The following is a 115,343-nucleotide window of genomic DNA, read 5'->3' as shown; positions in this document are numbered from 1 at the left end:
ACCGCCGGGTGGCCGTGGCGGAGCAGCAGGTAGCCCTGCAGGATCATCGCCATGTCCCCGACCACCCGGCGCGCGACGTACTGCGCCTCCTCGGGCCGCCCGGCGGCGACGGCGGTCAACGTCCCGCCCAGGCGATCGACGGCGCCGTCGAGTCGGGAGTCCGCACCGCGCACGGACGAGACCGTGTCGAGGAAGGTCTCGACCGTCTCCGGCTGCTTCGCCATGGCCCGCAGCACGTCCAGAGCCGCGACGTTGCCCGAGCCCTCCCAGACCGACAGCAGTGGAGCCTCCCGGTAGAGCCTCGGCATCCGGGAGTCCTCCACGTACCCGTTGCCGCCCAGACACTCCAGGGCCTCCGCCGCGTGGATCGGCCCGCGCTTGCACACGTGGTACTTGCTGACGGCGAGGCCGATCCGTCGGAGGGCGTCGGCCTCCCGGTCTCCCGCGTCGGCCAGGTCGGTGAGTTCGGCGAGCCAGAGCGCGACCGTCGTCGACGCCTCGGCCTCCACCGCGAGGTCGGCCAGCACGTTGCGCATCAGCGGCTGGTCGATGAGGGCCGCCCCGAAGGCCCGGCGGTGCATCGCGTGGTGGACGGCGTTCGCGACCCCGACCCGCATTCCGGTGGCGGTACCGAGTGTGCAGTCGAGTCGGGTCATGTTGACCATCTCGATGATCGTCGCGACGCCCCGGCCCTCGTCCCCGACGATCCAGCCGGTCGTCTGGTCGTACTCGACCTCGCTGCTGGCGTTCGACCGGTTGCCGAGCTTGTCCTTGAGACGCTGCAGCAGGAAGGGGTTGCGCGAGCCGTCGGGCAGGACCCGCGGGACGCAGAAACACGTGAGCCCACCCGGTGCCTGCGCGAGGACCAGGAAGAGATCGGACATCGGTGCGGAGGTGAACCACTTGTGCCCGGTGATCGAGTACGTCCCGTCGGAGTTCCGGGTCGCGTGGGTGGTGTTGGCGCGGACGTCCGACCCGCCCTGCTTCTCGGTCATCGACATCCCCGCCGTCAGACCCCGCTTGGTGGCCGGCGGCGCCAGAACCGGGTCGTAGACGGCACTCGTCAGCAGCGGTTCGAACGTCGCGGCGAGGTCGGGGGCGCGGCGTAGCGCCGGCACCACCGCGTAGGTCATCGAGATCGGACACCCGTGACCCGCGTCCGTCTGCCCCCACACACTCGTCTTGGCCGCGCGCACCAGATGGGGGTTGGGCCTGGGGTCCGCCCACGGGGCGCCGTGCAGACCGAACCCGACGGCGCGACGCATCAGCTCGTGGTAGGCCGGATCGTAGTCGACCTCGTCGATCCGGTTCCCGTACCGATCGTGCGTCCGGAGGACCGGAGGGTTGGCCTCCGCGCGGTCGCCCCACCCGAGGGCGTCGGCGGTCCCGGCGAGTCGGCCGACCTCGTGCAGTTCGTCCACCGCGTGTCCCGCCCCGGCCCGGGAGAGCGCCTCCAGGATCACCGGCTGCTCGGCAGCGTCGTACCCCACCAGGGGCGGGACCTGGTTTGTCACCGTGTGCGTCACCATGGACGGAGTATTACATAACTCCTGCGGTCAGATCTAGAGTGTAATAGTCATCGATCCGCCCGGACCGGACCGCATCCCGCACGGTCAGGTGCCCGCGCCCAGGACGCCGTTCGCGAAGCGGCCGAAATCGGTACGGAATCGCTGATAGGACTCGCGGAGACGCTCACCGGGCCAGTCGGCGGGCAGCAGCTCCGCGGGGAGGAGCGGGTCGTGCAGGATGTGCCTGACCGTCGCGGCCGCCACCTCGAAACGCGTGGACATCTCGTCGGCGTGTTCGGCCGCGGCGAGAAGGGCCGCTCCGTCGCGTGCCCATCCCGCGGGGTCGAACAGGCGTGAGGTCAGGGCGTCGACGTCGCCGGCGGGGACACAGGAGAACTCCTCCGACCTGGCCGTCAATGCATCAGAACGGACGACGTCGAGGTTGGCGGGCCGGAGCCACACCCCCTCGCGCAGCTCCGCGTACCGGAGCCCGGTCAGTTCGGATCGGGTCGCCAGACGTGTCGCCGCGTCGGCCGGGACCGTGACGACCTGCATCGACCACTGACGGTCCCAGGGCTTCAGGGAGGGCGAGATCGCCGCATCCTGCCGCTCCTGCCTCGAGATGAGACGGGGCGAGAGTCGGTACACCCCCCGGTCCCGCTCGAGGTCACCCGAGGCGACCATCCTGGTCAGGGCGACGCGCACGGCCGATTCCTGGAACCCGAGCCGCACGGCCACGTCGACGATGCCCGCCGCCGTCGACTCCGCGGGGTGCGCACCGAGAAGGGCACTGAGCACGGCCGACCGCGCGGGGAGCTTCATCGGGCGTGCGGGCGCGGGCATGGTCGGAATGATATCCGCGCTGGCCTCCACGGCCGCAGGCGATCAGCAGCCCCGAACAGGCGTCACGTGGACGGCCGCGGGGAGGGGCCGGGGCGAACGAGTCGGCCTGTAAGCCGGATCCTGTGCCCTCCGCGTACGGAGGGCGACGACCATCCATCTGGGCACACCGTCACCGGGTACCTCGAGCGGTCCACCCGCGGACTCGGGCGAGCAGCCCTTCCGTGCATCGCTGCACTCCATCCGCGCAGCCGCACCGCGGGCGGTGCGGCCTTCGACCTTGCTCCGGGTGGGGTTTACCTAGCCGCCCCGGTCGCCCGGGGCGCTGGTGCGCTCTTACCGCACCGTTTCACCCTTACCGCGCCCGCAGGCGCGGCGGTCTGTTTTCTGTGGCACTGTCCCGCGGGTCACCCCGGGTTGCCGTTAACAACCACCCTGCTCTGTGGAGTCCGGACTTTCCTCGGACCGGGGCCCTGCCGCCTGATGGCGCCGGTTCCCCCGCCCGCGGCCGTCCGGCCGACTCGTTCGCCCTGGGGAGTCTAGTCCAGGTGCGAGGTGTCGTTCACCAGGTGCACCGACGTCGGCCCATCCGGGTAGAAGCGCACGTCCGACACCGAGGCCAGATCCAGGTGGAGCCGGAAGAGGAGCTCGTCGCCGGCATCCAGAGCGGCGCGGATCGCCATCTTGATGGGGGTGACGTGGCTGACCACCGCCACCACGCCGCCCGGGCTCTCCTCGACGATCCGGCGCAGGCCCCGCTCGACCCGGGCGCGGACCACGGCGAAGCTCTCGCCCCCGGGTGGAGGCACGGCGGTGTCCGACATCCAGCGTGCGTGCAGTTCGGGGTCCTGCTCGGCGGCCTCGGAGAAGGTCAGGCCCTCCCACTGCCCGAAGTCGGTCTCGATGAGGTCGTCCGCGACCACCAGTGGGACCCCCGCCGCCTCGGCGGCGCGCTCGGCCGTGCCCAGACACCTGCGCAGGGGGGACGAGACCACGGCGGACAGCTCCGGGATTCGCGCCAGGCGGTCGGCGGTCCGTTCGGCCTGCACGACCCCCAGGTCGGTGAGGTCGGGGTCGCCCTGGCCGGAATAGCGACGGTCCACCGAGAGCGGGGTCTGGCCGTGGCGGGCGAGCACGATCCGGGTGGGCCTCCCGGCGGCCCCCGTCCAGCCCGGACCGCCGCTCACGAGTTGTCCGTGCGGACCACGATCACGCCGCACTCCGGGCAGGTCAGGACCTCGTCGGCGGGAGCGGTCCGGAACGCGGACACCGTGGTGCGGTCGAGATCCATCGCGCACGCCGAGCACCGGCCGCCGTTGAGGATCGCCGCTCCCACGCCCGCCTCCGCGCCACTACGGGAATAGAGGTCGAGGAGATCGGGGGGCAGGTCCTCGGCCTGGCGGGCCCGTTCGGCGGTCGTGGCGGTCACGGAGTCCTCGAGTTCGGCGAGGGCGGTGTCGCGGACGGTGGTGGCCATGCCCAGCCGGGCGTCGAGGTCGGTGATGATCGCCCCGGAGTGGCGGACGTCGGCGACCACGGCCTCGTGGCGCTCGGTCAGTTCGGAGAGCTCGGCCACGAGATTCTCCTCGCGGCGGTGGAGCGACCCGAGCTCGTACTCGAGCTCGGTGGACTGCCGGTCGGACAACCCCCCGGCCGCCAGCAGGTCGGCGTCGTTCGCGCGGCGCCTGCGCACGGCGTCGAGATCCGAGCTCAGCTTGGCGATCGCCCGGTCCAGATCCTCCACGTGGATCCGGGCCCGCGCCGCGGACTCCACGGCCGCACGCCGCTCGGCCTCGAGCGTGTCCAGGACACCCTGTTCCGGGAGTGATCTCCGCCGGTGCGCGAGGGAGCCCAGGCGCAGGTCGAGCTCGGCGATGTCGACGAGTCGACGCTGGACGGTGGGATCGGCCTTCATGAGGGCCAAGACTACCGCCCGTCGCCCTCTGCCCCCGACGCCACCGTCCACGGGTCGGTGCGCAGGTCGCACACCGTCGCCGCCACCCCGACCCCCTCCTCCACCAGGGCCGCGGCCTGCGCACACCACGGGAACTCGAGCGCCCAGTGCGCGGCGTCCACCAGGGCCGGTCCGCCCTCCCTGAGGTGTTCGTCGACCACGTGGTGACGCAGGTCTCCGGTGAGGTACACATCCGCCCCCGCGGCCCGTGCCGCACCCAGCAGGGAATCGCCCGAACCCCCGCACAGCGCGACCCTCCTGATCTCCGTGTGCGGGTCACCGGCGGCACGGACCCCCCACCGTGTCCGCGGCAGCCGGGCACTCACGAGAGCGGTGAACTCCGCGAGCGACATCGGCTCCGCCAGGTCGCAGACGCGACCGAGACCGGTGTCCTCGGGGCCCGGGCCGGGCCCCGCGTGGTTGATCAACACGTCCATGGCGGGGACCTCGTACGGGTGCGCGGCCGTGACCGCCCGGCGGACCTCGGATCTCAGTTCGGGTGGCGCCACGAACTCGACCCGCGTCTCGGAGACCCGCTCCGGCTCGCCGATCACGCCGATCGTCGGGTCCGTACCGTCGCCGGGGCGGAAGCGACCGGTGCCCGGCACGGAGAACGAGCACTCGGTGTACCCGCTCATCCGGCCGGCCCCGGCGGCGAAGACCGCGTGGAGGAGGTCCTCGACGTCGTCGTCGGGAACCGTCACCACCCATCTGTCGACGGTGCCGTCACCGGTCGGGACGAGCGGCCTGCCGGGGCTCAGACCCAGCGTCTCGGCGAGCGCGTCGTTGACGCCGGGCCGCGCGGAGTCGGCGTTGGTGTGGGCGGCGTACAGGGCGCAGCCGCCCAGGACCAGACGGTGCAGCAGGCGGCCCTTGGGGGTGTCGGCGGCGATCGAGTGCACCCCCCGCAGCAGGGGCGGGTGGTGGACCAGGAGCAGATCGGCACCCAGGGCGAGCGCGTGGTCGACCACCGCGTCGGTGGCGTCGACGGCCACCACGACCGTCCCGACCTGTGCGGACGGGTCGCCCGCGACCAGACCGACACGATCCCAGGACTCGGCCAACCGCGGCGGGTACGCGTGCTCCAGCAGGTCGATCACGTCGGCCAGGGTGGGCCCACCGGTGGTCATCGTCGATCCCCTTCCCGCTCCGCCCGCCACGCGCGGACGAGTCCGTCCACCATCCTGCCGTCGCGCACCGCCAGGCGCAGGTGGGTGGCGTCGAGCCCGGGGAAGGTGTCCCCGCGGCGGGTCGCGATCCCCCGGCGCGCCAGACCCGCACGGAAGGCGACGGGATCCGCCCCGTCCGGGGTACGCACCAGGATGAACGGCGCGTCGGGGGGCACGACGACAGTGATCCCCGCGGCGGAGAGGGAGGCCACCATCGCCCGGCGTTCGGCCACCACCTGCGCACGTGCCGCCGCCAGCTCGCGGTCGGCCACGGAACCCAGGCAGGCCCGGATCGCTTCGAGTTGCAGCGTCCCGAGGGGCCAGTGCGGCCGGGCCGCGGCGAGCTCGGTCAGAACCGACGGATCCCCCACGGCGTAGCCCACCCGCAGTCCCGCGAGCGCCCACGTCTTGGTCAACGATCTCAGCACCACCAGGCCGGGCACCCCGGCGCCGGCCAGGGTGTGCCCGGCCTCGTCGGACACCACGTCGCAGAACGCCTCGTCCACGACCGTCACACGACCGAGGCGGCACAACGCCGCGACGGTCGCCCTGGGGTGGAGGACCGAGGTGGGGTTGGTGGGATTGCCGACGACGACGAGGTCGGCCTCGTCGGGCACGAGTGCCGGATCGAGACGGTACGGCGGGGGCAGGATCACCCTGTCGACCGCGACACCGGCCCGCCGCAGTTCGACCTCCGGCTCCGTGAACGAGGGGTGCAGCACGGCGGCGCGCAGGCCCCGGCGGGCCGCGTGGTCGGCGAGCAGGTGGAACCCCTCCGAGGCCCCGGCCAGCAACAGCACGCCCTCGGGCCCCACCCCGTGACGGGCGGCGACAGCGGCCACGGCCGCCTCGCCGTCGTCGGCGGTCGGGTATCCACCCAAGTCACCGAGTCGATCGGCCAACCGCTCCCGTAGCCACGCGGGCGGAGCGTCCCCGCGCACGTTGACGGCGAAGTCCACCGCACCCGGCACCAGCTCGGCATCACCGTGGTGACGCAGCGCGTCCCACGACGGACCCTCGGGCAGGTGTCCGGGCGCGGAACCGGGGGCGGCGCTCATGACCGGCAGCCTAGGCGGGGCCCACGGGGGCGGCGGCGACGGGTGGCGGCGCATGCCGGCCGGGGTCTGAGAGGATGACGGCATGCCCGACCGCCCGATCCTCCTCGTCGACCTCGACGGCACCATCACCGACTCACTGGACGGCATCGCCAGGTCGCTCCACCACGCGCTGGACACCGTCGGTGCCCGGTGGGACGACTCACGTGACATCCGCTCCATCGCGGGCCCACCCATGCCGGACACCCTCGCCTCGCTGGGGCTCGGGGGCGCCGATCTGCAGCGGGCGATGAGCGCCTACCGCGAGCGCTACACCGACGTGGGGTGGCTCGAGAACGCGGTCTACGAGGGAATGGACGGCCTGCTGACGAGCCTGGCCGGTCACGGTTTCCGGATGGCCGTGGCGACGAGCAAGGACCAGCAGGCCGCGCGACGGATCCTGGAGCACTTCCGGCTCGACGACCCGTTCGAGTTCATCGGCGGCGCGGACCTGCGGGTCGGGCGGGCGGCCAAGGCCGATGTGATCGCGCACTCACTCTCCGCACTCGGCGTCGATCCGGTTCCGGTGGCCGAGGGGGGCACGGGCCACGTCCTCATGATCGGCGACCGCGAGCACGACGTGGAGGGTGCCGCCCGCTACGGGATCCCCACGGCGATCGTGCGCTGGGGTTACGGCAGCCCCGGCGAGTGGGACGGCGCCCGCTGGTCCCCGGCGGACACCGCCGAGCTGGAGCGGATCATCCATGAGTGGTGACCCGCGCGTGCACGTCGTCTTTGTCTGTACCGGCAACATCTGCCGCTCCCCCATGGCCGAGGTCATGGCACGGCATGCGTTCTCGGGCGCCGGGTTCGGCGACAGGGTCACCGTCTCGAGCGTGGGTACCGGTGGGTGGCACGTCGGGGACGGCATGGATCCCCGGGCCGCGGCCGAACTCGAGTCCCACGGGTACGACAGCACGCACGTGGCCGCACAACTGTCCGCCGCCGATCACCGGGCCGACCTGGTGGTGGCGCTCGACCGCGGCCACCGCGACCACCTCCTCGGCGCCGGAGTCGACGGGCACCGTGTCCGCCTCCTGAGGGGGTTCGATCCCGCGGCGGACGGTGAGGACGTGGCCGATCCCTACTACGGCCACCACGACGGCTTCACCCGGACCCGTCTCCAGATCGCTGCGGCGCTCCCCGGGTTGGTGGCCGAGGTGCATGCCCTCCTGACGTAGCCCGTCGGGGTCCAACGGATACCCTGGGGACATGCGGAGTCTGCGGCGCTTTCTGAGTCCCGGCTGGCTGATCGGCCTGCTCGCCGTGTCGCTGTTCGCCTGGGCGTGCTTCGCCCTCCTGGCCCCGTGGCAGCTGGGCAAGAGCGAGGACCTGGACGCCCGCAACACCCGCCTCGCCGAGTCGATAGAGGCCGCGCCGGCCCCGTTCGGGCAGGTGGTGGACGCCCCCGAGGCGTTCGTCGACCGCGAATGGCGGCTGGTGACACTGGACGGCCGGTGGCTACCCGACGCCGAGGCACTGCTGCGGCTCCGCGCGGTCGACGGCGAGCCGGTCTACCAGGTGTTGACGGTGTTCGATCCGGTCGATGGGCCGGAGATCCTGGTCAACAGGGGTGTCGTCCCCGTCGGCGAGAACAACACGGTCCCCGACTACGCCGCCGCGCCCGCGGGGCCCGTCGAGATCACCGCTCGGCTCCGCGCGGCGGAGAGCGGTCAGGCGGAGCCGGTCCTCGTGGACGGGCTGCCGGCCGTGAGGGTCCTGGACCCCTCCGTGCTGGGCGGGGCACTCGGCCACCCGCTCGTCCCCGCCGGATACCTCCAGCTCTCCGGTGACCAGCCCGGATCGCTCACCCCGGTGCCCATCCCCGGGATAGAGAACGGCCCGTACCTCTCCTACGGCCTGCAGTGGCTCGCCTTCGGCGTCCTGGCGCCGCTCGCCCTGGCCTACTTCGCGTGGGCCGAGATCCGGGCGCGACGCCGCGACGCCGAGGCGGACGAGAACCCGGCGCCGCCGGCCGGCCCGGACGGGGACCACTCCGACGACGCCCTCGTGGACGCCCGCGAACGCGCTCTCCGGGCCCGCTACGGCAACCGGGACGACGCCGAACAGCGGCGTGCCCACCGCCGGGCGGACCGTCTCCGGACCTGACCACGACCGCGTCCCTCGCCGGGGCGGCCCGATCAATCCCTCGCCGCGGCGGCCCGATCAGTCCCGTGCCGCGATGGCACCCAGCACCCCTTGAGCCGCGACGGCGGCGATGGCGGCCGCGACCTGGGTGTACCGCATGAGACGGACCGCCCTGCGCACATCGTGCGGCCGCGGTGCGGGCCCCCGACCGAGCCCGGGACGCGTCTCGACCCCGTACGGATACGGCGTCCTCCCGCCCAGCTGGACCCCCAGGGCCCCCGCGCACGCCGCCTCGATCACCCCCGCATTGGGGCTCGGGTGCGCCCGGGCATCCCGGCGCCATGTGCCCAGGACGGCCGAGGGCCCTCCCCCGACCACGGGCGAGAGTGCTGCGGTGAGGGTCGCCGCCAGACGCGCGGCGGGCCACCCCAGGACGTCATCGAGTCGTGCCGAGGCCCACCCGAAATCCACGTACCGGCTCGAGCGGTGTCCGACCATCGCGTCGAGGGTGTTGGCGGCCCGGTGCGCGGCGGCGCCTGCGGGTCCGGCCACCGCCGCCCAGAACAGGGTCGCCACGGCCGCGTCGGAGGTGTTCTCGGCGACCGACTCGACCACGGCCCGGGCCAGGTCCCCGGCCTCCAGCGCGCTCGGGTCCCGACCGCACAACCACGGCAGGAGCTCGCGGCTCGCGGCCACCTCCCCCCGCTCGAGCAGCACCGCGTGCCGCTCCGCCACCCGGAGGAGCGACGTACCCCCCAGGCAGGACCACACCGTGATCGCCGTGACGGCCACCCGCAGGGCGGGCCGGCGGGCGACGAGGGCCTCCGCCGCTCCCGCGGCGATCGCGGCCCCGCCGACGAGCACCCCCGTGAAGACGATCCCCCGGGCGCGGATGCCGGTCTCGCTGCGGGCCCCGGTGTCGGAGCCGTCGAGGCCTGTCTCGCCGTCGAGGCCGGTGTCCGGGAGGAGTACCTGCTCCAGCGCCGCCGCGCAGCCGCCGAATCCCGCCACGGGATGCCACCGGCCGGGGTCCGCGAACGCGGCGTCCGCGGCAAAGCCCAACGCCGTCCCGAGCGCTCGGAGCAGATGCCTGTTCATGAGTGCGCGCGGAGGGACTCGAACCCCCGACCGCTGGTGTGTAAGACCAGAGCTCTAACCGCTGAGCTACGCGCGCGAGAACACCGCCTCGGCGTTCGGGACGGTGTGCGACAGATTATCCCACCCCCCGGGGCGGTGGACCCCGGGGTGACCTGTCGGGGCGCCTCCGCCCCGGAGGGTGGCGACGGCGGATCCGCTCCGCGCTAGACCGGTCGGGAAACCTCTGGACAACCGTCCGTCTCCGCCGCAGAATCCCCCCATGACGAACCACCGGAGGACCGTCGGCTCTGCCATCGCGCTCTCGCTGGCGCTGACCGGGGCGACCGGGTGCAGCGCCGCCGACCGCGCGCTGCTCACCGCCCCGCAGTGTCCCGACTCCTCGGCGTCCCCCGCCCCCGCGCCGCGGGTCCCGGGGCAGGCCGTCCTCCTCGGCGGTGTCGTCCGCAGTTCGATCCCGCCGGGCCCGATCCGGGGATGGGAGGACGTCGTCTCCGTGGCGGATGCCGGCCCCGTGCTGGCCGCGGTCCACCCTGACGGCACCGTCTCCGTGATCGGAGAGGATCACCGGGGGCTCCTCGCCGGCACGCCCGCCGGGCCCGCGGCGGCGCTGCCACAGAAGGTGCCCGGCGTCCGGGACGCCACCTCCGTGGCGGCGGTCGGTGGAGCGTTCCTCGCCACCCACTCCGACGGATCCGTGACCGCGTGGGGCGACTCGTTCATCGCGAGCGGGGGCCACCGCGGAGCCGAGCGTCAGCAGCCCACCCCGGGCCCGGTCCCCAAGGTCGAGAACGTGATCCAGGTGGCCGACGGGCAACTCAACGTCCTCGCCCTGCGCTCCGACGGCAGGGTGCAGGGGTGGGGGATCAATCTCACCCAGGTGATCGGCGAGCCGGACGGGACGCTGGTCCGCACGATCCGGGACGTCCCGGGTGCCGTCAGCGTGGCCAACCCGGGAGGGGCCGCCGTCATCGCCACCAGCACCGGAGAGGTGTGCGCGTGGGGCAACAACGTCCACGGACTGCTGGGCGTCGAACCGCGTGGAGGTCAGAGCCCGCGGGCGGTCAGGATCGAGGGCCTGACCGACATCGTCCAGGTGGCCGGCGGAAACGATTTCGCGCTCGCGCGGGATTCCGACGGGCACGTCTGGGCGTGGGGACGCATCGTCTCCGGGATGCTCGGCGACGGGGACGCCGAGGACACCTCCACCGCCTCGCCGCAGCAGGTGGTCGGCGTGCCGCCGATGGAGTGGATCGGCGCCTCAGGTGCCTCGTCGTACGGGATCGACCGGACGGGAAACCTGTGGGCCTGGGGCGGCGGCCTCCGGGCTGCCCCGTACGCCGGCGAGGACCGGCGCCCCTACCGCGTTCCGCTGCCGGGGCCCGCCCAGTCGGTGTCCGGCGGGGTCGTCCTGCTCGGACCGGACGGCTGACCGGCGACCGGGCGGCCGACCGACAGGGCGCCCGGACACGCCTCCGGTCCCGCGTGCCCGCACGGTGCATGAGAGAACACCGGCACCTCGGGTGCCGGTGTTCGTGAGATCAACTCATCCCGGTTCTGGTGCCCCACCGCCGGGCGGCCGAGCACCCCCGGGGGGTGCGATCACGACCGCGGAATGGCGTTCTACTTCCGCGGAATGCTGTTCTTCCGCAGCGCCAGGCGGCTTCCCGCCCAGTCCCCCAGGGCCGCGGTGCGGGTCTGAAGCATCCCGGCGGTCTGGGCCGACTCGGCGATGACCGAGGGCTCCACGTGGCCGTCGTTCCCCGTCTTGGGGGTGAGGACCCACACGGAACCCTCCTCCGCCAACGGGGTCACGACGTCCATGAGCCTGTCCACCAGGTCGCCGTCGCCGTCGCGCCACCAGAGCAGTACCGCGTCGACGATCTCGTCCGTGTCCTCCTCCAGCAGCTCCGACCCGACGGCGTCCTCGACGGCCTCACTGATCGACTCGTCACAGTCAGAATCCCATCCGACCTCCTGAACGAGCATGTCCTTCGTCAGTTCGAGCTGACCAGCAATCTGATCCGCCCCGTCCTGCTGGTTCGCCGCGGCGACCACCGTGGTGTTCCTCCCTCGTATCCGACTTCGTTCGTCTTGGTCTTTCGCTGACCAGGAACACTACCCGCGCACCCTCCCACGGGAAACGACTACCGCCTATTTGGGCGGTCAGAGCGCAGCCCCGTGTCGCGCATCACGCTTTGGGGCACAATCAGAGGAAGTCATGGGCCGACGACGGCCCGTGGCCGGTCGACCTCGCCATCCGCCACACACCCGCGGCGCGTGCGGTCGACCGGACACTGCACCCCGACATGTGTGGTGACCCCACCGGGTCGCCGCTGTACGTATCGCAGAAGTGAGGACGAGACGCATGACCGAGACCGTAGGCACCCGAGATGGTTCCGCACCCACCAACGTGCCGGTCCTCCGGGAGGGGGTCGCGTCCTATCTCGCGGACTCGGACCCCGAGGAGACGCAGGAGTGGATGGACTCCCTCGACGGCATGCTCGCGGAGGCGGGCCCCGAGCGGGCGCGCTACCTCATGCTCAGGCTCCTCGAGCGCGCCTCCAAGCAGCGGGTTCCCCTTCCGGCTCTCACCTCATCGGACTACGTCAACACGATCCCCACCAGCCTCGAACCCGAGTTCCCGGGCGACGAGTCGGTGGAGCGCACCTACCGGCGCTGGATCCGCTGGAACGCGGCCATCATGGTCCACCGCGCCCAGCGGCCCGGCATCGGTGTGGGCGGCCACATCTCCACCTACGCGGGCGCGGCCCCGCTGTACGAGGTCGGCTACAACCACTTCTTCCGCGGCAAGGACCACCCCGGGGGTGGTGACCACATCTTCTTCCAGGGGCACGCCTCACCCGGCATGTACGCACGCGCCTACCTCGAGGGTCGCCTCCGCGAGCACGACCTCGACGGGTTCCGGCAGGAGAAGAGCCACCCCGGACGCTCACTTCCCTCCTACCCCCATCCCCGCTGCCTACCCGAGTTCTGGGAGTTCCCCACGGTGTCGATGGGCCTCGGGCCCATGAACGCCATCTATCAGGCGCGGTTCAACCGCTACCTGCACAACCGCGGGATCAAGGACACCTCCCAGCAGCACGTGTGGGCGTTCCTCGGCGACGGTGAGATGGACGAGGTCGACTCGCGCGGAGCCCTGCAGGTGGCCGCGAACGACGCGCTCGATAACCTGACCTTCGTCATCAACTGCAACCTCCAGCGCCTCGACGGCCCGGTCCGCGGCAACGGGCAGATCGTCCAGGAGCTGGAGTCGTACTTCAGGGGCGCCGGATGGAACGTCATCAAGGTCGTGTGGGGCCGCGAGTGGGACGCGCTGTTCGAGAAGGACACCGAGGGTGCGCTCGTCTCCCTCATGAACTCCGTCTCGGACGGTGATTACCAGACGTTCCGCGCCAATGACGGCGCCTGGATCCGCGAGCACTTCTTCGGCCGTGATCCCCGCACGGCCAAGCTCGTCGAGGACATGACCGACGACGAGATCTGGGCCCTCCGCCGCGGCGGGCACGACTACCGGAAGATCCACGCCGCCTACAAGGCGTCGCTCGAGCACACCGGTCAGCCCACGGTGATCCTCGCGCACACGGTCAAGGGTTTCGGTCTGGGCCAGAACTTCGAGGGCCGCAACGCCGCGCACCAGATGAAGAAGCTGACGCTGGACGACCTCAAGCTGTTCCGCGACAAGCAGCTCATCCCCATCACGGACGAGGAACTGGAGGCCGACCCGACGCTGCCCCCGTACTACAACCCGGGTCCCAACTCGCCGGAGATCCGCTACATGCTCGAGCGGAGGAACGCGCTGGGCGGGCACGTGCCCGAGCGGCGCCAGACCTTCACCCCGCTCTCCGTCCCGGACATCGATTCCCTGGCCTCGCTCCGCAAGGGTTCGGGAAAGCAGTCGGTCGCCACCACGATGGCCCTGGTCCGCACCTGCAAGGAGCTCATGCGGGACGAGTCGCTACGCGATCGTCTGGTCCCGATCATCCCGGACGAGGCGCGGACCTTCGGGATGGACTCGTGGTTCCCGACCCTGAAGATCTACAACCCGCACGGGCAGAACTACACCTCCGTCGACCACGACCTCATGCTCAGCTACAAGGAGTCCAAGACGGGCCAGATCATGCACGAGGGGATCAGCGAGGCCGGGTCGGTGGCCGAGTTCACCGCCGCCGGCACCGCGTATGCGACCCACGGTGAGCCCATGATCCCGCTGTACATCTTCTACTCGATGTTCGGTTTCCAGCGCACCGGCGACGCCATCTGGGCGGCCTCCGACCAGCTCGCCCGCGGGTTCCTGCTCGGCGCCACCGCCGGCCGAACCACCCTCACCGGTGAGGGGCTGCAGCACATGGACGGCCATTCACCGCTTCTCGCCGCCACCAACCCGGGGATCATCTCGTACGACCCCGCATGGGGTTTCGAACTCGCCCACATCATGCGCGCGGGGATCGAGCGGATGTACGGGCCGGGCGCCGCCCATGAGAACGACACCGACGGGATCGACCGCAACGTGTCGTACTACATCACCCTCTACAACGAGCCCGTCCCGCAGCCGCCGGAGCCCGAGGATCTGGACTCCGACGCCCTGCTCCGGGGCTTGTACCTCTTCCGCAAGGCCGAGAAGGGCGCGCACAAGGCCTCGATCCTCGCCTCGGGTGTCGCGATGTACGCGGCCGCCGAAGCCCAGAAGACCCTGGCCGAGCGGTGGGACGTGGCCGCCGATCTCTGGTCGGCCACCTCGTGGAACGAACTGGCACGGGACGGTTACGAGTGTGAACGCCACGAGCTCCGACACCCGGATCAGCATGCCCGGACCCCGTTCGTCACCGCGTCTCTCGAAGGCAGCGAGGGACCGAAGGTCGCCGTGAGCGATTACCAGAAGGCGGTGCCGGACCAGATCCGCGGATGGGTCCCCGGTGACTTCACCGTCCTGGGCACCGACGGATTCGGGTTCTCCGACACCCGACCGGCTGCGCGTCGCTTCTTCAACACCGACGCCGAATCGATCATCGTCGCGGTCCTCGCCGGGCTGGTCCGCGAGGGCAGCCTCGAGAAGCGCACCCTGCTCGAGGCGGCCCGCCTGTACAAGATCGACGACGTCATGGCGGCGCCCGAGCCCACGACGGATCCCGGGGTGGCGTGACCGAGACGACCGGACCCGCGGCGGGGGCCGGGCCACAGACCGTACAGCCGTCACGGCGCCGATCCGCGAGGGCTCCGGATCAGCGACCGGTCTCGGATGCGCTGCTCAAGCGCATCACCCGGTACTCGGGGACGCTGTCGACGGAAGCGGTCCGGTCCCTCGAGGAGGACCTGCCGTTCTTCGCCGGGCTGTCCGCCGACCAACGGGCGGAGATCCAGCTGATCATCCAGAGCGCCGTGCGCGACTTCGTCACCTGGATGCGCAACCCCGAGGCCCCGCACACCGACACGATCGCGGGGTTCAAGCTTCTGCCCAAGGGCCTCGGTCAGGGCCTGTCCCTGCAGGAGACCGTGCAGCTCGTCCGCTCCACGTGCGAGTACTTCGAGCTGGTCATGCCGCGGATCACCCACAACGAGCGCCAGCGCGGGCTCATGATCGCGGCGGTGCTGAAATTCGGTCGCGAGCTCGGCTTCACCGCTGCCTCGGTGTACGCGGCCGCCGCCGAGAACCGGGGCGCCTGGGACACCCGCATGGAGGCGATGCTGGTCGACGCCGTCGTCCGCGGGGACCGGCACGCCGATCTCGCCTCCGGGGCCTCGGCGCTCAACTGGGATCCGACCACCGCTGCCACCGTCATCGTGGGGCGCCCCAGGGCGGATCTGGGGCTGGCGTCCGTGCCCGCCACGCACAAGGCCGCCGTCGCGGCGGGCAGGCACGCGCTGGCCGTGGTGCAGGGGGCACGCCTCGTCGTCATCCTCTCCGGGGAGCTGGAGTCCTCCTCCGCCGTCCCTCCGGCCGTGCTCGACGCCTTCTCCCCCGACGCGCCCGTCGTCGTCGGACACACCGTGGGGTCGCTCGCCGAGGCCCCGGACAGTGCGGCCGAGGCCATCGCCGGCGCGGCGGCCGCGACCGGGTGGCCCGGCGCCCCCCGCCCGGTGGCGGCGATCGACCTGTTGCCGGAGCGGGTCCTGGGCGGGGACCGCGGGGCGGCGGGGATGCTGGTGGAGCGGATCGTCACCCCGCTCCGGGGCGCCGATCCGTCCCTCGAGGAGACCCTGAGGGCCTACCTGGACTCGGGTGGTCACGTGGAGGCGTGTGCGCGCGGGTTGTATGTCCATCCCAACACCGTGCGGTATCGCCTCAAACGAGTGAGCCAGATCACCGAGTTCGACCCGCTTGACGCGAGGGAGGCTTTTGTCCTCCGGATAGCCCTCGTCCTCGGCAAGTTCGCCGAACGAAGCCCTCAGGACAGCTAAACAATCACTCTCGTCACACCCTGTAACGAAAACTCCACTCACAGAGATGTCGACCCACTCAACACCGGATTTGTGGGAACCCCACAAAATCCGGCCGGTGTTTCTGGTTACGAGAACATCATCCGAGGGAGGGCAACACGTGTTGTCTGATACTCGTGCTTTGCCTCACCGCCCCCGGACAAGGGTCCCAGAAAGCCGGAATGCTCGCGCCATGGCTCGAGCTACCCGGCGCCTCGGCCCGCCTCGACGAGTGGTCCGCCTCGAGTGGACTCGATCTCGAACGCCTGGGCACCACCGCGACCCTGCAGGAGATCACCGACACCGCGGTCACCCAACCGCTGGTGGTCGCCTCCGCGTTGCTCGGAACCGCAGAGCTCCGTCGACGGGGCCAGGTGCCCGCCGATACGATCGTCGCCGGGCACTCCATCGGTGAGGTCGCGGCGCTCGCGATCGCCGGTGTGGTCTCGGAGGCGGACGCGCTCCGCCTGGCGTCGGTCCGGGGCGCCGCGATGTCACGGGCCTGTGCCGACCGGCCGACCGGGATGATCGCCGTCCTGGGAGGGGTCGAGGCCGACGTCCTGCTCGCCCTGGAGAACGCCGGCCTGGAGCCCGCCAACCGCAACGGCGCCGGGCAGATCGTGGCCGCCGGCCCGCTCGAGACGTGTGACGCGCTCGAGCAGAACCCTCCGAGCCGCGCCCGCCTGCGCCGCCTCGACGTGGCCGGGGCGTTCCACACGCGGCACATGGGGTCCGCCGTCGAGAGGTTCCGCGCCCTCGCGGACACGATCGAGGTCCGGGATCCCGAGCTGACCCTGCTCTCGAACGCCGACGGCATGGTCGTCACCTCGGGCAGGGACGCCGTGGACCGCGTGATCTCGCAGATCACCCATCCGGTCCGCTGGGACCTGTGCACGCAGACCATGCTCAAGCTCGGCGTGGACGCGTTCGTCGAGCTCCCCCCGTCCGGGGCGCTCGTCGGCCTGGCCAAGCGCATGATGCGCGAGGTGCCCCGGCACGGCGTCACCACGCCCGAGGACCTGGAGGACGCGCTCGACGCCGTCCCCGCACTCAGCGGCGCGTAGACCACCCCCACGAACCCGCGGTCGCCGGCCTCGCCCGGCGGTCGCGTCATGACGACCCCGCCGTGCCCGACCGGGCGCGACGACACCACCAGAAAGGACACCACATGGCACGCACCGAGGCCGAGATCATCTCCGGACTTGCGGAGATCGTCGAGGAGGTCACCGGAATCGAGCCTTCCGAGGTGACCCCGGAGAAGTCCTTCGTGGACGATCTGGACATCGATTCGCTCTCCATGGTGGAGATCGCGGTCCAGACGGAGGACCGCTACGGGGTGGAGATCCCGGACGAGGACCTCGCCAAGTTGCGTACTGTGCAGGATGCGGTCGACTACATCCAGAAGATCGACCAGAGCTGACACCACGTCCCGGAGCACGGGGCGGGGACGCGTTCAGGGCCGAAGGTGCGGTCGGTGCACCAGACGAGCCCGCGTCTCCACCCCACGTCCGGGACCCGACACACGAGAGCACCCCGCGTCACGCGGGGTGACGGGCGGAAGGCGCGATCAGGGACGGGGGTCCCGGATCGCTCGCCTCCCCCACACCAGCCAGTCCGGGGGTCCATAAGGAGCGCACCCTCCCATCCGGGAGGTGCGCCGCGGAAAGGACTGCATTCGATGACCATCACGAGCACCGTGGACCAGAACACCCAGATCGACCCGCGCGACCCCGTCGCCCGGCTCGAGAACCTCTTCGATCCGGCATCACTGGAGTTCCTCACGGAACCCGACGCGTCGGGCGCGCTCGCCGCGCGGGGCCTGATCGACGGCGAACCCACGATCGCCTATGCCACCGACGCCACCGTCATGGGTGGCGCGATGGGCCTGGACGGGTGCCGTCACATCGTCCACGCGATCGACACCGCCATCGACGAGCACCTGCCCGTCGTGGGCGTGTGGCACTCGGGAGGGGCACGACTCGCCGAGGGCGTCGAGGCGCTGCACGCGGTCGGCCTGGTCTTCGAGGCCATGGTCCGCGCCTCGGGCCACGTGCCGCAGATCTCGGTCGTGCTCGGGCCCGCCGCCGGCGGTGCCGCGTACGGCCCCGCGCTCACGGACGTCGTGATCATGGCGCCGGCGGGCAAGATCTTCGTCACCGGACCCGACGTGGTCCGCTCCGTCACCGGGGAACAGGTGGACATGGAGGGCCTAGGCGGCCAGGACGTCCACCACCGCAAGTCCGGCGTGTGTCACATCGCCGCCGCTGACGAGCGGGACGCTCTGCACCGCGCGAGGCGGCTGGTGAACCTCCTGTCCGCGCAGGGTGAGTTCGATCTGCGGGCGCTCGAGGGCGACCACACGGATCTGGCGGGGTTGCTCCCGGAGTCACCCAAGCGTGCCTACGACGTGCGTCCCCTCGTCCACGGCATCCTCGACTCGTCCGAGTTGGACGGGAGCACGACCTTCGAGGAGCTCCAGGCCAAGTGGGCGCCCAGCATCGTCGTGGGCTTCGGCAGGATGTCGGGCCGCACGGTCGGCGTGATCGCCAACAACCCGCTCCGCCTGGGGGGTTGCCTCAACTCCGAGTCCGCCGAGAAGGCCTCCCGGTTCGTCCGCCTGTGCAACGCGTTCGGCGTACCGCTTCTCGTCGTGGTCGACGTCCCCGGTTACCTCCCCGGGGTCTCCCAGGAGTGGGAGGGCGTCGTCCGGCGTGGCGCCAAACTGCTGCACGCCTTCGCGGAGGCGTCCGTCGCCCGCGTCACGCTGGTCACCCGAAAGATCTACGGCGGGGCCTACATCGCCATGAACTCGCGCGCGCTGGGCGCCTCCGCCGTGTTCGCGTGGCCCGATGCGGAGGTGGCCGTGATGGGCGCCAAGGCGGCGGTGGGCATCCTGCACAAGCGCACGCTCGCAGCGGCGCCGGAGGACGAGCGCGAGGCCCTGCACGAGCGGCTGGCCGACGAGCACGCCGCGATCGCCGGTGGCGTCGGCCGGGCGGTCTCCATCGGTGTGGTCGACGAGGTCATCGAACCGACCGACACGCGTCGCCGCCTCGCCGAGGCACTGGATGCGGCCGCGCACACCCGCGGCCAGCACAAGAACATCCCGCTGTGACCTGAGCCCGTCGGCGGGTCCCTACGCAGACGCCCGACGCCCGTCCCCGGCTATACCGGGGGCTGGCGTCGGGCGTCACGGGGGCGGGCGGGTCGTGTGGCGACCCCGCGCCCCGGCACACGGGCTGGCGGCCAGCCCGGCGGAGGGGCAAGTGGGTATCCCTAGCGCCCCTGGCACCGCCGCTCCTCGGCATGCTCGCGCGCGTGCTCATCGGTGCGGGCGGGAGTGCCTACCCATGGGCGGCTGTCAGGCGCGCGAGCGGATGTCGGCCCGCCCCGGCCCGCCCCGGCCCGCCCCGCGGCACGAAAACGCCCGCACCCCGAGAGGGTGCGGGCGTTCGTCGGCGAGTCGTCGTGAGTCGGGGATCGCCGACCGGAACCGGCCTGTCGGCGCTCGTCAGCCGACGCGGGAGAGCCAGGTGACCTCGGCAGCGGCGGGATGCCCGCGGAGCGGCTCCAGCGCGCGGTCCCATGCGGTGCCGAGTTCGGCGTCCACCGAGGCGTGGAACGCGGCGGGGCCTGCGGCCATGAGGTGCCGGAGCCTGTTCTCCCCGATCACCACGTCCCCGCTCGCGCCCGTCTGGCCTCGCCACATCCCGAGTTCCGGGGTGTGCGAGAAGCGTTCGCCGTCGACGAGGTCACTCGGGTCCTCGGTGACCTCGAAGGCCAGCATCGACCACTTGGCCAGCGAATCGGCCAGGCGAGCACCGGTGCCGACCGGACCGATCCAGTCGACGATCGCCTTGCGGGCGCCCGGCTGGGCCGGCTGGTCCTCCCAACGCATGGCGGAGGACGCGTCGAGGGTGCTCGCGAGAGCCCACTCGACGTGAGGGCACAACGCGGTAGGCGCGGCATGGATGAACACCACGCCGGTCGTCGTATCCGCGAAATGGTTCAGATCAGACATCGCTTCACTCCCGACTCACTGAGGGACGTCTTCCCCAACGACCTCGCGATATCGTGTGAACGATGATTCGTATGTGGTTGTAGTACACAACTGTGCCTCAAGTGAACGAATTACACCAGCGACACTTCTGCATTCTCAGCAAAGTTACAGCACCGTAATCCCGCCGGTGTGAGTCCCCGGCGGCGTGTCGGCGAGGAGGGTGCGTCAGCCCCCGAGGGAGTCCTCCGGGCGGCTGCGACGGGTTGCGGCGTCCACCACCCTGTCCGACAACTCCGGCCACAGCGGTTTGGCCCAGTCCCCGAAGTCGCGGTCGGTGAGCACGACCAGGGCCGTCTCGATCTCGGGCTGCACCCACAGCAACGTGCCCGACTGTCCGAAGTGCCCGAAGGTCCCGGGAGAATTGTGCTGGCCGGTCCAGTGGGGATACTTGGCCTCCCGGAGTTCGAACCCCAGACCCCACGGACACGGTTTGTGCATTCCGTAACCGGGCACGACGCCGTCGAGGCCGCGGAACTGCTCGTTCACCGCCTCCTCCAGTGTCTCGGGCGCCAGGAGCCGCGGTGCCACGAGTTCGGTCGCGAAGGCGACCAGGTCGGCGAGGCTGGCCGAGGCACCGTGTCCGGCCGAGCCCTCGAGCACCGTCGATCCCATCCCGAGCGGCTGACACACGGCCTCGGTGAGGTAGTCGGGGAAGGCGATCCCCGTGGCGTCGGCGATGTGATCCGCGAGCACCTCGAAGCCGGCCGAGGAGTAGATGCGTCGCTCCCCCGGCCCGGCGCGCACCTTCCCGCGATCACTGAAGTCCAGACCGGATGCGTGGGCCAACAGGTGGCGGACGGTCGAGCCCTCGGGCCCGGCGGCCTCGTCGAGGGAGATCGCCTCCTCCTCGACAGCGAGGAGCGCGGCCACGGCCACTATCGGTTTGGTCACCGAGGCGAGACGGTAGACGCGGTCCTCGTCGCCACGCACGGCCAGGAGCCCCTCCGGACCGACGACCGCTGCCGAGACGTTGTCCACCGGCCAGTCCTCGACGGCCGCCAGGGCTGCGTCCAGCCGGTCTCGATCGAACTCGTCCGACATGTGATCCTCCCGGGTGATGTCAGATCGGGCCGTCGTCGGCCGGATCGTCTACAGCTGTGTGGTCAGTGTGTCAGCTCGGCGGTCACGTCCGCGGCACGTCGCGCCGACGGAACCCGACCAGCCCCGCGCCCACCAGGGCGACCGCCACAAGCAGCAGTACCGCCACCCCGATCGTGTCGACCGGCCCGACGGGGGCCCGCCCCACCGCACCGAACGGTGACAGGCGCATCTGGGACTCGGTGAGTCTGAGGGTGGGGCCCATGAACGTGACGACCGCGGAGACGGCGAACAGCGCCCAGGCCAGGGCCTGCATGCGGGGTACCCACCCGAACAGGGCCACCGACACCCCGACGAATACGAGCGCGGCCGGCACCTGCCAGGACCCGGCCGCGACGATGCGCCCCAGTGAGTCCGGGTCGTCGAGGGCGACGGAGGTGGCCAGCGCGAAGGCCGCGGAACCCGCCACCACGACCAGGACGGCGCCCGCGGCGACCACAGCGGTGTGCAGGGCCAACAGTGACCACCTCGAGCGGCCGGCCGCGAGTTCGAGCTCCAACCGTCCCGTGGTCTCCTCCCCCCGCAGTCCGCCGAGGGTCTGGAGGGCGAACCCCGCGCCGAGGATCCCGACGAACACGACGAGCATCTGCACGAGGGAGTCGACGAGCGCCGGGGACTCGACCAGGAAGGCCGCGAGGGCGGGGTTGGACATGATCGCCTCGACCACGACGTTCATCAGGGCGCCGTACATGGTCATGAGCGCCACGACCCCGACCGTCCATCCGATGAACGCACCGAGGTGCTGGTGTACCGCCACGCCGAGCTCGGACGCCCGCCACCTCGACGCCGTGGCCGAGCCCGTCCGGGCCGGCACCAACCCGGCGCCGACATCGCGGCGACCGGAGAGCCACAGGGCGGCGGCGGACAGAGCTCCGGCCGTCACGACGGCCACCACCAGCGGGAGTGCGGAGGGGTCCCCGAACGGCCGGACCAACCCGTGCCACCCCAGGGGGGAGGTCCAGCTCACCCAGTTCTCGTTGGTGTCCCCGATCCCCCGCAGGACGAGGGTGAGTCCGGCCAAGGTCATGCCCGTCGCCCACACGGTGCGGTTGTGGGCCACCACCTGCGCGAGCACGGCAGTGGCAGCGGCGTATACCCATCCGGTGGCGACGATCGACGCCGCGTAGAGCGCGGCCCCGGTCCGGTCGACCGGGATGGCGAGCGTCGACGCCCAGATTCCGGCGCCGAGGAGGAGGAACACGCCGGCGACGACGACGAGGGCCGCCGTGACCGGGGCGAGCCGACCCGTCCGGGCGGACAGGAGGAGTTCCGTCCTGCCGGTCTCCTCCTCCCGGCGGGTGGACCGAGCGGTCAGGGCGATCGCCATGATCGGGATCGCGAAGGAGGCGATGAACGCGTACTCGTTCATCATGACCCCACCCAGGGTGTCGAGCCCCGCTATACGTCCGTTGAGCATCACCATCGCCTCGCCCAGGGAGGCGGAGTAGGTGGCGAGCTTCTCCGGCGTGTCGTACAGGGCCGCTATCGAGACGGCGGTGAGCAGATACAGCGCGACCAGCCCGAGGACCCACGCGGCGGCGGAGCGCCACCCCGTCCGCAGGTCGATCCGGGCCAGCAGGCCTGTGCCGGCGAATGCGGAGTTCACCGCGACCCGCCGGGGGTCGTGCCCGCCTCTGCGGGTCCCCCTGCGGCCCCCGCGCCCGAGTAGGCGGAGAGGAAGAGGTCGTCCAGGCTGGGTGGGGTGGCGGTGAGGGTGTGTATGCCGGCCGCGTGCAGGATCCCCGTGACCTCGGCGAGCCGCTCTGCCGGCACGTGGCAGCGGACGTCGAACCGCCCGTCCCCGGAGCGCTCCAACCGCAGACCGTCGACCCCGCCCACGGTCTCCAGTGCGCGGGGATCGGTGTCGGTGACGGCGTGGACCTCCGTGGTGGTGTGGCGGCGCAGGTCGCCCAGGGTGCCCGAGCTGATCGTGCGGCCGTCGCGGATGATGCTCACCCGATCGGCCAGCGCCTCGACCTCCCCCATGATGTGGCTGGAGAGCAGCACGGTGGAACCACCGTCGACGGCCTCCCGGACGCAGCCCTGGAACACCTGCTCCATCAGCGGATCCAGACCGGAGGTGGGCTCGTCCAACACGAGCAGTTCGGCGCCGGACGCCAGGGCCGCCACGAGTGAGACCTTCTGCCGGTTCCCCTTGGAGTAGTCACGGGTGCGCTTGGTGGGGTCCAGGCGGAAGCGTTCGATCAGCTGGTCGCGGCGTGCCGGGTCCAGTCCCCCCAGCGCTCGTCCCAGTATGTCGATGCACTGGCCGCCGGTCAGGCGGGGCCACAGCGTCACCTCCCCCGGGACGTACGCCAGCCTGGAGTGGAGGTCGACCGCATCGCGCCACGGATCGCGGCCGAACAGGGTCACCCGTCCCGAATCGGACCGCATCAGACCCAGCAGGATCCTGATGGTGGTGGATTTCCCGGAACCGTTGGGCCCCAGGAAGCCGTGTACCTCGCCGCGGCGGACGTCGAGGTCCAGGCCGTCGAGCGCCCGGGTGGCGCCGAACGTCTTGACCAGGCCCTCGACGTGCACCACCGGGTCCGAATCTGAACGCATGACCAGTCCCTTCGTCGATTCTCCCCGATCATCCTCTCCATCCTCGGCACAATGTGGCAATGCGCTCACCGATGTCCGGACACAGGACTTTCCGCCCCTCGATCGCCGACCGCCTCACCAAGGCGGCCATGACCGCCTCTGGTTCTCTACCCGGTCCGGTCATCCAGCTGGCAGGTGGCGCCCCCCGGAGGATCGACGGCCAGGTGCTGGACCCGCATTTCCAGGCCGGGGTCCGGGTGATGTCCCTGTTGTCCGAGGGCGAGTACGAGGACATGCCGGTCGAACAGGCACGCCAGACGGTGGAGCGGTCGGCGTACACCGTCTCGGGGAACCGGATCGACCTCGCCGTCGTCAAGGACCTCGTCCTCCCGCTCGCCGGAACGGATCAGCCCGGCGACGAGACCGCCCGGGCCGACCTGCCCGCCCGCCTGTACTCCCCCGTCCACGGAGACGAAGCGCTGCCGATGCTCGTGTTCTTCCACGGCGGCGGGTGGGTGCTCGGGAGCATCGACTCCCACGATGCGACCTGCCGGTACATCGCGCGGATGGGCGGCCTCAAGGTTCTCAGCGTGGACTACCGTCTGGCCCCCGAGTTCCTCTTCCCCACGGCGGCCGAGGACGCCCTGGCCTCGTTCCGGTACGTGCGGGACAACGCCGGGTCCCTCGGGGTCGACCCGACGCGCATCGCGGTGGGCGGCGACAGCGCGGGCGGGAACCTGGCGGCGGTCGTGTGTCAACAGACCCGCGACGCCGGCGAGAAGACCCCCGACTTCCAACTGCTGTTCGTCCCCGCGACCAACATGTCGACGCGGACCCGCTCGTTCGAGCTGTTCGGCGAGGGCTTCTTCCTCACGGGGAAGAACATGGACTTCTACGAGAACACCTACCTGCGTTCCGACGACGACCGCCTCGACCCGCGGGCCTCCCCGCTGCTGGCCGAGGACTTCTCCGGCCTGCCCCCGGCGCACGTCGCCACCGGCGGGTTCGACCCGCTGCGCGATGAGGGCGAGGCGTACGCGCGGAAGATGGCCGACGCCGGCGTCAAGGTCTCGCTGCGCCGGCATTCCACGATGGTCCACCCGTTCGTCAACGCCGTCGGCGCCACCCCGCTCGCGCGCGCCGCGCTCTCGGAGGCGGTCGGAGCGCTGCGGATGGGTCTGGCGTACTGACCCGGGGTGGTCGGCGCATCGGCGTCGTGATGGTGGGGCCAGCGGGGCTCGAACCCGCGACCAGCGGATTATGAGTCCGCGGCTCTAACCAACTGAGCTATAGCCCCCCGCACGCGCCGGGAGCATCCACCGGCACGTGCCGCGCAATCGTAGCAAGACCCCTCACCGGTCCTCCGGCCACCAGACGGCACGCACTGCCGAGAGTCCGTCGGCGACCTGCGAGGGCGGGTCGTCCCATGCCATGACCAGCCGCTCGGGCGACTCATAGGCGGGATGACCCGGATCGCCGGTGGTCACGAAGTCGACCCACGAGTCGTGCATCCCCTCGACCAGACCCGCCGGCGGCGGGGCACCGAGATAGCGTTCCACGTTCTCCCCGTCCGGGACGGCCCAGAAGAACGGAAGGTCGGCGCAGTGCCTGGGCCCGTTTCCCCCGGTCCAGCAGAAGTCGTACACCCACGTCGGGTCGCCGGCGGCCACCCTGGTCTCGGCTGCGCGGGCCACCGTGGAGTGGATCGCGGCCGCGTCGATCACCGCGCCCACGCTCCGTCGCAGAGACCGGCCGTTCGACTGCCGGGCCAGCGCCCTGAGCCCCTGCCTGGGGAGTTGCTGGGACACCGCCATGAACGCGGCCCCCGGCACCAGCGCCGGACCCGGGAGCTTGTCCGAGACGGCCTCGAACTCCGTCGCGGTGGAACCGATGAGCAGCGGGACGCTCGTTGAAGGGCCTGCGGCGACCGCCTCGAGGGGAGGGGCCGGGACCGTCTCGCCTCCGACCACCGGACGGAACGGGAGCGTGAACTGGTTCTCGCGCCGGAGGCGCCGATGGAACTCGTCCACGGCGCCACGTCCCCCGGCCGCCAGCTCCTCCGCGGTGATCCCCTTGGGCGGGCGGGTCGCCGGGGCCCGCAGGACCGCCGGTGACGCCGCGATCGCCCCGTGGAACAGCCCTGCCGCCGGCGGTGAACCCAACAGGCACAGCACCGCTCCCCCGCCGGCCGACTGCCCGGTGACCGTCACCCTGTCGGGATCTCCGCCGAACGCGGCGATCTCGTCCCGGACCCACTCGAGGGCGGCGATCCAGTCGAGCATCCCGCGGTTGTCCGGGGCGTCGGGGAACGGCGTGAAGCCCTCGACACCCAGGCGGTAGCCCACCGAGACCACGATGATCCCCCGGCGGGCGAAGGTCGCACCGTCGAACCACGGCTGATGGGACGACCCCGATTCCCAGCCGCCCCCGTGGATCCACACCATCACCGGGTGCCCGGAACCCGTCGCCGGCGCCCACACGTCCACGTGCAGGATGTCGGTGCCCGCGACGATCGGCTCGGGGATCGCCGGGTCCGGGTCGAACCTCAGCCTCTGGGCGGTGGCGGCGGGCCTCGTCGCATCACGGACCCCGTCCCACGGCGCTCTACGGACCGGGGAGGCGAAGCGCAGCTCGCCGACCGGGTCCTCGGCGTACGGAATGCCGTAGAAGCGGACGACGTCACCGAGCTCGGTCCCACGGACGCGGCCGGTCGAGAGGGTGACTTCGGCGTCGGTCATGGCGCCAGGTTAACGACGAAGGCTGAGATCGCCCGGCGATTCCTGCTAGGAAAAGGTGATGAGCAGTGACAGGGACCAGATCATCGAGCGGCTGGCGGACATCGCCACCGCTCTGGACACCCGCGACTGGGACGGGCTGGGAGAGCTGTTCACCGAATCCGCGACCGGGTACGGGGCGGCCGGTCGGGAGCAGATCGTCCGGACGGTGCGGGACCACCTCGGCGGGTATGGCCCCTCCCAGCATCTGCTGGGCAACCACAGGGTGCACCTCGCGCTCGACGGAGACGAGGACCGGGCGAGGAGTCTGACGTACGCGCGGGTGCTTCACCTCGGGACGGGAGACCAGGCCGGACTGAGCTACGAGTGCTTCGGCGAGTACTCCGACCTGTGGACCAGGACCCCCGCGGGCTGGCGGATCGTCTCCAGGCGGTTCCGCGTCGACTTCGACCGCGGCGACTTCCGGACACTCCAGCCCGGCTGACCCCGAAATGCGGATCAGGCCGGAGGAGTGTCTCCTCCGGCCTGATCTACTGCTCCCCCATCTGGACTCGAACCAGAAACCCTTCGATTAACAGTCGAATGCTCTGCCAATTGAGCTATGGGGGATTGCTGCCGGTGACCGACGAGCACGTCGGACACCGAGAACTCACCTTAGTGCGAGGGCGACCATCGGACCAAATCGCGAGCTCAGGCGATGTCGGGCGTGGCGCCCACGGCCTGCTCGAGCAGTCCGCGCCGGTATTCCTCCAACGCCACGAGGTCGCCGAACAGCGCCGAGTACCCCTCCGGGTCGGCGGCCGGACTCATCCGCTGGACCTTGGACTTGAGGTCCGCGATCTGGCCGGACACCCACACCTCCTGTAGGCGGGCGAGCACGCCGGAGACGTAGCGGGGCAGCGCGTCCTCGGCCACGCGGAGCGTCTCGACCGCCATGAGGCCCACCAGCCGCTGCAGACCGTCGTCCTCGAGTCCCCGCGACACCTCGGACACCCAGTTCGCGCCGCTCTTGCCGGAGGCGCACCCCCCGGCCGCGGACAGCGCGTCCGCGATCAGGGCGTAGGCGGGATGGGTGTAGCACTCGCCCGGGAGCGAGTCGAAGAGCGGTCCCGCCAGGCCCGGGTACTGCAGTGCCGCCTTGAGCGCCTCGCGCTGCGGCCAGAGCACCGGGTCCGACGCCGAGGGCAGGGGGACGCCCGTCGGCGCCGCGGGGGGCTGCTGGTCCGCGCGGGTGCCCGCCTCGTCGTCGTCGTATCTCCCCCCGCCCCGTTCGGCACGGTCCCGCAGCGGGCGGGGTCCACCTCCGGGCCCACCCGGACCGCGCCCGCGGGGGCCGGGCGCCGCCGCCCGGGCGCGCCCCCGCTTGCGGGCCTCCTCGCGGACGCGGCGCAGCACCGTCGCGGGATCGTCCCACCCCACCCAGCCTGCCAACTGCCGGGCGTACTCGTCACGCAGGGCCGAGTCGCGGATGTCCGCCACCACCGGCACGGTCTGGCGGAGCGCCTCGACCCGGCCCTCCGCGTGGTCGAGATCGTATTCCTCGAGCATGGAGCGGATGGCGAACTCGAACATCGGCACCCGGGCCGAGATCAGATCGCGGACGGCCGCGTCGCCCTTCTTCTGGCGGATGTCGCAGGGGTCCTGACCGGCGGGGGCCACCGCCACGAAGGTGCGGCCGGAGAACTGCTGGTCCCCGGAGAACGCCCGCATCGCGGCCTTCTTTCCGGCCTCGTCGCCGTCGAAGGTGTAGATGATCTCGCCGCGGAAGTAGTTGTCGTCCAACATCAGTCGCCGGAGGGTGGACAGGTGGTCCTCACCGAACGCGGTGCCACACGCCGCCACGGCCGTGGTCACGCCGGCCGCGTGCATGGCCATGACATCCGTATAGCCCTCCACGACCACCGCCCGGCGCTGGGCGGCGACGTCCCGCTTGGCCAGGTCCAGTCCGAACAGCACCTGCGACTTCTTGTAGAGCATCGTCTCCGGCGTGTTCATGTACTTGCCCAGGGTGTCGTCCTCGAAGAGCTTGCGGGCGCCGAACCCGATCACCTCCCCCGCGAGATTGCGGATGGGCCACAGCAGGCGCCGGTGGAACCGGTCGATCAGCGTCCCCCGTGAGCTGGTCTTGGACAGTCCCGCCGACTCCAGCTCCTTGGGCTCGAAACCCTGCCGCATCAGGTGTTTGCTCATGGTGTCCCAGCCCGTGGGCGCGTACCCGCACCCGAAGCGCTCGGCGTGGGAGAGGTCGAAGCCGCGGTCGGTGAGGAACGCGCGTGCGATCTCGGCCTCCGCGTCCTGATGGAGTCGCTCGGCGTAGAACTTCTGCGCGGCGGCGTTGGCCTGGACCAGTCGCGAACGGGTCCCGCGGTCGCGCTGGATCACCTGCCCGCCGCCCTCGTAGGAGATGCGGTAGCCGATCCTGTCCGCGAGCTGCTCCACCGCCTCGACGAAGCTGATGTGCTCCATCTTCATGAGGAAGGCGAACACGTCGCCGCCCTCACCGGTGGAGAAGCAGTGGAAATAGCCGTGCTGGGGCCGCACGTGGAACGAGGGGGTCTTCTCGTCCTTGAACGGGGACAGCCCCTTCATGGAGTCCGCGCCGCCTGGTTTGAGCGCGACGTACTCGCCGACGACCTCCTCGATGCGAGTACGTTCGCGGATCGCGGCGATGTCCTGCTCCGGAATCCGCCCTGCCATGCCGCCCAGAGTAACCGCCCGGGCAGGAGACCGGCGTGCCCCCTGCGACGGGCCGATACGCTGGCCGCATGATCGCACCCCCACCCCGCCCCCTCGCCGTCCGGAGCCCACGGTCCCGCACGGTGGCGGCCGTCGCGCTCCTGTCGGCGTTCCTCGTCAGCCTGGTCGGGTGGGCGGCGCCCTCCGCCTCGGCGGAGCCGCCGTCCCGGCTGCAGCAGCAGGTCACGGATTCCGCGGGCGTGCTGGGTGCGGATACCGCCGCCGTGGAGAGCCGGCTCGCCGAACTCCGGTCGACCGACAACATCCAGCTCTGGGTGACCTACGTCGACAGCTTCGACGGCGTGCCGGTCCAGCAGTGGGCGCAGGAGACGGCCCGCCTGTCCGACCTGGGCGCCTCCGACGTGCTGCTCGCGGTGGCCGTGCAGGACCGCAGTTACTGGTTCGAATCCACCGACCAGCGCGCGGACCAGCGGATCGCCGACCGGGACATCGAACCGCGACTGGCGGCCGGTGACTGGGCAGGTGCGGCCATCGGCGCGGCCGACGGGCTCGAACGACAGGGCTCCGGCTCCGGGCTCTCCGGTGGGGCCCTGCTGGGGATCATCGCGGTGATCGTCGCCGTCGTGGCCGCGGTCCTGCTGATCAGCCGCCGACGCCGGTCCACCCGCACGGCCAGGCAGGCCGAGTCCGCCCGCGAGATACCCGGCGACGACACGGCCCGGTTGTCGGCGCTCCCGGTCGAGGTCCTCGACGCCCGTGCGAGGGCCGGTCTGGTGGAGGCCGACCAGGCCGTGGACACCTCCACGACAGCGCTCGAGACCGCCGCCGGGGAGTTCGGCGACCTGCGGACACGCCCGTTCCGCGCCGCTCTCGACTCGGCGCGGGGCGAGGTCGCGGCCGCGCACTCGCTGATCCAGCGGCTCGACGACGACATCCCCGAGACCCCGGACCAGCGCCGGGCGATGCTGCTCGAGGTGGCGGCCAGGGCCGAGCGTGCCGAACGCGTGCTCGAGGGCCAGTCCACGGCCTTCGCCGAGATGCGGGACCTGTTGATCAACGGCGCCGCCTCGGTCGACGCGCTGACCCGGCGCGCGGTCACCCTGCGCGCCAGGATCCCCGATGCCGAGGAGTCCATGGCGGACCTGCGATCCCGGTTCCCCGCGGCCGTGCTCGCCTCGATCGAGGACAACCTGACGATCGCCACCGAGCTGCTGGACGCCGCCGAGACCGAGACCTCTCGCGCCCGCACCGCCCTCGCCCGACCGGTGGGCGAACAGGCCGAGGCCGTGGACGCCATCAGCTCGGCCGAGGAGGAACTGTCGCGCGCCGAGAAACTGGTCGACGGCGTGGACCACGCCGCGGACGACATCGCCGCCGCCCGCCGAGACCTCGGTGCACTGATCGCCGAGGTCGACGAGGAACTGGGCCAGGCCGCCCGACTCCTGCGGTCACCGGACCTCGGCCGGAGCGGCCGGAGCCTGACCGACGCCGCCGCCGCCGCACGCGACGCCCTCGACCGGGCCCGCCGCGACGGCGAGACCGACCCGCTGGGGACCTTCTCCGAGCTGGTGGACGTAGACCGTGACCTCGACGAGGCGTTGGCCGCCGCCGGGCACGAGGCCGAGACGGCCCACCGCGCCCGGGCCGCGCGCCAGGCCGCCCTCACCCGGGCCCGCGGCGCGGTGCGCGAGGCGGACGACTACATCGGCAGCCGCTCCTACGTGATCGGACAGGCCGCACGGACGCGCCTCGCCGCGGCGAAGGAGTCACTGGCCACGGCCGAGGGCACCGCCGGGCCGGCGGCCTTCCCCGCGGCCGACCGCGCCCTCAAGCTGGCCCGCGAGGCCCTGCGGCACGCCCAGAACGACGCCTCGCGGCAGCAGTACTCCGGGGGCTACGGCGGCCGGGGCGGTTACGGCGGTCGTGGCCGGGGAGGGTCCAACACCGGTGCGATGGTCGGCGGCATGGTCGCCGGCGCCCTCATCCAGGGCATGCTGCGCGGTGGCAGCTCCGGCTTCGGCTCCTCCCGCGGGTTCGGAGGCGGCGGCTTCGGCGGCGGGGGTGGTGGCTTCGGCGGCGGTGGCTTCGGCGGCGGCGGCGCGGGCGGGCGGTTCTGAGCGCCATGACACGTCGTCGGAAAGTCGTCGTTGCCGTACTGATCGTCCTGGCCCTGCTGGTCGCGGCGGTGGTGGCCGTGGGCACCTGGTACCGGCCGATGCTCATGACCGGTACCGGATACGCCGCGCACAACGCCTGCGCGATCCACTTCCTCACCGATCGGGACGACCCGGAGTCCGACCTGCCGCCCAACCCGCTGGTGCCGTTGCTGCGCACGGAGATCGACGACTCCGAGGGGTGGGCGCGTTCCTCCGTCCTGGGCATCGCCTTTGCCCAGCAGGCCTGGGCCTCCGAGTACGGGTGCGCGGTGGGCGAGGGCCGCGCGGCGGGCTCCGAGCACACCTCCCTCGTCGGGTCCCAGGAGGACCGCCCCGAGGGCATCGGCCTGCCGCAGGCCACCGACGTACCGGCCGAGGTCGGTGCGGCACTCGACCGGGCCGCCGGCCAGGAGGGCACGCGCGGCCTCGTCGCGGTCCACCGCGGTGAGATCCTCGACGAGTGGTACGCCGACGGCTTCGGTCCGGACACCCGGCAGCTCGGGTGGTCCATGGCCAAGAGCGTGGCGGCCACCCTGGTCGGGCGCGCGCAGCAGGAGTTCCCGGAGGCCGACCTCGACCCGGCGGACACGAACCTGCGCCCCGAGTGGACCGACGAGCGGGCGCAGATCTCCCTCGACGACCTGCTGCGCATGACCTCCGGGCTGGAGTGGGACGAGGACTACGACCTCGGCACCCCCATCACGCAGATGCTGTTCGCCGAGCCGGACATGGCCGCGTTCGCCGCCGCCCAACCGCTCGCCCACGAGCCCGGGACCGTCCGTCAGTACTCGTCGGGCACCACCAACATCGTGTGCGACCTGCTGCACGAGCGCACCGGCCTCGGGCCCGAGATGGCCGATCGGCTGCTGTTCGACCCGCTCGGGATGACCAGCGCGGTACTCGAGGCCGACGCCTCCGGCCGGTCGGTGTGCAGCTCGTATTTGTGGGCCACGCCGCGGGACTGGGCGCGGTTCGGGCAGTTCACGCTGGATGACGGCGAGGTGGACGGTCGCCGCCTGCTCCCCGCCGGATGGATGGACTACGCGACGAGCGTCGTCCCGGCCGGCGGTGAGCCCGAGCCCTACGGCGCGCAGTGGTGGACCAACGACGCCGGTGACGGCACCCCGCTGCGTCTTCCCGGGATTCCCGCGGACGCCTACTGGGCCTCGGGGCACGACGGGCAGTACATCGTGGTGGTCCCGTCGGCCGATCTCGTGGTGGTGCGGACCGGGTTCTCCCCCGGTGGGTCCATCGGCGCGCTCGGCATCGAGGACCTGGTCGGCGACCTCACCCGGGCCGTGGGTTGAGCCGGCTTACTGCTCAGCCCCAGGCCGCCTGGATGCCGGCGCTCGCCCGGTCGATCCGCTCGAGGCGGCTCTCGGTGTAGAGGGCCACCTGGTCCACGATCACGCGCATCCGGGCCGCGTCGTCCGGGGCCGCGTCCCACAGCGGGCGCAGTACCGCGTCGAGTCCGGCCGGCGCCGAGTGCGCCAGGTACTCGGCCACCCGGTGGATACGGTCGCGTTGACGATCCTGCCGGGCCCGGTGCCCCGGGTCGCTCATCACGTACCGCACGGCCATGGTCTTGAGCATCACGACCTCGGCCTCCACGTGCAGCGGCACCTCGAGGTCGGCGCTGTACCGCCCGTGCGGCGTCTCCCCGTGCACCTCGCGGGTGGTGTGGATGGCGGGCATGACGAACCGCCCGACCAACTCGCTGGTCAGCGCCTTGAGGGCGACCGCTCCCGCGAAGGACTCCTCGAACGGCTGGACGGCGCGGACCGCGTCGAGCGCGCCGAGCCGCCCGGCCGCCTCGCGCAGCTGGTCGGCGTCGGGTCCCCGGAACTCGCGTGCGCCCAGCTCGGCCAGCGCCGCGACCTCCGACGGGTCGGTCAACGACCGCAGGTCCAGCCTGCCCGCCACGATCGCGTCCTCCACGTCGTGGACCGAATAGGCCACGTCATCGGAGAAGTCCATGATCTGCGCTTCCAGGCAGCGTGTGTCCCCGGGCGCGCCCACGCGGATCCAGGCGAGCGTGTCCGCGTCGTCGGGATAGGCGCCGAACTTCCTGGTGCCCTCCCGCGGCAGCCACGGGTACTTGGTGGCCGCGTCCAGCGCGGCCCGGGTGAGGTCCAGTCCGACCCCGCGCCCGTCGGCGTCGACGACCTTGGGTTCCAGCCGCGTGAGGATCCTGATCGTCTGGGCGTTGCCCTCGTATCCCCCGAACCCTCTCGCGACCTCGTCGAGAGCGCGCTCACCGTTGTGCCCGTAGGGCGGGTGTCCGATGTCGTGGCTCAACCCCGCCAGGTCGGCGAGGTCGGGGTCGCAGCCGAGGCCGGCGGCGATGCTGCGGGAGATCTGCGCGACCTCGAGTGAGTGCGTGAGGCGGGTCCGTGGGGTGTCGCCGTCCCCGGGCCCGACCACCTGCGTCTTGTCGGCGAGCCGTCTCAGGGCCGCCGAGTGCAGGACCCGGGCGCGATCCCTCTCGAACGGGCTGCGCTCACTCGCCGTCCCCTGCGCCCGGGCGGGTCCCCCGCCCACCCGACGCTCGGCGTCTGCGGCGTCGTACGCGTACCCCGTCATGCGCGTCTCCTGTCGGGCGAGTGCGCCCCGTCGTCGTCGTCCCGGTGCGGCCGGGCCGGTGGTGTCTGCGGATCAGCCCGGGAAATCCACGTCGGTGCCGGCGATCCGGTGGTACTGGTACCAGAGCACCGCGCCGGTCTCACGGATGATGCTGAGAACCTGGTTCTCCCGGGTCCAGACTGCGGGACCCTGTCGGGTCGGCGACGTCCACGCGTCCAGTCCGGCGTCCCGGGCCATCATCCGCGCCCGGTACGAGTGCGTGGGGTCGCTGACCAGCACCACGGAACCACCGCCCTGGTCACGCACGGTCAGGGCCACGGCGTCCAGACTGCCGACGGTGTTGGACCCGGTCTCGACCGCCAGGATCGCGGTGGGCGGCACCCCCAGCGTGGCCAGGTAGGCGCGACCCGCACCGGCCTCGGTGAACCGGTCCCCCGGCTGATTACCGCCGACCGTGATGATCTGGGGGGCGACACCCTCCTCGTACAGGGTGGCGGCGTGATCGAGTCGCGACTGGAAGACCGGGGTGGGGACGCCGTCGTACTGGGCCGCTCCCAGGACGACGATCGCGTCCGCCGCCGTGCGGTCGTCCACCCGCGCCACGTGCCACACACGGAACGCGATGAATCCGGGGACGATGAGGCACAGCAGCAGTGCGATGACCAGGAGCCATCCGATGGCCCTGGACACCGCCCGCAGCGGGGACCGGGATCTGTTCACCCGACCAGTGTGCCAGCGCGCGGTCAGCAGCCGATGAGCCGCTGCGCGAGGTACCCCTCGACCTGGTCGATGGCCACCCGCTCCTGCGCCATGGTGTCCCGCTCACGGATGGTCACGGCCTGGTCCTCGAGAGTGTCGAAGTCCACGGTGATGCAGAACGGCGTGCCGATCTCGTCGTGGCGGCGGTAGCGTCGGCCGATCGCCTGCGCGTCATCGAAGTCCACGTTCCAGCTCTTGCGTAGCTGCGCGGCCAGATCCCGCGCCTTGGGCGAGAGGTCGGCGTTCCGCGAGAGCGGCAGCACGGCCGCCTTGAACGGCGACAGGCGCCGGTCGAGCTTGAGGACCGTGCGGGTGTCGACGCCGCCCTTGGAGTTGGGTGCCTCGTCCTCGGTGTAGGCGTCGATGAGGAACGCCATCAGCGACCGGGTCAGCCCGAAGCTCGGCTCGATGACATACGGCACGTACTTCTCGCCCGAGGCCTGGTCGCGGTACTGCAGGTCCTCACCGGAGTGGGTCTGGTGCTGGGTGAGGTCGTAGTCCGTGCGGTTGGCGATGCCCATCAGCTCGCCCCAACCGCTGCCCGAGAACCCGAAGTTGTACTCGAAATCGATCGTGCCGGCCGAGTAGTGGGCACGCTCGTCGTCCGGGACGTCGAAACGGCGCATGTTCTCCGGGTTGATCCCCAGGTCCACGAACCAGTCCCAGCAGTCCTCGACCCACCGCTTGAACCACTCGTCGGCCTCGTCGGGCTTGGTGAAGAACTCGATCTCCATCTGCTCGAACTCGCGGGTCCGGAAGATGAAGTTGCCGGGGGTGATCTCGTTGCGGAACGCCTTGCCGATCTGACCGATACCGAACGGCGGCTTACGCCGGGCGCTGGTCATGACGTTCTTGTAGTTGACGAAGATGCCCTGGGCGGTCTCGGGACGGAGGTAGTGCAGGCCCGTCTCGTTGTCCACGGGGCCGAGGAAGGTCTTCATCAGTCCCGAGAACAGCTGCGGCTCGGTCCAACGGCCCCTGGTGCCGCAGTTGGGACACGCGATCTCGGCCATGGGCACATCGGCCGGGCTGTCCAGCTTCTTCTTGGCCGCATGGGCCTCCTGCAGGTGGTCCTGGCGCAGGCGGGTGTGGCATGACTGGCACTCGACGAGCGGATCGGTGAAGGTCTCGACGTGGCCGGAGGCCTCCCACACCTTGCGGGGCAGGATGATCGACGAATCCAGTCCCACGACGTCCTCGCGGCCGGTGACGAAGGTCCGCCACCACTGCTTCTTGATGTTGTCCTTGAGCTCCACGCCCAGCGGACCGTAGTCCCACGCCGAACGGGTTCCGCCGTAGATCTCGCCACACTGGTACACCAGTCCCCGGCGCTTGCAGAGGTTGACGACTGAGTCGATGACGGACGCTGAGGATGCCACGTCGGGGGTTCTCCCTTTGGTGAGTCGGTTGACGGAGGTGTCGGGGTGGACGCCCTCGGCGCGGGCCGGCGCCCGCGGCACTTCCCACCAGGGTATCCGGTCGACCCCGGCGGTCTGGGATACTGGGGTCCCCCACCCGACACGGCGCCGGTTCCCACCGCGCCCGGAAGGTTGCGCCAATGGCATCCGGACCCGAGTCCCCGGCCGACCCCGGGTCTGCCGCGGACATCCACGACCCCGGCCCCCACGCCGACCCCGTGCCGCTGCCCCCTCAGCACGTGGTCTCGGCCGCGGGCGAGCTGCTCCGTGCGCTGTCGGCGCCGTTGCGAATCGCGATCGTCCTACAGTTGCGCGAGGGGCCGCGTTGCGTCCACGAGTTGGTGGACGCCCTGGAGGTCGCCCAGCCGCTGGTGAGTCAGCATCTCCGGGTACTCAAGTCGTCCAACGTCGTCTCCGCACACCGGCGGGGACGCGAGATCCGGTACGAGTTGCTCGACGACCATCTGTTGCACATCGTCGAGGCGGCCGTCGGGCACGCCGGGGAGGAGTAGGGACATGGACACACCAGGCAAGCCGATCGGCGTGCGCTCGACCCGTCAACGCAGTGCCATCTCCGCGCTGCTCGACGAGTCCAAGGGGTTCCGCTCAGCCCAGGACCTCCACGCCGAACTCCGCGACCGCGGCGACGCGATCGGCCTGACCACCGTCTACCGGACCCTGCAGTCGATGTCCGACGCCGGTGCGGTCGACGTGCTGCGCACCGACTCCGGGGAGCTGATCTTCCGGAAGTGCTCCGATTCGCACCATCATCACCTGGTGTGCCGGGTGTGCGGGTTCACGGTGGAGGTCGAGGAACCGGGTGTCGAGACGTGGGCGCACCGTGCCGGCGGGGCCCACGGCTTCACAGAGGTGACCCACACCGTCGAACTGTTCGGCCTCTGCGCGGCGTGTGTCGCCGCCCGGGGTGGCGAGCAGGCGGGTCCGGTCGACTGACTCGGGACTACGCCGACGGACGCGCCGCCCGGTCCGCAGCTCAGATCCCGTTCACTCCCCCGAATCGCCGATCCCTCTCGGCGTACTCGAGGCACGCCGCCCACAGGTCGCGGCGGTCGAAGTCGGGGAACAGCGTGTCCTGGAAGACGAACTCGGCATAGGCGCTCTGCCACAGCAGGAAGTTGGAGGTGCGGAGCTCACCGGACGGTCGCAGGAATAGGTCGACGTCCGGCATGTCCGGCTCGTCGAGGTAGCGGGAGAAGTTCTCCTCCGTCAGGTCGTCGGCCGAGACCTCCCCGGCGGCGACACGACGCGCGAAGTCCCGCGCGGCGTCGACGATCTCCGCACGGCCGCCGTAGTTGACGCACATCGCCAACGTCATGACCGTGTTGTCCCGGGTGAGTTCCTCGGCCTCCTCGAGCTCGGAGATCACCGACTTCCACAACTTGGGGCGTCGACCGGCCCAGCGGACCCGCACCCCCAACTCGTGCATCTCGTCGCGGCGGCGGCGCAGCACGTCCCGGTTGAAGCCCATGAGGAAGCGCACCTCCTCGGGGCTGCGCTTCCAGTTCTCCGTGGAGAAGGCGTAGGCGGACAGGTACGGGACACCGATCTCGATGCACCCCTGGACCACGTCCATGAGTACCGCCTCACCCTGCTTGTGGCCCTCGGTCCGGGGCAGGCCCCGCTCCTGGGCCCAGCGTCCGTTGCCGTCCATCACCAGTGCGACGTGGCGCGGCACGAACTCCGACGGGATCGCGGGCGGCCGCTCCCCCGACGGGTGCGGGGTGGGCGGCCGTACGGTCACCGGCGCTGCGCCGTCCCTCGACGGGGTGCGCTTACGGAATCTGGGTAGTCCGGGCACGGGACTCCTCCACGGGTTCGTCGGGAACGGGTTCGGCGGGACGAGGCCCGTCGGGAGCGGGCACTGCGGGGACGGGTGCTGCGGGGACGGGTTCTGCTGGAATGGGCACTGCGGTAGCGGGCGCTGCGGAGACGGGGTCTACCGTCCCGCGGTCGACGAGGGGCAGGCTGCGCAGGTCACGCTCGAGATGCCACTGCAGGTGCGCGGCGGCGATGCCGGAGGCCTGGCGGACCACGGCAGGCGACGAGCCGACCACGGCCTCCCACTCCCCGGCCAGCAGCGCCGACAGGTGCTCGGTCACGCCGGGTGTGAGCATCGCACAGCCCTGCGGCCGGCAGTGCACGCACACCGTACCGCCGGAGGCCACGTGGAACGCCCGGTGCGGGCCCACCACGCCGCAGCTCACACAGCAGTCCAGGACCGGCTCCCAACCGGACGCCGCCATGGCGCGCAGGAGGAACGCGTCGGCGACCAGCCCGGGCGGGCGACGGTGTTCGGCCAGGGAGCGCAGGGCGCCGACGGCGAGGCCGAGCAGCCTCGGAGTGGGGGCGCCGTCCTCCCCCGCCAACCGTTCCGCGGTCTCCAGGACCACGCAGCCGGAGGTGTAGGCCGGGTAGTCCGCCACGAGGGGGCGGGCCAGCGACTCGCGGCTCGACGCCTGCCGCACGGTGCCCAGACCGCTCCGACCACGACCCGGGGCGATCTGGACCTCGACCACGGCGAACGGCTCCAGGCTGGCGCCCATCCGCGAGCGGGTGCGGCGCACCGCACGGGCGACGGCCCTGACCAACCCGTGGTGCCGGGTGAGCAGGGTGACGATCCGGTCCGCCTCACCGAGGTCATAGGTACGCACGACCAGCCCGGTGTCGGTGAACGGGTGCATGCGGACCTCCTCTCGGTGTGGGCACAGATGGTCATTGTCCCACTCCCGACCGCTGCGACGGGTATCGCGCCGGGCGCGCGACCGAGCCGGACACCGCCCTCCGCCGGACGGGAACCCGGCTCACCGAGGGCGGTTATAGTCTCGCTGTGCCCAGTCTCGCGTCCCGCCTGATTCCCCTCGTGATCCGGGCCACCCGGCGCCAGCGCGTGTTCGCCGACCCGGACCGCGCGCGCGCTTTCCTCGACGAGGCCGCGGTGCGTCCGGCGTCGTACGCCCCGCCGCGGTTGCGCGACGACGTCCGGCTGAGCCGGGCCGATCGACACGGCTGGCCGGTCTACGTGCTGGAACCCGCTGGGGCACCCGCCCGCGGCACGGTCGTCTACGTCCACGGTGGTGGCTGGGCCAAGGAGATCAGCGCGCCCCACTGGCGACTGTGCGCCCAGGTGGCCGCCGAGGCCCGCACCCGCGTCCTGGTGCCGGTCTACCCGCTGGCGGGCCCGGTGTCGGCGACGAACCGCGGCACGGCGGCGGGCGTGGTGGCCGGGGTGGCCGACCTGGTGCGGGACGAGGTCGCCGAGCACGGCCCGGTGTGTCTCGCCGGTGACAGCGCCGGGGGCCAGATCGCGCTGTCCGCGGCGATGGAGTTGAGGGACCGGGGTGTGTCCCGTCTTCCGGCGACGATCCTGATCTCCCCCGCGCTCGACCTGGCGATGGGCAACCCGGACATCGACCGGGTCCAGCCCAGTGACCCGTGGCTCGCCCGACGAGGCCTGAGGGTGTTCATCGACGCCTGGCGTGCCGAGCTGCCGGTGGACGACCCGCGGGTGAGCCCGCTGTGCGGGGACTTCACCGGTCTGGGGCCGCTGACGGTCTTCGCCGCCACCCGCGACATCGTCCTGCCCGACGTGCGACTCGGGGTGGAGCGGGCCCGCGCCGCCGGCGTGGACGTCACGTACATCGAGGAGCAGGGGCTACTCCACGTGCACCCGCTCCAGCCCACCCCTGAGGGACGGGCCGCACGGGAGACGATCGTGGGGGTCGTTCGTGCGGCCGTGCGTTAGAAGGACTCGCACGACCGCGGTCTAGAAACCCAGCCGCCCGAGCATCTTGGGGTCGCGCTGCCACTCCTTCAGCACCTTGACGTGCAGGTCCAGGTAGACCTTGGTCCCAAGGAGCTGCTCGATCCCCGCCCGGGCCTGGGTGCCCACCTCGCGCATGCGCGAGCCGCCCTTGCCCAGGACGATCGCCTTCTGGCTCTGCCGCTCCACGTAGACGGTGGCGTGGACGTCCACCATGTCGTCACGCCCCTCGTGGGGCAGCACCTCCTCGATCGACACGGCGATCGAGTGGGGCAGTTCGTCCCGCACGCCCTCGAGGGCGGCCTCGCGGATGAGTTCGGACATCCGGGTCTCGTCCGACTCCTCGGTGATCACGTCGTCGGGGTAGAACCTCGGCCCCTCGGGGAGCAGGGAGGCGATGACGTCCGTCACCACGTCGACCTGCTCACCGGACGCGGCGGACACCGGGACGACCTCGGAGTCCGGCCCGAGGAGCCTGGAGACCGCGACCAACTGCTCCATGACCTTCTGCTTGGACACGGTGTCGATCTTGGTGACCAGGCCGAGGATCGGGGTGGTGGGACAGAGTTTGCGCACCTGCTCGAGGATCCAGCGGTCGCCGGGGCCGATCCGCTCTCCCGCAGGGATGCACAACCCGATCAGGTCGACGTCCGAGTAGGTGTCCTCCACGAGGGCGTTCAACCGCTCGCCCAGCAGGGTGCGTGGCCGGTGCAACCCCGGGGTGTCGACCAGGATGATCTGGGCGTCGGGTCGGTGGACCAACCCGCGGATCGCGTGCCGTGTGGTCTGGGGCCGCGAGGAGGTGATGGCGATCTTCTCGCCCACCAGCGCGTTGGTGAGGGTGGATTTGCCGGTGTTCGGCCGGCCCACGAAGCTGACGAACCCGCTCCGGAAGCCCTCGGGCGTGGTCATCGGTTCTCCTCGTCGTCGTTCTCGTGTGTGCCGTCGGCGGCAAGGTCGATCCGTTCGGCCACCACGGTGACCACCCTGACCCGTCCGCGACGGTCGTGCCCGCCCTCGGCGCGCAGGTCGAGCCCCTCGGTGACCACGTGCGCCCCGGGCAGCGGGACGCGACCGAGTTCGAGCGCCATCAGTCCCCCGATGGTCTCGACCTCCTCGGTCACCTCGTCCGGGAACTCCACGTCGAACAACTCTGCGACCTCGTCCAGACCGAGCCTGGACGACAGCCGGTACCTCCCGTCCTCCAGCTCCTCGACGGGGGGCACCTCGGTGGTGTCGTACTCGTCGACGATCTCGCCGACGATCTCCTCGAGGATGTCCTCGATGGACACCAGCCCGGCGGTTCCGCCGTACTCGTCGACCAGGATCGCCAGATGGTTGTGGTCCCTCTGCATCTCCGACAGCAGGTCGTCGATCCGCTTGGCGTCCGGCACGAACACCGCGGGTCGCATCACGTCGGCGACCGGGGCCGCGCGGCCGTCGGGGTCGTCGAGACGGGCCACGATGTCGCGGAGGTAGATCACCCCCACCACGTCGTCGGAGTTGTCACCGTCCACCACGGGGATCCGGGAGTACCCGGACTTGACGGTCAACCGGGCCGCCTGGCCGACGGTCTTGTCCGATTCGATCCACACCATCTCGGTCCGCGGGGTCATGACCTCGCGGGCGGTGGTGTCCCCGAGCTCGAACACCGACTGGATCATGCGCGACTCGTCGTCGGCCACGACCCCGCGCTCACGGGCCATGTCCACGATCTCGAGCAGCTCGATCTCCGAGGCGAACGGGCCGTTGCGGAAGCCCCGGCCCGGGGTGACGGCGTTGCCGACACCCACCAGGAGGCTGGCGACGGGACCCAGGACCATCCCGAGCACCCGCATCGGGGTCGAGGCACCCAGTGCCAGTGAGTAGGCGTGCTGGCGCCCCAGCGTGCGGGGACCCACGCCGGCCACCACGTACGCCGCGATCGTCGTCACCGCGATCACCCCGACCAGGGCCCAGACCGTGGACTCGATGACCTCGGCGAACACCACGGTCAGGAGGACGACCCCCGCGATCAGGCTCAACAGGTGCAGTAGCACCGTGACGTTGATGTAGCGCGGCCGGTTGAGCAGCATCAACGACAGCCTCGCCGCCCCGTAGCGGGGTTCCTTGGCCATCTCCTCGACCCGGGCCACCGAGACCGTGCTCAGCGCGGCGTCGAGGGCGGCGAAGACGCCGGCGACCAGGATGAGCAGAACGGCGGCGCCGGTGGTGAGAATGGTCTGGTCCACGGGTCAGGCGTCCGCGCGCGGGGCGTCGTCCTGCGGGGCGTCCCGGTGGTCGTACCACTCGCCCAGCAGCTCGTTCTGCAGGCCGAACATCTCGCGCTCCTCGGCCGGCTCGGCATGGTCGTACCCGAGCAGGTGCAGGCACCCGTGCACGGTCAGCAGCGCGAGCTCGTGCGCGAGCGGATGACCGGAGCTGGCGGCCTGGTCGGCGGCGAACGCCGGGCACAGCACGATGTCGCCGAGCATCGCCGGCCCGGGATCGGGCAGGTCGGGGCGACCCCCCGGGGAGAGCTCGTCCATGGGGAAGCTCATGACGTCCGTGGGACCCGGCAGGTTCATCCACGTCACGTGGAGATCCGCCATGGTGTCCTTGTCCACGAGGGTGATCGACAGTTCCGCGGCGGGGTGGACGTCCATCCGGGCGATCACGAACGCGGCCACGTCGATGAGTTCGGCCTCGTCGACCTCCACGCCCGACTCGTTGGCGACCTCGATGCTCATCGGCGGCGGTGCTCCCTGTTCCTGTGTACGGCGGTGGGTTCCTCGCCCCGCTCGAGGCGCTCCTCGTGCTTCGCGTAGGCGTCGACGATCCGGGCCACCAGCGCGTGCCGCACGACGTCCGCGGACGTGAGCTCCGAGAAATGGATGTCGGGGACCCCCTTGAGGATGTCGCGCACCACCTTGAGTCCGGATCGCTGCCCACCCGGGAGGTCGATCTGTGTGATGTCCCCTGTCACGACGATCTTCGAGCCGAAGCCGAGGCGGGTCAGGAACATCTTCATCTGTTCGGGCGTGGTGTTCTGCGCCTCGTCGAGGATGATGAACGCGTCGTTGAGGGTGCGCCCACGCATGTAGGCCAGCGGGGCGACCTCGATCACCCCGGCCGCCATGAGCTTGGGGATGGCCTCCGGGTCCATCATGTCGTGCAGCGAGTCGTACAGCGGCCGCAGGTACGGGTCGATCTTCTCGTGCAGGGTGCCGGGCAGGTAGCCGAGCCGCTCCCCGGCCTCGACCGCCGGGCGGGTGAGGATGATGCGACTGACGTCCTTGGCCCGCAGCGCGGCGACCGCCTTGGCCATCGCGAGGTAGGTCTTACCCGTTCCGGCGGGTCCGAGCCCGAACACCACCGTGTGGTCGTCGATCGCGTCGACGTACCGCTTCTGCCCCACCGTCTTGGGCCGGATCATCCCGCCGCGCCGGGACAGCACGTCCGTGCCCAGCACCTCCTCGGGGGTCAACGGCCCGGAGTCGGCGAGGATCTCGACCGAGCGTCGCACCGACGCCGGGGTGATCTCCACCCCACGTCCGGCCTGCCGGAGCAGGTCCGAGACCACTCGTGAGGCCTGGTCGACGGCGCCGGGGTCGCCGGAGATGGTCATGGTGCCGCCCCGCACGTGCAGGTCGGCGTCGAGCAGCTCCTCGAGCGCCCGGAGGTTGGCGTCCGCGGCGCCGAGCACCGCCATGGCCAGGTCCGGGTCGAGCTGGACCGCCGTGCGGGAGGGCGGGCCGCCGGGGTCCCGGCGGTCGTCGCCCCGCGTCCGGGCGACCGTGTCACTCACTGCGTCGTTCTCTGGGGTACCTACGTGGATCACTTCCTGGGTGGTGGTGCGGTCGGGTCGAGTGTAGTACCAGTGCGGGCCCATCTCCGCGTGAGAACTCCGAGGGCGCCGAGCGCCACCGCGGCGGCGCTGGAGGTGCGCAGCACCTCGGGACCCAGGACGACGGCGCGGGCCCCGACGTGGGTGAGTGAGTCGATCTCGGCGTCGGAGACGCCGCCCTCGGGCCCGACGACGAGGAGGATGCGTTCCACGGGACCCGCCGCGGTCACGGCGTCCGCGAAACCGGCGGCACCGTCCTCGTGCAACACCAGCGCGGTCGCACCCGCTCGGACCTCCTCGGCCACGAATGCCACGAGACCGGTGGAGTCGAGCGGGTCGCCGATCTCCGGTTCCCACTCGCGCCGGGACTGCTTGGCGGCGGCACGGGCCGCGTTGGCCCACTTGGTCCGGCCCTTGTCGAGCTTGGGGCCCGCCCAGCGGCTCACACACCGGTCCGCCTGCCACGGCACGATCCGGTCCGCCCCGGCCTCGGTGGCCAGTTCCACGGCGAGCTCGGAGCGATCGGACTTGGGGAGCGCCTGGACCACGGTCACCAGGGGCGTCGGTCGCTCGACCACGGTCCGGGCCAGGACCTCTGCCTCGACCCGGCCGGGCCCCGACGTCAACACCGAGCAGTCCGCGACCTGGCCGCGCCCGTCCCCGACCCGGAGGAGCTCGCCTGGCCGCACCCGCAGGGCCGAGCCGGCGTGCCGGCCCTCGGCGCCGTCGAGGACGGCCGTCTCGCCGACGGCGGGGACCGCGTCGACCCGGAACAGGGGCGGGGTCACCGGCTCAGTGACCCGCGACCGCGTCGCGCAGACGCGAGAACAACCCGCCCCGGCGGGCGGTGTCCTCGTTGACGATCTCTGCCGAGTCGCCGCCGAGACGGCGGAGTTGCTCCACCAGGTCCCGCCGCTTGCGGTCGAGCTTGTCGGGGATCACCACCTCCATGTGCACCGTGAGGTCACCGGCACCGCCGCCGCGGACACGCGGCATCCCGCGGCCGGACAGCGTGACCGTGTGGCCCGGTTGGATGCCGGCCGGGATGTCGATCTCGAGGTCGTCACCCACCACCGTCTCCAGGTCCACCCTGCCCCCGAGGATGGCGTCCACGACCGGGACGCGGACCGTGCAGTGCAGGTCCTCGCCGTCCCGGACGAACACCGGGTGGGTGCGCTCGTTGACCTCGATGTAGAGGTCTCCGGCGGGACCACCGCCGGGGCCGACCTCACCCTGTCCGGACAGCCGGATCCGCATCCCGCCGCCGACGCCGGCCGGGATCTTGGCCGAGACGGTGCGGCGCTTGCGGACGCGGCCCTGGCCGGTGCAGTCACCACAGGGATCGGTGATGATCTCGCCGGTGCCGGCACAGGTGGGGCACGGGCGGCTGGTCATGATGTTGCCCAACAGGGAGCGCTGGACCGACTGGATCTCACCCTGCCCCTGACACATGCCGCACTTCGCGGGCGGCGCGTCGCTCGCCGAGCCCTTGCCGTGGCAGGTCTCACACAGCACCGCCGTGTCGACCTGGATCTCCTTGGTGACGCCGGTCGCGCACTCCGCCAGGGTCAGGTTCACGCGGATCAGCGCGTCCGAACCCGGCTGCACGCGGCTCCGGGGGCCGCGTCCGCCGCCGCCCCCGCCGCCACCGAAGAACGCCTCGAACACGTCGCCGAGACCGCCGCCGGCGCCGAAGCCACCGCCAGCGAAACCGCCGCCGTATCCGCCGCCGGGCGACGAGTCGAGGGGATCGCCGCCCATGTCCACGACACGACGCTTCTCGGGGTCGGTGAGGACCTCGTACATCGCGGTGATCTCCGTGAACCGCTCACGCGCCTCGTCCGACGGGTTGACATCGGGGTGCAACTCGCGGGCGAGCTTGCGGTAGGCGCGCTTGATCTCGGACTCCGAGGCACCCCGATCGACCCCGAGGGTCCCGTAGTAGTCGCGTGACACGTGTCGCCTTTCGTCAAATGAACTCAATGGAAGAACTGGTCCCGGGTGAGGCTACGGGCGTCAGTGCCCGGACAGGATCTCGCCCACGTAGTGGGCAACAGCGGCGACCGAGGCGATTGTTCCCGGGTAGTCCATCCTCGTGGGCCCGAGCACCCCCATCCCGCCGAGCATCTGGCGCTCGGAACCGTACACGGAGGACACCACCGACGCGCCGCGGATCTCCGCCGCCCGGGTCTCCTCCCCGATCTGGACGGTGACCCCTCCGGGCCCTCCCATCCCCACGGACTGCGCCGCCGAGAGCAGCCGGAGGATCACGACCTGCTCCTCCAGGGCCTCGAGGACCGACCTGAGGGACCCGTCGAAGTCGGCTGCGCTGCGCGTGAGGTTGGCGGTGCCGCCCAGGACGATTCGGTCGTCGGGCTGCTCCACCAATGTCTCCACCAGCACCGTCACGCACCGTTCCGCCGCATCGCGGTGGTCCGGACGAGCGCGGTCAGGCGTGGCCGCCAGGGCCTCGGAGGCCTCGCTGAGCCGCTTGTCCGCGACCGCCTCCGAGAGGAGGGACCGGAGCTCGGCCAGATGGTCGTCCGTCAGCGGGGCCGCGAGTTCGACGGTCCGCTGGTCCACCCTGCCGGTGTCGGTGATCAGCACCAGCAACAGACGGGTGGGGGCCAGGCTCACCACCTCCAGGTGGCGCACGGTGGAGCGGCCCAGGACCGGGTACTGGACGACGGCGACCTGGCGGGTGAGCTGGGAGAGCAACCGCACGGCCCGCCGGAGGACGTCGTCCAGGTCGACGGCACCCTCGAGAAACGCCTGGATGGCCTTCCGCTGGGCGCGCGAGAGGGGGGTTATCTCCTCGATCGAGTCGACGAAGTGGCGGTAGCCCTTCTCCGTGGGGATCCGTCCGGAACTGGTGTGGGGCTGGACGATGAAGCCCTCCGCCTCGAGGACGGCCATGTCGTTGCGGATCGTCGCACTGGAGACCCCCAGGGAATGGCGGTCGACCAGCGTCTTGGAGCCGACCGGCTCGTGCGAGGCGATGTAGTCGGAGACGATCGCGCGCAAGACCTCGGTCCTACGATCGGCCGTGCTCGACATGGATCCCCCTCCTCGCGCCCTGCGTACAGACGATTCTAGGCCAGCGGCTCTACAGGAGGACGTCGCGCACGACACCGTCCGCCAGCAACCTGCCCGACTCCGTCAACGCGTACCCGGGACCGTCGGGCCCGTCGGCGGGCCGCCGCCGTAGCAGACCCGCCGACACCTGGAGGTCCGCACGTTCCCTCTCCTGCGCCGTGAACGCCCCGTCGGGGAGCCCTTCGGCCAGCCGGAGGCCGGTCATGATCCGCTCGAGGTGACGGTCGTCGTCGTGCAGTCGCTCCCCGCCCTCGACCGGGAGGTCCCCGGCGTCCCACGCCGCGGCGTAGCGCGCAGGATGGCGCAGGTTCCACCACCGGGCTCCGGCGACGTGGGAGTGCGCCCCGGGTCCGATCCCCCACCAGTCACCGCCGCGCCAGTACCCCATGTTGTGACGGCAGTAACCCGACTCGTCGGTCGCGAAGTTGGAGACCTCGTACCAGTGGAACCCCGAGCGCGACAGTCGCTCCGCCACCTGTTCGTAGCGGTCGGCCAGCACGTCGTCGACGGTCCCGGGCAGTTCTCCCCGACGGATTCTCCGGGCCAGGGCGGTGCCGTCCTCGACGATGAGCGAGTAGGCGGACACGTGGTCCACCCCTGCGTCGACCACGGCGTCGAGGGTGCGGGCGAGGTCGTCGTCGGTCTCCCCCGGCGTCCCGTAGATCACGTCCAGGTTGACGTGGTCGAACCCGGCTCGGGCGGCCTCGGCGACCGCCTCCTGCGGGCGACCGGGGGTGTGGGCGCGGTCCAGGACGCGCAGGACGTGCGCCGCGGTGGACTGCATCCCCAGCGAGATCCGCGTGTATCCGCCCTCGCGCAGTCGTCCGAAGAACTCCGGGGAGGTGGATTCGGGATTGCTCTCGGTGGTCACCTCGGCTCCGGGCGCGAGCCCGAACGTCGACCGGATCCGATCGAGCATCCCCACCAGAACGTCCGCACCCACCAGCGACGGGGTTCCGCCGCCGACGAAGACGGTGTCGACCTTCGGCGGGGTGCCCGACCCGGCCAGCACCGACGCCGCCCGCTCGATCTCCAGTGCGGCCGCCCGTTCCCAGTCGGCGGGCGAGGTGGCGGACCCGAGTTCCCCGGCCGTGTACGTGTTGAAATCGCAGTAGCCACAGCGGGACGCACAGAACGGGACGTGGAGGTAGATCCCGAACGGCGCCCGCGGGTCGCGCGGCGGCGGGGAGAGAGCGAGACCAGCCGGATCGTGGGCCCCGGTCGTCACGCCTGACCGGTCACGCGGTCGCCACCGGTCTCACCGCCCCCCGACTCGGAGGTCGCGGGCCCCTCGTCCGGAACGGTGGCGGCCGGGGCGCTGTAGGTCGGTGCGGCGGCGTCGGGCCCCGTGGCGGTACCGGTCGCCGGTTCGGACGCGGAAGAGTTGTCTGGTCTGGGCACGGAGCCCACAGTGCCGGATGACGGGTTGGCCGTGCGCTCGACGGGGGTGACGGGCTTGGAACCCGTGGGCTTGTCGGACGTCTTCCGGGCCGAGGTCTTCCTCGCGGCGGCGGTCCTGGAGGCCGACTTCTCATTAGCCGATGTCGAGGCGGGGGCGGTCCGGCCCGTGGTCTTCTCGGCGGTCGGCTTGGTCGCGGTGGACGTCTTCCTGTGGGCGGTCGACTTCCTGGCGGCTGTCGTCTTGGTGGTGGCCGAGGTCTTCTTCGCGGGAGCCTTCTTCGCTGGAGCCTTTTTCGCCGGGGCCTTCTTCGCGGTCGTCTTCTCCGCGGTCGACGTCTTCGCGGTCGACTTCTTCGCCGGGGCCTTCTTCGCCGGGCGCTGTCGGTCGGAGGCGTTCGTGGCGGCCCCGTCCTTGCTCGCGGACGACTGACGGCCCGCCTTCTTCAGGTCCTTCCGCAACTGCGCCAACTCGGCGGCGGACATCCGCTCCGCCGTGGGGGTCCCGCTCGCCTCGCGCTTCTCGGCGGCCTCGACGAGTTCCTCCATGGCCTCGCTCACCGCGTGGGCCATGGGCCAGGGGTCGGGAACGAGGTCCTTGCACGCGATGAACCCGAAGTGCAGCTCTCCGTCGAGCGACATCACCGTGCAGTTGAGGCCGGCGCCGTGGAACACCGGCCCCATCGGAAGCATCTTCGTGACCCTGGCCCCGAGGAAGTACAGCGGGATGTTCGGACCGGGCACGTTGGAGATGATGAGGTTGTGCACCACCGGGTGGCGCTCGGAGAGCCTCAGGCGCGAGTACATCCGGACCGCGGAACCGAAGACGGACGGCGCCGCGAACTGCGCCCAGTCGGTCAGGAGATTGGCGTCGAGCGCGTCGGTGTGGTCCTTGGCGACGGTGTTGGCGTCCCGGATCGACTCCAGACGCTCGACCGGGTCGTCGATGTCCGTGGCCAGCGACATGAACATGCCCGACACCCGGTTGGTGCCGGGGCGTGACTCCGCGGCGTGCACCGACATCGGGACCATCGCGATGAGGGGCTTCGACGGCAACTCGTCCAGGTCGTCGAGGTAGTTGCGCAGGGCGGTCGAGCAGAGGGCCAGCACGACGTCGTTGACGGTGGTGCCGAAGGCGTTCTTGATCCGCTTGACCTGGTCCAGGTCCACACTGGCGTAGGAGATGGACCGGTGCCCGGTGATGGTGCGGTTAAACGGGGTGCGCGGGGCGGTGAATGGTGCCGGCATGGCGAGACCCTTGCGGGCCCTGTTGATCCACGAGGGAAGGACACCCAGTGTCCCCGGCAACAGCGAGGCCAGACGCCACGGGGTGGCCAGCCGGGACAACGCCCCGCCGACGGCCAGTTCGAGGGCTCCCGAGCCTCCGGCGGTCTCCTGCACCAGTTCCTGGTCGAGGGACGGATCCTCCGGGGTGAGCGAGCACAGCTGGGACATCATGTTGGCGCCCGTGACGCCGTCGACGGTCGAGTGGTGCATCTTGGCGAACACCGCGAACCGTCCGTCGGGCAGCCCCTCGATGACGTACATCTGCCACAGCGGCATCGATCGGTCTATCGGCTGGCTGGCCAGGTGACCGCACAACTCGGCAAGGACCTCGTCACCACCCGGTTCCGGCAGGCCGACCCGGTGGAGGTGGTGGTCGATGTTGAAGTCCTCGGCCTCGACCCACACCGGGTGGTCGATGTTCAGCAGTGAGTCGTGCAACTTGCGCCGGAAACCCGGCATCCCGGTGACCCGGCGGGCGAGTTCCGCGCGCAGCGCGTCGAACGAGTAGCCGCCGTTCATCTCGGACCCGTCGAGGACGATCAACCCGCACACGTGCAGGAGCTGGGCCCTGGTCTCGAAGTAGAGGAAGCTGGCGTCAAGTCCACTCAGGCGCTGCATGGAGGGAGTGTACGTCCGGAGTCCGTCCCGCAGAGTCGGTTCCGCGGACGGCCCGTCCTCACCAGACGTCGAGGATGAGCCACGCGATCACGACGAGCGCGATCAGCAGGATCAGGGCGAGAGTCACACGCGACCGGGGCATCTACAGGACCTCCTTCCCGGTCTCGGGGTCCCCGGCGGCGACGAGCCCCCGGAACCGGTGCACGAGCACATCGGCCACCCGCTCGACGACCACCGCGACCAGGAAGAACAGCGGGACTCCGGCGGCGAGCATGATGAACACCTGCAGGGGGAACGGCAGGGTGGCGAGCCAGAGCTCGACCCTGTCCCAGAACTCGAGGAATGCCGTCACGGATCGATCCTACGACCGGCCGGCGGTGGCGACCTCGCGGCCGCCCACCACCGAACTGTCCAGGCCCCGGCGGCGCAGCAGCGCCGAGGGACTCGGGTCCGCACCGCGCATCGCCCGGTAGGCGTCGAGGAAGTCGATCGCCCCGCCGCGGGACAGGACCTCACGGCGCATCGCGTCCCCCGAGGACCGCTTCAGTCCCCCACGTTCGGCGAACCACTCGGCGGCGTCCGCGTCGAGCACCTCGGCCCAGAAGTAGGAGTAGTAGGCCGCCGAGTACCCGCCGGCGAAGATGTGCTGGAAGTACCGCGACCGGTACCTGGGCTCGACGCCGGGGACGTCGAGTCCCGCCTCGGCGAGCACCCTGGCCTCGAACTCGTCGACATCCGTCACCGCCTCGGCCTCCTCGAGGGTCAGCGAGTGCCAGGCCAGGTCCAGTAGGGCGGCGGCGAGGTACTCGACGGTGGCCTGCCCCTCACCGAAGCGTTCGGCCTCCCGCATCCGCGCGACCAGATCCTCGGCGATCGGCTCCCCCGTCTCCACGTGCCGGGCGTATCGCGCGAGCATCTCCGGCCGGCGCGCCCACATCTCGTTGACCTGTGAGGGGAACTCGACGAAGTCGCGCGGCACCGAGGTCCCGGAGAACACCGGGTACTCCACGTCCGAGAGCAGGCCGTGGAGGGCGTGCCCGAACTCGTGGAACATCGTCGTGACCTCGTCCATGGTGAGCAGCGTCGGCTCACCCGCCGCGGGGCGGGACAGGTTCATGACGTTGACGACGACGGGACGCGAATCCAGGAGCCGGGACTGGTCGCGGAACGAACTCATCCAGGCCCCGCCCCGCTTGGTCGGACGTGCGTAGTAGTCGAGGAGCAGCAGACCGATCCCGGCGTCGGGCTGGTCCCGCTGGTCGTCGAAGACCTCGATCACCCGGACGTCCGGGAGGAATCCGCGCAGGTCCGTCCGCTCGGCGAAGCGCAGGCCGTAGAGCTCGGAGGCCGAGTGCATGACCGCGTCGCGCAGCACGCGCTCGAGCTCGAAGTACGGCCGGACGCGTGCGTCGTCCACCTGGAAGCGGTCGGCGCGCAGCCGCTCGGACTCCCAGGCCCAGTCGGCCGGGTTCAACTCGCGGTCCTCCCCGCCGAGCAGGTCCTTGGCCTCGTTGCGGGCATTGGTGACGGCGGCGTCGACCACGTCGAGCAGCAGACCTCGTGCCGCATCGGGCGACCCGGCCGTCTCCACGGCGAGTACGTGCTCGGCGTGGGAGCCCAGCCCCAACAGGTGCGCGCGCTCGGCGCGGAGCCGGACGATCTCCAGGACGATCGGGGAGTTGTCGTGCTCCGGGGTCGAACCCCGTCGCAGCGAGGCCTCCATGACCCGCCGCCGCAGACCCTGATGGTCCAGCCACGCGGAGATCGGCTGCACCGTGGGCAGTCCCAGCGGGATGAGCCAACCCTCGCGTCCCGCCTCCGCGGCCGCGGCGGCGAGCGATGAGCGCATGGACGCGGGCAGCCCGGCCAGCTCCGCCTCGTCGGTCACGGGGACGGCGAGCTCGGCGGTGGAGGCGAGCAGGTTCTCCCCGAACGCCGTGGTCAGTTCGGCCAACCGGGTGTCGATCGCCGTCAGCCGCTCGCGGCCCGCCTCGTCGAGTCCCGCACCCGCCCGGAGGAGGTCACGGTGATGCCGACGGATCAGCCGCGCGGTCTCGTCGTCGACCTCCAGCTCCCCCAACTCCAACGCCGAGTGGACGGCGTCGACCCGCGCGTGGAGGCCCTGATCGGTCATGACGGCCGAGCCGTGGGCGGCCAGGAGCGGCGAGACCACCCGGTCCACGTCGAGCCGGGCGGGGGTCGCATCCGGACCGAGGAGCCCGTAGAACACCGACAGGACCCGGTGGAGCGCCCGGCCCGACCGCTCGAGGGCGATGACCGTGTTGGCGACGGACGGCGGTTCCGGGTTGGCCACGATCGCCGCGACCTCGGCCGCGTGGTCGTCGATCGCCGTCCGGATGGCCGGCTCCAGTTCCGCCTCGTCGATCGCCGCGAAGTCGGGCAACCCGTACGGCAACGGTGACTCGTCGAGCAGCGGGTGGCGGCCGGGTTCGGGGCTCGGGAGGGTCATGGGGGCGAGTCTACGTCGGCTCCGCGGGACGCCTCACGTCCACTGGGCCACCGTGTCCCACGCCAACTTGACCGCCAGGATGCCGATGACCACGAGGAACACCACCCGGATGAACTCGTTGCCGTGTCGCATCGCCATCCGCGCGCCGATGAACCCCCCGGTGAGGTTGGCCACCGCCATACAGCCACCGATGAGCCACAGCACCTCGCCGTGGATGCCGAACACCAGGATCGAGGCGATGTTGGTGGTGAGGTTGGCGAGCTTGGCCGCCACGGTCCCCTGCAGGAAGCCGAAGCCCAGGAACGCGACGATCGCGATCACGAAGAACGACCCGGTCCCCGGACCCAGGACCCCGTCGTAGAACCCGATCAGCAGACCGATCAGCGCCGATCGCCAGATGCGCGCCCACCCGGTGTACCGGTTCTCGTGGGTGCGACCCATGGTGGGCCGGAACCACGTGTAGGCGCCCACCACGATGACGGCCACCAGGACGACCGGCGTGAGCAGGTCCCTCGCGATGAACCTGGCGACCGACGAGCCGGCGGCCGACCCGGCGAAGGCCGCGACCACCAGCGGGAGCACCATCCCGATCGGCACCCGGATCCGGCGCAGGTAGGTCAGGGAGGCGACCAGCGTCCCGGCGACCGAGGAGAGTTTGTTGGTCCCGAGGATCTCCGGGGTCGAGGCATCCGCGGGCAGTCCGAGCACCAGCGCCGGGAGCTGGATGAGTCCTCCCCCGCCGACCACCGAGTCGACCCAGCCTGCGACGAACGCGGCCAGCACGAGCGCGGCCAGGACCCACACCGAGACCCCCACCGCCGGGGACGCGGCCAGACCCGCGAATGACTGAGGCATACCGATCACTGTGCTGTAATCGGTTTGTGTATATCAACCCTTACGGGGCCGATCCGGTGACCCTCGCCGCCGACCTGGCGAACCGCCGCCCCCGCACCACCCGCGAACTGGTGGACCGCTGCCGCGAATCGGGGGTGACCATCGACCGGGGGGCGTGTGACGAGGACCTCGAGGAGGTGCTGACGTTTCTCGACGACTGGCTCGTCGTCGTCGACACCACCGACCCCCGCGGGCGGGCCGACGCCCTCAACGCCCTGCTCGCCGACCACTCGGCGCCGCCGCGACTGACCGACCACGACGGCCACTGGCACGTCCACTACCGCGCGGACGACGTCTCGTTCGCGCGGCTCCTCACCGCCATGTTCTCGGTGGGGACCGCACTCCACCTGACCTCACGGGGCATCGACCGGCTGGCCAGATGCGCGGCCGACGACTGCTCGGACGTCTTCGCCGACACCACCCGCAACGGGCGCAAGCGGTACTGCTCGACCCGCTGCACCAACCGGTCCGCCGTGCGGCGGCACAGAGCGAGGCACTGGGCGTGAGCCCACGCGGAGCCGACGGCCGCTACTTCTTGTCCGCGCTCGACTCCGCGGACAGCGCTGCCACGAAGGCCTCCTGGGGCACGTCCACGCGGCCGATCGACTTCATGCGCTTCTTGCCCTCCTTCTGCTTCTCGAGCAGCTTGCGCTTGCGGCTGATGTCGCCGCCGTAGCACTTGGACAGCACGTCCTTGCGGATGGCGCGGATGTTCTCGCGGGAGATGATCTTCGCGCCGATCGCCGCCTGGATGGGCACCTCGTACTGCTGACGCGGGATGAGCTCCTTGAGCTTGCCCGTCATCTTGTTGCCGTAGGCCTGGGCGTAGTCGCGGTGCACGATCGCGCTGAACGCGTCCACGGCCTCGCCCTGCAGCAGGATGTCGACCTTGACCAGATCGGACGCCTGCTCACCGGCCTCCTCGTAGTCCATCGACGCGTAGCCCTTGGTGCGGGATTTGAGCGAGTCGAAGAAGTCGAAGATGATCTCGCCCATCGGCATGACGTAGCGCAGCTCGACGCGGGTCTCGGACAGGTAGTCCATGCCCTTCATCTCGCCGCGCTTGGACTGGCACAGTTCCATGACGGTGCCCACGAACTCGCTGGGAACGATGATCGTGCACTTGACGATTGGCTCGAAGATCTCGCGGTGCTTGCCCTCGGGCCAGTACGACGGGTTGGTGACCTGGTGCTCGCTCCCGTCCTCGGCGACCACGCGGTACACCACGTTCGGGGCGGTGGAGATGAGGTCCAGGTTGAACTCCCGCTCCAACCGGTCCCGGGTGATCTCCATGTGCAGCAGACCCAGGAATCCGCAGCGGAAGCCGAAGCCGAGCGCGACCGAGGTCTCCGGCTCGTAGTCCAGCGAGGCGTCGTTGAGCTGGAGCTTGTCCAGGGCGTCGCGCAGGACCGGGTAGTCGGACCCGTCGATCGGGTAGAGCCCGGAGAACACCATGGGGTTGGGCTCGGCGTACCCCGCGAGCGGCTCCTCCGCCCCGCCGCGGGCGCTGGTGATGGTGTCGCCGACCTTGGACTGGCGGACGTCCTTGACGCCGGTGATGAGATAACCGACCTCGCCGGGCCCGAGCCCCTTCGTCGCTTTGGGCTCCGGCGAGATGATCCCGACCTCGAGCGCCTCGTGCGTCGACCCCGTCGACATCATCCTGACTTTCTCGCGCGGGTTGAGCGAGCCGTCGAACACCCGGACGTAGGTGACCACGCCGCGGTAGGTGTCGTAGACCGAGTCGAAGATCATCGCGCGGGCCGGGGCGTCCGGGTCGCCCACGGGCGCCGGGATCCGCTCGCACACCCTGTCCAGCAGTTCCTCGACGCCCATGCCCGTCTTGCCGGAGACCCGCAGGACGTCGTCCGGCTCGCACCCCACGATGTGGGAGATCTCCTCGGCGAACCGGTCCGGGTCCGCGGCCGGGAGGTCGATCTTGTTGAGCACCGGGATGATCTCGAGGTCGTTCTCCATGGCCAGGTAGAGGTTGGCCAGCGTCTGGGCCTCGATGCCCTGCGCGGCGTCGACCAGCAGGATCGCCCCCTCGCACGCCTCGAGGGCGCGGGAGACCTCGTAGGTGAAGTCCACGTGGCCCGGGGTGTCGATCATGTGCAGGACGATCTCCTCGCCCTGGTGGGGGCCGGACCGCGGCACCCACGGCAGGCGGACGTTCTGCGCCTTGATGGTGATGCCGCGTTCGCGCTCGATGTCCATCCGGTCGAGGTACTGGGCGCGCATGAGCCGCTCCTCGACCACGCCGGTGAGTTGCAGCATGCGGTCGGCGAGCGTCGACTTGCCGTGGTCGATGTGGGCGATGATGCAGAAGTTCCTGATCCTGGCGGGATCGGTGAACGTCGTCTCTGCGAAGTTGGGAATCTCGATCACTCCTGGAGGCGGGCCCGGGCGTGGCGGGGTGCGGTCCGACCGGGCGATGCCCCCATTGTCACACGTGCGGGCTCCGGATACGCATCACGTACCGTCCCGTGGGGATCGCGTCGACCGTGCCGTCGTCGAGGAACCGGGCCGTCGAGGCGGTCATGGCCTTGATGTTGTGGCTCATCCTCTCATCGCTGCCCCGGGAGTCGAAGAACACCCCGAGGTCCCCGGCCGCCTCGATCGGGAACACCTCCTCGACGATCCCCGCGATCTCCGGCGCGTCCCCGGTCAGTGCGCGGACCACCACGTGCTGGGTGTAGGCGGTGGTGGACTGCGTCTCGATCGCCACCGGCGTGTGCTCCTCGAGCCAGACGCGCAGCCATTCGTCGCGGTCCAGCCGCCCGGGGCGACGCAGGAAGGCCAGATTGGCCATCCCGGGACACCTCCCGTCCTCCCCCGGCTCCGGCACGCGGAGCGGCTCCGATCCGGTCACCGACCACGCGGAGACCGGGCCCAGCCCGCGAAGGGCGTCGAGGACGCCGGCGCAGGCGGTGGCCGAGGCCACCGGCACCCGCGCGCGGACCGCCGCGAGCACCGGCCGCGGGGTCACCTGCACGTCGATCATCGCGCCGGCCACCGCCTCGTCGCGGACGTTCACCACGTACTCGGTCACCCCGAGGTCGGCGAGCGGGCCGTCCACCGCCCGGGCGATGTCCGACCGCAGCCGGGAGGCGTCGGGCCCGGCACGTTCCGGGTCGTCCGACCACACCACCGCCAAGAGCATGTCCATGAACCGGGATCCTAGATGCCGTTACCCTGGCGGACATGGCGATCGACTGGGCCCGGATGGGTCGCACCGCGGCCCGGATGAGCCGCAAGTACGGACCGACGGTGGCCCTCGAGGTGCGTCGGCGCCTCGAGGATCGCGGGATCACCTCCGCCGCGCCGCGTGGGGCCGTGGGAGCGGGACGACCCACCACGTCCGGGACCGTGCCCACGTCGAGTCGCGCGCGGACCGTCTCCTACGCACCCGACCTCGACGGTCGGGCCGATCCGGGAGAGATCGTGTGGACGTGGGTCGAGTTCGAGGAGGCCGACGGACGCGGGCAGGACCGTCCGGTCCTGGTGGTGGGCCGCGACGGCGATCGACTGCTCGGCCTCATGCTCTCCTCGCAGGACAGGCGGGACGACGACGAGGGGTGGCTCGGGCTCGGCACCGGGCCGTGGGACCCGGAGGGCCGACCGAGCTGGGTCCGCCTGGACCGCGTGCTGGACGTGCCCGAACAGGGAATCCGACGCGAGGGGGCCGTCTGCTCCCGCGCCACGTTCGACCGGGTCGCGGACCGGTTGCGCTCGGACTACGGCTGGCGCTGACGGGCGGTGGTGGCGGGCAGCCCGACACGGGCCCGACCGGGTGCTCGCCCACCCGTCACGCGTTTTGGCCGGTGACGCCGCCGCTGGTAAAGTGGGTCGTCGGTGTCCACCGGATCGCATTGCGCGTGTTCGAGCGGACTAGAGACATGACATCAGATCGACCGGATCCCCCGGGGAGCCGTCGACACACGACCGAAGGTGTGACCAGTGGCAAACATCAAGTCCCAGAAGAAGCGGAACCTCACCAACGAGCGCAACCGTCTCCGCAACCAGTCGATCAAGTCGTCTCTGCGTTCCGCCATCCGCAGCCTGCGTGAGGCCACCGAGGCCGGCGACAAGGCCAAGGCCGGCGCCCTCCTCGTCGCGACCTCGCGTCAGCTCGACAAGGCCGCCACCAAGGGTGTCATCCACCAGAACCAGGCCGCCAACAAGAAGTCGTCGCTCGCCAAGGCCGTCAACGCGCTCTGAGGCGACCCGCTCCCCCCGTCGGGGAGCACAGCCCCGCGTCGTTAGCCGCCGCGATGAGGCTCCGAGGGCCCACCCCCGCACCGATCGAGTGCGCGTGGTGGGCCCTCGTCGCGTTCTATGCGGCGCCCGCCAGTGAGCCCACTTCCCGCACCGCCCGCTCGAGCGCGTACGAGGTGTCCTCCGCCTGCCCCTTGACCTCGCCGTTGAGGCGGGCCACCACCTGGAGGGCGCTGCCGAGGGTGTCGATGGACCAGTACCGGGTCTGCGCGGTGACCTTCTTGACCTTCCACGGAGGCAGGCCCTGCCGCGCCAGTTCGGCCGGCGGGGTGCCCCTTTGGGTGCCCACCATGGCGATCGAGTTCACGGCGTCCGCGAGAGCGTCCGCCAACACGACGTGCGGGACCCCCGTGTGCATGGCCCATTCGAGGGCCTCGATCGCGCCGGCCACATCCCCGGTGACCGCGCGCTCGGCCACGGTGAACCCGCTGACCCCCACGACCCCGGAGTGATAGCGGCGCACCGCTTCGACGTCGACCTTCCCCCCGGTGTCGGCCACCAGCTGGCCACACGCCGACGCCAGCTGCCGAAGGTCCGTGCCCACCGCCTCCACCAGGGCCTCACACGCCTCGGGGGCCACCCGGACGTCGAGACCCCGGAACTCCGAGCGCACGAATCCCACCACGTCCATGTGGCGGGAGAGCTTGCCGGCCGCGTGCTCCTGCGCACCGGCCTTACGCAGGTCCGGTACGAGCGCCTTGGCCCGACCCCCGCCCGTGTGCTGGACCACCATGACCGTCTGGTCCGGCAGGTCGACGGCGGACCCCATCACCGCCGCCTGGGCGTCCTTGCCCAGTTCCGCGGCACCGGTGATCACCACGATCCGGGCCTCGCCGAACAGCGACGGTGAGAGCAGTTCGAACAGCTGCGGTGCACCGACCTCCGGTCCCCCCAGGCGGGAGACCACGGGCGGATCCTCCCCCGCGGGAGCCGCTGCCCGCACGGCCGCCACGACACCGGCGGTGGCGCGCTCGGTGAGGAACTCGTCCTCGCCCAGGACGAGATGCAGCGGGCCGGGTGAAGAACCGGGTGTCATGGGCGCTCCTCGTCGTCGTACTCACCCGACATCGTGCCACGCAGGTCCGTCACCACAGGCGCGGGATCACCCGGGCGCCACGTCGGGCGACCCCGGCAGGGACACGGCGACGTCCGCGACGGTCTCGAGCCACCACAGCGCCGGGGCGCACGCCCACGCCAGCACGACGGCCCCGTCCTCCCACACCGGCCCGAGGGCCGCGGCGGCGGTCCCGAGCACCGTCACCAGAGGCACCACCGGGGCCACCGCGATATTGGCGGGCAGCGCCCACGGGCCCGTCTCCAACCCGGTGACCGCCAGTACCGGGAGGGTGGCCAGGTGTGCCACCACGCAGACCGCCAGCACGTCCGCAATGGTGGCGGGCATCCACGGGCGACGCAGACGCACGGCCACGGGTCTGGCGAACAGCACGAGCGCGGCGGTCGCGGTGACCGACAGGACGAAGCCGGCCCCGGTCGCGGTGGCGGGGTCGAGCATCGCCACCAGCAGCACCACGCCGGCCAGCGCGGCCAGAGGGCGACCGGTCCGGTGGGAGCTGAGGGCGGCCAGGCCGATGGCCCCGGTCCCGGCCGCCCGCAACACCGCGGGTTCCGGGCCCACCACCGCTACGAAGCCGGCGAGTGCCGTCCCCGCGGCGATGATGCGGGCGCGGCGTCCGGCCCCCAGCGCGGCGGCCGCCAGCAGGACAGCCCCCATCACGTAGGTGGTGTTGGCCCCGGACACCGCCGCGAGATGGGCCAGGCCCGAGGCCCGGAACGCGTCGCGGGTCTCCGTGGGGACGCCACCCTCGTCGCCGAGCACGAAGGACGGGAGCAATCCCACCGCCTCCCCCTCGAGGGCCCGGTCCGAGACCACCCGCAACCGCTCGCGCACCGCGGCCGGCGCCCGACCCGCCGCTCCCGGTTCGCCCGTCACCCGCGGAGGCGTCAGGGCGCGCAGGCCGGGCTGGTCCCCGGCCGAGCGCGGTTCGAGCACCGCCACCGAGGCCCGCACCCTCGTCCCGGGCGGCAGACCCCGCCACCCCTCGCGGGCCAGGACCACCACGTCGAGTTCGGCCGCCCGCGCCGATGCCCCGGACCCCGTGACCTCCACCCGGAACGGGACCATCACTCCCCCGCTGCGGACCGGGCGGTCGAAGCCCGTCACGACGCCCTCGACACCGGTGCGGGTGTCCACGAGCGAGACCAGCGGATGCGCGGCGAGGGCGTACGATCGCGCAGCCTGGACGCCGGCACCGACCGCCGCGAGCGCGCACGCCATCGCGAGCACCCCCAGCGCCGGGTGGTCCACCTTGTCGCCCGCTCCCACGGCCACCGACCAGGACACCCCGATCACCGCCGCGGCGAGCAGGACGACCGCGAGCGCGGTGGCCACCGCCGGCCGCATCCCCACGGTGACCGCGGTCGTGGCGAAGAGCGCGAGCGTCGGCACGACCAACCGGAGGTCACGCGCGGCGGGTGCCCGCGGAGGCGGACACGGCCCGCCCGCCGGGTCGGCGGTGGTCACACCGTGACGAGGGGCCGGAGGCGTGCGAGGGTCACCGGACCGATTCCGTCGACCTCCGCCAGCTGATCGATGCTCGCGAACGCACCGTTGGCGGCTCGCCACGCGAGGATCGACGAGGCCGTCACCGGCCCCACACCCGGCAGCGTCTCGAGGGCCGTGGCGTCCGCGGTGTTGAGGTCGACCAGTCCCCCACCGGGAGCAGGAGGCGAGCCGGGTGCGGCTCCCGCCGCCGGGGCGGACGCCGGCGCGGGGCCGCCGTCCACCGGTGGGTCGCCCGCCCCGACGATCCCGCTGCGCGGCCCACGCGGGCCGTCGGGCCCCGGTGCGAGCCCCACCAGGATCTGTTCGCCGTCGACCACCTTGCGCGCCAGGTTGAGTCCGTCTCGGTCACCACCGTCCAGGACACCGCCGGCGCTGTCGAGGGCGTCCGCCACCCGCGCACCCGGGGCCACCGTGACCAACCCGCTGCGGCCCACGAGACCGACCACCGAGACGACGACGGGCTCGTCGGGCCCGGCCACCTCGTTCGTGGCCGACCCGGTCGTGGCCACCTCGTTCGCGGCCGGGGCCGCCGGTGCGCCCGGAGCCGACGAGCCGTCGGCACCGACCGTCTCCCCCGGGGCGGCCACCGGGAGGTCCGGTACCGGTGGCCCCTCGGGCACCGCGGCGAGGAGCCGGTGGACGGAGAACCCGCCGAGCCCCAGCACCACCACGACCAGCGCGATGCCGGCGACCCTGTCCGGGGCCCACCGGACCCTGCGCCACCACGGGGGGTCGGCCCACGCCGCCGGATCCGGACGCGCGGGCGGCACCCGTTCGGGTCTCGCCCCGTCCGGATCCGCGTCGGCCAGGGGAACGGACGCCGGGCCCGCCGGCGCGGTCACACTCGAGAGCCGGTGGAGCGCGGCCTCGCGGGCGGGATCACCGGGGTCCGCGGGACGGGTCCGGGTGTCGGGGAACATGGGCCGACGCTAGCCGGGCGGGGGCCACTCGCGGACCCCGCGGAGGTCTCTCAGTCGTCGTCCTGTGGAGAGACCGGGGGGATGGGGAATGCGGTGTCGACGAGGTCGGTCACCGAGACCCCCACGGTCCCGGGCCCCAGGTGCCAGGCCAGGACCTCGTCGAACTCGACGACGAGAACCCGCTCGGGGAACGGGGTCTCCTTGCGGATCTCGGTGGCCATCTCCCGGGCCCGCTCCAGTGCCTCGTGCTGGTGGACGACCACCAGGACATCGCCCCGGCCGACCTCGTCGCGCAGCAGCGCGCGCAACCTCTCGTGGGCCTTGGTCGTGGTCCTGGCCTTGGCCGCCAGGTCGACCGAACCACCACGCAGCACGATGATCGGGCGCATGGCCAGCGCGCTGCCGAAGAGGGCGGCGACAGCGCTGATCCGGCCACCACGGCGCAGACTCTCCAACGACTCCAGAGCGGCGAAGGTGGACGCTCCCCGGCATATCCGCTCGGCGAGTTCGTAGGTGGCGGACAGGCCGAGCCCGTTGTTCGCCGCCCAGGCGCACTGGGCCACCGCGGCGCCGAACGCCATCCCGGCGCACCTGGAGTCCGAGACCAGGACGCGACCGCCGAATCTCGTGGCCGCGTCGGCGGCGGACTCCCACGTGCGGGAGAGATCACGTGAGAGGTGGACGGAGACGATGCCCGTGCAGTCCGGATCGTCGAGGAGTTCCTGGTAGATCGCCGACAGTTCGTCCGGGGTCACCGCGGCCGTCGAGACCGCCCGGTCCCCCTCCTCGACCACGTGGAGGCCCACCACGGTGATGCCGAACTCGCGGACCCACTCCTCGGGGAGGTCGGCACTCGAGTCGGTGACCAGGCGGATGGTCATGGCTGCACCACCGGGGGCGTGAGACCGGCATTCCACTGGTCCAGTCGCCAGAGCACGTCGCGGGCGCCCTCGGTCGTCGGCCCGATCTCCGGGGTCGCGGACTGCCCGCTCCAGGACGACCCGGGCCGCGGGTGCGCGGACAGCTGCACCCAACAGGTGTTCCCGAGACCGTTGAAGATCGGGTACTGCTCGACCGGCAGCTCGATCAGAGCGGCGGTGAGGGCGGCGATCGCCCCCCCGTGGGCCACGAGGACCGCCGGGTGCTCGTTCCACCCCGGCGAGGCGTCCACGAGTTCGTCGACCACCTGGCGGGTCCGCCGGGCCACGTCGAGCCGGCTCTCCCCCTCCGGCGGGGACCACCGTGGGGTGCTGCGCCACCGCATCCGCGCGTCGGGCCACAGCTCGTCGACCTCGGAATGGCTCATCCCCTGCCACGTGCCCAGGTGGGTCTCGCGCAGGCGCGGGTCGGTCCGGACGTCGAGCCCGACCTCCGAGGCCAGTGCCCGGGCCGTCTCGCGTGCCCGCTGCAGGTCGGAGGAGAGGATCGTCCACGGTCGACGGTGTGCGAGGGCGCGACCGACCGCGTGGGCCTGTTGGACGCCGAGTTCGCTGAGCTCGGTGTCCAACTGGCCCTGCATCCGCAGCGAGGCGTTGTAGTGCGTCTGACCGTGACGCAGCAGGATGAGACGACGGGTCACCGCGGTGTCAGAGCCCCTGATCCCGCTGCGGCTCCTCCGGCGCGAGCGAGTCGTCGGCGCCGCTCGTCGCGGACTCCGGCCGCCCGGAGGTCTCGACGCCCTCGATCTCCACGACCGGGCAGTCCTTCCACAGACGGTCGAGCGAGTAGTAGTCGCGCTCGTCGACGTGCTGGACATGGACGACCACCTCGTTGTAGTCGAGCAGCGCCCAGCGCCCCTCGCGAGTGCCCTCCCGACGCAGCGGCTTGTGCCCCGCCTCGCGGAGCTTGTCCTCGATCTCGTCGACGACGGCGTTGACCTGACGTTCGGTCTCGGCCGAGGCCAGGACGAAGCAGTCGGTGATGATGAGTTGGCCGGAGACGTCGAGCACGACGATGTCCGTGGCCAGCTTCTCGTCTGCGGCGCGGGCGGCGATGCCCGCCATGTCCAGGGCCTCGGGGCTAGCGGTCACTGATGGTTCTCCTCGGTGTGGTGGTCGGTGGGGACGAGCTCGCGGTGTGCCGGAGCCGTCGCGGCGGGGGTCCCGTCGAGCCTGGTGGAGCCCTCGGGGCGGTAGAGGTTGCGTTTGGCGATGTACTGGACGACCCCGTCGGGGACGAGGTACCAGACCGGGGCGTCCTCGGCCGCACGCCGTCGGCACTCGGTCGAGGAGATGGCCAGCGCGGGGATCTCGAGCAGGTGCACGCGGCCGTCACCGATCTGAGCGAGATGCGTGTCGGACAACTCGAAGCCGGGGCGCGAGACCCCGACGAAGGTGGCGAGCTCGAACATCTCCTCCCAGCCGCGCCAGGTCAGGATCTTCTCCAACGCGTCCGCGCCGGTGATGAAGAACAGCTCGACTCCGGGGTTCTGTCGCAACAGGTCCCTGAGGGTGTCGACGGTGAAGGTGGGGCCCCGCCGGTCGATGTCCACGCGACTGACGGAGAACCGGGGGTTGGAGGCCGTCGCGATGACGGTCATGAGATACCGGTCCTCGGCGGGCGAGACGGTACGACCCCGCTTCTGCCACGGCTCCCCGGTGGGGACGAACACCACGTCGTCGAGACCGAAACGGTGGGCGACCTCGCTGGCCGCCACCAGGTGACCGTGATGGATCGGATCGAAGGTCCCGCCCATCACTCCGATGCGGCGTCCGGCGCCCGCGGCGGTCCCCGTCGTGGTCATGGTCGCCGAGTCTATCGGTCCGGCACCACGTTCCGCTCCCTCGCGTGTCCGCGCCCTCACACGGGCAGCAGGCCCGCGACGACCGCCGTGAGCTGCTCGACGTTGCGGCACTCGTGCATGGGGACGTACTGGGAGTACAGCCTGGCCGCCGAGTCACCGGTTCCCCACTGCCTCCTGGGCTCCGGATTGAGCCAGTGGGTGTGCCCGACGCGCTCGCTGACGAACTCGAGCGCCTCCACGGCCGGGTCGCGGTAGTTGTTGCGCCCGTCGCCCAGGATGAGCAGCGAACCCGTGCGGGTGAGCGTGTGGGCGTAGCGGTCCGCGAACCCCTCGAGCGCGTGCCCGTAGTCGGAGTGCCCGTCGTAGGTGACGATCTCGGCCTCGCGCACCATCCGGCTCATCGCCGATCCCAGGTCCGACCCGGTCTCGAAGAACGAGGTCACCTCGTCGGTGGTGTCGACGAAGGCGAAGACCCGAACGCGGGAGAACTGCTCACGCAGGGAGTGCACCAGCTGGAGCGTGAAGTGACTGAAGCCGGCCACGGACCCGGACACGTCGCACAACACCACCAACTCGGGGCGCGCCGGCCGGGGCTTGCGCAGCACCAGCTCCACCGGCACCCCGCCGGTGGACATGGACCGGCGCATCGTCTTGCGCATGTCGATGGCGCCCTGACGGTGACGACGACGTCGCGCGGCCAGGCGACTACCGAGCTGACGTGCGAGGGGACCCACCCGCCGACGCAACGTCTGCAGGTCCTGGTCGTTGGCCCGCAGGAAGTCCACCTGCTCCGCCGCGGGACCCACCGCGTAGTCGGCCACCCGGTCGCGACCCACCGTCTCCGCGGTGCGGCGCCGGGTCTCGTCGGCGACCTCGCGCAGGAAACCCCTGACCATGTCCGCCGCCGAGTTGGCGGCCGCGGATTTCTCGGCGTGGCGCTTGGAACCGTCCGGGTCGAAGGGATCGGCCCCCATCAGGCCGTCGAGGATCTTCTGCATGATCGCGCTGGTGTCCAGTGGACTGAGGGCCTGATAGGCGGAGTAGCGCGGACCGCTCGCCGAGTCGTACGAACCGAGCTGTTCCACCAGGAGCTCGGCCAACGCCCGGGCCCTGGCCCGCGACTCCTCGGTGTCCTCGAGCAGAAGCGAGGCGATGAGTTCGTTGAGCGCCTCCGGGTCCACCTTGCCGTCGTCGTCCGTCGGGATCTCCACCTCGAGTGCCACCCCGTCCGAGGCGGAGTGCGCCCCGATCGCGGCGGGGAACCACAGGTCGAAGAGCTGGTCGAACACGCCTCGGTGGGTGGGCTTGTGCAGGATCGTGGCGGCGAGCGCCTCCCTGAGCGCCGCCCGGTCGAGCAGGTCGATGTGGACCATCGCCGCGGCCGCGTCGACCGCCTCACTCGGCCCCACGGGGATGCCCTTGCGGCGCAGGGCGTCGACGAAGTCGACGAGGTGCCCGGACAGCCCGCCGGGCGCACGCGTGTTCATCTCGCCTGACCTCCTGATCGCCGCACGCTAGTTGAGCCGCAGCTCGGCGGCCGCGCGGAGCTGGTCGGACTGGTGCTTGAGCACCACTCCGAGGGTCTGCAGGACGGTCTCGTCGTCGATCGTGTCCAGGCCCAGAGCGACCAGGGTGCGGCCCCAGTCGATGGTCTCGGACACGCTCGGCACCTTCTTGAGCGCCATGGCGCGCAGCACCCCGACCACCCGGACCAGCTGCTCGGCCAGCCGGTCGTCGAGCTCCGGCACCCGCGATCCGAGGATCTTGCGCTCCAGTTCGGGGGTCGGGAAATCCAGGTGCAGGTAGAGGCAGCGCCGCTTGAGCGCCTCGGAGAGTTCGCGGGCCGCGTTGGAGGTCAGGACCACGAACGGCTTGCGGACCGCCTGGATCGTCCCGAGCTCTGGGATCGTCACCGCGAAGTCGCTGAGCACCTCGAGCAGCAGGCCCTCGATCTCGATGTCGGCCTTGTCCACCTCGTCGACCAGGAGCACGGTGGGCTCGCTACGCCGAATGGCGGTGAGCAGCGGGCGGGACAACAGGAACTCCTCGGAGAAGACGTCGTCCCGCGTGGAGTCCCATCCCTCCCCCTGGCCGGCCTGGATGCGCAGGATCTGCTTGGCGTGGTTCCACTCGTACAGGGCCCTGGCCTCGTCCACGCCCTCGTAGCACTGCAGACGGATGAGCTCGGCCTCGGTGGCCGCGGCGACGGCCTTGGCCAGTTCGGTCTTGCCCACGCCCGCCGGCCCCTCGATGAGCAGCGGCTTGCCCAACCGGTCGGCCAGATACACCACCGTCGCGGTCGAGCGGTCGGCCAGGTAGCCCTGGGCCCCGAGACTCTCGATCACGTGGTCGATGCTCTCGAATGCCGGTCGTTGCGCGGTCCGGGCTCGGTCCATGGGTGGGTCCTCTCGATATCTCGGTCGCCCGGGGTGGGGCCGGGTGTGGGCGGTGGCCCGGGTGGAGCGGGTCAGGGACGCACGTGTCCCTTGCCGTGGGCGATCCACTTGGTGCTGGTGAGTTCCTCGAGACCCATGGGCCCGCGGGCGTGCAGTTTCTGGGTGGAGATTCCGATCTCGGCGCCGAAGCCGAACATCTCGCCGTCCGTCCACGCGGTGGAGGCGTTGACCATCACCGCGGCCGCGTCGACCCGGGCACAGAACGCGTCGGCCACCTCGATGCTCCGCGTGGCCACCGCCTCGGTGTGTCCCGACGACCAGCGGGCGATGTGGTCGATCGCGGCGTCCACGCCGTCGACCACCTTCAGCGCGATGTCCATGCTCAGGTACTCCTCGCCCCAGTCCACGTCGTCGGCGGGGACGAGTCCCTCGCGGTCGCCGTGCACGGTGACGCCGGCGGACTGCAGTGCCCCCACCACCCGGTCCACGGCGGCGTCGCCGAGGGCCTCGTCGAGCAGGACGGTCTCGGTGGCGTTGCACACGCTGCAGCGGCGGGTCTTGCCGTTGAGCAGCAGACTGATCGCCTCGTCGATATCGGCGTCACCATGGATGTAGAGGTGGCAGTTACCGGTCCCTGTCTCGATGGCCGGGACCTTGGCGTTCTCCACCACGGCCTGGATGAGCCCGGCACCGCCGCGGGGGATCACCACGTCGACCAGCCCGCGGGCCTGGATGAGGTGGGTGACGGACGACCGGCCCTCCGAGGGCAGGAGCTGCGCGGCGTCCACCGGCAACTCGTGCTGTGCCAGTACGCCCCGCAGGACACCCACGAGTGCCTCGTTGGAGTAGCGGGCCGATCGCGAACCGCGCAGTAGCGCCGCATTCCCCGACTTGAACGCCAGGCCGAACGCGTCGACGGTGACGTTGGGGCGGCCCTCGTAGATCATGCCCACCACGCCCAGCGGAACCCGGACCTGACGTAGCTGCAGCCCGTTCGGCCGGGTGGATCCGCGGGTCACCGTGCCGATGGGATCCGCCAGTCCCGCGACCTGACGGAGGCCTCCGGCGATGCCCTCGATCCGCTCGGCGGTCAGCCGCAGCCGGTCCAGCATCGCCTCGCCGGTCCCCTCTTCCGTCTGGTCGGCGATATCCCGCGCGTTGGCATCGAGGATCTCCGCCCGCGAGGCCACCAGCGCGTCCGCCGCCGCCAGCAGGAGCGCGTTCTTGCGTTCCGTGGTGAGCAGGGCCAGCTCACGCGAGGCCGTCCGGGCGCGACGGGCCGCGTCGTGGACTGCGTCGCGCATCGGGTCGGCGGGCCGATCGGCGCCGGGGTGGCCGGTGGTCTCAGGAGCGTCGAGGTGGCTGGTGGTCATGGGGGTCAGCTTACCGGTGCGCCCGGGGAGGTCACCCGCACGAGTCAGACCGTGAGGACGGCCCCGGTCTCGCGGACGGCGAATTCCCGGAGACGACGGGCCAGGTCCGTGTCGCGGGCCCGGTCGGACCGGTCGCACGGGCCGGGCGCCCCGAGGATCTGACTGAAGCCTGTCGGCCCGATATAGGAGGCCGCCGGGAGGTCCTCGGTCGCGGCGTACAGGAGCGGCCGGGCCCCGTCGGCGGCAGTGGGGACGATCCGTCTCCCGAGTAGCTTCAGTACAGCGTTGACCGGGGGGAACGGGGTCGGGTCGAGGATCGAGGTGGCGGCGAACCCGGGGTGGGCCAGCTGGACGTCCACGGTGGAGCCGGCGGCGGTGAGCCGGTTCTGCAGGTCCAGCCCCCAGAGCATGCAGGCGAGTTTGGACTGCGCGTACGCGGCCGCCATCGAGTACCGGCGCGTGCGGAAATGCGGGTCCTCGAAGCCGATTCGTCCCTTGGCGTGCGCCATCGACGCGGTGATGACGACCCTCTCCCGGAGCAGCGGCAACAGCAGCTCCGTGAGCAGGAACGGACCGAGGACGTTGACCCCCAGGTGCAGCTCGAAGCCGTCTGTCGTCTCCCGCCTGGTCTTGCTCATCAACCCGGCGTTGTCGAGCAGGATGTCGATCGGTTCCGTGCAGGAGGCGGCGAACCCACGCACCGCGTCCAGATCGCCCAGATCGAGCTGGCGGACCTCGGTCGAACCGCCGATCTCGGAGGCGGCCGCCTCCCCCTCGGCCCGGGTGAGGGAAGGGAGCACCACGTGGGCGCCCCGACCCGCGAGTTCACGGGCGGCCTCCAGTCCGATGCCGCTGGTGCCGCCCGTGACCATGACGGTCGTGCCGGTCAGGTCGGGCAGTGCGTCCACGGTCCACGTTGCTTCGCTCATGGGCCCAGTGTGCGCTCACGGCGCCCTCCCGTGGGCGGCCGGTGCCGCGGGCCCCGGCGCGCGCCGCGGTCTAGCCGCGGACGAGGACCGTGATCATGAAGCCGCTGTCGTCGGCGAACGGCTGCAGCTCCCAGGTCGACCAGCGCTGCTCCACCCGCAGCCCGGCGCGTTCGGCGTCGCGGTCGAACTCCTCGCGGGTCCAACCCCGGTCGAGCCCGAAGCCCACGACGAGCCGGCCGGCCCGGCCGTCGGTGCCCTCATCCGCCGTCGCGAGCCTGGCGGCGAGGTTGGTGAGCACGGCACCGCGGTCGGCGGGGTCGACGAAGGCCAGGACGTTTCCCGCCGAGACGGCGAGGTCGAACGGCCCGCGGGCCCACCCCTCCTCTGCCAGATCCGCGACCTCCCACGACGCACCCGGGCACAGCTCTCGCGCCCGCTCGATCAGCAGTGGATCAAGGTCCACGCCGGTGACCCGGTGTCCACGCCAGTGCAGGTAGGCACCGGTGCGGCCCTGGCCGCAGCCCACGTCGAGGATCCGGGCGCCGCGCGGAACCATCGCGTCGATCAGCCGCGCCTCACCGTCGATGTCCACGCCCTCGGCCACCATGTCGTCCCAGCGCCGGGCGTACCGCCGGGAGTGCTCGGGGTCGGCCTCCACGATCTGCTTCCATGTCTGAGCCATGCAGCCCAGTATGACCACCCGGAGAGAAGTCCGACGACGACGAGGGGGCGCATCGTGTCCGGCCGCGGACTCGGTGGTGGACGGGTGATTGTGGGAGCCCGGCGGTGTGGGCGACGAGGTGCTGCAGCGTGAGGCATGTCCTGTCGGAGCCGTGGGGCACGATGGGACCATGACCTCGACAGCGGACCGCCCCCACTCCGACGACCCGATGACCGGGGACCGGGCAGCGCTGCGGGCCCGCGCCGACGAGTTACTGAGCGCCCTCGCCGGCCCGGACGCCGCCCTGCGCGAGGACCAGTGGGTCGCCATCGAGGCCCTGGTGGCCGACCGGCGGCGCGCGCTGGTGGTCCAGCGCACCGGCTGGGGCAAGTCGGCGGTGTACTTCATCGCCGCCCGGTTACTCCGCGAGCTGGGGTCCGGCCCGACCGTGATCGTCTCGCCCCTGTTGGCGCTCATGCGCAACCAGGTCGAGGCCGCGGCCCGGGCCGGAGTCCGGGCGGCCACCATCAACTCCGCCAACATGACCGAATGGGACGAGGTCCGCTCGTCGGTGCGGGCCGGCGAGGTGGACGTGCTGCTGGTGAGCCCCGAGCGCCTCAACAACCCGGATTTCCGGGATACCGTCCTGCCCGCGCTCGCGGCGGACGCCGGACTGGTGGTCGTCGACGAAGCCCACTGCGTGTCCGACTGGGGGCACGATTTCCGGCCGGACTACCGCCGCATCCGCACGCTTCTGGCCGATCTACCCGAGGGGGTGCCGGTCCTGGCGACCACCGCCACGGCCAACGACCGCGTGGTCCGCGATGTGGCGCAGCAGCTCGGTGTGGGCGTCTCGGTCGGCGGCGGCGAGGGAGCCGTGGACGCAAGCCCCGCGGCCTCGGGCATCGTCGACTCCCCCGCCTCCGACCCACTCGCCTCAGACACCCTCGTCCTGCGAGGCGGCCTGGACCGGGAGTCCCTGCGTCTGTCGGTGGTGGACATCGACGACTCCGAGAAGCGCGCCGCCTGGCTCGTGGAGAACCTCGGCTCCCTGCCGGGCAGCGGCATTATCTACAGCCTCACCGTCGCGGCGGCCGAGGACATGGCCGAGCTGCTCACCTCCGCCGGACACCGCGTCAGCTCCTACACCGGCCGCACCGATGCCGGTGAACGCGAGGAACTGGAGCGGGCGTTGCTCGACAACGAGGTCAAGGCGCTGGTCGCCACCTCCGCGCTGGGCATGGGGTTCGACAAGCCGGACCTGGGCTTCGTCGTGCACCTGGGTGCCCCGCCCTCCCCAATCTCCTACTACCAGCAGATCGGCCGCGCCGGGCGCGCCGCCGACCGCGCCGAGGTGGTCCTGCTGCCCGGGCCCGAGGACCGCGCCATCTGGAACCACTTCGCCTCGCTGGCCTTCCCGCCCGAGGACGTGGTGCGGCGAGTCCTCGACGCCCTCGACCCCGACCGCCCGCAGTCCACACAGGCGCTCGAACCGGCCGTCGACCTCGGCCGCAACCGGCTCGAGATGGTCCTCAAGGTCCTCGACGTCGACGGCGCCGTCCAACGGGTCCGGGGCGGCTGGGTGGCCACCGGACGGTCATGGCACTACGACGCCGAGCGCTACGCCGGTCTGGCGGAGGCCCGGCAGTCCGAACAGCAGGCGATGCTGGAGTACCAGCGCACGGGGTCCTGCCGCATGGAATTCCTCCGCGCCCAGCTCGACGATCCCACCCTCGACCCGGCCTCCGGTGGCTGCGGTCGCTGCGACAACTGCACGGGTCAGCGCCGCACGACGGAGGTCGACTCCGGCGCTCTGACCCGGGCCCGCGAGGCCCTCGAGCGGCCCGGCGTGGTCCTGCCTCCCCGCCGTCAGTGGCCCACCGGCCTCGCCAAGCTCGACGTCCCCTTGAAGGGCAAGATCGCCGACGGGCCCGCCGAGGGCCGGGCTCTGGCTCGACTGACCGATCTCGGCCTGGGCCAGAAGCTGCGCGCCCTGCTCGCCGAGCCCGACCAGGACGCCCCGGAATGGCTCGCCCGCGCGTGTATTCCCGTCCTCCGCGAGTGGGGCTGGGCCGACCGGCCGACCGGTGTCGTCGCCCTGGTCACCGGGGAGCATCCGCAGCTCGTCGTCAGCCTCGCCCACGCCCTGGCGCAGATGGGCCGGATGACGCCGCTCGGGGAGATCACCCGTGACCCGGCACTGCCGCCGGTGACCGCCCAGAACTCCGCGTACCGCGTGGCGCAGCTCTGGGGCACCCTCGCGGGGCCGTCGGCCACGCCCGAGGGCCCCGTCCTCCTGGTCACCGACCTGTTCGGAACGGGGTGGACGACCACTGAGGCGGCCCGGCATCTCCGCTCCTCCGGGGTCCCCGCCGTCCTGCCCCTGGCCGTGGCCGCAGCCGGCTAGGTGTGATGTCCGGCTGGGTGTGATGTCCGGCTGGGTGTGATGTCCGGCTGGGTGTGATGTCCAGGGAGGTCGCCGCCTGCGCATCGACAGACCGGAGTCCGGCACGGGATAATCCACCCATGGGTAACGCAACGAGACCGTCACCGTCGGCCGGGCCGGGGTTCACCACGATCCGGTCGGACCCGTCATGAGCGCCCTCACGGTGCTCGCCCTCGCGGTGGGATTCGTCCTGCTCATCGGCGGCGGCGAAGTGCTGGTGCGAGGCGCCGGCGGTCTGGCCGCGACCCTCGGAATCTCCCCGCTGGTGGTGGGACTCACCGTCGTCGCCTTCGCGACCTCCGCGCCGGAGTTCGCGGTGAGCGTCGACGCCGCGCTGAGCGGGTACCCGGGGTTGGCCGTCGGCAACGTGGTGGGCAGCAACATCGCGAACATCCTGCTCATCCTGGGCCTCACAGCGATCGTCGCCCCGCTGGTGGCGACGTCCCGGATCGTGCGCGTCGACATCCCCATCATGGTGCTGTTCTCGGTGGTCGCGCTGCTGGTGGCACTCGACGGCACGATCAGCTTCCTCGACGGTCTGCTCTTGTTCGCCGGCCTCGTGGCGTATGTGGTGGCGACGATCGTCATCTCGCGCAAGCAGGATGGAGGCCGGGCCGCCGCGGCATCGGAGGACCCGGTCGGTGACGGCGCCGGTGGTGGCGCCGCACGTGATGCCGCCGCGGGCGATGACGCCGCACGTGATGCCGCCGCGGGTGATGACCCCGCAGGTGGCGCCAGCGCCGGTGAGACTCGGTCGTCCGGCGTCGCGTCGTCACACCCGGTTCTGGTCAGCAGCGTCTTCGTGGTCGTCGGAGTGGCCCTGCTGGTGGTCGGCGCGCGACTACTCGTCGCGGCGGCGAGTGATCTCGCATCGGCATGGGGAATGAGTGACCTGGTCATCGGTCTCACGGTGGTGGCGGTCGGGACGTCGCTGCCGGAGTTCGCCACGAGCGTGGTGGCGGCGATCCGCGGCGAACGGGACCTGGCCATCGGCAACATCGTCGGTAGCAACATGTTCAACATCGGTGCCGTTCTCGGGATGACCTCGCTCATCACGCCCATCGACGTCGCCCCCGGGGCCGTCCGCTTCGACCTGCCGATCATGCTCGCCGTCTCGCTGGCCCTGCTCCCGATCGCCTTCACCGGTATGGCGATCAAGCGGTGGGAGGGACTGCTCTTCACGGGCTTCTACGCCGCGTACGTCGTCTATGTGGTGCTGCAGGCGGCCGACCACGACGCGTTGGATCCGTTCAGCGCCGCCATGCTCTGGTTCGTCATCCCCATCACCGCGTTGTGGCTGATCGGGCTGGCCACCTACGAACTCGGTCTGTTGCGGGGACGCAGACAGGCGCGGGCGCGACCGGTCCCCGCCCACGACGGCGCAACGGATACGGGGACCGGTGGCCCAGGGTGACCCCCCGTAGCGCGGCCGGGGACGACGGTCCTCGACGCGAGGTCCGTGCGCCCGCCGTGGTCGCCCGTCCCTATCAGACCTCCCGCACCATCGCTCGGCCCGCCTTCATCCCGGAGAAGATGCAGCCACCGAGGAACGTGCCCTCCAGCGAGTTGTACCCGTGGACCCCCCCGCCGCCGAACCCGGCGACCTCGCCCGCCGCGTACAGGCCCGGGAAGGGCTGACCATCGGGGGTCAGGCACTGCGAGTCGAGCGTCGTCTCGACTCCACCGAGAGTCTTCCGGGTCATGAGGTGCACCTTGACCGCGATGAGCGGCCCGCCGGATCCGGCGGCGGAGCCCTTGCCCGGGCCGGAGTCGGCGAGCAGCCGGTGTGGTTTGGCCATGCGGGTGAGCTTGTCGGTCAGGACGCGCCGGGCGTTGTGGATGGCCTGCACCTGCGCATCCTTGGCGAACGGATTGTCCATCTGCCCGTCCATGGCCAGTACGAACTCGCGGACGCGTTCGAGGTCCAGCGCCGGCTCGCCCTCACGCAGCAGCGTGTTCATGCCGGCGACCATCTCTTCCAGCGTGTCCGCGACCACCCAGTCGACGCCCTTCTCGGCGAAGTCGGCGATCGACGGCGGCAGTCCCTTCCCCGCCTTGGACGCGAACTTCTTCACGCTCTTGTCGGTGAGCTCCGGGTTCTGTTCGGAACCGGAGAGGATGAACTCCTTGCCGGCGATGGCGGAGTCGAGGATGAACCAGGAGTAGTCCTGACCGGTGCGGCGGATGGCCTCGATGGATGCCGTGGTGTGGAATCCGGGGAACAGCGGCACCGGCATCCGGTCACCATTCGCGTCCAGCCAGAGCGTGGACGGCCCCGGGATGATCCGGATGGCGTGTGCGGGCCAGACGGGCGCGAAATTGGCCACGCCCTCGGTGTAGTGCCACATCCGGTCCCGGTTGATGAGGTTCGCCCCGGCCGCCCCGGAGATTTCCAACATCCGCCCGTCGACGTGCTCGGGCACGCCCACGATCAGGTGCTCGGGCGCCGCACCCAGTGTGTCGGTGGGCCAGTACTGCCGGACCAGGTCGGGATTGCCGCCGATGCCTCCGGAGGCGATCAACACGGCGCTCGCCCGGAACTCGAACGTGCCCGTCTCCTCGCGGGGCGAGGCGACACCACGGTCGAGGTCGCACGGTACGAGGGTCGCCCCCCGCACCCCTGCTGCGCGGCCGTCGTCGATCACGATCTCGTCCACCCGGTGGCGAACGGCGAAGCGCACCAGGCCGGCGCGGGCGGCGTCGCGGACGGGTTCCTCGAAGACCCGCACCACCTCGGGCCCGGTCCCCCAGGTCACGTGGAATCGCGGAACGGAGTTGCCGTGGCCGTCCACGTCGCCACCGCCCCGCTCGGCCCAGCCCACGGTGGGGATGATTCGCAGGCCCAGGTCGTGCAGATACCGCCGCTTCTCCCCCGCCGCGAACTCGACGTACGCGCGCGCCCACTCGCGCGGCCAGTGGTCCTCGGGTCGGTCGAACCCGGCGGAACCCAACCAGTCACGCCACGCGAGTTCCAGCGAGTCCTTGATGCCGATCCGGCGTTGTTCGGGGGTGTCCACCAGGAACAATCCGCCGAGAGACCAGAACGCCTGCCCGCCCAGGTTCTTCTCGTTCTCCTGGTCCACGACCAGTACCTTCTTGCCGGCGCGGGTGGCCTCGTGGGTGGCGACGAGCCCTGCGAGCCCGTGCCCCACCACGATCAGATCGGGTACGAACCCGGGCTCCGGGGCGGGCAGCGGCCCGGCGTTGGCGGCCCGGGACACCGACGGCGGTTGGTAGGCCGGATATGTGGGGTGAACGGGCCGGGCATCACCGGCGGTGCGGGCAGAACGGGACGCGGAATTGGTCATGGGTTCAGTGTGCCCGGTCACTCCAAGAGGTGGCGCAGGTACCGCTCCGGAGCATCGAGATAGCGCCGATGTTGGTCCACCATCGTCAGGTCCTGCCACCGGCTGCGCTGCATCCCCTCGTCGGACAGCTCGTAGACCGCTGCACCCGGTACCGAGGCCAGGATCGGTGAGTGGGTGGCCATGAGCACCTGCGCGCCGCGACGATCGGCCAGCTCGAGCAGCAGCGCGACCAGCCTGAGCTGGGCATCGAAAGACAGCCCCGCCTCGGGCTCGTCCAACACGAACAACCCGCCGCCCGAGAACCGTGAGGTGGAGACGAGGTCCCAGAACGCCTCCCCGTGGCTGCGCGAGTGGAAATCCTGCTCGGGCCCGGACGACTGCAGGTAGCTGAACATGCCGTGCATCGTCTCGGCGCGCACGAAGTAGCCCCACTTCGACGCGGCGCCGCCGCGGACCAGCCGCAGGGCGTCGTGCAGCGGCGACTCCGACTCCCACGTGACGTCCCGGCCGTTGACCGAGCCTCCCTCGGCACCCAGCCCGTACGCCATGGCCACAGCTTCGACGAGCGTGGACTTGCCCGCACCGTTCTCCCCCACCAGGATCGTCAGGTCCTCGAGTTCGAGCCCTCCGCGCATCAGGTCGGCCACCGCGGGGATCGAGTACGGCCACACATCCTGATCCGCGACCGCGTCCGGATCGACCGTCACCCGCACGAGCGGCCGCGGGTCCAGCACACCGTGTCGGTTCACGCGGCCACGGTACCGTGGCCGTCATGCGGATCCACCAGATCAACTGCGGGACGCTCCTCGGTCTGGTCCCGTGCCGGGTGCTGCTGGTCGAGGCCCCGGACCACCTCGTGCTGGTCGACACCGGTCTCGGCCTCCGCGACGTCGCCGATCCGTCCGGCCGTCTGGGTCCGATGCGACACGCGCTGCGCGCACGCCTGGACCCGGCGGAAACCGCTCACCGGCGCATCGAGGCGATGGGTCTCGACCCTCGCGACGTGCGACACATCGTGATCACCCACCTGGACGCCGACCACATCGGCGGACTCGCCGACTTCCCCGGGGCGCAGGTGCACGTGTCCGCCGAGGCGCTCACGTGGGCGGTGCGCACCCCCCGCTGGGTCGAACGCCGCAGGTACCGCCGCGCGCAGTGGGCGCACGGCCCCGACTTCGCCGAATACGTTTACGGGACCGATAGGTGGGAGGGGTTCCGGGTGCGCCCCCTCGACCACGTGGCCGAGGGGATGGTGTTGGTGGACCTGCCCGGTCACACCGTCGGGCACGCCGGTGTCCTGGTCCCGGGCGGCGGGGGCGGAGAGTCCGACGACGACAACGACATCCTGCACGCCGGCGACGCCTTCTACTCGCGTGGCCAGATCGGCCCGGCGGCCGCGAACGCCAGGCTCATCGGGATCCCGGAGCGCCTCATGGCGTTGCAACCGGCGGCGGTCGAGCTGACCCACGCCCGCCTCGCGGCGTTGGCCGCGCGCCGACGGGACGACCTGTCCGTGGTGTGCGCGCATGATCCCTCCGGGCCGGGGGGCATCGGCACATGAGGATCCGGGAGACCGCCTGGACGCCCGCAGAGCGCACCGACCCGGACCCGGATCTTCCCGAGCGGGCGCAGGCGCTGGCCGAGCTGATGCGGGGACGCCGGGCGACTGTCCTGACCGGTGCGGGGATCTCCACCCCCTCCGGCATCCCCGACTACCGGGGCCCCGACTCCCCCGCCCGCACCCCGATGACGTTCCAGCAGTTCGTGGGCGATCCCGCGTTCCGCCGCCACTATTGGGCCCGCAACCACCTGGGGTGGCGCCACATGGAGTCGGCTCGGCCCAACGCCGCGCATCTGCTGCTGGCCGACTGGGAGCACCGCGGCCTCGTCGCCGGGATCATCACCCAGAACGTGGACCTGCTGCATCTCAAGGCCGGTAGCCGCACCATCGTGGACCTGCACGGCAGCTATGCGGTGGTGGTCTGCCTGGGATGCGGGACGCGGCAGAGCAGATGGGCGTTGCACGAGGACCTGGAACTCCTCAACCCCGGGTTCGCCGAGCGGGTGACCACGCGCGGGGCCATCGAGGTCGCACCGGACGCCGACGCCGTCCTGGACGACACCGCCGGGTTCCGGATGGTGGACTGCCGCCGCTGCTCCGGGGTGCTCAAGCCCGACATCGTCTACTTCGGCGAGAACGTCCCCGCGCATCGCGTGCACGCGGCCAACGCCCTGGTGGACGAGTCAGACCTCGTCGTCGTCGTCGGCTCCTCCCTGACGGTGAGGTCGGGCTACCGGTTCGTGAGGCGCGCCGCCACCACCGACACCCCGGTGGCCGTGGTCAACCGTGGCCACACCCGGGCGCACGCCGACGCTCTGCTCGCGGTGGACGGTGACTGCGTCGAAGTGCTCACCCGCGTGGAGCGCGCGCTGTGACCGGGCGGCGCGCTGCCATTACGTGATCGGCGTGCGTGATCGGGCTGGTCATCGGCATGCGTGATCCGGCCGGGTGACGGCATGCCCGAACGGGCTGCGTGATCCACGGGAACGGCGCAGGCGCAAAATGAGGGCATGAGCACAGATCTGACACCCGATGCCGTACTGGACCGACTCCTCTCGGGCAACCGCCGCTACGTTGACGGCGCCGGGCTCCACAGGCACCAGGACCCCGCCCGCCGCGCCGAGCTCGCCGGCGAGCAGCACCCCTTCGGCATGGTCTTCGGCTGCGCCGACTCGCGGGTGCCCGCCGAGGTGGTCTTCGACCAGGGACTGGGCGACCTGTTCGTCATCCGCAACGCCGGCCACATCGTGGACCCGTCCGTCCTGGGCTCGATCGAGTTCGGCGTGGACGTGCTCGGCATCCCTCTCACGTTGGTGCTCGGGCACACCTCGTGCGGCGCCGTCGGCGCGACGATCACCGCGATCGATACGCACTCCACCCCGTCCGGCTACCTGCGCGACGTGGTGGAGCGGATCTCCCCGGCCGTGTTCGAGGCCCGTCGCGACCCCTCCGCGGGGTACGACGACGTGGTGATCGAGAACGTGCGTCAGACCGTCACCGCGATCCGGGAGAAGTCCACGGCCGTCAACCGTGCGATCACGGAGGGCCGGACCGCGATCGTGGGCGCCCTCTACAACCTCGCCGAGGGCACGGTCACCCCGGTCCACGCCGAGGGCCGGGTCACTCTCTAGGACCGCGTCCCGGCCGCTGCGCGGGGGCGCGCCGGGAACGTCAGGGACCCGACTCGTCGACGACGTCGGGGGCCCGAGTCGTCTACAGGGCCACCAGGTCATCGGCGTGCACGAGCGGCCGCCCCTGACCGGTGGTACCCACGCCCGAGGCGCGGTCGGCCAACCTCGAGCGCACCTCGATCGAGTCGTACTGGGCGATCCCCCTGGCGACGGTGTCTCCGGCGGTGTCGCGCATCTCGATCACGTCGCCGAAGTGGAACAGCCCGTCGACGCCGGTCACCCCCGCCAGGAGCAGCGACCGCCGGGAGCCGGTGACGGCACGCACCGCGCCGTCGTCCAGGATCACCGCACCCCGCGCGTCGGCGGCGTGGCGGACCCAGAACCGCCGCGCGGTCATCCGCTCGGGCCGGGGCGCGAACACCGTGCCCACCTGTGGGTCGTCGGCCAGCGCCTCCGCCGCCCGCTCGGCCGCGGTGAGCAGCACCGGGATGCCGGCGTCGGCGGCCAGTCGCGCGGCCGCGAGCTTGGAGGCCATCCCGCCGGTGCCCAGCGCACCGCCGGCCCCGGCCACCACCCCGTCGAGGTCGGCCGCGCCCGACACCATCGTCACCGCGGTGGCGTCACCCTTGCGGGGGTCGGAGTCGTAGAGCGCGTCCACGTCCGAGAGCAGGATCAACGCATCGGCGCTGATGAGGTGGGCCACCAGCGCGGCCAGGCGGTCGTTGTCCCCGAAGCGGATCTCGTTGGTGGCCACCGTGTCGTTCTCGTTGACCACCGGCACCGCGCCGAGCGTGCGGAGTCGGTCCAGGGTGCGCTGCGCGTTGGCCGCGCTCTCCCGGCGCCCGATGTCCCCCGCCGTCAGCAGGACCTGGCCCACCACGCGGTCGTACCTGGAGAACGAGTCGCCCCACGCCCGGGCCAGTTCGAGCTGCCCCACACTGGCGGCCGCCTGCTTGGCGGACAGGGTGGCGGGGCGGGTGGTCATCCCCAGTGGGGACATCCCCGCGCCGATCGCGCCGGAGGAGACCACGAAGACGTCCGACCCCGCGGCCATGCGCGCCTGGCAGACGTCGGCCAGGGCGTCGAGCTGCGGCCGGCGGATCCCGCCACCGAAGCTCGTGATGGCCGACGAGCCGATCTTGACCACCACCCGGCGGGCCGTGCCGATCCGGCGCCGCAGCTCCGGTTCGCCGGTCACTCCAGGATCTCCTCATCGGGGTCGATCAGCCCGCGGCGCACCCGCTTGCGGTACTTGCGCTCGTGGGCGCCCACACGCTCGTCGGACTCCAACCGGATGTCGGTGCCTCGGCCCGTACGCATGAGGTCCACACCGGCCGGGGTCTGCGGCTCCCAGTCGAAGGAGACGTCGCCGACGGTGACCGTGCAGCCCGCCTGCGCGCCGGCCTTGATGAGCGCGTCCTCGACCCCGAGCCGGGCCAGGCGGTCGGCGAGGAAGCCGACGGCCTCGTCGTTGGCGAAGTCTGTCTGGCGGATCCAGCGCTCGGGCTTGGATCCCGAGACCACGTAGGCACCGGCCTCGTTCGGGTCCTTCCGGACGGTGAACTCGGCCACGTCGACGGCCCTCGGCCGCAACACGATCCGCTCGGGCGCCGCCGGCGGGTTGGCCTTGCGGTGGGCCTTGATGAGCTCGTAGAGCCCGTACCTCAGTTCGTCCAGGCCCTTGTGCGCGACCGCGGAGATGGCATACACCGGCCAGCCCTTGGCCTCGAAGTGGGCGGTGACCATCTCGGCCATATCAGCGGCGTCCGGCACGTCGATCTTGTTGAGCACCACGACCCGCGGCCGATCGGCCAGCTCCCCCAGACCGGCGTCGGCGAGTTCCGGCTGGTAGGCGGCGAGCTCCGCCTCGAGCGCGTCGACGTCCGAGATGGGGTCGCGGTCGGACTCGAGGCTCGCGCAGTCCACGACGTGTGCGAGGACGGCCGTGCGCTCGATGTGGCGCAGGAAGTCCAGGCCCAGGCCCCGCCCCTCGCTGGCACCCGGGATGAGCCCGGGCACGTCCGCGATGGTGAACGTGTCGTCGCCCACCGAGACCACCCCGAGGTTGGGGGCCAGGGTGGTGAACGGGTAGTCGGCGATCTTGGGCTTGGCCGCGGAGAGCACCGACACGAGAGAGGACTTGCCGGCAGAGGGGAACCCGACCAGTCCGACGTCGGCCATGGACTTGAGCTCGAGGGTGAGGTCGCGGACCTCGCCGGGCTCACCGAGCAGGGCGAACCCGGGGGCCTTGCGGGCCCTGGAGGCGAGCGCGGCGTTCCCGAGCCCACCCTTGCCGCCCTCGGCCGCCACGAAGCGGGTTCCTGCACCGACCAGATCGGCCAGCATCTCACCGTTCTGGTCCAGCACGACGGTCCCGGGCGGCACCGCCAGGACGAGGTCATCACCCTGGGCGCCGTTCCGGTTGGCGCCCATCCCGGGCTCTCCCTTACCGGCGCGCGCGTGGGGCCGGAAGTGGAAATCGAGCAGCGTGTGGACCTGGGGGTCCACCACCAGCACCACGTCCCCGCCGCTGCCGCCGTTGCCCCCGTCGGGGCCGCCGAGCGGCTTGAACTTCTCCCGGTGCACGGACGTGCACCCGCGGCCACCGTCCCCCGCCGCGAGGTGGAGCACTACGCGGTCGACGAATCTCGACATAAGCGGACTCCTCCTGCTGGTGGTGGGACTAACGGATGTGGCGCAAATGCTCTCGGGGACCGGGCGTGGGGTCATCAGACCCCGCCCGGCCCCCGAGGGCGAATCGCGTCAGTGTCGCCGGGTCAGGCCTCGACGCCGACCGGCACGATGTTGACGGTCTTGCGGCCGCGCTTGGTCCCGAACTCGACCGCACCGGCGGCCAGTGCGAACAGCGTGTCGTCGCCGCCACGGCCGACGCCCACGCCCGGGTGGAACTTGGTGCCACGCTGGCGGATCAGGATCTCGCCGGCGTTGACTTCCTGGCCGCCGAAACGCTTGACGCCGAGACGCTGCGCGTTGGAGTCACGACCGTTACGGGTGCTGGATGCGCCCTTCTTACTTGCCATGTCCGAACCCCTCCTTCAGGGAAGACGCCCGAGGGCGCTGAGCTGGTGGCCTTGGCGGCCGTGGTGGATTACTTGATACCGGTGATCTTGAGCACCGTCAGCTTCTGACGGTGGCCCTGACGCTTGTGGTACCCGGTCTTGTTCTTGAACTTGTGGATCCGGATCTTCGGACCCTTGGTCTGCTCGACGATCTCGCCGGAGACGGAGACCTTGGCCAGGGCGTCGGCAGCGGAGGTGACGGTCGAGCCGTCGACCACGAGGATCGGGGACAGGGACACGGAGGTACCGGCCTCACCCTCGATCTTCTCGACCTTGACATGGTCACCTTCGGCGACCTTGTACTGCTTGCCGCCGGTCTTGACGATCGCGTACATCGAGGGCTTCCCCTTGCTTCTCGGGTGTGTGGCCGCCACTGGGACGTCCACAACTACTGTGCGGTGTTCTCTCTGACCGGCCGACTCTCGTCGACCGGGATCGCCGGTCCCGCGGCCTTGACGGCCCGGCCCGCGACTTCTCGCGCGACGACATAGCGCCGCCACGAGCGACTTGTCAAGGTTACGGCCCGGCGGCACAGCAGGTCAAACCGACCGCGCCACCTGGCCAGACACCTCTAACGATCGCCGGCGTCAGGGGCGGTCGTGGACCTGGTCGCGCGTCGCCGTGCCGGTCGCTGACGCGGCTCCGCGACGACGACCGGGGGCACTTCGGCGAGCGGGGCGGCCTCGACCGCGGCCGCCGCCACCGGCGCCGACTCCCCCGCGGTGGCCTGCGCGGCGGCGGCGCCGGCCTCCCGTCTGGTCGACCGCCTGCGGGGACGGCGGCCGGACGAGTCGGACTGCGCGTCGGCGGCCGGCTGGGTTGTCGCCCGGGCGGGCGGCTCGGTGGCCTCGACGGTCTTCACGACCTCGGTCGCCTCCGCGACGACCGCCGCCTCGTCCTCCGGCGTCTCGGCCGTCTCCGCCACTGCCGCGTCCTCCGCGGCGACGACCGGGTCGATGGCCCCGTCCGCCGGGCGACGCGTGGCGCGACGACGACGGCGACCCGGTCGGGAGCCGGCGGCATCCGCGGACTCGGGCACCCCGGCGTCCGAATCCCCGGAATCCGTGGTGTCGGTGGCGTCCGGCGTGGCGTCCGGCGTGGCATCCGGCACGGGGGCCGCCGGCACGGGGGCCGCCGGCGTGGTGACCGCCGGCGTGGCCGGATCCGCGGCGGCCACCTCCTCACGACCTGCCTTCTCCGCGGCCGCCTGCTCGGCCTCCTGACGGGCGATCGCGAGCGCGGCGGGGTGCGCGGCCGGCGCGGGCCCGTCCTTCCTGGGCGCCTGCCTGGGCGCGGACGACGAGGAGGCCTGGGAGTCGGACTGATCCGAGTCCGATCCCTTGCCGCCGCGCTTGCGGCCGCGGCGGGAGCCGGGCTCGTCGGCGTTGTGCGACTCGGTGTGGACGGGGTCGGCGTGCACGATCAGGCCACGGCCCTGGCAGTGCTCGCAGGGCGTGGAGAACGCCTCGACGAGACCCGTGCCCAGCTTCTTGCGGGTGAGCTGGACCAGCCCCAGCGAGGTGACCTCGGAGACCTGGTGACGGGTGCGGTCGCGCCCCAGTGCCTCGGTGAGCCGCCGCAGCACGAGGTCGCGGTTGGCCTCGAGCACCATGTCGATGAAGTCGATGATCACCATCCCGCCCACGTCGCGCAGGCGCAGCTGGCGGACGATCTCCTCGGCCGCCTCGAGGTTGTTCTTGGTGACGGTCTCCTCGAGGTTGCCACCCGAGCCGGTGTACTTGCCGGTGTTGACGTCGATGACCGTCATGGCCTCGGTGCGGTCGATCACGAGCGAGCCACCGGAGGGCAGCCACACCTTGCGGTCGAGCGCCTTGGCCAGTTGCTCGTCCACGCGGTGGGTGGCGAACACGTCGACGTCGGGGTTGTCGTACCGCTCGAGCCGCTCGGTCATCTCCGGTGCGACCCTCGAGACGTAGTCGTGCACGGTGTCCCACGAGGTGTCGCCCTGGATCACCAGCGACGAGAAGTCCTCGTTGAACAGGTCGCGCACCACCTTGACCAGCAGGTCGGGCTCCTCGTACAGGGCGATCGGTGTGCCGGCACCCGCGGAGGTCCGCTTCGCGGAGGCCTCGGCGATCTCTGCCCACTGGGCGGCCAGTCGTTCGACGTCCCGGCCGATCTCCTCCTCGCTGACCCCCTCGGCCGCGGTCCGGATGATCACGCCCGAGCCCTCGGGGACGACGTCCTTGAGGATCGCCTTGAGTCGACGCCGCTCGGTGTCGGGCAGCTTGCGGGAGATGCCGGTGGAGTTGCCGTCGGGCACGTACACGAGGAATCGACCGGCCAGCGAGATCTGCGTGGTCAGGCGGGCGCCCTTCTGGCCGATGGGATCCTTGGTGACCTGCACCAGGACCATGTCGCCGGGCCTGAGCGCCTGTTCGATCCGCCGGGCCTTACCGCCGAGTCCGGCGGCCTCCCAGTTGACCTCACCGGCGTACAGGACGCCGTTGCGACCGCGGCCGATGTCGACGAACGCGGCCTCCATGCTCGGGAGCACGTTCTGGACGCGGCCGAGGTAGACGTTGCCCACCATGGAGCGCGCGGACTCGGTGGTGACGAAGTGCTCCACCAGCACCTTGTCCTCCAGCACGCCGACCTGGGTCATGATCCCCTTGCCGTCGCCGCGCCTCTTCTCCCGGACCACCATCACGCGGTCGACGGACTCGCGACGGGCGAGGAACTCGGACTCGGAGAGGATGGGCTGGCGGCGGCGCCCGGCATCGCGTCCGTCGCGGCGGCGCTGGCGCTTGGCCTCGAGCCGGGTCGAACCGCTGATGCCCTGGACCTCGTCGTTCGACGAGCCCGAACCGGAGGCCTGTCCCCCACGCGCCGGTCGACGCCGCGGTTCGCGCTGCTCCTGGGCGTCCGTGTCGGTGGAGTCGTCGCCGGAGGCCTGGGTGTCGTCGTTGCCCGAACCCCCTCCACGACGACGACGACGGCGACGCCGACGCGAGCCGGACGGTGACCCGTCGGAGTCGTCCGAGTCGTCATCCGAGGAGTCGTCCCCCGACCCGGACCGCCCCTCGGCGCGATCGGACGAGTCGGTGTCGGGACGGGTGTCGTCTCCGCCGGAGCCCCCGCCGCCGGACTCGTCCCGGTCGTCCCGGTCGTCGGCGGCGTCGGACCCCTCCGGATCCCCGTCGGCCCGGTCGGTCTCGTTGTTCTGCTCGTCGATGTTCTCGCCACGTCCACGGCCGCGGCCACGACGGCCCCGCCGGCGGCGACGCCCACCGCCGTCGCCGGTGTCGTTCTGGTCGTCGGAGGTGTCGGTGACGTCGGTGGCCTCCGTGGGGTCGGTGGCCTCCGTGGAGTCGGTGGCGGCGTCGGAGCGCCCCCGGGTCCGCGAGTCATCCGTGGGCCCGGTGTCAGCAGCGTCGGTCCGGGCGGTGTCGGTCCGGGCGCTGTCGGACGCCGCGGACCTCGTGCGCGCCGGGCGCTCCCGCTCGGCCTTGGCGGCGGCCTCGTCCGGAGAGAGGAACAGTGGGGAGAACGAGGGTGTCGCGGTGGACCGGCGACGGTTCCCGGACTCCGCCGCGCCCACCTCACCGGTGACGATCGACATCTCCGGCAGGGGTCGACGAACGGGCGCCTGCGTCCCGGACTTCTTCTCGGTGGTGGGCTCTGCGGTGGCATCCGGCGCCGTCTTCCCCGCCGCGGCCTTGCGCGCCTTCTTGGCGGGGGCCTTGTCGGCGGGAGCCTTCTCGGCCGCCGCCTTCCTGGCGGGCGCCTTCTTGGCGGGAGCCTTTTCGGCCCGTGCCGTGCGGGCGGGCTTCTCCACCGGGGCGTCCTCGGTGGCGGTGGCCGCCTCGGACGTCGTGTCACCGCCGCCTGCGCGGCTGGCGAACCACGTGAGCAGCACCTCGCGCGTCACCCCGGACTGGGCGCTCCTGACCTCCACGCCGATGCCGGCCATGGCGGCCAGGAACTCCTTGCTGGTCATCCCCACGGCCTTGGCGGCCGCGTGCGCGCGCATCTTCTCCGGAAGCGCGTTGAGATCGTCGATGGTCAGGTTCGAATCCGACACGTGTCTCCTCTGGCCGGACTCCGGGCGCGATCACGTCACCGGAGTGCTCCGGTGACCCACGCCGCCGCACGGGGTCGGCATTTCTCTCTGGGCCCCACCTCGGGTGGGGCTATGTCTTGTGGTCCGCGATCCCGGTGTCATCCGGGCCGCGGAGGGCGGGCGCCCGATCCGGGGCGAACTGGAGGTCCGCTCGCCAAGAATGTGGGCTTCGGCCATTGTCCCACACACGCCGACGATCCGTCGCCGCGCGGGCGAGGTGAGACGACGAACGCGCCCGTCGGTCCGGGGACCGACGGGCGCGTCCGGTGCGATCACCGGTGATGAACCGGGATCGTTGGTGATGAGGTCAGATCAGAGTCCGGGGAACCACAGTTCGATCTCACGTGCCGCGGATTCCTCGGAATCCGACCCGTGGACGAGGTTGAACTGGGTCTCCAGCCCGTAGTCCCCGCGAATGGACCCGGGGGCGGCCTTCTCCACCGGGTCGGTCCCGCCGGCGAGCTGTCGCCACGCGGCGATCGCGCGCGGACCCTCCACGACACCGGCCACGACCGGCCCGGAGGTGATGAACTCGAGCAGGTCGCCGTAGAACGGACGCTCGGAGTGCTCGGCGTAGTGCGCGGCCGCGGTCTCCTGTGGCACCCGGCGCATGTCCATGGCCACGAGCTGGAGGCCCTTGGCCTCGATACGCGCGAGAATGGTGCCGGTCAGGCCTCGCTGGACGCCATCGGGCTTGATGAGGAAGAAAGTTCTCTCGGTCACGGCCGCAATGCTACAAGTACCCGGGACCCGTCAGTCGTGCTGGCTGGGCAGGTACCCGCCCGCCATCCGCCGGGAGAGGTCCCGCCGCAGATAGAGGATGTACGCCCACACCGCCGCGAACATCAGGCCGCACACGCCCATCGACCAGTGCACGGCCCACCCCGCCACCGCGAGTCCGGCGAGGGTGAGGTTCAGCGGGATCGCCCAGGGGCGTCTCTGCAGTCCACTGGCCACGACCATCGCCACGGCGAGCAGGCTGACGAACCACACCTTCCAGGGCTGGAAGTGCTCCCCGTCGTCGACCCTCGCGATCACCGTGAGCACCAGGCCGATCACGATCGCCTCGAGGATCAGGGTCCCGGCCATGATCCCCCGAAGTCCCTTCCACGGATCCACCGAGGGTTCGTGGGCGGTGGCCGCCGGATCGACGGAACCGGTGTCGGTCACTGTGCGTCCTTTCCGAACAGGCTGCGGGCGGCCCCCGCGGTCAACACCGATCCCGTCACGAGTACGCCGACCCCGGAGACGTCGTCGTCGGCGGTCGGGTCGGGGACCCCCACCAGGTCCAGCGCGGCGCTGATCGCATCGGGCAGGGTGTCCACCACGTGGACCCGCTGGGCGGTGAACCGGTCCTCGGCGACCCTCGCGAGGTCCTCGAGCGCCATCGCGCGCGGCGACCCGGTCCTGGTGACGACGACCTCGTCGACCACCGGCTCGATGGCCGCGAGGAAGGCGTCGGCGTCCTTGCCGTCCAGCATCGCGACCACGGCGACGAGACGTCGGAAGTCGAATTCGGAGGTCACCGCCTCGGCGAGTGCGCGCCCGCCGTGGCCGTTGTGCGCGGCGTCCACCAGCACCGTCGGGCTCGAGCTGAGGCGCTCGAGCCGGCCGGGGTTGTCCACGGCGGCGAATCCGGCGCGGATGAGCTCGGGGTCCAGCGACCGGTCGGGGCCCGCCCCGAAGAACGCCTCGACGGCGGCCAGTGCGGTGGCGGCGTTCTCGGCCTGGTGCTCGCCGAACAGCGGGAGGAACACCTCCGGGTACTCGCCCCCGAGACCACGCAGGGTGAGCTGCTGTCCGCCCACCGCCAGGCGACGCTCGACCACGTCGAACTCCGAGCCGAGACGTGCCACCACCGCGCCCACCTCGACCGCGCGACGCAGCAGCACCTCCATCGCCTCGGGCTCCTGGCGACCGATCACGGCGACCGGGTACCTCGGCAGCAGGTCATCCTCTGCTCCCGGCTGGATGATCCCCGCCTTCTCCCCCGCGATGGTCGCCAGGTCGTCCCCGAGGTAGTCGGTGTGGTCAAGACCGACAGGGGTGACGACGGCGACGGCCGGCCGCACCACGTTGGTGGCGTCCCAGGTCCCGCCCATCCCGGTCTCCACCACGGCCACGTCCACCGGGGCGTCGGCGAAGGCCGCGAAGGCCATCGCGGTGAGCACCTCGAAGTAGCTCATCCGGGGTCCACCACCGGCCTCGGACCGCTGGTCCACCAGTTCCAGGTACGGCTGCAGTTCGCGGTAGGTGTCCACGAACAGGCGTGCCGGGACGGGCTCGCCGTCCAGGGCGATGCGCTCGGTGACGGTCTGCAGGTGCGGGCTGGTGTTGCGCCCGGTGCGCTGGTGCAGTGCCCGCAGGAGGGCGTCGATCATCCGGGTGACCGAGGTCTTGCCGTTGGTCCCCGCCACGTGGACGACCGGGTAGGCGTATTGCGGATCCCCGAGGACGCCGGTGAGCTCCGCGATCCGGTCCAGGCTCGGTTCGAGGCGGGTCTCCGGCCACCGGGTGGCCAGTTCCTCCTCGACCGCCGCGAGCTCTGCGGTGTCGGCCTGCCACTCGGGGCTGCCGACCTCCGGGATCGGTCGCGGCTCCTGGTGGTCCTCGCCGTCCTCGTCACCGGGCAGCGGCCCGCCGAGGGAGACCCCGGAGACCAGGCCCTCCTCGCCGAGCATCTCGGCGACGTCCTCCTCCGTGGGGGTGTCCCAGCCCTCGTCCGGGTCGTGGGGCTCGAGCCACCGATGACCCGCCATCAGGCGGTGCTCCCGGCCGGGAGGCCCTCGAGTCGGGCGGAGATCCGGCTGACCTCGGTCTCGGCGAGATCCCGGCGCGCGCGGATCTTGTCCACCACGTGGTCGGGGGCCTTGCCGAGGAACGCCTCGTTGCCCAGCTTGGCGCCGGTGGTCTCCAGCTCCTTGCGCGCGGCCGCGAGGTCCTTCTCCAGGCGGCGACGCTCGGCGGCCAGGTCGATGGTGCCGGAGGTGTCGATCTCGACCCCCACCGTGGACAACCCCAGCCGGACCTCTAGCGAGGCGGTGGCGGTGAAGTCGTCCCCGGCCGGGGTGATCCGCGCGAGCGAGGCCACCTGGTCGAGCAGGTCGGCGGGCAGATCCGCCGCGTCGACCCCGGTGACGCGCGCGGGCACCCGCTGGCCGGGCTTGAGTCCCTGGTCGGAGCGGAAGCGGCGGATCTCGGTGACGAGGGTCTGGGCGTCGGCCACCCGGCGCACGGACTCCGTGGTCCCCTCTGCCGGGGCCACGTCGGAGGGCCAGTCCGCGACCACCACGGAGTCGCGTCCGGTCAGGGCCGTCCACAGCACCTCGGTGACGAACGGGATGACGGGGTGCAGCATCCGCAGCACCACGTCCAGCACGTGTCCCAGCACGAGCCGCGTGTGATCGGCCCGCTCGGAACCGCGCGCCTCGTCGTCGTTCCCGAACTGGACCTTGGCCAGCTCCAGGTACCAGTCACACACCTCGTCCCACGCGAAGTGGTACAGGGCCTCGCAGGCCTTGGAGAACTCGTAGCGGTCCAGGGCGTCGTCGACCGACACGCGCACCTCGCCGAGGCGCCGGAGGATCCACCGGTCGGCGTCGGTGAGCGCGGACACCTCCGGGAGCTGGCCCACCTTCGCGCCGTTCATCAGCGCGAACCGCGTGGCGTTGAACAGCTTGGTGGCGAAGTTGCGCGAGGCCTGGGCGGCGTCGTCACCCACGGACAGGTCGCCGCCGGGGTTGGCGCCCCGGGCCAGTGTGAAGCGCAGGGCGTCGGCGCCGAAGCGGTCGACCCAGTCGAGCGGGTCGATGCCGTTGCCCTTGGACTTGGACATCTTCTGGCCGTGCTCGTCGCGGACGAGCCCGTGGAGGAACACGTCGGTGAACGGGACCTTCCCCGGGGCGGAGGTGTCACCCGTCAGGGTGCGACCCACGAAGGTGCCGAACATCATCATCCGGGCCACCCAGAAGAACAGGATGTCGTACCCGGTGACCAGCACGGACGTGGGGTAGAACCGCTCGATGTCGGTGGTCCGGTCGGGCCAGCCCATGGTCGAGAACGGCCACAGCCCGGAGGAGAACCACGTGTCGAGCACGTCCGTGTCCTGCGTGTACCCGGCGGGCGGCTCCTCGCCCACGCCCACACAGACCACCTCGCCGTCCGGCCCGTACCAGATGGGGATGCGGTGGCCCCACCACAGCTGGCGGGAGATGCACCAGTCGTGCATGTCGTCGACCCAGTCGAACCAGCGCGGTTCCTGGCTCTTCGGGTGGATCACCGTGTCGCCGTCGCGCACGGCGTCGCCGGCCATCCTGGCCAGCTCCTCGACCCTGACCCACCACTGCAGGGACAGCCGGGGCTCGATCGGCTCGCCGGATCGCTCCGAGTGTCCGACGGAGTGCAGGTACGGGCGCACCTCCTTGACGATCCGGCCCTCGGCGGCGAGGTCCTCGCGGATCACCCTTCGCGCCTCGAACCGGTCCATCCCGTCGTAGCGTGTCCCCGTGTCGGCGATGCGGCCGGCCGCGTCCATGATCGTGGGCATCTCCAGCCCGTGGCGCTGGCCGATCGCGAAGTCGTTGGGGTCGTGCGCGGGCGTGACCTTGACGGCCCCCGTCCCGAACTCGGGGTCCACGTGGTCGTCCGCCACGACGCGCATGGTCCAGCCCTCGCGGAACGGGTGCTCGATCTCGGTGCCCACGAGGTGGGCGTACCGCGGGTCCTCCGGGTGCACGGCGATCGCCGTGTCGCCCAGCATCGTCTCGAGCCGGGTCGTGGCCACCACCAGGTGCGGCTGCGAGTCGTCCATCGAGCCGTAGCGGAAGCTCACCAACTCGCCCTCGACATCCGCGTACTTGACCTCGATGTCCGAGATCGCGGTCTGGAGTGTGGGCGACCAGTTGACCAGCCGCTCGGCGCGGTAGATCAGCCCCTGGTCGTAGAGCTCCTTGAAGATGGTCTGCACCGCGCGGGACAGTCCCTCGTCGAGGGTGAACCGTTCACGCGACCAGTCGACGCCGTCGCCGAGGCGGCGCATCTGCTCGCCGATGGTCCCGCCGGACTCACGCTTCCACTCCCAGACCTTCTGGATGAACGCCTCTCGCCCGATCTCGTGGCGGTCGATCCCCTCGGCGCGGAGCTTGCGGTCCACGAGGGTCTGGGTGGCGATCCCGGCGTGATCCATTCCGGGAAGCCAGAGGACCTCGAACCCCTGCATGCGCTTGCGCCGCGTGAGCACGTCCATGAGCGTGTGGTCGAGCGCGTGGCCCATGTGCAGGCTGCCCGTGACATTCGGCGGCGGCAGCACCACAGAGTACGCGGGCTTGTCGCTGGAGGGGTCCGCCTCGAAGTAGCCGGCGTCGACCCAGCGTCGGTACAGCTCGGACTCGACCTCGCCGGGGTTCCAGGAGGCGGGGAGCAAATCCGCGCGGTCGGTCTCGGGGCCGGGGGTCGCTGCAGTCGTCACCCGACCATCGTAGGCCGTCCGCGCCGGGACCCCACACACGCCGCCGGAGGCCCCGCCCCCGGGGTCAGTCGGTCAGGCCGAGGGCGTGCACGGCGTCGCGCTCGGAGATCAACTCGGCCACCGAGGCGTCGATGCGGGCGCGCTGGAAATCGTCGATCTCCAGACCCTCGACGACCTCCCATTCCCCGCCGTGACTGCGGCAGGGCAGCCCGGTGACCACCCCCGGGACCGTGCCGTACTGCCCGTCGGAGGGCAGCGCGACCGTGGTCCAGCTCTCCCCCGGTGTGCCGTGGACCCAGTCACGCATCTGGTCGACGGCGGCCCCCGCCGCGGAGGCGGCCGACGACGAGCCCCGCACGGCGATGATCTCGGATCCCCGGTTCGCGACCCGCGGGATGAAGGTGTCGGCCAGCCAGTCCCGCCCGAGCCCGGCGGTCACGGGCTCACCGGCTCGGGTGGTATAGGAGACGTCCGGGAACTGGGTGGCCGAGTGGTTCCCCCACACCACGACCCCGTCGAGTTCGGCGACGGGGGCGCCCAGGCGGGTGGCGAGCTGGCTCAACGCCCGGTTGTGGTCGAGCCGCATGAGGGCGGTGAACCGACCGGCCGGGACGTCCGGGGCGTGCCTGTGCGCGATGTAGGCGTTGGTGTTGGCGGGGTTGCCCACCACCACCACGCGGATATCGTCCGCGGCGCCGGCGTTGATCGAGCGTCCCTGGTCGCGGAAGATGGCACCGTTCGCGCTCAACAGGTCGGAGCGCTCCATGCCCTTGCCCCGCGGCATGGCCCCGACGAGGAACGCGGCGTTGGCGCCGTCGAACGCCGCGGTCGCGTCGTCGGTGATCTCGATCGAGTCGACCAGCGGCAGAGCGCAGTCCTCGATCTCCATCGCCACGCCCTCGGCGGCCGTGACGGCCGACGGGATGTCCAGCAGTCGGAGGCGGACCGGGGTGTCGGGGCCGTAGACCAGACCGGACGCCAGCCGGAAGAGCAAGGAGTAGGCGATCTTTCCGGCGGCACCGGTGACGGTGACGGTGACCGGGGCGGTGGAGCTCATGCGCGGGGACCTTCCTCTGGCGACGACGGGGTCGGTCCCCACAGTAGTGAGGAACCGGCACCCTGTTGACCGCGCGAGCCGCCGTACACCCGCTGTTCGCCCCGGGGCCGATCGGTGACGCGGGGCCGGGGGTCGGGTCGTGGCGCGCGGGACGTCCGGTCAGGTGTGGACCTCGGCGCCCGTCCTGGCGCGGATCTCCTCGATCGTGACGCCCGGGGCGGGTTCGACGAGCCGGAACCCCTCCGGACAGATGTCGAGGACGCAGAGGTCGGTGACGACCCGTTGGACGCATCCGCGCCCGGTGTACGGCAGGGAGTTCTCCGCCAGGAGTTTGGCCTCGCCCGTGCGGGTGACGTGGTCCATCATCACGACCACCCGGCCGGCGCCGTGGACCAGGTCCATGGCCCCGCCCATGCCCTTGACCATGGCGCCGGGGATCATCCAGTTGGACAGGTCCCCGGACTGCGAGACCTGCATGGCGCCGAGCACGGCCACGTCGACCGTTCCGCCCCGGATCATGGCGAACGACTCCGACGACGAGAAGAACGCCGCCCCGGCAGCCGCGGTGATGGTCTCCTTGCCGGCGTTGATCATCTCCGGGTCGAGCTGTTCGGGCGTGGGGTACGGGCCCACGCCGAGGATCCCGTTCTCCGAATGGAGAGTGACGTGGACGCCCGTCGGTAGGTGGTCCGGGATCAGTGTCGGCATCCCGATCCCCAGGTTGACGTACTGCCCGTCGACGAAATCGGTGGCGATGCGTGCCGCCATCTGCTCGTGTGTCCAGCTCATGACCTGTCCTCTCCCCTGCTGCTGAGCTTCTCGATCTCCACGCCGGTCTCCTGGCGTCCGACCTCGACGAGCCGCTGGACAAAGATGCCGGGGAGATGGACGTCCGCCGGGTCGATCTCGCCGGCCGCGACGATCTCCTCGGCCTGGACGATCGTGATGCGGCCGGCCATCGCGACGTCCGGGTTGAAGTTCCGGGCGGTGCCGCGGAACTGCAGGTTGCCCGCCGTGTCCGCCCGATGGGCGTGGACGAGCGCGAAATCCGTGACGATCGCGCGCTCCAGGACGTACGGGGTCCCGTCGAACTCTCGGACCTCCTTGGGCTCGGAGGCCACGGCGACTCCCCCGTCGCCGTCATAGCGCAGCGGCAGTCCGCCCTCGGCGACCACCGTCCCGACGCCCGCCGGCGTGTAGAAGGCCGGGATGCCCGCCCCACCGGATCGCATCCGCTCGGCGAGCGTGCCCTGCGGCGTCAGCTCCACCTCGAGCTCCCCGCTCAGGTACTGCCTGGCGAACTCCTTGTTGGCCCCCACGTAGGAGGCCGTGGTGCGGGTGATGCGGCGGGCCTCCAGGAGAGTGCCGAGGCCGAAGCCGTCCGTGCCGCAGTTGTTGCTCACGGTCTGCAGATCGGTGGCGCCCTGTTCCAGGAGTGCGTCGATCAGGACGGCGGGGATGCCGACCAGACCGAAACCCCCCACGGCGAGGGAGGCGCCGTCCGGGATGTCCGCGACCGCGGCGGCGGCCGACGAGAAGATCTTGTTGGTCATGTCACACATCGTAGGACCTGTTCGCCTGTTGCACAACTGTTCGCGCTACGTACACTTTCGGCGTATCGTGGTTCACGTCACCCGCGCCAGAACTGACCCGCCGCTCCCCAGGAAAGGACCCATCCCATGCCCGCCACCCTGTCTCACCAGGTCAGCGGCCCGCCCTCAGCGGATGCCCCTGCCGTAGTACTGCTCGGATCCCTCGGTTCGGACCGGTCGATGTGGGACGCCCAGGTGCGCGATCTGGCCCGCGACCACATGGTGATCGCCGTCGACCACCGAGGGCACGGGAACTCAGACGTCATTCCGGGGCCGTGCACGATCGCCGACCTCTCCGGCGACGTCCTCGCCCTGCTCGACACCCTCGGCGTGGGTCACGTCCACGTGGTCGGGCTCTCCCTGGGCGGCGCCGTGGCCCAGTGGCTCGCGGTCCACGAGCCCACCAGGGTCCGGTCCGCTGCCCTGCTGTGCACGGCTGCGAGGTTCGGCGAGCCCTCCGGATGGGCGGACCGCGCGGCCGCGGTCCGCGAGGGTGGCACCGCGGCCGTCGCCGACGCGGTGGTGGCGCGGTGGATCACCCCCGGACGCGCCGAGGAGGATCCCTCCCTGGTGGCCGGTCTCCGAAGGATGATCCTGGCGACCAGCGCCGAGGGGTACGCCGCCGCGTGCGATGCCCTGTCGGTCTGGGACGGCCGCGCCGACCTCGGCCGGATCACCTGCCCCACCCTCGTGGTGGCCGGCGACGAGGACCCCTCCACACCACCCGAGGTGCTGCGCGAGCTCGCGGAGGGCATCCCGGGGGCCGAGTTCGTCACCCTGTCCCCCGCCGCCCACGTACCCACAGTGGAGATGCCCGAGCGCGTCTCCGGGGTCCTGCGCGCACACCTGACCTCGGCCGGGCCCGCGTGACCGCGGAGGACGGCGAGCACGCCGCCGACGAGGCCCGTCCCGGGTCCGGGTCCGCGGCTGGGTCCGGGTCCGGGTCCGGGTCCGGGTCCGTGCCCACACCCGAGCGACCCCCGTCCCCGGACTTCGTCCAGTCGCTCGCCCGCGGCCTCGCCGTCATCACCGCATTCGACGCCGACCACCCCCGACAGACCCTCAGCGAGGTCGCCCGGACCACCGGACTCACCCGCGCGACCGCGCGCCGGTTCCTCCACACACTCGTCGAGCTCGGCTACGTGGACACCGCCGGGTCGGCCTTCTGGCTCACCCCCCGCGTGCTCGACCTGGGTTACAGCTACCTCTCGGCCATGCCGCTGACGGATCTGGCCCAGCCGCACCTCGAACGGCTCAGCGCACGGCTCGACGAGTCGTCGTCGATCGCCGTCCTCGACGGGCACGACATCGTCTATGTCGGACGTGTCCAGGTCCGCCGGATCATGAACATCGGGATCACCATCGGCACCCGGTTCCCCGCCTTCGCCACCTCGATGGGCAGGGTCCTGCTCGCGGCCCTGCCCGCGGAGGAGCTGGACGCCCACCTGGCGGCAACCGATCTGCGCGTCCGCACCCCGCACGGGATCGCGGACCCGGACGGATTGCGCGCCGAACTCGCGGCGGTCGCCGACCGCGGGTGGGCGCTCGTGGACCAGGAGCTCGAACCGGGCCTGAGATCTCTGGCCGCCCCGGTGCGCGACCGTCACGGGCGGGTCGTGGCCGCGCTCAACGTCTCCACACACGCCGCCCGGTATTCGATCGACCAGCTCCGCCACGAGCTCGTCCCCGTGGTCGTGGACGCGGCCCGGGCACTGTCCGCGGACCTGTCGACCGTCACTCGTTGACCTGTTCCCACTGAGACCCCTCCCCACACTCACCACCTCGGCTACCACCAGGAGAACCCATGCGCGACGTCGTCATCTGCCAGCCCCTCCGCACGCCGGTCGGCCGCTTCGGCGGCGTGTTCCGCGATCTGGACGCGAACACGCTGGCCACCTCACTGCTCACCGCGCTCGTCGAGCGCACCGGCCTGACCGGGACGGACGTCGACGACGTGATCCTGGGCCAGGGCTCGCCCGGCGGCGAGGGTCCCGCCATCGGCCGGATCGCCGCCCTCGACTCCCCGCTCGGCATCGACGTGCCCGGGATGCAACTGGACAGGCGCTGTGGCTCCGGACTCCAGGCGGTGATCACCGGCGCGCTGCAGGTGGCCTCCGGCGGAGTGGACCTCGTGGTCGCCGGCGGCGTCGAATCGATGAGCCAGGTGGAGTTCTACGCCACGCCCTCGCCCCGCTGGGGCATCAAGGGTGACGGTGTCTCGCTGATCGACCGCCTCGGCCGCGCCCGCACGACGGTCGGTGGTCGCTCCCACGTCATCGATGGCGGGATGATCGAGACCGCCGAGAACCTTCGCCGCGAGTACGGCATCAGCCGGGAGGAGCAGGACCGGCTGGCGGTGCAGTCCCACCAGCGCGCGGTCGCCGCGCAAGGGTCCGGGGTGTTCGCCGAGGAGATCGTCCCCGTGGCCGTTCCGCAGCGCAGGGGGGAGGACCTCGTCGTCGACACCGACGAGCACCCCCGCGCCGACACCACGGTCGAGGCGCTCTCGGGCCTCCGGGCGATCATGGGCCGGACCGACCCCGAGGCCACCGTCACCGCCGGAAACGCCTCGGGCCAGAACGACGGTGCCGCGATGTGCGTGGTCACCACGGCGGACAGGGCCACCTCGCTCGGCCTGACCCCGCTCGTGCGCCTGGCGTCCTGGGCCGTGGCCGGTGTCGCCCCGGAGACGATGGGAATCGGCCCGGTCCCCGCCACCGCTAAAGCGCTCGACCGGCTCGGGTTGACGCTGGCGGACATCGACGTGATCGAGCTCAACGAGGCCTTCGCCGCCCAGGCGCTGTCCGTCATGCGGGAGTGGGACATCGACCCCGCCTCGGAGCACCTCAACCCCCACGGCTCCGGGATCTCACTCGGCCACCCCGTCGGAGCGACCGGCGCCCGGATGCTCGCCACGCTCTCCCACGAGATGGTGCGGCGCGACGCCCAGTGGGGGCTGGAGACGATGTGTATCGGCGGCGGCCAGGGCCTGGCCGCGGTGTTCGAACGCGTCTGACCGACCCCTCCAGCATCGTCAAGAGCGTTCCGCACACATCGTTCGAGTGAAAATGTGCGGAACGCTCTTGACGATGATCATGACGTGGAGAGGTCGGCCGTTCACCCGTCCGAACCTGGTCGGCCGGAGCGTCAGTCGTCGATGCGCGACGGGTGCCTCGTCAGCGCCATGACCTCGATGTCCATGTACGGGAAGAGTGGGAGTCCCGAGAGCAGCTCGTGCAGCTCGTCGCCGGACTCGACGTCGAAGATGCTGATGTTGGAGTACTGGCCGACGATGCGCCAGAGCTCCCGCCACGTCCCGGAGCGCTGCAACTCCTGGCTGTAGGCCTTCTCGCGGGCGATGGTGTCCTCGCGCACCTGCGGATCCAGGTCGCGGGGGATGTGGACGTCCATGCGGACGTGGAACAGTGCCATCTCGGTGGTCTCCTCTACTTCTCAGTGGTCGGCGGTTCTGCGGTTCAGTGGGTCGGCGGGTCTGCGGGTCAGCGGGGTCGGCGGGTCTGCGGGTCAGCGGGGTCGGCGGGTCTGCGGGTCAGCGGGTCAGCGGGGTCGGCGGGTCTGCGGGTCAGCGGGGTCGGCGACGGGTGAACTTCTCGACGGCGTCGTGGTCGATCTCCACGCCCAGGCCCGGACCGTCCGGGAGGTGGACCCGGCCGGCCTCGTACCTGATCGGCGTGGTCACGTACGTCTCGGCCAACAGCAGCGGGCCGAACAGCTCGGAGCCGTAGTTGAAGCCCGGTTCGGCGCACGCCAGGTGCAGCGAGGCCATGGTTCCGATGGGCCCCTCAAGTGAGGTCGCGGCATGGCAGGCCACGCCTGCCGCGCGCGCGATCGCCACGACCTCCTTGCTCCTGGTCAGGCCGCCGAGCTTGGTGGTCTTGACGGCGATGACCCCGGCGGCGTCGCGGCGCACGACCTCGAGAGCGTCGTGCGGTGACTGCACCGATTCGTCGGCCATGATCTGGACGGGCAGCGTGCGGTTGAGCTCGGCGAGCACCTCGATCTGCTCGGTCGGGGTCGGTTGCTCGATCAGTTCGATGCCTGCCTCGACCAACGCCGGGAGGTGCACGTTGGCGGTGAACCGGTCCCACCGGGCGTTGATGTCCACCCGCAGGCCGGCCCGGCCGTCGAGGCGCGCGGCGAGCGCGGCGATGCGCGCCACGTCCTCGGCCGGGTCCAGGGCCCCCATCTTGAGCTTGAAGGTGCGGTGGCGGTCGGCGGCGAGCAGCTCGTCGATCTCCTCGACCATCTCCTCGAGCGGCATGGCACCCAGCGCCCACGTGCACTCGATGGAGTCGCGGACGGCGCCCCCGAGGAGGGACCGCACCGGCACCTCGAGAGTGCGCGCCCACGCGTCGAACATCGCGATCTCGAGTGCGGCCTTGGCGAAGCGCCCCCGGGCCACCACACCCTCCATCGCCTCGAGGACCGCCGGCACCTCGTCCACGCGTCGACCCACGGCAACGGGGGCGAGGTACTTCTCCACGAGAACCTGCATCGTCTCGGCGGACTCCCCGCCCCACCAGGGGCCACCCGGGGTCACGCCCTCGCCGTAGCCGACGACGCCGTCAGCCGTGGTCACCGACACCAGGAGGATGGACTGCTCGGTGGCGGTGGTGGTGGCGAACTTGTGCGGCCTGATGAGCGGCACGTCGAGGATCCGTGTCTCCACGGAACGGATGGTCAGGTCAGACATCTTCGAGCCCTTCGTGTTGGTGGTCCGGCCGGATCGACCGCCGACGCCCCGGCCGCTCGTGGCGGCCGGGGCGGGCGGGGATTACAGACGAGGTCGTCGCCGGTCAGGCCACGAAACGCTTGTCGGAGACGGGGTCGAGGACGAAGTCGTAGACGACCTCGTCGATCCCGTCCGCGTTGGGCTTCGGGTCCAGGATCAGCTCGGGCTTGACGGCCCCGGCCACGTCGTCCTCGACCCACTTTCCACCCTGGAAGTACAGCTGGGTGGTGATGAGGCGCTTGCCCGGGGCGGTGACCTTCAGGTGCAGGTGCGCCGGACGCCACGGGTGGCCGCCGTAGCTGGCGATGAACTCACCGGTCGGGCCGTCGTGCGGGATCTGGTAGGGGGCCGGCTGGACGGTGGTGATGTGGAAGTTGCCCTCGGCGTCCGTGGTGAAGGTGCCGCGCAGGTTCCACTCCGGGATACCCAAGCCGTCGTCGAACTGCGAGTAGTAGCCGTCGGCGTCGGCGTGCCACAGCTCGACGGATGCACCCTCGATGCCCGTGCCGTCCAGGTCGCGGACCTGGCCCTTGAACACGAACTGCGTGCCCTTCTCGTCCTCGCGCATCGGCATGACGCCCTTGGCTCCGAGGTCCGGGGCGTCCGGCACGTAGTAGGGGCCCTCGATGGAGCCCTTGGTGCCGTTGAAGATGCGGCTGTTGGAGTCCTCGATGAAGTGCTCCAGGAAGACGTCCAGCCAGAGCGGCCACTCGCCACCCTCGCCGACCTCGATGAGCCACTGCTTGAGGACGCGGTACTCGTCGTAGGTCACCTCGTGCTCGAAGATCACCTCCGACAGCTTGGTGAGCACGTCCTTGTAGATGGCGGCCGCACGCTCGGTGGTCGTGTCGGACGTGAAGCGGCTGCCCTTGAACTTGTCCGTCGCGGCGGAGCCGGAGCCGGCGGCGGTGGGCACTGCGGTGGTGGGGACTGCGGTGGTGCTCATGACGCTCCCTGCGTGAGTGGGGGGACTGGATCGGGCCGGTGGACGATGCCCCGATCAGGGATCTCCGTCGGCCGATGCCCTCACTGTGCCCCCGGTAAAGGTGTGTCGTCAATCACCCGGCTATACATCCGTAGTGGGATTCCTGTACGCATCGCGCACCACATCGGCATGTTCCCGCAGATAGGCGTACGGATGCGAAGAATCTGTTCGCAGTGCGAACAATGGGCACCTAGGCACGACTAGGCACACCCCTAGTGTGACTCGCCCCACACTCGGGCACCGTTGGGGTCATCACGGCACCCGGTCACCTTCGAGGTGGCCCGCCCCGACCCCGCAAGGAGAACTCGATGTCCGATCGACTCGACCACCTGCAGCACACTCTCGACACCGCTCTGGAGGACCGTCCCGCCGAGGGCATCATCCGCGCGAACCGTCGTATCTTCACCGATGAGGAGTTGTTCGAACTCGAGATGACGCACATCTTCGAGGGGAACTGGGTCTACCTGGCACACGAGAGCCAGATCCCGAACGTCGGCGACTACTTCACCACCGACATCGGCCGCCAGCCCATCATGATCACCCGCGGCAGGGACGGAGAGCTCAACTGCCTGATCAATGCCTGCTCGCACCGCGGAGCGATGCTGTGCCGCCGCAAGACGGACAATCGCACCACCCTGACCTGCCCTTTCCACGGGTGGACGTTCTCCAACTCGGGGGAGCTGCTCAAGGTCAAGGACCCGCGTGACGCCGGCTACCCGGAGCAGTTCAACTCGGGCGGTTCCCACGACCTTCGCCGCGTGGCCCGGTTCGCCAACTATCGCGGGTTCCTCTTCGGCAGCCTGAACGCCGACGTCCTGCCGATCGAGGAGCACCTCGGGGACAGCCGGACCATCATCGACATGTTGGTCGACCAGTCCCCGGAGGGTCTGGAGGTCCTGCGTGGGTCCTCGACCTACACCTTCGACGGCAACTGGAAGCTCCAGGCCGAGAACGGCGCCGACGGATACCACGTCTCGGCGACCCACTGGAACTACGCGGCCACCACCGCCCGACGGGGTTCCGGCGAATCCAAGAACGAGACCAAGGCCATGGACGCCGGGACGTGGGGCAAGCAGGGCGGCGGCTACTGGTCGTTCGACCACGGTCACCTGTTGCTGTGGATGTGGTGGGGCAACCCCGAGGATCGTCCGCTGTGGGAACGCAGGGCGGAACTGGCCGAGCAGATCGGTGAGAAGAAGGCGGAGTTCATGGTCGGGGCCTCCCGCAACCTGTGCCTGTACCCCAACGTCTACCTGATGGACCAGTTCTCCAGTCAGATCCGGCACTTCAGGCCGATCTCGGTGGACAAGACCGAGGTGACGATCTACTGCATCGCCCCCAAGGGCGAGAGCGCCGAGGCACGCGCTGCCCGGATCCGCCAGTACGAGGACTTCTTCAACGCGACCGGTATGGCGACGCCGGACGATCTGGAGGAGTTCCGCTCCTGCCAGAAGACCTACCTGGCCAGCGCCGCTCCGTGGAACGACATGACCCGCGGATCCACCCACCAGGTCGCCGGCCCCGACGCCACCGCCCGAGGTCTGGGGATGGAGAACGTGCTCTCCTCCGGTGCCAAGACCGAGGACGAGGGCCTGTACCCGGTGCAGCACGGGTACTGGCTCGAGACCATGCGCCGCGCACTGGAGGCCGAGGAGCGCGCCGCCGCCGACGCGAACGCTGCAGCCGCGGACGTCGCAGCCGCGGGGAAGAACGGCGCGACGCCGAGCGTCACCGCGTCCGCCGCTCTCTGATCCGACCCGCGCTCCCCACGCCCACGCCCACGCCCACGCCCACGAAAGGACCGATCATGTCCGCACCCGCAGTATCTGGACCAACAGTGCCCGGAAAAACAGTGTCCGGAGAAGCAGTGTCCGCGACGCCAGTGGCGTCGATCTCCGTCGAGGATATCTCCGCCTTCCTCTTCCGCGAGGCCCGCCTCCTCGACGACCGGCAGTTCGAAGCATGGATCGAGTGCTATCGCGAGGACGCAATGTACTGGATGCCCGCCTGGGACGACGACGGCGAGCTCACCACGGACCCCTACTCCGAGATCTCGCTCATCTTCTATCCCAACCGGGCCGGCATCGAGGACCGGGTGTTCCGCATCCGTACCGACCGGTCGTCGTCCACCTCCCTGCCGGAACCCCGCACCGGCCACCTCATCAGCAATGTCGAGGTGACGGACAGGCGACCCGGCGAGGTCGACGTCCGCTTCAACTGGCTCTCCTCGTACGTCCGCTACAAGACCACCGACCAGTACTTCGGGACGTCCTTCTACACCCTCGACGTCACCGGGGAGTCCCCGCTGATCACCTACAAGAAGGTCGTCCTCAAGAACGACTACATCCACCACATCGTGGACGTCTACATGGTGTGACCCGCCACGCCATCGAGCCCGCCCCACCGGGGCGTCGACGACCACCGGTCCGCCCAGTGCGGCCGATCATGCCAGCGACAAGAAGTGAGATCCCATGAGTTACCAGGTGGCCCTGGGCTTCGAGGACGGTGTGACGCGCTTCATCACATGCGGCCCGTCGGAAACCGTCGCCGACGCCTCGTACAAGGCCCGAATCAACATCCCCCTCGACTGCCGCGACGGAGCGTGCGGCACCTGCAAATCACTGTGCGAGTCGGGAGACTTCGACGGCGGCGACTACATCGACGACGCCCTCACCGCGGCCGAGGCCGAGGCCGGCTACTGCCTGCCGTGCCAGATGGTCCCCCGCTCGGACCTGGTGGTCCAGATCCCCACCACCTCGGATGTGGCCAAGACGACCGCGGCCGCCCACCCGGCGACCGTCACGGCGGTCGAGCGTCTGGCCGAGGGCGCGTTCGCGCTGACCGTGGAGCTCGACGACCGGGGAGCCCTGGCGTTCCTGCCGGGGCAGTACGTGAACGTCTCGGTTCCCGGTACCGACCAGGTGCGCTCGTATTCGTTCTCGACCGGCCCGGACGACGACCGCCTGTCGTTCCTCATCAAGTACGCCCCCGGCGGCGCGATGTCCGAGTACCTGGCGCAGCGGTGCGCGGTGGGCGATCGGCTCGACCTCACGGGCCCGATGGGCAGCTTCTTCCTGCGCGAGTCACCGCGGCCGCTGCTACTGCTCGCGGGCGGCACCGGACTCGCGCCCGTCCTGTCGATTCTGGAGAGCCTCGCCGTCGCCGGTTCCGTGGACAGGCCGGTGCACCTGGTCTACGGGACGTCTCGCGACACCGACGTGGTGTACACCGACCTGCTCGACGACTACACGACACGGTTGCCGGGGATGACGTGGGACCTGGTCGTGTCCGACCCGGCCACGGCGTTCCCGAACACCGGATACGTCACCGGGTTGATCCGGCGCGAGCACCTCCACAACGGGACGGCCGACATCTACCTGTGCGGTCCGCCGCCGATGGTGGAGTCCGTCCGGACCTTCCTGGACACCGAGGGCCTCGAGGTGACGCACTTCTACTACGAGAAGTTCACCCCGGCCACCGTGGCGGGTGACGGGGCGGTGACAGCGGGCGTCGAGTCCGACGCCGCGACCCCCGTCGAGACGCCGGCGCCACCCGACCCCGCCACAGTCGCACCGGTCGCCGTCGACACCGCCGCCGCGCGCGACGACCGGGAGCCGGTCGCGATCACCACGATCACCGACGGGCTCGGCACAGCCGGGCCCGCCGCAGCCGAGCTCCCCGGGGCACCGATCGCAGCGCGACCCGTCGGCTACCAACCGCGCACTCCGGGCCTGTTCCGCTCCCCCGTCGCCAGGTCGCGCGGTCCGGAAGGCCCGCAGCCGGCCATCGCCGCCCGACCGGTCGGGTTCGAGTCCCGTGTCCCGGGTGTGTTCGGGCCCGGGTACTCACCGGGACCGGCGGCCGAGGAGACGACCTCGCCCATCGCCGCCCGACCGGTGGGATACATCCCTCGGCCCGTGACGCTGCAGCCCGTCCTCCCGACCTCCGTCGCGAGGACGACGTCGTCGTCCCTCTTGCTGTCCGGCGGCGAGCGGTCCGAGACCATCACGTCCTCGACCGGTGTCGTCAGCGGCGAGGTGCATCCCGGGATCACCCACTCGGACGCCCAGTTCGACGCCCGGATGGCGCTCGAACTCGGAGCCGTCGAGCTCACCATGGGTCGGCTCGACGCCACTCGCCTCGCGGAGTTCCGCATGCTCGCCGAGTCGGCCAACCAGTACATCCACGGCGATCGCTTCCTCGACCCGGCGCGCTTCACCGCTGCCAACGCCCAGTTCCACGAGTACCTCTTCCGGTGCACGGGCAACGAGGCACTCCTGCAGGCGTACCGGATCCTGGAGGTCACCCGGGTGATGAACAGCGTCCTCCCGGACGCCCGCTGGGTGTCGGAGGACATCGTGCCGGAGCACCTCGAGATCGTGACCGCGTTCGAGAACGGTGATCGCGACGCGGCGCGCTACCTGATCCGGCGCCACACCGAACACGCCAAGGCGACCATGCGGGCCGCGCTCGCCGACACGTCCGTCGGGGCGGCGTCATGAGCGCCCCGGTCGGTGACCACGACGCCGTCCCACCCGTCCTCTCCCCCGGACGTTTCGACGGGCTGTCCGTCCTGGTCACCGGAGCGGTTCAGGGAATCGGTCGTGCGGTCGCCGACCGGGTCGCCCGGGAAGGCGCGCTCGTCACCGCCGTCGACCGTGCGGAGGCGATCACCGAGGTCGCCGAGGAACTGACCGCCGTGTCGCCGGACGGCCACAGGGTGACCCCCGTGGTCGCCGACCTCGAGACATTCCAGGGCGCACAATTCGCGGCCGACGCCGCACTCTCCACCCACGGCCGGATCGACGTACTGATCAACAACGTCGGTGGCACGATCTGGGCCCGGCCCTACCACGAGTACTCGCCGGAGCAGATCGAGAAGGAAGTGCGCCGTTCACTCTTCCCCACGTTGTGGATGTGCCGGGCCGTCCTCCCGTCGATGGTGTCCGTCGCGACCGGCACCATCGTCAACGTGTCCTCGGTGGCCACGCGCGGCGTCAACCGGGTCCCCTACGCGGCGTCCAAGGGCGGAGTGAACGGACTGACCACAGCCCTCGCGCTCGAGGCGGCTCCCCACGGGATCCGGGTGGTGGCCACCGCTCCCGGCGGAACGCTCGCCCCGGAGCGCCGCATCCCCCGCGGCGGTGACGCCCGGACCGACGAGGAGAAGCGCTGGTACCAGCAGATCGTGGACCAGACCGTCGACTCCACCGCGCTCGGTCGCTACGGCGACCTCCACGAACAGGCCGCCCCGATCTGCTTCCTGGCCTCCCCCGAGGCGTCGTACATCACCGGGTCGGTCCTCCCGGTCGCCGGCGGGGACCAGGGCTGACCGCCCGCCCCGCCACTGCTCCCACCCATCCCCATCCCACCCATCCCCCATCGGAGGTCCACCGTGACCGAGAAGACCGCAACCACAGCCGACGTCTGGGAGTCCCCCGCGCATCGGCGAACCGTCTACGGGGTCCTGGCCGTCGTCGCGCTGGCCATCCTCTTCGACGGCTACGACCTCGTCATCTACGGCGCGATCCTGCCCACGCTCATGGCGGACCCCGGCCAGATCGGCCACCTCGGTGCCGCTCAGGCCGGCGCCCTGGGCTCGTACGCCCTCGTCGGAGTGATGATCGGGGCGCTGAGCGCGGGCGCCGTCGGAGACCGCATCGGCCGTCGGAAGATCATGCTCGGCTCGATCGCCTGGTTCTCGGTGGGCATGGCCGCCACCTCCTTCGCGCAGAACATCACGACGTTCGGGATCCTTCGCCTGCTCACCGGCCTCGGCATCGGCGCGATCGTCGCCACCGCCGGTGCGATCATCGCCGAGTTCGCCCCCGCGGGGCGGCGGAACCTGTTCAACGCCGTGGTCTACAGCGGTATCCCCGCCGGCGGAGTCCTCGCCTCGGCCCTCGCGATGCTGCTGCGCGACCACATCGGGTGGCGGGGACTCTTCCTCATCGGCGCACTGCCACTCGTCATCGTCCTGCCCTACGCGTGGTACGCCCTGCCCGAGTCGCCCCGCTGGCTCTCCTCGCGGGGACGCACCGACGAGGCCCTCGCCCTGTGTTCCGCCCGAGGATTGCCGATCAACTCCTTCATCGACGCCCCCGCCGAGACCTCTGACGACGCCGGCTCCGACGGGTCCGGCGCAGCGGGCACCGCCGCAGCGTCGCCCACCGGATTCGCCGGGTTGGTGACCCCGGCCTATCGACTCGGCACCCTCCTGCTCGGGTTCATGAGTTTCGCCGGACTCCTCCTGACCTACGGGCTGAACACCTGGCTACCGACGATCATGGAGTCGTACGGTATCGACGCCAAGAGTTCCCTCGGTTTCCTCCTGGTCCTCAACGGCGGTGCCATCGCCGGCGGGCTGGCCGCGTCGCGGTTGGCCGACCTGCACGGCCCGCGCGTGATCGTGGCCTGCTCCTTCCTCCTGGCCACGTCCGCCCTGGTCGCCGTGACCCTCTCCCCGCCGATCGCGCTGATGATCCTGCTCGTCGCCGCGGCGGGGATGGGCACCATCGGGACCCAGGTACTCGTCTACGGTTTCGTCTCGAACTACTACGAGACCGGTTCCCGCGCCGCGGGCGTGGCCTGGTGCGCGGGTTTCGGGCGCCTGGGCGGAATTCTCGGTCCGGTCATCGGCGGCCTTCTCGTCGCCGCGGGCCTCCAGGCGGAGACCTCGTTCCTCGTCTTCGCGGGCGTCGCCCTGGTCGGGGCCGTGATCACCCTCGCCGTCCCGCGCTCGCCGGGCCTGGTCGCCCAGGTCCCCGACACCCTCATCGGCGCCGGTCCCGACGGCAGGTCCGACGGTTCTCGGGAACGGATCGAGACCCCGGCGGCCGACCTACGCTGAGGTCATGACCACCATGCCCTCCCTCATCCCCCGCCACGGTCACCACCGCGTCGTGGAACGACTCCGTGAGCTCCACGACGCGGTGGTGGACCGCGGGTCGTCAGTGGTCCTGGTGACCGCCCCGTACGGTGCGGGCAAGAGTCACCTGGTCGACACCCTGCTCACCGGAACCACCGGCGTGACCACGGTGCTGACCAGGGCGTTGCCGTGGGAACACGACGTCCGGTGGGTGATCGCGGACCGGATCCTCCGGCGACTTCCCCCGGTCGCCCCGCCGGGTGACGGCGAGACGCCCGGTCCGGCCGGGGTCGAGCGGACCGGGTCCCGGGTGGTCGACGAGCTCGACGCCGCGCTCGGGGGCGCCGGCGCCGGGACGGTCATCGTGATCGACGACGCCGACCACGCCGATCCAGGATCCCTCCGCGCACTCGGATCGGCTCTCGAGACCTCCGTCGACGGTGCGGTTCTCCTGGTCCTCACCGCAGGGAACCCCTCGGAGGGGCCGTCCGCGGACCTGTGTTCCACCCTCGCCCGCGAGATCCTGCACCTCGGGGCACTCGACCACTCCGAGATCCGGGCTCTGGCCGCAGCCCGCACCGGGCGGGAACCGTCCGCGGCCGCGGCCCGAAGGATCCTGGACTACACCGGTGGAGCCGCCGACGCGGTGGCCGCGGTCGTCGACGAGGCCTCCGAATCCTGGTGGACCAGCCCGTTCTCACCCCCGCCGCTGCCCGCCTCGGTCGAGCTGGAGGCCGGGGCCCAGCTCGCGGGGTTGGAACCCGGAGACCGCGCAGTGGTCGAGGCCGCGGCCGTCCTTCCCCCGCCCGTCCTACTGGAGTCCCTCTCCGACCTCGTCGCCGCCCGACCGGGCGGATCCGGCGCGGCCGGGACGGTGCTGGGCGCCCTCGACGCCGCGCACCGGGCCGGGATGCTCCGCGTGGACCTCTCCCCCGGCGCCGCCGCGCTCACGTTCCGCTCGCCACTCGTCCGTACGGCGGTCCTCCGCCTCATCCCACCCCGCGAGCTGCTCTCCCTGCACACCGTCGCGGCCGGGCTCGCGGAGGTCGAGGACCCCGACGCCGCCCTCGACCACCTGGCGGCCACCTCGACCGGGCCGGATCCCGAGCTCTGCCGCATGCTGCGGGAGCGGGCGAGGGCGCACGCCAGGTCCGGACACTGGAGCGCCGCGGGCCACGCCTACCTCACTGCGGCGGCGCTCACCGCGGACCACGACGAGGCGCGGGGCCTACACATCGACGGCATCGACGCGCTCCTCGGGGCGGGGCGGATCAGCGAGGCCGCGGCTCTGTCCCACACGCTGGACCGTGTCCGGCCCGACCCCCGCCGCGATGCCGTCCTCGGTTCGCTCGCGCTGCACCTGGGTCACGCGGGAGAGGCGGAGTCGCTCCTCCGGCGAGCCCTCGACGCCGGGTCGACCGGTGGTCCCGATGTGACCGCCCCCGACCCTGTCGCCCTCGCCCAGAAGTTCGTGGTGCACTCACTGTGCCTGTGGCGCCCCGACCAGCTGAGGCACTGGGCCGGGGTCGTCATCGGGGGCGCCCTTCCCGACCAACCGGAGGTCGAGGAGGCCCGGGCCATCACCGTCCTGGGCGAGGCGATCGACGCCACCCCGGGGGCCGGCGTCGCCGACGAGGGCCGGATCGGTGCTCTCGCCCCCGCCGTGGCCCAGCGCTTCGAGATGGCCTCCGGATGGATCGCGCTCGCCCATGACGATCTCGAGACGGCCCGCCGCCGCCTGGGCTCGGCCGTCCCGACGGCCGACGTCTCCGGTTCCGCGCGGATCTCATTGTGGGCCCAGGCGTGGCTCGCACGCACCCATCTGCTCCGGGGGGACTGGGACGAGGCGCTCCGGGTCGTCGACACCGCCGCCCGACGTCTCGAGGACCTCGAGCTGGACCTGCTCGCCCCGGTGATCCACTGGTCCGGCGCCATCATCAGGTCCATGCGCGGCGACCACCTGGGGGCGGCCGCACACCTGAGGCACCTCACCACCACCGCGGACGCCTACCCGGTGCAGATCATCCCCTCCGCCATGGGGCGCATGCAGGTCGCCGCCGCCGCCGGTGACTACACCTCGGTGCGACGGGCCGCCGAACCGCTGCACGCCCTGTCCCTCCGGCTCGACATCGACCAGCCTGGCTTCTGGCCGTGGCACGATCTCTACGCCCACTCCCTCGTCCTGGCCGGCCGGCTCGAGGACGCCGAGGCGCTCATCGGCCCCCCTGAACAGCGAGCCGTGGAGCTCGGCCACCGGTCCACCCAGGCCAGGCTCGGCGCCGTCCGCTCCCGGATCGCCGCCGTCCGCGGGGACGTGGAGGAATGCTCCCGCATCTTCCACCGGAGCCTGGAATACCTCGACGGACTGGCGATGCCGTACTACTCCGCACAGATGCACTTCGGGTTCGGCCAGACCCTCCGACGGGCCGGTCGGCGCCGCGAGGCCCACCTCGCCCTCGGGACCGCCCGAGACCTCTACGAACAACTCGGCGCCCATGCCTACGTCGAGCGCTGTGAGCGGGAGCGCCGCGCCGGGGGCGTCGACGTGGCCCGCGCGGTCGGCAACTCCACCCTCACCCCGCAGGAACGGGCCGTGGCCACCCTCGTCGCGGCGGGGCGGACCAACGCCCAGGCCGCCGAGGAGCTGTTCCTCAGCGTCAAGACGATCCAGTACCACCTCACCCGCATCTACTCGAAGCTCGGGATCAACGGCCGCACCGAGTTGGCGGCCCACGTCGCCAGGTCCCGCCACCCGTTCGGGCCCGACCCCGACGAGTCAGGAGTCCCGTGACCACCGACAGCGCCCCCACCGACGGTCGGAGCCGGGACACCGACGCCCCGGCGGGAGACCCGTCCCGGACCACCGCACCGCTGCCGATCGAGATCCCCCGTCACCGCCGGCCCTCGCCGCGGCAGGTTCTCGCGGACCTGGGCCCCAGAGAATGTGCCAACGCCCTCATCGCGCTGATCTTCTCCGCGACCGGCCCCGTCGCCGTGATCCTGGCCGCGGGAGAACAGGGCGGGTTGTCCCCGCAGGAACTGTCCTCGTGGATCTTCGGGGTGTTCTTCGCCAACGGCATCCTCACCATTCTCATGAGCTGGATCTACCGGACCCCGTTGGCGTTCTTCTGGACCATCCCCGGCACCGTGATCGTGGGCAACTCGCTCGGACACCTTCGGTGGTCGGAGGTACTCGGCGCCTACGTCATCACGGGCGTGGTGATCCTGCTGATCGGCCTCAGCGGGGTCGCGCGCAGGGTCATGGACTGGATACCGATGCCCCTGATCATGGCCATGGTGGCCGGGGTGTTCCTCCGGTTCGGCCTCGGCCTGGTCGACGCGGTGTGGACCTCCGCCGCCGTGGCCCTGCCCATGGTGGTGGCCTTCCTCGCCGTCGGGGCCCTTCCGCGGGTGGCCCGGGTGGTCCCGCCCATCCTCGCCGCGATGCTGGTGGGGATCATCGCGGTGATACTCGACGGCGGGTTGTCGCGGGGAGTCCTGGACGACGGGCTGTTCGCCGTACCCATGGCGCAGGGGCCGGAGTTCACCGTCCGCGGTCTCACCGAGTTGGTGGCCCCCCTGGCCATCACCGTGCTCGTCGTCCAGAACGGCCAGGGGGTCGGGGTTCTCCGTGCCAAGGGGCACCATCCGCCGGTGAACGCCTGCGCCGTGGCCTGCGGGATCTGGTCTCTGCTGGTCTCCGCGATCGGCGGGGTCTCCACGTGCCTGACCGGACCGACCAACGCGCTGCTCGTCTCATCCGGGGAGCCCCGCCGGCACTACGCGGCCGCGATCGGCACTGGCGGACTCGCCCTGATCGTGGGGGTGCTCTCCCCCGCGTTCGTCGGCCTCATGGTCGGGACGCCGGCGGCCTTCGTCGCGGCGCTCGGCGGGCTGGCGATGCTGGCGCCACTGCAGTCGGCGTTCGTCACGGCGTTCCGGACCGACCGCGCGTTGGGGCCGCTGGTGTGTCTGCTGGTGACGGTGGCTGACGTGTCCCTGCTCGGGATCTCCGCGCCGTTCTGGGGGATCGTCCTGGGACTCGCGGTGTCGGCGCTGCTGGAGCGCCGCACCACGAGCTGACGGGTCCTACGCCGACTTCTCCCGGGGCTCGGAGTCGGAGAACGGGACGATCGTCGGCAGCACGTTGTGGAGCACCGTCTCGCCGGTGACCACCACGCGGGCGACGTCGTCACGTCCGGGGATGTCGTACATGACCGGCAGGAGGACCTCCTCCATGATGGCGCGCAGTCCACGGGCGCCGGTGCCGCGCAGGATCGCCTGATCGGCCACGGCCTCGAGGGCATCCGTGGTGAACTCCAACTCGACGCCGTCCATCTCGAAGAGCCGGGCGTACTGCTTGACGAGCGCGTTCTTGGGCTCGCTGAGGATGTTGACCAGCGCCTCGCGGTCCAGGCTCGTCACCGTCGCCACGACCGGCAGGCGCCCGATGAACTCGGGGATCAGCCCGTACTTCACCAGATCCTCGGGCATGACCTCGGCGAAGTTCTCGGTGGTGTCCAGGGAGCTCTTGCTGGCCACCTCGGCCCCGAAGCCCATCCCCTTGCGACCCACGCGGTCACCGACGATCTTCTCCAGGCCCTGGAAGGCCCCGGCGACGATGAACAGCACGTTGGACGTGTCGATCTGGATGAACTCCTGGTGCGGGTGCTTGCGTCCACCCTGCGGGGGCACCGACGCCTGCGTACCCTCGAGGATCTTCAGCAGCGCCTGCTGGACGCCCTCGCCGGACACGTCGCGGGTGATCGACGGGTTCTCGGCCTTGCGGGCGATCTTGTCGACCTCGTCGATGTAGATGATGCCCATCTCGGCACGCTTGGTGTCGTAGTCCGCGGCCTGGATGAGCTTGAGGAGGATGTTCTCCACGTCCTCGCCGACGTAGCCGGCCTCGGTCAGCGCGGTGGCGTCGGCGATGGCGAACGGGACGTTGAGCATCTTGGCCAGCGTCTGGGCCAGATAGGTCTTGCCACACCCGGTCGGACCCAGCATGAGGATGTTGGACTTGGCCAGCTCGACGGCGTCACCGCGACCGAGGGAGGCCCCCACGCGGATGCGCTTGTAGTGGTTGTAGACGGCCACCGCCAGGTTCCGCTTGGCGGCGTCCTGTCCCACCACGTACTCGTCAAGGAACGCGTGGATCTCCGACGGCTTGGGCAGCTCGTCGAGTGCCGAGTCCTGCGAGTCCTCGACCTCGGACTCGATGATCTCGTTGCACAGCTCGATGCACTCGTCGCAGATGTAGACCCCCGGACCGGCGATCAGCTTTTTGACCTGCTTCTGGCTCTTCCCACAGAAGGAACACTTCAACAGGTCGCCGCTCTCACCCACACGTGCCATGAGTTCTACGTCCTCGCATTCCAGGGGCCCGGATTCACACCCCGTAGTCGACGGTACGCGGGAGGGCCGACAATTCCGACCCCCCGCGCGATCAGTTCATTGGACCTGACGGCGCACCGCTACCCACTACGGCGCGCCGCCCGGACGTCAGTTGGTCGACGACAGCTTCCGGTAGTCGAACACGGTGTCGATGATCCCGTAGTCCTTGGCCTCGGCGGCCGTGAGGATCTTGTCGCGATCGGTGTCCTTGCGGATCTTGTCCGCCTCGTGGCCGGTGTGCAGCGCCAGGGTCGTCTCCATGAGGCGACGCATGCGCTCGATCTCCGCGGCCTGGATCTCCAGGTCCGAGACCTGCCCCTGGATCCCGCCGGTGGCGGGCTGGTGGATGAGGATGCGGGCGTTGGGCAGGGCGGCCCGCTTGCCCTTGGTGCCCGCGGCGAGCAGGACCGCGGCCGCCGAGGCCGCCTGCCCCAGGCACACAGTCACGATGTCGGGACGCACGTACTGCATCGTGTCGTAGATCGCCATGAGCGAGGTGAACGACCCACCGGGCGAGTTGATGTACATGGTGATGTCGCGGTCCGGATCCTGGCCCTCGAGGACGAGGAGCTGGGCCATGATGTCGTTCGCCGAGGCGTCGTCGACCTGGGTACCCAGGAAGATGATCCGCTCCTCGAAGAGCTTGTTGTACGGGTTGGACTCCTTGACGCCGTAGCTCGAGTGCTCGACGAAGGAGGGCAGGATGTAGCGCGAGGTCGGCAGTGAGGTCATCGGTGACTCCGTGGTGGTGTGCGGGGCGGGCTGGGCTGCGGGAGCGCTCCCGTGGGCGACGGGTTCGATGGTCACGACGGCGAGGTTCCACCGGTCTGGGAGGCGCGCGCGATCACGTGATCGACGAAGCCGTACTCCTTGGCCGCCTCGGCGGTGAACCACCGGTCACGGTCCGAGTCCTCGGTGACCTGCTCGAACGACTGGCCCGTGTGCTGGGCGATGAGCTCGGCCATCTCGCGCTTGGTGGCGGCGTACTGCTCGGCCTGGATCGCGATGTCGGCGGCCGAGCCACCGACGCCGGCGGACGGCTGGTGCATCATGATCTTGGCGTGCGGCAACGCGTAGCGCTTGCCCTTGGTCCCGGCGGTCAGCAGGAACTGGCCCATCGAGGCCGCCAGGCCCATGCCGTACGTCGCCACGTCGCACTCGACGAACTGCATCGTGTCGTAGATCGCCATCCCGGCCGTCACGGAGCCGCCGGGCGAGTTGATGTACATGGCGATGTCGCGGGTGGGGTCCTCCGCCGCGAGCAGCAGGATCTGCGCGCAGAGGCGGTTGGAGATGTCGTCGTCCACCTGGGACCCCAGGAAGATGATCCGCTCCTGCAGGAGACGCTCGTACACCGAGTCGCCGAGCGTCAACCCGTGGGATCCGGGCGAGCTGAGGGCGGGCTGCGTCGAACCGGGCTGTGCCGCTGAACCGTTCTGGGCCACGGGGTACCTACCTTCGCTGATCGTCTCACCGCTCCCGCGGTGCCCGGCCGTCCGGCGGCCGGGTATCCGTTACGTCAAACAGTAACCAACACCCACGACGGAACCGTCCCGACGGGGCGGGTGTTCGCTCTCAGCGTCGCCGTCCGCCGCCGCCGCCGCGGGCGCCGTCGACGTGAACGACGGAGCCGGGGACCACCGTCGGGTGGTCCCCGGCTCCGGGGGTGGTTCAGGCGGTGACGGTCAGGCGTCGTCGCCCTTGCCGTCGGTGGTCTCGGTCTCGGCCTCGGCGGCCTCCGCACCCTCGGCGGAGTCGGTGGCCTCCTCCTCACGCGAGCCGAAGAACTCGGTGGTGTCGACCGTGTTGCCCTCGGTGTCCGTGACGTTCGCCTGGACGATCACGTCGGCCAGGGCCTTGGAGCGCCGCACATCGGAGAACAGCGACCCGAGCTGGCCGGCCTGCTGGATCTGCTGCACGAACTGGTTCGGGTCCATGCCGTAGCGCTGGGCCTGGAACATGATGTGCTGCGTGAGCTCCTCCTGCGAGACCTCGGTCGAGGCGTCCTCGGCCACGGCGTCCAGCAGCAGCTGGCTGCGGATGGCGCGCGCGGCGCCCTCGCGGGTCTCGGCCTCGAAGGTCTCGCGGTCGGTGCCCTCGGCGGCCAGCGCCTGGTCGAGGATCCCGGGGTCCCCACCGAACTGGTCGATGAGCTGGTGCATCTGCGCGTGCGCCTCGGACTCGACGAGGGACTCCGGGGTCGGGATCTCGGTGGCCTCGATCAGCGCGTCCAGGACCTTGTCGCGGATCTCGCCGGCGAGGCCGGCCTTGGCCTGCTGCGCCACCTTCTCCGTGAGGTCGGCCTTGAGCTCGTCGAGGGTGTCGAACTCGCTGGCCATCTGCGCGAACTCGTCGTCGGCGTCGGGGAGCTCGCGCTCCTTGACGGACTGGACGGTCACGGTGATGACCGCCTCCTTGCCGGCGTGGTCGCCCGCGACGAGGGAGGAGGTGAACTCCTTGGACTCGCCGGCCTTGAGGCCCTCGGCGGCGTCGTCGAGGCCCTCGACGAGCGTGCCGGAACCGAGCTCGTAGGACAGGCCCTCGGTCGAGGCCTCGTCGACGGGCTCGCCGTCGACGGTGGCGGCCAGGTCCACCGAGAGGAAGTCGCCCTTCTCGGCACCGCGCTCGACGCCCTTGAGGGTGCCGAAGCGGGCGCGGAGGTTGTCGAGCTCGGTCTCCACCGCCGCCTCGTCGGTGGCGGGGGCCTCGACGGTGACCGCCAGGTCCGAGTAGGTCGGGAGGGTGATCTCCGGGCGCACGTCCACCTCGGCGGTGAACTCCACGACGTCGCCGTCCTCGAGCTTGGTCACCTCGATCTCCGGCTGCGCGAGGACCTTGAGGTCGTGCTCGTCGACGGCCTGGCCGTAGCGGGTCGGGATCATGTCGTTGATGACCTGCTCCAGGACCGCCGGGCGACCGATCCGCGCCTCGAGGAGCTTGGCCGGGGCCTTGCCCGGGCGGAAGCCGGCGATGTTGACCTGGCCGGCGAGCGACTTGTACGCCTTGGTGAAGTCCGGCTCGAGCTCAGCGAACGGCACCTCCACCGTGACCTTGACCCGGGTCGGGTTCAGCTGCTCGACAGTGCTCTTCACGGTGATGATCTCCTAGGAAAGTCGTGTGGGGTTCGTGTTTCGGGCTCCGCTGGTCGGGATGACAGGATTCGAACCTGCGACCCTCCGCTCCCAAAGCGGATGCGCTACCAAGCTGCGCCACATCCCGGTGAGTCGCGCGACCGACCACCCCGCGCCGTACGCGGGAAACCTGCCGGGCCGCCAAACCAACTCGCCCAGTGTACGACAGTGCCGCATCACGGCAGATTCCGAGTTGGCGGGCCGGGAGTTGGGAGCGCCGCACCGGTCCGGTAGTGTTGTCCCAGCGCGAGCGAGACGAGGGGGAAACCCCAGGTCAGCCGCCGATGCGGGCGTAGCTTAATGGTAAAGCCCCTGCCTTCCAAGCAGGCTACGCGGGTTCGATTCCCGTCGCCCGCTCCACACGACGCCCCCGCGACGCCCTCCCGGCGCTCCCGAGGATGGCGTCTCGCGGTAGCGCCTGTTCGATCGGATCCCAGCCGCCCCTGGGCATGGCGTCTCGCGGTAGCGCCTGTTCGATCAGATTGCAGCCGCC

98 protein-coding genes, 5 tRNA genes, 1 other RNA gene and 2 pseudogenes (1 of these 106 only partly in view) are annotated in these 115,343 nt (G+C 71.2%); 35 read left to right on the top strand and 71 right to left on the bottom strand.

Going from position 1 to position 115,343, the window contains the following annotated elements; all coding sequences use genetic code 11:
* From ABD250_RS08410 to cobC, 7 genes and pseudogenes are all read right to left on the bottom strand, one after another.
* Positions 1–1,529, bottom strand: partial view of an acyl-CoA dehydrogenase family protein gene (locus tag ABD250_RS08410; RefSeq protein WP_182658712.1) — the 5' portion only. The gene continues 118 nt to the left of window position 1, outside the view; only the first 1,529 of its 1,647 coding nucleotides appear in the window; it begins with the start codon at positions 1,527–1,529; the stop codon falls past the left edge of the window.
* 84 nt (positions 1,530–1,613) lie between these two features.
* A complete protein-coding gene (locus ABD250_RS08405) occupies positions 1,614–2,351 on the bottom strand; it encodes a PaaX family transcriptional regulator C-terminal domain-containing protein (RefSeq protein WP_182640784.1) in 738 nt (245 codons plus the stop codon).
* A gap of 93 nt (positions 2,352–2,444) precedes the next feature.
* An RNA gene (rnpB, locus tag ABD250_RS08400) (RNase P RNA component class A) lies at positions 2,445–2,872 on the bottom strand.
* Positions 2,873–2,887: 15 nt separating this feature from the next.
* Positions 2,888–3,523: pseudogene (locus ABD250_RS08395) on the bottom strand (histidine phosphatase family protein); the annotation flags it as partial.
* A gap of 8 nt (positions 3,524–3,531) precedes the next feature.
* A complete protein-coding gene (locus tag ABD250_RS08390; protein WP_182658711.1) occupies positions 3,532–4,263 on the bottom strand; it encodes a zinc ribbon domain-containing protein in 732 nt (243 codons plus the stop codon).
* Positions 4,264–4,274: 11 nt separating this feature from the next.
* Positions 4,275–5,432, bottom strand: coding sequence for a Nif3-like dinuclear metal center hexameric protein (locus ABD250_RS08385; RefSeq protein ID WP_182658710.1), 1,158 nt, complete (start codon positions 5,430–5,432; stop codon positions 4,275–4,277).
* Complete coding sequence (gene cobC / locus ABD250_RS08380; RefSeq protein WP_344391710.1) at positions 5,429–6,529, bottom strand: Rv2231c family histidinol phosphate aminotransferase CobC; 1,101 nt, start codon at positions 6,527–6,529, stop codon at positions 5,429–5,431. The genes ABD250_RS08385 and cobC overlap by 4 nt, the downstream gene beginning before the upstream one ends.
* A gap of 82 nt (positions 6,530–6,611) precedes the next feature.
* Between cobC and ABD250_RS08375 the strand changes: the two genes are divergently transcribed.
* The 3 genes from ABD250_RS08375 to ABD250_RS08365 are packed head-to-tail and all read left to right on the top strand — an operon-like array spanning position 6,612 to position 8,674.
* Positions 6,612–7,280, top strand: coding sequence for an HAD hydrolase-like protein (locus ABD250_RS08375; protein ID WP_182659182.1), 669 nt, complete (start codon positions 6,612–6,614; stop codon positions 7,278–7,280).
* Positions 7,270–7,746, top strand: a complete 477-nt coding sequence (locus tag ABD250_RS08370; protein ID WP_182659181.1) for a low molecular weight protein-tyrosine-phosphatase — start codon at positions 7,270–7,272, stop codon at positions 7,744–7,746. Before ABD250_RS08375 ends, ABD250_RS08370 begins: the two co-directional genes overlap by 11 nt.
* A gap of 31 nt (positions 7,747–7,777) precedes the next feature.
* Positions 7,778–8,674, top strand: coding sequence for an SURF1 family cytochrome oxidase biogenesis protein (locus tag ABD250_RS08365; RefSeq protein ID WP_179524994.1), 897 nt, complete (start codon positions 7,778–7,780; stop codon positions 8,672–8,674).
* A gap of 57 nt (positions 8,675–8,731) precedes the next feature.
* Here ABD250_RS08365 and ABD250_RS08360 read toward each other — a convergent pair whose 3' ends face one another.
* On the bottom strand, positions 8,732–9,751 hold the full coding sequence (locus ABD250_RS08360) for a CobD/CbiB family cobalamin biosynthesis protein (protein ID WP_344391705.1): 1,020 nt from the start codon (positions 9,749–9,751) through the stop codon (positions 8,732–8,734).
* Positions 9,752–9,754: 3 nt separating this feature from the next.
* Positions 9,755–9,827 (bottom strand) — tRNA-Val (locus ABD250_RS08355).
* Between the two features lie 183 nt (positions 9,828–10,010).
* Between ABD250_RS08355 and ABD250_RS08350 the strand changes: the two genes are divergently transcribed.
* Positions 10,011–11,180 (top strand): RCC1 domain-containing protein, encoded by a 1,170-nt coding sequence (locus tag ABD250_RS08350; protein WP_344391703.1) that lies wholly within the window; start codon positions 10,011–10,013, stop codon positions 11,178–11,180.
* Between the two features lie 191 nt (positions 11,181–11,371).
* Here ABD250_RS08350 and ABD250_RS08345 read toward each other — a convergent pair whose 3' ends face one another.
* Positions 11,372–11,806, bottom strand: a complete 435-nt coding sequence (locus ABD250_RS08345) for a DUF3052 domain-containing protein (RefSeq protein ID WP_182609628.1) — start codon at positions 11,804–11,806, stop codon at positions 11,372–11,374.
* A gap of 310 nt (positions 11,807–12,116) precedes the next feature.
* Here ABD250_RS08345 and aceE point away from each other — a divergent pair, with 310 nt between their 5' ends.
* The 5 genes from aceE (at position 12,117) to ABD250_RS08320 (ending at position 19,301) form a co-directional block, all read left to right on the top strand.
* Positions 12,117–14,912 (top strand): pyruvate dehydrogenase (acetyl-transferring), homodimeric type, encoded by a 2,796-nt coding sequence (gene aceE, locus ABD250_RS08340; protein ID WP_179524990.1) that lies wholly within the window; start codon positions 12,117–12,119, stop codon positions 14,910–14,912.
* Positions 14,909–16,168, top strand: coding sequence for a PucR family transcriptional regulator (locus tag ABD250_RS08335; RefSeq protein ID WP_344391700.1), 1,260 nt, complete (start codon positions 14,909–14,911; stop codon positions 16,166–16,168). The genes aceE and ABD250_RS08335 overlap by 4 nt, the downstream gene beginning before the upstream one ends.
* Before the next feature lie 155 nt (positions 16,169–16,323).
* Positions 16,324–17,250 (top strand): acyltransferase domain-containing protein, encoded by a 927-nt coding sequence (locus ABD250_RS08330; RefSeq protein WP_182658460.1) that lies wholly within the window; start codon positions 16,324–16,326, stop codon positions 17,248–17,250.
* 104 nt (positions 17,251–17,354) lie between these two features.
* Entirely contained in the window at positions 17,355–17,606 is a 252-nt protein-coding gene (gene acpM / locus ABD250_RS08325) for a meromycolate extension acyl carrier protein AcpM (protein WP_095719155.1), read from the top strand.
* 258 nt (positions 17,607–17,864) lie between these two features.
* Complete coding sequence (locus ABD250_RS08320; protein WP_344391693.1) at positions 17,865–19,301, top strand: acyl-CoA carboxylase subunit beta; 1,437 nt, start codon at positions 17,865–17,867, stop codon at positions 19,299–19,301.
* A gap of 396 nt (positions 19,302–19,697) precedes the next feature.
* Here ABD250_RS08320 and ABD250_RS08315 read toward each other — a convergent pair whose 3' ends face one another.
* The 4 genes from ABD250_RS08315 to ABD250_RS08300 all read right to left on the bottom strand — a co-directional run bounded on the left by ABD250_RS08315 (position 19,698) and on the right by ABD250_RS08300 (position 23,909).
* Positions 19,698–20,207 (bottom strand): DUF3145 domain-containing protein, encoded by a 510-nt coding sequence (locus tag ABD250_RS08315; protein WP_179524986.1) that lies wholly within the window; start codon positions 20,205–20,207, stop codon positions 19,698–19,700.
* A 204-nt stretch (positions 20,208–20,411) separates the two neighbouring features.
* Positions 20,412–21,287, bottom strand: coding sequence for a serine hydrolase domain-containing protein (locus tag ABD250_RS08310; RefSeq protein WP_179524985.1), 876 nt, complete (start codon positions 21,285–21,287; stop codon positions 20,412–20,414).
* Between the two features lie 82 nt (positions 21,288–21,369).
* Positions 21,370–22,950, bottom strand: coding sequence for an ABC transporter permease (locus ABD250_RS08305; RefSeq protein WP_182658134.1), 1,581 nt, complete (start codon positions 22,948–22,950; stop codon positions 21,370–21,372).
* Complete coding sequence (locus ABD250_RS08300; protein ID WP_179524983.1) at positions 22,947–23,909, bottom strand: ABC transporter ATP-binding protein; 963 nt, start codon at positions 23,907–23,909, stop codon at positions 22,947–22,949. Before ABD250_RS08300 ends, ABD250_RS08305 begins: the two co-directional genes overlap by 4 nt.
* Positions 23,910–23,968: 59 nt before the next feature.
* Between ABD250_RS08300 and ABD250_RS08295 the strand changes: the two genes are divergently transcribed.
* Positions 23,969–25,078: an alpha/beta hydrolase gene (locus ABD250_RS08295; RefSeq protein WP_241730530.1), complete on the top strand. Its 1,110-nt coding sequence runs from the start codon at positions 23,969–23,971 to the stop codon at positions 25,076–25,078.
* Between the two features lie 30 nt (positions 25,079–25,108).
* Here ABD250_RS08295 and ABD250_RS08290 read toward each other — a convergent pair.
* Together ABD250_RS08290 and ABD250_RS08285 are read right to left on the bottom strand one after the other, a co-directional pair.
* A tRNA-Ile gene (locus ABD250_RS08290) sits at positions 25,109–25,185 on the bottom strand.
* 55 nt (positions 25,186–25,240) lie between these two features.
* Positions 25,241–26,626, bottom strand: coding sequence for a carboxylesterase/lipase family protein (locus ABD250_RS08285; RefSeq protein ID WP_182611192.1), 1,386 nt, complete (start codon positions 26,624–26,626; stop codon positions 25,241–25,243).
* Between the two features lie 58 nt (positions 26,627–26,684).
* Here ABD250_RS08285 and ABD250_RS08280 point away from each other — a divergent pair, with 58 nt between their 5' ends.
* Positions 26,685–27,107, top strand: coding sequence for a nuclear transport factor 2 family protein (locus ABD250_RS08280; protein WP_182658135.1), 423 nt, complete (start codon positions 26,685–26,687; stop codon positions 27,105–27,107).
* A gap of 52 nt (positions 27,108–27,159) precedes the next feature.
* Here the strand turns inward: ABD250_RS08280 and ABD250_RS08275 are convergent.
* Positions 27,160–27,232: transfer RNA gene (locus ABD250_RS08275), tRNA-Asn, on the bottom strand.
* An 81-nt stretch (positions 27,233–27,313) separates the two neighbouring features.
* Positions 27,314–29,320, bottom strand: a complete 2,007-nt coding sequence (dnaG, locus tag ABD250_RS08270) for a DNA primase (RefSeq protein WP_344391686.1) — start codon at positions 29,318–29,320, stop codon at positions 27,314–27,316.
* Between the two features lie 68 nt (positions 29,321–29,388).
* Between dnaG and ABD250_RS08265 the strand changes: the two genes are divergently transcribed.
* Positions 29,389–31,437, top strand: a complete 2,049-nt coding sequence (locus ABD250_RS08265) for a TPM domain-containing protein (protein WP_344391684.1) — start codon at positions 29,389–29,391, stop codon at positions 31,435–31,437.
* 5 nt (positions 31,438–31,442) lie between these two features.
* A complete protein-coding gene (locus ABD250_RS08260; RefSeq protein ID WP_344391682.1) occupies positions 31,443–32,783 on the top strand; it encodes a serine hydrolase domain-containing protein in 1,341 nt (446 codons plus the stop codon).
* Between the two features lie 13 nt (positions 32,784–32,796).
* On the opposite strand, the gene ABD250_RS08255 is transcribed toward ABD250_RS08260, so the two are convergent.
* From ABD250_RS08255 to ABD250_RS08245, 3 genes are all read right to left on the bottom strand, one after another.
* The gene (locus ABD250_RS08255) at positions 32,797–34,059 is read right to left on the bottom strand and encodes a deoxyguanosinetriphosphate triphosphohydrolase (protein ID WP_179524975.1); all 1,263 of its coding nucleotides are present in this window, start codon (positions 34,057–34,059) and stop codon (positions 32,797–32,799) included.
* Between the two features lie 72 nt (positions 34,060–34,131).
* On the bottom strand, positions 34,132–34,749 hold the full coding sequence (locus ABD250_RS08250; protein ID WP_182616829.1) for an ElyC/SanA/YdcF family protein: 618 nt from the start codon (positions 34,747–34,749) through the stop codon (positions 34,132–34,134).
* A 53-nt stretch (positions 34,750–34,802) separates the two neighbouring features.
* The gene (locus tag ABD250_RS08245; RefSeq protein WP_182658259.1) at positions 34,803–36,197 is read right to left on the bottom strand and encodes a glycine--tRNA ligase; all 1,395 of its coding nucleotides are present in this window, start codon (positions 36,195–36,197) and stop codon (positions 34,803–34,805) included.
* 179 nt (positions 36,198–36,376) lie between these two features.
* On the opposite strand from ABD250_RS08245, the gene ABD250_RS08240 reads away from it, so the two are divergent.
* Both ABD250_RS08240 and ABD250_RS08235 read left to right on the top strand, forming a co-directional pair.
* A complete protein-coding gene (locus tag ABD250_RS08240) occupies positions 36,377–36,748 on the top strand; it encodes an ArsR/SmtB family transcription factor (RefSeq protein ID WP_194306843.1) in 372 nt (123 codons plus the stop codon).
* Positions 36,749–36,752: 4 nt separating this feature from the next.
* On the top strand, positions 36,753–37,190 hold the full coding sequence (locus ABD250_RS08235; RefSeq protein ID WP_182658260.1) for a Fur family transcriptional regulator: 438 nt from the start codon (positions 36,753–36,755) through the stop codon (positions 37,188–37,190).
* 40 nt (positions 37,191–37,230) lie between these two features.
* Here the strand turns inward: ABD250_RS08235 and ABD250_RS08230 are convergent, their stop codons facing one another.
* Positions 37,231–37,998, bottom strand: a complete 768-nt coding sequence (locus tag ABD250_RS08230; protein WP_179524971.1) for an isoprenyl transferase — start codon at positions 37,996–37,998, stop codon at positions 37,231–37,233.
* Positions 37,999–38,029: 31 nt separating this feature from the next.
* Positions 38,030–38,938 (bottom strand): DNA repair protein RecO, encoded by a 909-nt coding sequence (recO, locus tag ABD250_RS08225; protein WP_259844136.1) that lies wholly within the window; start codon positions 38,936–38,938, stop codon positions 38,030–38,032.
* A gap of 146 nt (positions 38,939–39,084) precedes the next feature.
* Between recO and ABD250_RS08220 the strand changes: the two genes are divergently transcribed.
* A complete protein-coding gene (locus tag ABD250_RS08220) occupies positions 39,085–39,999 on the top strand; it encodes an alpha/beta fold hydrolase (RefSeq protein WP_344391675.1) in 915 nt (304 codons plus the stop codon).
* Between the two features lie 21 nt (positions 40,000–40,020).
* Here the strand turns inward: ABD250_RS08220 and era are convergent, their stop codons facing one another.
* The 12 genes and pseudogenes from era to ABD250_RS08160 form a co-directional block, all read right to left on the bottom strand.
* Positions 40,021–40,929 (bottom strand): GTPase Era, encoded by a 909-nt coding sequence (gene era / locus ABD250_RS08215; RefSeq protein WP_182609948.1) that lies wholly within the window; start codon positions 40,927–40,929, stop codon positions 40,021–40,023.
* Positions 40,926–42,248: a hemolysin family protein gene (locus ABD250_RS08210; RefSeq protein ID WP_179524967.1), complete on the bottom strand. Its 1,323-nt coding sequence runs from the start codon at positions 42,246–42,248 to the stop codon at positions 40,926–40,928. Before ABD250_RS08210 ends, era begins: the two co-directional genes overlap by 4 nt.
* A gap of 3 nt (positions 42,249–42,251) precedes the next feature.
* Entirely contained in the window at positions 42,252–42,746 is a 495-nt protein-coding gene (gene ybeY / locus ABD250_RS08205; protein ID WP_182617320.1) for an rRNA maturation RNase YbeY, read from the bottom strand.
* Positions 42,743–43,804, bottom strand: coding sequence for a PhoH family protein (locus ABD250_RS08200; protein WP_259844134.1), 1,062 nt, complete (start codon positions 43,802–43,804; stop codon positions 42,743–42,745). The genes ybeY and ABD250_RS08200 overlap by 4 nt, the downstream gene beginning before the upstream one ends.
* 29 nt (positions 43,805–43,833) lie before the next feature.
* Positions 43,834–44,631 (bottom strand): 16S rRNA (uracil(1498)-N(3))-methyltransferase, encoded by a 798-nt coding sequence (locus ABD250_RS08195; protein WP_179524964.1) that lies wholly within the window; start codon positions 44,629–44,631, stop codon positions 43,834–43,836.
* A gap of 4 nt (positions 44,632–44,635) precedes the next feature.
* Positions 44,636–45,799 (bottom strand): molecular chaperone DnaJ, encoded by a 1,164-nt coding sequence (dnaJ, locus tag ABD250_RS08190; protein WP_179524963.1) that lies wholly within the window; start codon positions 45,797–45,799, stop codon positions 44,636–44,638.
* Positions 45,800–45,859: 60 nt separating this feature from the next.
* Positions 45,860–46,900 carry a heat-inducible transcriptional repressor HrcA gene (hrcA, locus tag ABD250_RS08185; RefSeq protein WP_179524962.1) on the bottom strand — a complete coding sequence of 347 codons (1,041 nt, stop codon included), beginning with the start codon at positions 46,898–46,900 and terminating at the stop codon, positions 45,860–45,862.
* A 49-nt stretch (positions 46,901–46,949) separates the two neighbouring features.
* Positions 46,950–48,167, bottom strand: a complete 1,218-nt coding sequence (hemW, locus tag ABD250_RS08180; protein WP_182658675.1) for a radical SAM family heme chaperone HemW — start codon at positions 48,165–48,167, stop codon at positions 46,950–46,952.
* A gap of 686 nt (positions 48,168–48,853) precedes the next feature.
* Positions 48,854–50,242 (bottom strand): annotated as a pseudogene (locus tag ABD250_RS08175) (WS/DGAT/MGAT family O-acyltransferase); the annotation flags it as partial.
* A 142-nt stretch (positions 50,243–50,384) separates the two neighbouring features.
* Positions 50,385–50,594: a hypothetical protein gene (locus tag ABD250_RS08170; protein WP_179524959.1), complete on the bottom strand. Its 210-nt coding sequence runs from the start codon at positions 50,592–50,594 to the stop codon at positions 50,385–50,387.
* A 9-nt stretch (positions 50,595–50,603) separates the two neighbouring features.
* Positions 50,604–52,712, bottom strand: coding sequence for a M3 family metallopeptidase (locus ABD250_RS08165; protein WP_182658677.1), 2,109 nt, complete (start codon positions 52,710–52,712; stop codon positions 50,604–50,606).
* Positions 52,713–52,745: 33 nt separating this feature from the next.
* Positions 52,746–53,567, bottom strand: coding sequence for a TSUP family transporter (locus tag ABD250_RS08160; RefSeq protein WP_182658678.1), 822 nt, complete (start codon positions 53,565–53,567; stop codon positions 52,746–52,748).
* A 26-nt stretch (positions 53,568–53,593) separates the two neighbouring features.
* Here ABD250_RS08160 and ABD250_RS08155 point away from each other — a divergent pair, with 26 nt between their 5' ends.
* On the top strand, positions 53,594–54,112 hold the full coding sequence (locus ABD250_RS08155) for a CGNR zinc finger domain-containing protein (protein WP_182658679.1): 519 nt from the start codon (positions 53,594–53,596) through the stop codon (positions 54,110–54,112).
* Positions 54,113–54,134: 22 nt separating this feature from the next.
* Here the strand turns inward: ABD250_RS08155 and lepA are convergent, their stop codons facing one another.
* Both lepA and ABD250_RS08145 read right to left on the bottom strand, forming a co-directional pair.
* Positions 54,135–55,994 carry a translation elongation factor 4 gene (lepA, locus tag ABD250_RS08150; RefSeq protein WP_182658680.1) on the bottom strand — a complete coding sequence of 620 codons (1,860 nt, stop codon included), beginning with the start codon at positions 55,992–55,994 and terminating at the stop codon, positions 54,135–54,137.
* A gap of 58 nt (positions 55,995–56,052) precedes the next feature.
* On the bottom strand, positions 56,053–56,775 hold the full coding sequence (locus ABD250_RS08145) for an EthD domain-containing protein (protein WP_179524954.1): 723 nt from the start codon (positions 56,773–56,775) through the stop codon (positions 56,053–56,055).
* A gap of 35 nt (positions 56,776–56,810) precedes the next feature.
* Here ABD250_RS08145 and ABD250_RS08140 point away from each other — a divergent pair, with 35 nt between their 5' ends.
* Positions 56,811–57,359: a type II toxin-antitoxin system PemK/MazF family toxin gene (locus ABD250_RS08140; protein ID WP_344391660.1), complete on the top strand. Its 549-nt coding sequence runs from the start codon at positions 56,811–56,813 to the stop codon at positions 57,357–57,359.
* Between the two features lie 207 nt (positions 57,360–57,566).
* On the top strand, positions 57,567–57,827 hold the full coding sequence (rpsT, locus tag ABD250_RS08135; protein ID WP_179524952.1) for a 30S ribosomal protein S20: 261 nt from the start codon (positions 57,567–57,569) through the stop codon (positions 57,825–57,827).
* Between the two features lie 115 nt (positions 57,828–57,942).
* On the opposite strand, the gene holA is transcribed toward rpsT, so the two are convergent.
* The 12 genes from holA to ABD250_RS08075 all read right to left on the bottom strand — a co-directional run bounded on the left by holA (position 57,943) and on the right by ABD250_RS08075 (position 69,511).
* The gene (gene holA / locus ABD250_RS08130; protein ID WP_182659252.1) at positions 57,943–58,920 is read right to left on the bottom strand and encodes a DNA polymerase III subunit delta; all 978 of its coding nucleotides are present in this window, start codon (positions 58,918–58,920) and stop codon (positions 57,943–57,945) included.
* Between the two features lie 66 nt (positions 58,921–58,986).
* On the bottom strand, positions 58,987–60,426 hold the full coding sequence (locus tag ABD250_RS08125) for a ComEC/Rec2 family competence protein (RefSeq protein ID WP_179524950.1): 1,440 nt from the start codon (positions 60,424–60,426) through the stop codon (positions 58,987–58,989).
* Positions 60,423–61,388: a helix-hairpin-helix domain-containing protein gene (locus ABD250_RS08120; RefSeq protein WP_344391655.1), complete on the bottom strand. Its 966-nt coding sequence runs from the start codon at positions 61,386–61,388 to the stop codon at positions 60,423–60,425. Before ABD250_RS08120 ends, ABD250_RS08125 begins: the two co-directional genes overlap by 4 nt.
* A gap of 50 nt (positions 61,389–61,438) precedes the next feature.
* Positions 61,439–62,269 (bottom strand): DegV family protein, encoded by an 831-nt coding sequence (locus tag ABD250_RS08115; RefSeq protein WP_182645494.1) that lies wholly within the window; start codon positions 62,267–62,269, stop codon positions 61,439–61,441.
* The gene (locus ABD250_RS08110; protein WP_182609839.1) at positions 62,266–62,967 is read right to left on the bottom strand and encodes a histidine phosphatase family protein; all 702 of its coding nucleotides are present in this window, start codon (positions 62,965–62,967) and stop codon (positions 62,266–62,268) included. Before ABD250_RS08110 ends, ABD250_RS08115 begins: the two co-directional genes overlap by 4 nt.
* 7 nt (positions 62,968–62,974) lie before the next feature.
* Positions 62,975–63,418: a ribosome silencing factor gene (gene rsfS, locus ABD250_RS08105; protein WP_182609840.1), complete on the bottom strand. Its 444-nt coding sequence runs from the start codon at positions 63,416–63,418 to the stop codon at positions 62,975–62,977.
* Positions 63,415–64,131, bottom strand: a complete 717-nt coding sequence (gene nadD, locus ABD250_RS08100) for a nicotinate-nucleotide adenylyltransferase (RefSeq protein ID WP_179524945.1) — start codon at positions 64,129–64,131, stop codon at positions 63,415–63,417. Before nadD ends, rsfS begins: the two co-directional genes overlap by 4 nt.
* A 56-nt stretch (positions 64,132–64,187) precedes the next feature.
* Entirely contained in the window at positions 64,188–65,618 is a 1,431-nt protein-coding gene (locus ABD250_RS08095; RefSeq protein WP_182659124.1) for a vWA domain-containing protein, read from the bottom strand.
* 27 nt (positions 65,619–65,645) lie between these two features.
* A complete protein-coding gene (locus ABD250_RS08090; protein WP_179524943.1) occupies positions 65,646–66,527 on the bottom strand; it encodes an AAA family ATPase in 882 nt (293 codons plus the stop codon).
* A 71-nt stretch (positions 66,528–66,598) separates the two neighbouring features.
* On the bottom strand, positions 66,599–67,831 hold the full coding sequence (locus tag ABD250_RS08085) for a glutamate-5-semialdehyde dehydrogenase (RefSeq protein ID WP_182659125.1): 1,233 nt from the start codon (positions 67,829–67,831) through the stop codon (positions 66,599–66,601).
* Positions 67,832–67,944: 113 nt separating this feature from the next.
* On the bottom strand, positions 67,945–68,829 hold the full coding sequence (locus ABD250_RS08080; RefSeq protein ID WP_182609841.1) for an SDR family NAD(P)-dependent oxidoreductase: 885 nt from the start codon (positions 68,827–68,829) through the stop codon (positions 67,945–67,947).
* 70 nt (positions 68,830–68,899) lie between these two features.
* Entirely contained in the window at positions 68,900–69,511 is a 612-nt protein-coding gene (locus ABD250_RS08075) for a class I SAM-dependent DNA methyltransferase (RefSeq protein WP_344391647.1), read from the bottom strand.
* A 169-nt stretch (positions 69,512–69,680) separates the two neighbouring features.
* Here ABD250_RS08075 and ABD250_RS08070 point away from each other — a divergent pair, with 169 nt between their 5' ends.
* Together ABD250_RS08070 and ABD250_RS08065 are read left to right on the top strand one after the other, a co-directional pair.
* A complete protein-coding gene (locus tag ABD250_RS08070) occupies positions 69,681–71,897 on the top strand; it encodes a RecQ family ATP-dependent DNA helicase (protein ID WP_344391645.1) in 2,217 nt (738 codons plus the stop codon).
* Positions 71,898–72,084: 187 nt separating this feature from the next.
* Complete coding sequence (locus tag ABD250_RS08065; protein ID WP_182658822.1) at positions 72,085–73,350, top strand: calcium/sodium antiporter; 1,266 nt, start codon at positions 72,085–72,087, stop codon at positions 73,348–73,350.
* A 73-nt stretch (positions 73,351–73,423) separates the two neighbouring features.
* Here the strand turns inward: ABD250_RS08065 and ABD250_RS08060 are convergent, their stop codons facing one another.
* Both ABD250_RS08060 and ABD250_RS08055 read right to left on the bottom strand, forming a co-directional pair.
* Positions 73,424–75,244 carry an FAD-binding dehydrogenase gene (locus tag ABD250_RS08060; protein ID WP_182610475.1) on the bottom strand — a complete coding sequence of 607 codons (1,821 nt, stop codon included), beginning with the start codon at positions 75,242–75,244 and terminating at the stop codon, positions 73,424–73,426.
* Between the two features lie 17 nt (positions 75,245–75,261).
* Positions 75,262–75,993: an AAA family ATPase gene (locus tag ABD250_RS08055; protein WP_304815314.1), complete on the bottom strand. Its 732-nt coding sequence runs from the start codon at positions 75,991–75,993 to the stop codon at positions 75,262–75,264.
* Between the two features lie 23 nt (positions 75,994–76,016).
* Here ABD250_RS08055 and ABD250_RS08050 point away from each other — a divergent pair, with 23 nt between their 5' ends.
* The 3 genes from ABD250_RS08050 (at position 76,017) to ABD250_RS08040 (ending at position 78,436) form a co-directional block, all read left to right on the top strand.
* Complete coding sequence (locus ABD250_RS08050; protein WP_179524938.1) at positions 76,017–76,805, top strand: MBL fold metallo-hydrolase; 789 nt, start codon at positions 76,017–76,019, stop codon at positions 76,803–76,805.
* On the top strand, positions 76,802–77,680 hold the full coding sequence (locus ABD250_RS08045) for a Sir2 family NAD-dependent protein deacetylase (RefSeq protein ID WP_179524937.1): 879 nt from the start codon (positions 76,802–76,804) through the stop codon (positions 77,678–77,680). Before ABD250_RS08050 ends, ABD250_RS08045 begins: the two co-directional genes overlap by 4 nt.
* Positions 77,681–77,815: 135 nt before the next feature.
* Complete coding sequence (locus ABD250_RS08040; RefSeq protein WP_179524936.1) at positions 77,816–78,436, top strand: carbonic anhydrase; 621 nt, start codon at positions 77,816–77,818, stop codon at positions 78,434–78,436.
* An 82-nt stretch (positions 78,437–78,518) separates the two neighbouring features.
* Here the strand turns inward: ABD250_RS08040 and proB are convergent, their stop codons facing one another.
* From proB to ABD250_RS07980, 12 genes are all read right to left on the bottom strand, one after another.
* Positions 78,519–79,634, bottom strand: coding sequence for a glutamate 5-kinase (gene proB / locus ABD250_RS08035; RefSeq protein ID WP_344391634.1), 1,116 nt, complete (start codon positions 79,632–79,634; stop codon positions 78,519–78,521).
* A complete protein-coding gene (obgE, locus tag ABD250_RS08030) occupies positions 79,631–81,091 on the bottom strand; it encodes a GTPase ObgE (protein ID WP_179524934.1) in 1,461 nt (486 codons plus the stop codon). The genes proB and obgE overlap by 4 nt, the downstream gene beginning before the upstream one ends.
* Before the next feature lie 122 nt (positions 81,092–81,213).
* Positions 81,214–81,477: a 50S ribosomal protein L27 gene (gene rpmA, locus ABD250_RS08025; protein WP_107748170.1), complete on the bottom strand. Its 264-nt coding sequence runs from the start codon at positions 81,475–81,477 to the stop codon at positions 81,214–81,216.
* 68 nt (positions 81,478–81,545) lie between these two features.
* Entirely contained in the window at positions 81,546–81,851 is a 306-nt protein-coding gene (gene rplU, locus ABD250_RS08020; RefSeq protein WP_017835684.1) for a 50S ribosomal protein L21, read from the bottom strand.
* A 236-nt stretch (positions 81,852–82,087) separates the two neighbouring features.
* The gene (locus ABD250_RS08015; RefSeq protein ID WP_344391631.1) at positions 82,088–85,561 is read right to left on the bottom strand and encodes an Rne/Rng family ribonuclease; all 3,474 of its coding nucleotides are present in this window, start codon (positions 85,559–85,561) and stop codon (positions 82,088–82,090) included.
* A gap of 351 nt (positions 85,562–85,912) precedes the next feature.
* Positions 85,913–86,323, bottom strand: a complete 411-nt coding sequence (ndk, locus tag ABD250_RS08010) for a nucleoside-diphosphate kinase (RefSeq protein WP_182658882.1) — start codon at positions 86,321–86,323, stop codon at positions 85,913–85,915.
* Positions 86,324–86,353: 30 nt separating this feature from the next.
* Complete coding sequence (locus ABD250_RS08005; RefSeq protein WP_179524931.1) at positions 86,354–86,770, bottom strand: DUF4233 domain-containing protein; 417 nt, start codon at positions 86,768–86,770, stop codon at positions 86,354–86,356.
* Positions 86,767–88,359, bottom strand: coding sequence for a bifunctional tetrahydrofolate synthase/dihydrofolate synthase (gene folC / locus ABD250_RS08000; protein WP_182658883.1), 1,593 nt, complete (start codon positions 88,357–88,359; stop codon positions 86,767–86,769). Before folC ends, ABD250_RS08005 begins: the two co-directional genes overlap by 4 nt.
* Positions 88,359–91,067: a valine--tRNA ligase gene (locus ABD250_RS07995; RefSeq protein WP_182658884.1), complete on the bottom strand. Its 2,709-nt coding sequence runs from the start codon at positions 91,065–91,067 to the stop codon at positions 88,359–88,361. Before ABD250_RS07995 ends, folC begins: the two co-directional genes overlap by 1 nt.
* A 64-nt stretch (positions 91,068–91,131) precedes the next feature.
* A complete protein-coding gene (locus tag ABD250_RS07990) occupies positions 91,132–92,124 on the bottom strand; it encodes a malate dehydrogenase (RefSeq protein ID WP_182658885.1) in 993 nt (330 codons plus the stop codon).
* A 159-nt stretch (positions 92,125–92,283) separates the two neighbouring features.
* Positions 92,284–92,913, bottom strand: a complete 630-nt coding sequence (locus ABD250_RS07985) for a 3-oxoacid CoA-transferase subunit B (protein ID WP_179524927.1) — start codon at positions 92,911–92,913, stop codon at positions 92,284–92,286.
* Positions 92,910–93,677 carry a CoA transferase subunit A gene (locus ABD250_RS07980; RefSeq protein WP_344391624.1) on the bottom strand — a complete coding sequence of 256 codons (768 nt, stop codon included), beginning with the start codon at positions 93,675–93,677 and terminating at the stop codon, positions 92,910–92,912. Before ABD250_RS07980 ends, ABD250_RS07985 begins: the two co-directional genes overlap by 4 nt.
* Before the next feature lie 126 nt (positions 93,678–93,803).
* Between ABD250_RS07980 and pcaD the strand changes: the two genes are divergently transcribed.
* From pcaD to ABD250_RS07965, 3 genes are all read left to right on the top strand, one after another.
* Positions 93,804–94,586 (top strand): 3-oxoadipate enol-lactonase, encoded by a 783-nt coding sequence (gene pcaD / locus ABD250_RS07975; RefSeq protein WP_304813991.1) that lies wholly within the window; start codon positions 93,804–93,806, stop codon positions 94,584–94,586.
* An 89-nt stretch (positions 94,587–94,675) separates the two neighbouring features.
* Positions 94,676–95,461 carry an IclR family transcriptional regulator gene (locus tag ABD250_RS07970; RefSeq protein WP_344391922.1) on the top strand — a complete coding sequence of 262 codons (786 nt, stop codon included), beginning with the start codon at positions 94,676–94,678 and terminating at the stop codon, positions 95,459–95,461.
* A gap of 59 nt (positions 95,462–95,520) precedes the next feature.
* Positions 95,521–96,732: an acetyl-CoA C-acetyltransferase gene (locus tag ABD250_RS07965; protein WP_182659243.1), complete on the top strand. Its 1,212-nt coding sequence runs from the start codon at positions 95,521–95,523 to the stop codon at positions 96,730–96,732.
* 131 nt (positions 96,733–96,863) lie between these two features.
* On the opposite strand, the gene catC is transcribed toward ABD250_RS07965, so the two are convergent.
* From catC to catA, 3 genes are all read right to left on the bottom strand, one after another.
* A complete protein-coding gene (catC, locus tag ABD250_RS07960; RefSeq protein ID WP_182659242.1) occupies positions 96,864–97,148 on the bottom strand; it encodes a muconolactone Delta-isomerase in 285 nt (94 codons plus the stop codon).
* Positions 97,149–97,299: 151 nt separating this feature from the next.
* Entirely contained in the window at positions 97,300–98,430 is a 1,131-nt protein-coding gene (locus ABD250_RS07955) for a muconate/chloromuconate family cycloisomerase (RefSeq protein WP_182659241.1), read from the bottom strand.
* Positions 98,431–98,533: 103 nt separating this feature from the next.
* Entirely contained in the window at positions 98,534–99,415 is an 882-nt protein-coding gene (gene catA, locus ABD250_RS07950; RefSeq protein WP_182659240.1) for a catechol 1,2-dioxygenase, read from the bottom strand.
* 347 nt (positions 99,416–99,762) lie between these two features.
* Here catA and benA point away from each other — a divergent pair, with 347 nt between their 5' ends.
* The 7 genes from benA (at position 99,763) to ABD250_RS07915 (ending at position 110,405) form a co-directional block, all read left to right on the top strand.
* A complete protein-coding gene (benA, locus tag ABD250_RS07945) occupies positions 99,763–101,205 on the top strand; it encodes a benzoate 1,2-dioxygenase large subunit (protein ID WP_182616094.1) in 1,443 nt (480 codons plus the stop codon).
* A gap of 131 nt (positions 101,206–101,336) precedes the next feature.
* Complete coding sequence (benB, locus tag ABD250_RS07940) at positions 101,337–101,831, top strand: benzoate 1,2-dioxygenase small subunit (protein ID WP_182659244.1); 495 nt, start codon at positions 101,337–101,339, stop codon at positions 101,829–101,831.
* Between the two features lie 94 nt (positions 101,832–101,925).
* Positions 101,926–103,956 (top strand): benzoate 1,2-dioxygenase electron transfer component BenC, encoded by a 2,031-nt coding sequence (gene benC / locus ABD250_RS07935; protein WP_344391618.1) that lies wholly within the window; start codon positions 101,926–101,928, stop codon positions 103,954–103,956.
* Entirely contained in the window at positions 103,953–104,786 is an 834-nt protein-coding gene (locus tag ABD250_RS07930) for a 1,6-dihydroxycyclohexa-2,4-diene-1-carboxylate dehydrogenase (protein WP_182659539.1), read from the top strand. The genes benC and ABD250_RS07930 overlap by 4 nt, the downstream gene beginning before the upstream one ends.
* A 63-nt stretch (positions 104,787–104,849) precedes the next feature.
* The gene (locus ABD250_RS07925; RefSeq protein ID WP_344391615.1) at positions 104,850–106,304 is read left to right on the top strand and encodes an MFS transporter; all 1,455 of its coding nucleotides are present in this window, start codon (positions 104,850–104,852) and stop codon (positions 106,302–106,304) included.
* A 4-nt stretch (positions 106,305–106,308) separates the two neighbouring features.
* Positions 106,309–109,113 carry a helix-turn-helix transcriptional regulator gene (locus ABD250_RS07920; RefSeq protein WP_344391613.1) on the top strand — a complete coding sequence of 935 codons (2,805 nt, stop codon included), beginning with the start codon at positions 106,309–106,311 and terminating at the stop codon, positions 109,111–109,113.
* Positions 109,114–109,193: 80 nt separating this feature from the next.
* Complete coding sequence (locus tag ABD250_RS07915) at positions 109,194–110,405, top strand: benzoate/H(+) symporter BenE family transporter (protein WP_182658592.1); 1,212 nt, start codon at positions 109,194–109,196, stop codon at positions 110,403–110,405.
* Between the two features lie 6 nt (positions 110,406–110,411).
* Here ABD250_RS07915 and clpX read toward each other — a convergent pair whose 3' ends face one another.
* The 5 genes from clpX to ABD250_RS07890 form a co-directional block, all read right to left on the bottom strand.
* Positions 110,412–111,680 carry an ATP-dependent Clp protease ATP-binding subunit ClpX gene (clpX, locus tag ABD250_RS07910; RefSeq protein ID WP_182658588.1) on the bottom strand — a complete coding sequence of 423 codons (1,269 nt, stop codon included), beginning with the start codon at positions 111,678–111,680 and terminating at the stop codon, positions 110,412–110,414.
* A 147-nt stretch (positions 111,681–111,827) separates the two neighbouring features.
* Positions 111,828–112,451: an ATP-dependent Clp protease proteolytic subunit gene (locus ABD250_RS07905; RefSeq protein ID WP_179526200.1), complete on the bottom strand. Its 624-nt coding sequence runs from the start codon at positions 112,449–112,451 to the stop codon at positions 111,828–111,830.
* A 71-nt stretch (positions 112,452–112,522) separates the two neighbouring features.
* On the bottom strand, positions 112,523–113,164 hold the full coding sequence (locus ABD250_RS07900; RefSeq protein ID WP_107748149.1) for an ATP-dependent Clp protease proteolytic subunit: 642 nt from the start codon (positions 113,162–113,164) through the stop codon (positions 112,523–112,525).
* Positions 113,165–113,404: 240 nt separating this feature from the next.
* Positions 113,405–114,811: a trigger factor gene (tig, locus tag ABD250_RS07895; protein WP_182658589.1), complete on the bottom strand. Its 1,407-nt coding sequence runs from the start codon at positions 114,809–114,811 to the stop codon at positions 113,405–113,407.
* A 50-nt stretch (positions 114,812–114,861) separates the two neighbouring features.
* Positions 114,862–114,938 (bottom strand) — tRNA-Pro (locus ABD250_RS07890).
* Positions 114,939–115,136: 198 nt separating this feature from the next.
* On the opposite strand from ABD250_RS07890, the gene ABD250_RS07885 reads away from it, so the two are divergent.
* Positions 115,137–115,210: transfer RNA gene (locus tag ABD250_RS07885), tRNA-Gly, on the top strand.
* Positions 115,211–115,343 lie beyond the last annotated feature (133 nt).

The sequence above is a fragment of the Dietzia cercidiphylli genome, assembly GCF_039531545.1.
GTDB lineage: Bacteria > Actinomycetota > Actinomycetes > Mycobacteriales > Mycobacteriaceae > Dietzia > Dietzia natronolimnaea.
This window is presented reverse-complemented; position numbering and strand designations above follow the sequence as displayed.

Coding starts and splice junctions, on each gene's coding strand:
- nadD (WP_179524945.1), bottom strand. CDS start 64,131: ATGACCACGACGGGGACCGCCGCGGGCGCCGGACGCCGCATCGGAGTG.
- ABD250_RS08370 (WP_182659181.1), top strand. CDS start 7,270: ATGAGTGGTGACCCGCGCGTGCACGTCGTCTTTGTCTGTACCGGCAAC.
- recO (WP_259844136.1), bottom strand. CDS start 38,938: ATGCACCCGTTCACCGACACCGGGCTGGTCGTGCGTACCTATGACCTC.
- benC (WP_344391618.1), top strand. CDS start 101,926: ATGAGTTACCAGGTGGCCCTGGGCTTCGAGGACGGTGTGACGCGCTTC.
- acpM (WP_095719155.1), top strand. CDS start 17,355: ATGGCACGCACCGAGGCCGAGATCATCTCCGGACTTGCGGAGATCGTC.
- ABD250_RS08120 (WP_344391655.1), bottom strand. CDS start 61,388: ATGTTCCCCGACACCCGGACCCGTCCCGCGGACCCCGGTGATCCCGCC.
- ABD250_RS07980 (WP_344391624.1), bottom strand. CDS start 93,677: ATGACCAACAAGATCTTCTCGTCGGCCGCCGCCGCGGTCGCGGACATC.
- catC (WP_182659242.1), bottom strand. CDS start 97,148: ATGGCACTGTTCCACGTCCGCATGGACGTCCACATCCCCCGCGACCTG.
- ABD250_RS08065 (WP_182658822.1), top strand. CDS start 72,085: ATGAGCGCCCTCACGGTGCTCGCCCTCGCGGTGGGATTCGTCCTGCTC.
- ABD250_RS08090 (WP_179524943.1), bottom strand. CDS start 66,527: ATGGACCGAGCCCGGACCGCGCAACGACCGGCATTCGAGAGCATCGAC.
- ABD250_RS08255 (WP_179524975.1), bottom strand. CDS start 34,059: ATGACGGGGTACGCGTACGACGCCGCAGACGCCGAGCGTCGGGTGGGC.
- folC (WP_182658883.1), bottom strand. CDS start 88,359: ATGGCGGGTCATCGGTGGCTCGAGCCCCACGACCCGGACGAGGGCTGG.
- ABD250_RS08165 (WP_182658677.1), bottom strand. CDS start 52,712: ATGACCCTCCCGAGCCCCGAACCCGGCCGCCACCCGCTGCTCGACGAG.
- ABD250_RS08350 (WP_344391703.1), top strand. CDS start 10,011: ATGACGAACCACCGGAGGACCGTCGGCTCTGCCATCGCGCTCTCGCTG.
- benA (WP_182616094.1), top strand. CDS start 99,763: ATGTCCGATCGACTCGACCACCTGCAGCACACTCTCGACACCGCTCTG.
- ABD250_RS08385 (WP_182658710.1), bottom strand. CDS start 5,432: ATGACCACCGGTGGGCCCACCCTGGCCGACGTGATCGACCTGCTGGAG.
- ABD250_RS07930 (WP_182659539.1), top strand. CDS start 103,953: ATGAGCGCCCCGGTCGGTGACCACGACGCCGTCCCACCCGTCCTCTCC.
- ABD250_RS08085 (WP_182659125.1), bottom strand. CDS start 67,831: ATGCGCGACGCAGTCCACGACGCGGCCCGTCGCGCCCGGACGGCCTCG.
- ABD250_RS08080 (WP_182609841.1), bottom strand. CDS start 68,829: ATGAGCGAAGCAACGTGGACCGTGGACGCACTGCCCGACCTGACCGGC.
- ABD250_RS08070 (WP_344391645.1), top strand. CDS start 69,681: ATGACCTCGACAGCGGACCGCCCCCACTCCGACGACCCGATGACCGGG.
- catA (WP_182659240.1), bottom strand. CDS start 99,415: ATGAGCACCACCGCAGTCCCCACCACCGCAGTGCCCACCGCCGCCGGC.
- ABD250_RS08315 (WP_179524986.1), bottom strand. CDS start 20,207: ATGTCTGATCTGAACCATTTCGCGGATACGACGACCGGCGTGGTGTTC.
- pcaD (WP_304813991.1), top strand. CDS start 93,804: ATGCCCGCCACCCTGTCTCACCAGGTCAGCGGCCCGCCCTCAGCGGAT.
- ABD250_RS08045 (WP_179524937.1), top strand. CDS start 76,802: ATGAGGATCCGGGAGACCGCCTGGACGCCCGCAGAGCGCACCGACCCG.
- ABD250_RS08075 (WP_344391647.1), bottom strand. CDS start 69,511: ATGGCTCAGACATGGAAGCAGATCGTGGAGGCCGACCCCGAGCACTCC.
- ABD250_RS07985 (WP_179524927.1), bottom strand. CDS start 92,913: ATGAGCTGGACACACGAGCAGATGGCGGCACGCATCGCCACCGATTTC.
- ABD250_RS08145 (WP_179524954.1), bottom strand. CDS start 56,775: ATGGACATGCTCTTGGCGGTGGTGTGGTCGGACGACCCGGAACGTGCC.
- ABD250_RS08235 (WP_182658260.1), top strand. CDS start 36,753: ATGGACACACCAGGCAAGCCGATCGGCGTGCGCTCGACCCGTCAACGC.
- rpmA (WP_107748170.1), bottom strand. CDS start 81,477: ATGGCAAGTAAGAAGGGCGCATCCAGCACCCGTAACGGTCGTGACTCC.
- ybeY (WP_182617320.1), bottom strand. CDS start 42,746: ATGAGCATCGAGGTCGCCAACGAGTCGGGCGTGGAGGTCGACGAGGCC.
- cobC (WP_344391710.1), bottom strand. CDS start 6,529: ATGAGCGCCGCCCCCGGTTCCGCGCCCGGACACCTGCCCGAGGGTCCG.
- ABD250_RS07965 (WP_182659243.1), top strand. CDS start 95,521: ATGCGCGACGTCGTCATCTGCCAGCCCCTCCGCACGCCGGTCGGCCGC.
- ABD250_RS07955 (WP_182659241.1), bottom strand. CDS start 98,430: ATGTCTGACCTGACCATCCGTTCCGTGGAGACACGGATCCTCGACGTG.
- obgE (WP_179524934.1), bottom strand. CDS start 81,091: ATGTCGAGATTCGTCGACCGCGTAGTGCTCCACCTCGCGGCGGGGGAC.
- aceE (WP_179524990.1), top strand. CDS start 12,117: ATGACCGAGACCGTAGGCACCCGAGATGGTTCCGCACCCACCAACGTG.
- ABD250_RS08050 (WP_179524938.1), top strand. CDS start 76,017: ATGCGGATCCACCAGATCAACTGCGGGACGCTCCTCGGTCTGGTCCCG.
- ABD250_RS08360 (WP_344391705.1), bottom strand. CDS start 9,751: ATGAACAGGCATCTGCTCCGAGCGCTCGGGACGGCGTTGGGCTTTGCC.
- holA (WP_182659252.1), bottom strand. CDS start 58,920: ATGACACCCGGTTCTTCACCCGGCCCGCTGCATCTCGTCCTGGGCGAG.
- ABD250_RS08365 (WP_179524994.1), top strand. CDS start 7,778: ATGCGGAGTCTGCGGCGCTTTCTGAGTCCCGGCTGGCTGATCGGCCTG.
- ABD250_RS08140 (WP_344391660.1), top strand. CDS start 56,811: ATGGCGATCGACTGGGCCCGGATGGGTCGCACCGCGGCCCGGATGAGC.
- ABD250_RS08390 (WP_182658711.1), bottom strand. CDS start 4,263: ATGAAGGCCGATCCCACCGTCCAGCGTCGACTCGTCGACATCGCCGAG.
- ABD250_RS08115 (WP_182645494.1), bottom strand. CDS start 62,269: ATGACCATCCGCCTGGTCACCGACTCGAGTGCCGACCTCCCCGAGGAG.
- ABD250_RS08160 (WP_182658678.1), bottom strand. CDS start 53,567: ATGCCTCAGTCATTCGCGGGTCTGGCCGCGTCCCCGGCGGTGGGGGTC.
- dnaG (WP_344391686.1), bottom strand. CDS start 29,320: ATGGCAGGGCGGATTCCGGAGCAGGACATCGCCGCGATCCGCGAACGT.
- clpX (WP_182658588.1), bottom strand. CDS start 111,680: ATGGCACGTGTGGGTGAGAGCGGCGACCTGTTGAAGTGTTCCTTCTGT.
- ABD250_RS08040 (WP_179524936.1), top strand. CDS start 77,816: ATGAGCACAGATCTGACACCCGATGCCGTACTGGACCGACTCCTCTCG.
- ABD250_RS08265 (WP_344391684.1), top strand. CDS start 29,389: ATGATCGCACCCCCACCCCGCCCCCTCGCCGTCCGGAGCCCACGGTCC.
- ABD250_RS08285 (WP_182611192.1), bottom strand. CDS start 26,626: ATGACCGACGCCGAAGTCACCCTCTCGACCGGCCGCGTCCGTGGGACC.
- ABD250_RS07990 (WP_182658885.1), bottom strand. CDS start 92,124: ATGAGCTCCACCGCCCCGGTCACCGTCACCGTCACCGGTGCCGCCGGA.
- ABD250_RS08295 (WP_241730530.1), top strand. CDS start 23,969: ATGCGCTCACCGATGTCCGGACACAGGACTTTCCGCCCCTCGATCGCC.
- era (WP_182609948.1), bottom strand. CDS start 40,929: ATGACCACGCCCGAGGGCTTCCGGAGCGGGTTCGTCAGCTTCGTGGGC.
- ABD250_RS08240 (WP_194306843.1), top strand. CDS start 36,377: ATGGCATCCGGACCCGAGTCCCCGGCCGACCCCGGGTCTGCCGCGGAC.
- ABD250_RS08260 (WP_344391682.1), top strand. CDS start 31,443: ATGACACGTCGTCGGAAAGTCGTCGTTGCCGTACTGATCGTCCTGGCC.
- ABD250_RS08280 (WP_182658135.1), top strand. CDS start 26,685: ATGAGCAGTGACAGGGACCAGATCATCGAGCGGCTGGCGGACATCGCC.
- hrcA (WP_179524962.1), bottom strand. CDS start 46,900: ATGTCGAGCACGGCCGATCGTAGGACCGAGGTCTTGCGCGCGATCGTC.
- ABD250_RS07920 (WP_344391613.1), top strand. CDS start 106,309: ATGACCACCATGCCCTCCCTCATCCCCCGCCACGGTCACCACCGCGTC.
- ABD250_RS08095 (WP_182659124.1), bottom strand. CDS start 65,618: ATGAACACGCGTGCGCCCGGCGGGCTGTCCGGGCACCTCGTCGACTTC.
- ABD250_RS08320 (WP_344391693.1), top strand. CDS start 17,865: ATGACCATCACGAGCACCGTGGACCAGAACACCCAGATCGACCCGCGC.
- rplU (WP_017835684.1), bottom strand. CDS start 81,851: ATGTACGCGATCGTCAAGACCGGCGGCAAGCAGTACAAGGTCGCCGAA.
- ABD250_RS08310 (WP_179524985.1), bottom strand. CDS start 21,287: ATGTCGGACGAGTTCGATCGAGACCGGCTGGACGCAGCCCTGGCGGCC.
- ABD250_RS08060 (WP_182610475.1), bottom strand. CDS start 75,244: ATGACCAATTCCGCGTCCCGTTCTGCCCGCACCGCCGGTGATGCCCGG.
- ABD250_RS08300 (WP_179524983.1), bottom strand. CDS start 23,909: ATGCGTTCAGATTCGGACCCGGTGGTGCACGTCGAGGGCCTGGTCAAG.
- ABD250_RS08405 (WP_182640784.1), bottom strand. CDS start 2,351: ATGCCCGCGCCCGCACGCCCGATGAAGCTCCCCGCGCGGTCGGCCGTG.
- ABD250_RS07905 (WP_179526200.1), bottom strand. CDS start 112,451: ATGACCTCACTGCCGACCTCGCGCTACATCCTGCCCTCCTTCGTCGAG.
- ABD250_RS08375 (WP_182659182.1), top strand. CDS start 6,612: ATGCCCGACCGCCCGATCCTCCTCGTCGACCTCGACGGCACCATCACC.